Origin of the sequence: Streptomyces sp. Ru71 (assembly GCF_002920535.1) — a bacterium.
Taxonomy (GTDB): Bacteria; Actinomycetota; Actinomycetes; order Streptomycetales; family Streptomycetaceae; genus Streptomyces.
On sequence record NZ_PQSS01000010.1, the window covers coordinates 56,368 to 150,892 of the forward strand.

Annotated in this window: 83 protein-coding genes, 2 tRNA genes and 2 pseudogenes (1 of these 87 cut by a window edge); 36 read left to right on the forward strand and 51 right to left on the reverse strand. The window is 71.9% G+C overall.

Features of this window, described 5'->3' with window-relative positions:
* The 4 genes from C3489_RS08890 to C3489_RS08905 form a co-directional block, all read left to right on the forward strand.
* On the forward strand, positions 1-250 hold the final stretch of the coding sequence (locus tag C3489_RS08890; RefSeq protein WP_103781209.1) for a nuclear transport factor 2 family protein. Its footprint begins 254 nt before the window's first position; the window shows 250 of its 504 coding nt (coding positions 255-504); its start codon lies beyond the left edge, outside the window; its stop codon occupies positions 248-250.
* A gap of 260 nt (positions 251-510) precedes the next feature.
* Positions 511-870, forward strand: a complete 360-nt coding sequence (gene folB, locus C3489_RS08895; RefSeq protein ID WP_103781210.1) for a dihydroneopterin aldolase — start codon at positions 511-513, stop codon at positions 868-870.
* Complete coding sequence (folK, locus tag C3489_RS08900) at positions 867-1,478, forward strand: 2-amino-4-hydroxy-6-hydroxymethyldihydropteridine diphosphokinase (RefSeq protein ID WP_103781211.1); 612 nt, start codon at positions 867-869, stop codon at positions 1,476-1,478. Before folB ends, folK begins: the two co-directional genes overlap by 4 nt.
* Before the next feature lie 85 nt (positions 1,479-1,563).
* Entirely contained in the window at positions 1,564-2,052 is a 489-nt protein-coding gene (locus C3489_RS08905; protein WP_103781212.1) for a DUF3180 domain-containing protein, read from the forward strand.
* 25 nt (positions 2,053-2,077) lie between these two features.
* On the opposite strand, the gene folE is transcribed toward C3489_RS08905, so the two are convergent.
* The 6 genes from folE to dacB all read right to left on the reverse strand — a co-directional run bounded on the left by folE (position 2,078) and on the right by dacB (position 9,893).
* Positions 2,078-2,683, reverse strand: coding sequence for a GTP cyclohydrolase I FolE (gene folE / locus C3489_RS08910; protein WP_103781213.1), 606 nt, complete (start codon positions 2,681-2,683; stop codon positions 2,078-2,080).
* A gap of 154 nt (positions 2,684-2,837) precedes the next feature.
* Positions 2,838-4,877, reverse strand: a complete 2,040-nt coding sequence (ftsH, locus tag C3489_RS08915) for an ATP-dependent zinc metalloprotease FtsH (protein ID WP_103781214.1) — start codon at positions 4,875-4,877, stop codon at positions 2,838-2,840.
* A gap of 183 nt (positions 4,878-5,060) precedes the next feature.
* Positions 5,061-5,621 (reverse strand): hypoxanthine phosphoribosyltransferase, encoded by a 561-nt coding sequence (gene hpt / locus C3489_RS08920; protein WP_031165039.1) that lies wholly within the window; start codon positions 5,619-5,621, stop codon positions 5,061-5,063.
* A gap of 64 nt (positions 5,622-5,685) precedes the next feature.
* Positions 5,686-6,735 carry a tRNA lysidine(34) synthetase TilS gene (gene tilS / locus C3489_RS08925; protein ID WP_103781215.1) on the reverse strand — a complete coding sequence of 350 codons (1,050 nt, stop codon included), beginning with the start codon at positions 6,733-6,735 and terminating at the stop codon, positions 5,686-5,688.
* A 192-nt stretch (positions 6,736-6,927) separates the two neighbouring features.
* On the reverse strand, positions 6,928-8,061 hold the full coding sequence (locus C3489_RS08930) for a zinc-dependent metalloprotease (protein ID WP_103781216.1): 1,134 nt from the start codon (positions 8,059-8,061) through the stop codon (positions 6,928-6,930).
* Between the two features lie 308 nt (positions 8,062-8,369).
* Positions 8,370-9,893 (reverse strand): D-alanyl-D-alanine carboxypeptidase/D-alanyl-D-alanine-endopeptidase, encoded by a 1,524-nt coding sequence (gene dacB, locus C3489_RS08935; RefSeq protein ID WP_103781217.1) that lies wholly within the window; start codon positions 9,891-9,893, stop codon positions 8,370-8,372.
* A 124-nt stretch (positions 9,894-10,017) separates the two neighbouring features.
* Between dacB and C3489_RS08940 the strand changes: the two genes are divergently transcribed.
* Positions 10,018-10,509 (forward strand): inorganic diphosphatase, encoded by a 492-nt coding sequence (locus tag C3489_RS08940; RefSeq protein WP_103781218.1) that lies wholly within the window; start codon positions 10,018-10,020, stop codon positions 10,507-10,509.
* Positions 10,510-10,622: 113 nt separating this feature from the next.
* Entirely contained in the window at positions 10,623-12,287 is a 1,665-nt protein-coding gene (locus C3489_RS08945; protein WP_103781219.1) for a threonine/serine exporter ThrE family protein, read from the forward strand.
* A 30-nt stretch (positions 12,288-12,317) separates the two neighbouring features.
* Here the strand turns inward: C3489_RS08945 and C3489_RS08950 are convergent, their stop codons facing one another.
* The gene (locus C3489_RS08950) at positions 12,318-13,223 is read right to left on the reverse strand and encodes a DedA family protein (RefSeq protein WP_103781220.1); all 906 of its coding nucleotides are present in this window, start codon (positions 13,221-13,223) and stop codon (positions 12,318-12,320) included.
* 140 nt (positions 13,224-13,363) lie between these two features.
* Here C3489_RS08950 and C3489_RS08955 point away from each other — a divergent pair, with 140 nt between their 5' ends.
* A complete protein-coding gene (locus tag C3489_RS08955) occupies positions 13,364-13,729 on the forward strand; it encodes a YbjQ family protein (protein WP_103781221.1) in 366 nt (121 codons plus the stop codon).
* Between the two features lie 21 nt (positions 13,730-13,750).
* Here C3489_RS08955 and C3489_RS08960 read toward each other — a convergent pair whose 3' ends face one another.
* Entirely contained in the window at positions 13,751-14,512 is a 762-nt protein-coding gene (locus tag C3489_RS08960) for a MerR family transcriptional regulator (protein WP_103781222.1), read from the reverse strand.
* A gap of 113 nt (positions 14,513-14,625) precedes the next feature.
* On the opposite strand from C3489_RS08960, the gene C3489_RS08965 reads away from it, so the two are divergent.
* Complete coding sequence (locus C3489_RS08965; RefSeq protein WP_103781223.1) at positions 14,626-16,032, forward strand: glutamate decarboxylase; 1,407 nt, start codon at positions 14,626-14,628, stop codon at positions 16,030-16,032.
* A 63-nt stretch (positions 16,033-16,095) separates the two neighbouring features.
* Here C3489_RS08965 and C3489_RS08970 read toward each other — a convergent pair whose 3' ends face one another.
* The 4 genes from C3489_RS08970 to C3489_RS08985 form a co-directional block, all read right to left on the reverse strand.
* A complete protein-coding gene (locus tag C3489_RS08970; RefSeq protein WP_103781224.1) occupies positions 16,096-16,737 on the reverse strand; it encodes a PadR family transcriptional regulator in 642 nt (213 codons plus the stop codon).
* A gap of 24 nt (positions 16,738-16,761) precedes the next feature.
* Entirely contained in the window at positions 16,762-17,325 is a 564-nt protein-coding gene (locus tag C3489_RS08975; RefSeq protein WP_103781225.1) for a DinB family protein, read from the reverse strand.
* Positions 17,326-17,425: 100 nt separating this feature from the next.
* Positions 17,426-18,886, reverse strand: coding sequence for an aldehyde dehydrogenase family protein (locus C3489_RS08980; protein WP_103781226.1), 1,461 nt, complete (start codon positions 18,884-18,886; stop codon positions 17,426-17,428).
* Between the two features lie 128 nt (positions 18,887-19,014).
* Entirely contained in the window at positions 19,015-19,839 is an 825-nt protein-coding gene (locus C3489_RS08985; RefSeq protein WP_103781287.1) for a helix-turn-helix transcriptional regulator, read from the reverse strand.
* Positions 19,840-20,205: 366 nt separating this feature from the next.
* Between C3489_RS08985 and C3489_RS08995 the strand changes: the two genes are divergently transcribed.
* Positions 20,206-20,682 carry an ATP-binding protein gene (locus C3489_RS08995; RefSeq protein ID WP_103781228.1) on the forward strand — a complete coding sequence of 159 codons (477 nt, stop codon included), beginning with the start codon at positions 20,206-20,208 and terminating at the stop codon, positions 20,680-20,682.
* Between the two features lie 77 nt (positions 20,683-20,759).
* Here the strand turns inward: C3489_RS08995 and C3489_RS09000 are convergent, their stop codons facing one another.
* The 4 genes from C3489_RS09000 to C3489_RS09015 form a co-directional block, all read right to left on the reverse strand.
* Positions 20,760-21,029 carry a DUF397 domain-containing protein gene (locus tag C3489_RS09000; RefSeq protein WP_103781229.1) on the reverse strand — a complete coding sequence of 90 codons (270 nt, stop codon included), beginning with the start codon at positions 21,027-21,029 and terminating at the stop codon, positions 20,760-20,762.
* A gap of 144 nt (positions 21,030-21,173) precedes the next feature.
* Positions 21,174-21,632, reverse strand: a complete 459-nt coding sequence (locus C3489_RS09005) for an SRPBCC domain-containing protein (RefSeq protein WP_103781230.1) — start codon at positions 21,630-21,632, stop codon at positions 21,174-21,176.
* Positions 21,629-21,976, reverse strand: coding sequence for a helix-turn-helix transcriptional regulator (locus tag C3489_RS09010; protein ID WP_103781231.1), 348 nt, complete (start codon positions 21,974-21,976; stop codon positions 21,629-21,631). The genes C3489_RS09005 and C3489_RS09010 overlap by 4 nt, the downstream gene beginning before the upstream one ends.
* Before the next feature lie 26 nt (positions 21,977-22,002).
* Complete coding sequence (locus C3489_RS09015) at positions 22,003-22,380, reverse strand: VOC family protein (protein ID WP_103781232.1); 378 nt, start codon at positions 22,378-22,380, stop codon at positions 22,003-22,005.
* A gap of 324 nt (positions 22,381-22,704) precedes the next feature.
* On the opposite strand from C3489_RS09015, the gene C3489_RS09020 reads away from it, so the two are divergent.
* Together C3489_RS09020 and C3489_RS09025 are read left to right on the forward strand one after the other, a co-directional pair.
* Positions 22,705-23,184, forward strand: coding sequence for a hypothetical protein (locus C3489_RS09020; RefSeq protein ID WP_103781233.1), 480 nt, complete (start codon positions 22,705-22,707; stop codon positions 23,182-23,184).
* A 103-nt stretch (positions 23,185-23,287) separates the two neighbouring features.
* On the forward strand, positions 23,288-23,833 hold the full coding sequence (locus C3489_RS09025; RefSeq protein ID WP_103781234.1) for a DUF4232 domain-containing protein: 546 nt from the start codon (positions 23,288-23,290) through the stop codon (positions 23,831-23,833).
* Positions 23,834-23,881: 48 nt separating this feature from the next.
* Here C3489_RS09025 and C3489_RS09030 read toward each other — a convergent pair whose 3' ends face one another.
* Positions 23,882-24,973 carry a DUF2786 domain-containing protein gene (locus tag C3489_RS09030; protein ID WP_258054615.1) on the reverse strand — a complete coding sequence of 364 codons (1,092 nt, stop codon included), beginning with the start codon at positions 24,971-24,973 and terminating at the stop codon, positions 23,882-23,884.
* 85 nt (positions 24,974-25,058) lie between these two features.
* Here C3489_RS09030 and C3489_RS09035 point away from each other — a divergent pair, with 85 nt between their 5' ends.
* Positions 25,059-25,844: a Clp protease N-terminal domain-containing protein gene (locus C3489_RS09035; protein WP_103781236.1), complete on the forward strand. Its 786-nt coding sequence runs from the start codon at positions 25,059-25,061 to the stop codon at positions 25,842-25,844.
* 92 nt (positions 25,845-25,936) lie between these two features.
* On the forward strand, positions 25,937-27,616 hold the full coding sequence (locus C3489_RS09040) for a bifunctional 3'-5' exonuclease/DNA polymerase (protein WP_103781237.1): 1,680 nt from the start codon (positions 25,937-25,939) through the stop codon (positions 27,614-27,616).
* Positions 27,617-27,849: 233 nt separating this feature from the next.
* Here C3489_RS09040 and C3489_RS09045 read toward each other — a convergent pair whose 3' ends face one another.
* The 12 genes from C3489_RS09045 to bldG form a co-directional block, all read right to left on the reverse strand.
* Positions 27,850-28,743, reverse strand: a complete 894-nt coding sequence (locus C3489_RS09045) for a glycosyltransferase family 2 protein (protein WP_103781238.1) — start codon at positions 28,741-28,743, stop codon at positions 27,850-27,852.
* 194 nt (positions 28,744-28,937) lie between these two features.
* Positions 28,938-29,014, reverse strand: a tRNA-Thr gene (locus tag C3489_RS09050).
* 108 nt (positions 29,015-29,122) lie between these two features.
* On the reverse strand, positions 29,123-30,709 hold the full coding sequence (locus C3489_RS09055; protein WP_103781239.1) for an alpha/beta hydrolase: 1,587 nt from the start codon (positions 30,707-30,709) through the stop codon (positions 29,123-29,125).
* A 92-nt stretch (positions 30,710-30,801) separates the two neighbouring features.
* Positions 30,802-32,007, reverse strand: coding sequence for a DNA polymerase III subunit delta' (locus tag C3489_RS09060; RefSeq protein WP_103781240.1), 1,206 nt, complete (start codon positions 32,005-32,007; stop codon positions 30,802-30,804).
* Between the two features lie 136 nt (positions 32,008-32,143).
* The gene (tmk, locus tag C3489_RS09065) at positions 32,144-35,368 is read right to left on the reverse strand and encodes a dTMP kinase (RefSeq protein WP_103781241.1); all 3,225 of its coding nucleotides are present in this window, start codon (positions 35,366-35,368) and stop codon (positions 32,144-32,146) included.
* 128 nt (positions 35,369-35,496) lie between these two features.
* Positions 35,497-38,334: a type I DNA topoisomerase gene (topA, locus tag C3489_RS09070; RefSeq protein WP_103781242.1), complete on the reverse strand. Its 2,838-nt coding sequence runs from the start codon at positions 38,332-38,334 to the stop codon at positions 35,497-35,499.
* A 302-nt stretch (positions 38,335-38,636) separates the two neighbouring features.
* The gene (locus C3489_RS09075) at positions 38,637-38,834 is read right to left on the reverse strand and encodes a hypothetical protein (RefSeq protein ID WP_103781243.1); all 198 of its coding nucleotides are present in this window, start codon (positions 38,832-38,834) and stop codon (positions 38,637-38,639) included.
* Between the two features lie 246 nt (positions 38,835-39,080).
* Positions 39,081-40,598 carry a class I SAM-dependent methyltransferase gene (locus C3489_RS09080; protein ID WP_103781244.1) on the reverse strand — a complete coding sequence of 506 codons (1,518 nt, stop codon included), beginning with the start codon at positions 40,596-40,598 and terminating at the stop codon, positions 39,081-39,083.
* 40 nt (positions 40,599-40,638) lie between these two features.
* Entirely contained in the window at positions 40,639-41,235 is a 597-nt protein-coding gene (locus tag C3489_RS09085; protein WP_103781245.1) for a small secreted protein, read from the reverse strand.
* Between the two features lie 204 nt (positions 41,236-41,439).
* The gene (locus tag C3489_RS09090; protein WP_103781246.1) at positions 41,440-43,845 is read right to left on the reverse strand and encodes a sodium-translocating pyrophosphatase; all 2,406 of its coding nucleotides are present in this window, start codon (positions 43,843-43,845) and stop codon (positions 41,440-41,442) included.
* A 326-nt stretch (positions 43,846-44,171) separates the two neighbouring features.
* Positions 44,172-44,606, reverse strand: coding sequence for an ATP-binding protein (locus tag C3489_RS09095; protein WP_103781247.1), 435 nt, complete (start codon positions 44,604-44,606; stop codon positions 44,172-44,174).
* Positions 44,607-44,714: 108 nt separating this feature from the next.
* Positions 44,715-45,056, reverse strand: a complete 342-nt coding sequence (gene bldG, locus C3489_RS09100) for an anti-sigma factor antagonist BldG (RefSeq protein ID WP_009189842.1) — start codon at positions 45,054-45,056, stop codon at positions 44,715-44,717.
* 82 nt (positions 45,057-45,138) lie between these two features.
* Between bldG and C3489_RS09105 the strand changes: the two genes are divergently transcribed.
* Complete coding sequence (locus tag C3489_RS09105; RefSeq protein ID WP_258054616.1) at positions 45,139-47,772, forward strand: DEAD/DEAH box helicase; 2,634 nt, start codon at positions 45,139-45,141, stop codon at positions 47,770-47,772.
* On the opposite strand, the pseudogene C3489_RS09110 reads toward C3489_RS09105, so the two are convergent.
* The 7 genes and pseudogenes from C3489_RS09110 to ssd form a co-directional block, all read right to left on the reverse strand.
* Positions 47,717-48,121 (reverse strand): annotated as a pseudogene (locus tag C3489_RS09110) (Rv3654c family TadE-like protein); the annotation flags it as partial. The gene C3489_RS09105 and the pseudogene C3489_RS09110 sit on opposite strands and share 56 nt — an antisense overlap.
* A 23-nt stretch (positions 48,122-48,144) precedes the next feature.
* A complete protein-coding gene (locus tag C3489_RS09115) occupies positions 48,145-48,510 on the reverse strand; it encodes a TadE family type IV pilus minor pilin (RefSeq protein ID WP_103781248.1) in 366 nt (121 codons plus the stop codon).
* Positions 48,497-48,709 (reverse strand): DUF4244 domain-containing protein, encoded by a 213-nt coding sequence (locus C3489_RS09120; protein WP_103781249.1) that lies wholly within the window; start codon positions 48,707-48,709, stop codon positions 48,497-48,499. The genes C3489_RS09115 and C3489_RS09120 overlap by 14 nt, the downstream gene beginning before the upstream one ends.
* An 83-nt stretch (positions 48,710-48,792) precedes the next feature.
* Positions 48,793-49,590 carry a type II secretion system F family protein gene (locus C3489_RS09125; protein ID WP_103781250.1) on the reverse strand — a complete coding sequence of 266 codons (798 nt, stop codon included), beginning with the start codon at positions 49,588-49,590 and terminating at the stop codon, positions 48,793-48,795.
* Positions 49,591-49,618: 28 nt separating this feature from the next.
* Positions 49,619-50,500 carry a type II secretion system F family protein gene (locus C3489_RS09130; RefSeq protein WP_103781251.1) on the reverse strand — a complete coding sequence of 294 codons (882 nt, stop codon included), beginning with the start codon at positions 50,498-50,500 and terminating at the stop codon, positions 49,619-49,621.
* Positions 50,493-51,689 (reverse strand): TadA family conjugal transfer-associated ATPase, encoded by a 1,197-nt coding sequence (locus C3489_RS09135; protein ID WP_103781289.1) that lies wholly within the window; start codon positions 51,687-51,689, stop codon positions 50,493-50,495. Before C3489_RS09135 ends, C3489_RS09130 begins: the two co-directional genes overlap by 8 nt.
* Positions 51,690-51,898: 209 nt before the next feature.
* Positions 51,899-53,011 carry a septum site-determining protein Ssd gene (gene ssd, locus C3489_RS09140; RefSeq protein WP_103781252.1) on the reverse strand — a complete coding sequence of 371 codons (1,113 nt, stop codon included), beginning with the start codon at positions 53,009-53,011 and terminating at the stop codon, positions 51,899-51,901.
* 571 nt (positions 53,012-53,582) lie between these two features.
* Here ssd and C3489_RS09145 point away from each other — a divergent pair.
* Positions 53,583-54,416 (forward strand): HAD family phosphatase, encoded by an 834-nt coding sequence (locus C3489_RS09145; RefSeq protein ID WP_103781253.1) that lies wholly within the window; start codon positions 53,583-53,585, stop codon positions 54,414-54,416.
* A 395-nt stretch (positions 54,417-54,811) separates the two neighbouring features.
* Here C3489_RS09145 and C3489_RS09150 read toward each other — a convergent pair whose 3' ends face one another.
* A complete protein-coding gene (locus C3489_RS09150; protein WP_103781254.1) occupies positions 54,812-55,636 on the reverse strand; it encodes a Fic family protein in 825 nt (274 codons plus the stop codon).
* A 101-nt stretch (positions 55,637-55,737) separates the two neighbouring features.
* On the opposite strand from C3489_RS09150, the gene C3489_RS09155 reads away from it, so the two are divergent.
* Positions 55,738-56,718 carry an ATP-binding protein gene (locus tag C3489_RS09155; RefSeq protein ID WP_103781255.1) on the forward strand — a complete coding sequence of 327 codons (981 nt, stop codon included), beginning with the start codon at positions 55,738-55,740 and terminating at the stop codon, positions 56,716-56,718.
* Positions 56,719-56,787: 69 nt separating this feature from the next.
* Here the strand turns inward: C3489_RS09155 and C3489_RS09160 are convergent, their stop codons facing one another.
* Positions 56,788-58,068 (reverse strand): hypothetical protein, encoded by a 1,281-nt coding sequence (locus C3489_RS09160; protein ID WP_103781256.1) that lies wholly within the window; start codon positions 58,066-58,068, stop codon positions 56,788-56,790.
* A gap of 334 nt (positions 58,069-58,402) precedes the next feature.
* Between C3489_RS09160 and C3489_RS09165 the strand changes: the two genes are divergently transcribed.
* The 6 genes from C3489_RS09165 (at position 58,403) to C3489_RS39225 (ending at position 66,480) form a co-directional block, all read left to right on the forward strand.
* The gene (locus tag C3489_RS09165) at positions 58,403-60,733 is read left to right on the forward strand and encodes a bifunctional SulP family inorganic anion transporter/carbonic anhydrase (RefSeq protein WP_103781257.1); all 2,331 of its coding nucleotides are present in this window, start codon (positions 58,403-58,405) and stop codon (positions 60,731-60,733) included.
* A 103-nt stretch (positions 60,734-60,836) separates the two neighbouring features.
* Positions 60,837-62,792 carry an acetate--CoA ligase gene (gene acs, locus C3489_RS09170; RefSeq protein ID WP_103781258.1) on the forward strand — a complete coding sequence of 652 codons (1,956 nt, stop codon included), beginning with the start codon at positions 60,837-60,839 and terminating at the stop codon, positions 62,790-62,792.
* A gap of 229 nt (positions 62,793-63,021) precedes the next feature.
* Entirely contained in the window at positions 63,022-64,464 is a 1,443-nt protein-coding gene (nhaA, locus tag C3489_RS09175) for a Na+/H+ antiporter NhaA (RefSeq protein ID WP_103781259.1), read from the forward strand.
* Between the two features lie 234 nt (positions 64,465-64,698).
* Complete coding sequence (locus C3489_RS09180) at positions 64,699-65,214, forward strand: phage holin family protein (protein ID WP_103781260.1); 516 nt, start codon at positions 64,699-64,701, stop codon at positions 65,212-65,214.
* Positions 65,211-66,170 (forward strand): alpha/beta fold hydrolase, encoded by a 960-nt coding sequence (locus C3489_RS09185; protein ID WP_103781261.1) that lies wholly within the window; start codon positions 65,211-65,213, stop codon positions 66,168-66,170. Before C3489_RS09180 ends, C3489_RS09185 begins: the two co-directional genes overlap by 4 nt.
* 127 nt (positions 66,171-66,297) lie before the next feature.
* Positions 66,298-66,480, forward strand: coding sequence for a hypothetical protein (locus C3489_RS39225; RefSeq protein ID WP_103781262.1), 183 nt, complete (start codon positions 66,298-66,300; stop codon positions 66,478-66,480).
* Between the two features lie 82 nt (positions 66,481-66,562).
* Here the strand turns inward: C3489_RS39225 and C3489_RS09195 are convergent, their stop codons facing one another.
* The 3 genes from C3489_RS09195 to nth form a co-directional block, all read right to left on the reverse strand.
* Positions 66,563-67,762 carry a MarP family serine protease gene (locus tag C3489_RS09195; protein WP_103781263.1) on the reverse strand — a complete coding sequence of 400 codons (1,200 nt, stop codon included), beginning with the start codon at positions 67,760-67,762 and terminating at the stop codon, positions 66,563-66,565.
* A 13-nt stretch (positions 67,763-67,775) separates the two neighbouring features.
* Positions 67,776-68,471 (reverse strand): CoA pyrophosphatase, encoded by a 696-nt coding sequence (locus C3489_RS09200; RefSeq protein ID WP_103781290.1) that lies wholly within the window; start codon positions 68,469-68,471, stop codon positions 67,776-67,778.
* 74 nt (positions 68,472-68,545) lie between these two features.
* Positions 68,546-69,649 (reverse strand): endonuclease III, encoded by a 1,104-nt coding sequence (gene nth / locus C3489_RS09205; protein ID WP_103781264.1) that lies wholly within the window; start codon positions 69,647-69,649, stop codon positions 68,546-68,548.
* A 363-nt stretch (positions 69,650-70,012) separates the two neighbouring features.
* On the opposite strand from nth, the gene C3489_RS09210 reads away from it, so the two are divergent.
* Complete coding sequence (locus C3489_RS09210; protein ID WP_103781265.1) at positions 70,013-70,687, forward strand: Crp/Fnr family transcriptional regulator; 675 nt, start codon at positions 70,013-70,015, stop codon at positions 70,685-70,687.
* 142 nt (positions 70,688-70,829) lie between these two features.
* Complete coding sequence (locus tag C3489_RS09215; protein WP_103781266.1) at positions 70,830-71,642, forward strand: nucleotidyltransferase domain-containing protein; 813 nt, start codon at positions 70,830-70,832, stop codon at positions 71,640-71,642.
* 28 nt (positions 71,643-71,670) lie between these two features.
* Here C3489_RS09215 and C3489_RS09220 read toward each other — a convergent pair whose 3' ends face one another.
* The 4 genes from C3489_RS09220 to C3489_RS09235 are packed head-to-tail and all read right to left on the reverse strand — an operon-like array spanning position 71,671 to position 74,058.
* Complete coding sequence (locus tag C3489_RS09220) at positions 71,671-72,501, reverse strand: MBL fold metallo-hydrolase (RefSeq protein ID WP_103781267.1); 831 nt, start codon at positions 72,499-72,501, stop codon at positions 71,671-71,673.
* 2 nt (positions 72,502-72,503) lie between these two features.
* On the reverse strand, positions 72,504-73,379 hold the full coding sequence (locus C3489_RS09225; protein WP_103781268.1) for an NUDIX domain-containing protein: 876 nt from the start codon (positions 73,377-73,379) through the stop codon (positions 72,504-72,506).
* Between the two features lie 56 nt (positions 73,380-73,435).
* Entirely contained in the window at positions 73,436-73,900 is a 465-nt protein-coding gene (locus C3489_RS09230; RefSeq protein ID WP_103781269.1) for a RidA family protein, read from the reverse strand.
* Complete coding sequence (locus C3489_RS09235) at positions 73,897-74,058, reverse strand: DUF4177 domain-containing protein (protein ID WP_003975360.1); 162 nt, start codon at positions 74,056-74,058, stop codon at positions 73,897-73,899. The genes C3489_RS09230 and C3489_RS09235 overlap by 4 nt, the downstream gene beginning before the upstream one ends.
* A gap of 106 nt (positions 74,059-74,164) precedes the next feature.
* On the opposite strand from C3489_RS09235, the gene C3489_RS09240 reads away from it, so the two are divergent.
* A complete protein-coding gene (locus tag C3489_RS09240; RefSeq protein WP_103781270.1) occupies positions 74,165-75,142 on the forward strand; it encodes an ArsA-related P-loop ATPase in 978 nt (325 codons plus the stop codon).
* Positions 75,139-76,551 (forward strand): ArsA family ATPase, encoded by a 1,413-nt coding sequence (locus C3489_RS09245; protein ID WP_103781271.1) that lies wholly within the window; start codon positions 75,139-75,141, stop codon positions 76,549-76,551. The genes C3489_RS09240 and C3489_RS09245 overlap by 4 nt, the downstream gene beginning before the upstream one ends.
* A 324-nt stretch (positions 76,552-76,875) precedes the next feature.
* Here C3489_RS09245 and wblA read toward each other — a convergent pair whose 3' ends face one another.
* Positions 76,876-77,205 (reverse strand): transcriptional regulator WblA, encoded by a 330-nt coding sequence (gene wblA / locus C3489_RS09250; RefSeq protein WP_181139590.1) that lies wholly within the window; start codon positions 77,203-77,205, stop codon positions 76,876-76,878.
* A 460-nt stretch (positions 77,206-77,665) separates the two neighbouring features.
* Between wblA and C3489_RS09260 the strand changes: the two genes are divergently transcribed.
* Complete coding sequence (locus tag C3489_RS09260; RefSeq protein WP_103781273.1) at positions 77,666-79,933, forward strand: transglycosylase domain-containing protein; 2,268 nt, start codon at positions 77,666-77,668, stop codon at positions 79,931-79,933.
* 307 nt (positions 79,934-80,240) lie between these two features.
* On the opposite strand, the gene C3489_RS09265 is transcribed toward C3489_RS09260, so the two are convergent.
* A complete protein-coding gene (locus tag C3489_RS09265; protein ID WP_103781274.1) occupies positions 80,241-80,705 on the reverse strand; it encodes a GatB/YqeY domain-containing protein in 465 nt (154 codons plus the stop codon).
* 150 nt (positions 80,706-80,855) lie between these two features.
* On the opposite strand from C3489_RS09265, the gene C3489_RS09270 reads away from it, so the two are divergent.
* The 3 genes from C3489_RS09270 to C3489_RS09280 all read left to right on the forward strand — a co-directional run bounded on the left by C3489_RS09270 (position 80,856) and on the right by C3489_RS09280 (position 82,880).
* Entirely contained in the window at positions 80,856-81,785 is a 930-nt protein-coding gene (locus C3489_RS09270; protein WP_103781275.1) for a metallophosphoesterase, read from the forward strand.
* Between the two features lie 190 nt (positions 81,786-81,975).
* Complete coding sequence (locus C3489_RS09275) at positions 81,976-82,773, forward strand: Pr6Pr family membrane protein (protein ID WP_103781276.1); 798 nt, start codon at positions 81,976-81,978, stop codon at positions 82,771-82,773.
* A gap of 33 nt (positions 82,774-82,806) precedes the next feature.
* Positions 82,807-82,880, forward strand: a tRNA-Pro gene (locus C3489_RS09280).
* Between the two features lie 79 nt (positions 82,881-82,959).
* On the opposite strand, the pseudogene C3489_RS39230 reads toward C3489_RS09280, so the two are convergent.
* Positions 82,960-83,076 (reverse strand): annotated as a pseudogene (locus C3489_RS39230) (site-specific integrase); the annotation flags it as partial.
* Between the two features lie 464 nt (positions 83,077-83,540).
* On the opposite strand from C3489_RS39230, the gene C3489_RS09290 reads away from it, so the two are divergent.
* Both C3489_RS09290 and C3489_RS09295 read left to right on the forward strand, forming a co-directional pair.
* On the forward strand, positions 83,541-85,082 hold the full coding sequence (locus C3489_RS09290; protein ID WP_103781277.1) for a choice-of-anchor P family protein: 1,542 nt from the start codon (positions 83,541-83,543) through the stop codon (positions 85,080-85,082).
* Positions 85,075-85,413, forward strand: coding sequence for a hypothetical protein (locus C3489_RS09295; protein ID WP_103781278.1), 339 nt, complete (start codon positions 85,075-85,077; stop codon positions 85,411-85,413). The genes C3489_RS09290 and C3489_RS09295 overlap by 8 nt, the downstream gene beginning before the upstream one ends.
* Positions 85,414-85,655: 242 nt before the next feature.
* Here the strand turns inward: C3489_RS09295 and C3489_RS09300 are convergent, their stop codons facing one another.
* The gene (locus tag C3489_RS09300) at positions 85,656-86,069 is read right to left on the reverse strand and encodes a hypothetical protein (protein ID WP_103781279.1); all 414 of its coding nucleotides are present in this window, start codon (positions 86,067-86,069) and stop codon (positions 85,656-85,658) included.
* Entirely contained in the window at positions 86,069-87,712 is a 1,644-nt protein-coding gene (locus C3489_RS39235; RefSeq protein WP_258054617.1) for a hypothetical protein, read from the reverse strand. The genes C3489_RS09300 and C3489_RS39235 overlap by 1 nt, the downstream gene beginning before the upstream one ends.
* Positions 87,713-88,023: 311 nt before the next feature.
* Here C3489_RS39235 and C3489_RS09310 point away from each other — a divergent pair, with 311 nt between their 5' ends.
* Together C3489_RS09310 and C3489_RS09315 are read left to right on the forward strand one after the other, a co-directional pair.
* On the forward strand, positions 88,024-88,512 hold the full coding sequence (locus tag C3489_RS09310; RefSeq protein WP_103781280.1) for a BlaI/MecI/CopY family transcriptional regulator: 489 nt from the start codon (positions 88,024-88,026) through the stop codon (positions 88,510-88,512).
* Positions 88,513-88,517: 5 nt separating this feature from the next.
* Entirely contained in the window at positions 88,518-89,450 is a 933-nt protein-coding gene (locus C3489_RS09315; protein WP_103781281.1) for a M56 family metallopeptidase, read from the forward strand.
* Positions 89,451-89,456: 6 nt separating this feature from the next.
* Here C3489_RS09315 and C3489_RS09320 read toward each other — a convergent pair whose 3' ends face one another.
* Positions 89,457-90,098 (reverse strand): hypothetical protein, encoded by a 642-nt coding sequence (locus tag C3489_RS09320; RefSeq protein ID WP_146075296.1) that lies wholly within the window; start codon positions 90,096-90,098, stop codon positions 89,457-89,459.
* 275 nt (positions 90,099-90,373) lie between these two features.
* On the opposite strand from C3489_RS09320, the gene C3489_RS09325 reads away from it, so the two are divergent.
* Both C3489_RS09325 and C3489_RS09330 read left to right on the forward strand, forming a co-directional pair.
* Positions 90,374-90,586: a DUF4287 domain-containing protein gene (locus tag C3489_RS09325; RefSeq protein ID WP_103781283.1), complete on the forward strand. Its 213-nt coding sequence runs from the start codon at positions 90,374-90,376 to the stop codon at positions 90,584-90,586.
* 246 nt (positions 90,587-90,832) lie between these two features.
* Positions 90,833-94,525, forward strand: a 3,693-nt coding sequence (locus C3489_RS09330; protein WP_103781284.1) for an AAA family ATPase, incomplete at its 3' end; no start/stop codon positions are given.

A 94,525-nucleotide genomic window follows, 5' to 3' on the forward strand; every position in this document is an offset into this window, starting at 1 on the left:
CCAGTTCTTCCTCACCGACGTGCATGTCTCGGTCACCGGCGACACCGCGCTGGTCACCTGCACCGAGAACATCCTCAGCGGCGGCCCCGCCCCGGCCGCGGGCGAGGAGCTGGGCCCGCTCGTGGGCCAGCTCGTGGTCGCCACGAACGTGTTCCGGCGCACGCCGGCGGGCTGGAAGCTCTGGTCGCACCACGCTTCGCCCGTTCTGGCGGAAAACGACGAGGAAGAGGGCGAGGAGTCACCCTCCTGAGTGGGTAGGCGATCTTCGGGAACGCCCGCTGGGACCAAGAAGTGGTTGGAATCACGGGCACTCGGGTAAGGGCGGCTACCAGCCCGTGAGCCACCGGGTTTCCCAGGGGAAACGCCCGGTGAACCCTTCCCGACCCGCGCCGGCCCGGCCCCCCGGTGGCCCGGCGCTGTCAGTGCCCGCAGGTAGATTCGACTGTGGCCGGCCCACCGCCCGCACGCGGTGGGCACCGGCCGCACCCGACGATTGCAGGAGTGATTCGCGTGGATCGTGTCGCGCTGCGCGGCCTGAAGGCCCGCGGGCACCACGGTGTGTTCCCCAAGGAACGCGAGGAGGGCCAGACCTTCATCGTGGACCTCGTCCTTGGCCTGGACACCCGGCCGGCCGCGGCCGACGACGACCTGGCGAAGACCGTGCACTACGGCATCGTGGCCGAGGAGGTCGTGGCCGTCGTCCAGGGCGAGCCCGTCGATCTCATCGAGACCCTCGCCGAGCGCATCGCCCAGGCCTGTCTGAAGCACGAGGGGGTCCAGGAGGTCGAGGTGTGCGTCCACAAGCCGGACGCCCCGATCACCGTCCCCTTCGACGACGTGACCGTCACGATCACCCGGAGCCGAGTATGACCGCACCCTTCACCAAGGGTCACAGCGACCCGACCGTACAGCCGGTGCCCGCCTCCGTCGTCGAGCAGGTCGACGCCGCCGACACCACGCTGCAGAACCCCAAACGCGCCGTGATCGCCCTCGGCGCCAACCTCGGCAACCGCCTGGAGACCCTGCAGGGCGCCATCGACGCCCTGGAGGACACGCCCGGCGTGCGGGTCAAGGCCGTCTCCCCGGTGTACGAGACCGAGCCGTGGGGCGTGGAGCCCGGCAGCCAGCCGTCGTACTTCAACGCCGTGGTGCTGGTGAAGACGACGCTGCCCCCGTCCTCCCTGCTGGAGCGGGCGCACGCGGTGGAGGAGGCCTTCCACCGGGTCCGCGACGAGCGCTGGGGCCCGCGCACCCTCGACGTCGACATCGTCGCCTACGCCGGTGTCGTCTCCGACGACCCGCAGCTCACCCTCCCCCACCCGCGCGCGCACGAGCGCGCCTTCGTGCTCGCGCCCTGGTACGACGTCGAGCCGGAGGCCGAGCTGCCCGGCCGCGGCGCGATCGGCCCGCTCCTCGACGCCGTCACCCGCGAAGGCGTCGCGCCCCGCCAGGACCTGGAACTCCACCTGCCCGAGTAGTCGTTAAGGTCGAGGCGGGCCGCCGTCGCGGCCGCGCTGGACGGGAGCCGCCCGTCACCCGGTCCGGGGGAGCTGAAGGGTCACCGTGAGAGAGCTGCGCATCAGGGTGCTGGCCGGTGTGTTCGTCGTCGCCGGGATCCTGTCCTGGGCGGGCGCCCGCCTGTGGAACTCGGTCGGGACCCTGCCCAGCGTCCCGCTGGCCGCCCCCATCGTCCTGGCGCTGATCGCCGTGGTCCTGCTGGCCACGGCCCTCTCGCTGCGCGCCCGCCTCAAGGCCCAGCGCGAGCGGCGCCCCGAGGCCAAGGGCGTGGACCCGCTGATGGCGGCCCGCGCGGTGGTCTTCGGACAGGCCAGCGCCCTGGTCGCGGCCCTCGTCGCCGGCATGTACGGCGGCACGGGCGTCTTCCTGCTGGAACTCCTCGACATCCCGGCCCGCCGCGACCAGGCCATCTACGCCGGCTTCTCGGTCGTCGCGGGCATCGGCGTGATAGCGGCGGCGATCTTCCTGGAGCGCGTCTGCAAGCTCCCCGAGGACGACGAGAACAACAGCAACGGGGCGGCGCACCCGGTGTGACACCGCCCCGTGGAGGCACGTGGGCTCAGTTCGCCATGATCAGGCTCATCGCCTCGTTGCGGGTGGCCGCGTCCCGCAGCTGACCGCGCACCGCCGAGGTGATGGTCTTGGCGCCGGGCTTGCGGATGCCGCGCATCGACATGCACATGTGCTCGCACTCGACGACCACGATGACCCCGCGCGGCTCCAGGATCTCCATCAGGGAGTCCGCGATCTGCGTGGTGAGACGTTCCTGCACCTGCGGGCGGCGGGCGTAGACGTCCACCAGCCGCGCCAGCTTGGACAGACCGGTGATCTTCCCGCTGGTGGACGGGATGTAGCCGACGTGGGCGACGCCCCGGAACGGCACGAGATGGTGTTCACAGGTCGAGAAGACTTCGATGTCCTTCACGAGGACCATCTCGTCGTGGCCCAGGTCGAACGTCGTCGTCAGGACGTCCTCGGGCTGCTGCCACAGGCCCGCGAATATCTCCTTGTACGCCCGCGCCACGCGCGCCGGCGTCTCCCTCAGGCCCTCGCGGTCCGGGTCCTCGCCGACCGCGATGAGGAGTTCGCGCACGGCGTTCTCGGCGCGCTTCTCGTCGAACTCGCCGATGCTGCCTTCGCCGTCCAGCGTCACGGGGTCGGTCATCTGGTTCCTCGTTCCTCTACCTGTCATACGCGGAGCCCGCCTGTCCACGGCGGGGCCGGCTCCACGCGTGCGATCCGCGGTATACGAAATGCCGCGCCCCCCAGGCTAGAACCCGGGGGGCGCGGCATCCATTCCGGCCCGGTGGCCGGAACGGTCAGCTCTCGGGACGGTCCTCGCGGGCCGTCTCGGTGGCGGGGGCGGGGTCCGCCGCCGTCGACTTCGCCGTGCTGATCGCGGCCGTCGCGCCGTTGGCGCCGTTCGTCAGGGCGAGCTCCTTCGGGGAGAGCACCGGCGGACGGGTGGACGGCGTGCGGCGCGAGGAGCCGGTCCAGGCGGGCCGGGGCGGGCGCTTGACGATGGGGGCGAAGATCTCGGCGATCTCCTCCTTGCCCAGCGTCTCCTTCTCCAGCAGCTGCAGGACGAGGTTGTCGAGCACGTCGCGGTTCTCGACCAGGATCTCCCAGGCCTCGTTGTGCGCCGTCTCGATGAGCTTCTTGACCTCCTCGTCCACCAGCGCGGCGACCTCCTCGGAGTAGTCGCGCTGGTGGGCCATCTCACGGCCCAGGAACGGCTCGGAGTTGTCCCCGCCGAACTTGATCGCGCCGAGACGCTCGGTCATGCCGTACTGGGTGACCATCGCGCGGGCCAGGTTGGTGGCCTTCTCGATGTCGTTCGCGGCGCCGGTGGTCGGGTCGTGGAAGACCAGTTCCTCGGCAGCGCGGCCGCCCAGCATGTAGGCGAGCTGGTCGAGCATCTCGTTGCGGGTGGTGGAGTACTTGTCCTCGTCCGGGAGCACCATCGTGTAGCCCAGGGCACGGCCGCGGGACAGGATGGTGATCTTGTGGACCGGGTCGGAGTTCGGCGAGGCCGCCGCGACCAGGGCGTGACCGCCCTCGTGGTACGCGGTGATCTTCTTCTCCTTGTCCGACATGATGCGGGTCCGCTTCTGCGGGCCGGCGACGACGCGGTCGATCGCCTCGTCGAGCATCTTGTTGTCGATCAGCTTCTGGTTCGAACGGGCCGTGAGCAGCGCGGCCTCGTTCAGCACGTTGGCGAGATCGGCACCGGTCATGCCGGGGGTGCGCCGGGCGACGGCCGACAGGTCGACGTCCGGGGCGACCGGCTTGCCCTTCTGGTGGACCTTGAGGATCTCCATACGGCCCTGCAGGTCCGGCGGGTCGACGGCGATCTGCCGGTCGAAGCGGCCGGGGCGCAGCAGCGCCGGGTCGAGGATGTCGGGCCGGTTGGTGGCGGCGATCAGGATGACGCCGCCCTTCACGTCGAAGCCGTCCATCTCGACGAGCAGCTGGTTCAGGGTCTGCTCGCGCTCGTCGTGACCGCCGCCGAGGCCGGCGCCGCGGTGGCGGCCGACCGCGTCGATCTCGTCGACGAAGACGATCGCCGGGGCGTTCGCCTTGGCCTGTTCGAACAGGTCACGGACCCGGGAGGCACCGACACCGACGAACATCTCGACGAAGTCGGAACCGGAGATCGAGTAGAACGGGACGCCCGCCTCGCCGGCGACGGCGCGCGCGAGCAGGGTCTTGCCGGTACCCGGGCGGCCGTAGAGCAGCACGCCCTTGGGGATCTTGGCGCCGACGGCCTGGAACTTGGCCGGCTCCTGGAGGAACTCCTTGATCTCGTGGAGCTCCTCGACGGCCTCGTCGCAGCCGGCGACGTCGGCGAAGGTCGTCTTGGGGGTGTCCTTGGTGATGAGCTTGGCCTTGGACTTGCCGAAGTTCATCACCCGGCTGCCGCCGCCCTGCATCTGGTTCATCAGGAACAGGAAGACGACGACGATCAGGACGAAGGGCAGCAGGGAAAGCAGGATGCCGAGGAACGGGTTCTGCTTCGAGGGCGAGACCGTGTAGCCCTTCGGGATCTGCTTGTCCTGGTACTTGGTCTGCAGCGTGCCGGCGATGGTCACGCCCTGGTCGCCGATGTAGCTGGCCTGGATCTTCGAGCTGCCCTCGACCTTGACGCCGTCCTTGAGCTCGACCTTGATGGTCTGCTCGTCGCCGGTGGTGAGCTTGGCCTGCTCGACCTTGTTGTCGTTGATGGCCTGGACGACCTGTGCGGTGTCCACCGTCTTGTAGCCGCCGGACGAGCCGACGACCTGCATCAACACGACCACGGCAAGGACGGCCAGCACGATCCACATGACCGGCCCACGGAAGTATCGCTTCACGTCCATCCACACGGAGCGGTGCCGCCCCGTCCCTCCTGCCATAGTGAGTTTGATAAGACAGTTCTTCTGACGGTACCCCAGCCTTGGCGTCCGAAGCCGCACAGGACCGCTGACGAACCCGTCTGCATGCTCCAACGGCGGGAGGCCCGCCGGGGTTCCCGATCGTCGCGGGGAGCGTGCCCGGCTGGGCTAGCCGCCGTAGACGTGAGGCGCGAGCGTACCGACGAACGGCAGGTTGCGGTACTTCTCGGCGTAGTCGAGGCCGTAGCCGACGACGAACTCGTTGGGGATGTCGAAGCCGACCCACTCCACGTCGATGGCGACCTTGGCGGCGTCGGGCTTGCGCAGCAGCGTGCACACCTTCAGGGAGGCGGGCTCGCGCGAGCCGAGGTTGTTGATCAGCCAGGACAGGGTCAGGCCGGAGTCGATGATGTCCTCGACGATCAGGACGTGCTTGCCCTTGATGTCGGTGTCGAGGTCCTTGAGGATCCGCACCACGCCGGAGGACTGGGTGCCCGCGCCGTAGGAGGACACGGCCATCCAGTCCATGGTGACGGGGGTGGACAGCGCCCGGGCCAGGTCGGCCATGACCATCACCGCGCCCTTGAGCACACCGACGATCAGCAGGTCCTTGCCCGCGTACTCCGCGTCGATCTTCGCGGCCAGCTCGGCCAGCTTCGCGTCGATCTCTTCCTTGGTGATGAGCACCTGCTGAAGGTCGGCACCCATGTCTTTCGCGTCCACCCGCATCACTTTCGGTCGGTCGTCCCACCGGCCGGTCCGCCCCCGCCGCGTCTGCGTGAGGGGTCGGGACTCAGCCTTGCCGAATCACCAGTCTGCCACCCTGACGCTGGGCGACGACTTTGCCGGGCAGATTGATGGCTCCCTGACCGCGCCAGCCGGTGATCAGCCGGTCGACCTCCTCGATGTGCCGGGCGAAGAGGGAACCGGCCGGGGCGCCCGCCTCGATGGCGGCGCGGCGCAGGATCCGGCGGCGCACGGCGGGCGGCAGGGCGTAGAGCTTGGCGCATTCCAGTCGCCCGGCCGCGTCGCGTACGCCGGCCTCGGCCTGGCTGGCCCAGGCGTCGAGGGCGTCGGCGTCGTCGCGGGAGAGCTGGGCGGTGCGGGCGAGCGCCTCGACGACGCCCTTGCCGAGGGCCTTCTCCAGGGCGGGCAGGCCCTCGTGGCGCAGCCGGGAGCGGGTGTAGGCGGGGTCGGCGTTGTGCGGGTCGTCCCAGACGGGCAGGGACTGGACCATGCAGGCCTTGCGGGCGGTCTGCCGGTCGAGCTGGAGGAAGGGGCGCCGGTAACGGCCGTCGGCCCCCGAGACCGCGGCCATGCCGGACAGGGAGCGGATGCCGGAGCCGCGGGCGAGGCCGAGCAGGACGGTTTCGGCCTGGTCGTCGCGGGTGTGGCCGAGGAGGATCGCGGCGGCGCCGTGGCGCTTGGCCGCGGCGTCCAGGGCGGCGTAGCGGGCGTCCCGGGCGGCGGCCTCGGGGCCTCCGTCGCGGCCGACGGTGACGGCGGTGGACTCGACGGGGCTGAGGCCGAGTTCGGTCAGGCGCTGGACGACTTCGGCGGCGCGGATGTCGGAGCCGGGCTGCAGACCGTGGTCGACGGTGATGCCGCCGGCGCGGATGCCGAGCCGGGGGGCCTCGAAGGCGAGGGCGGAGGCGAGCGCCATGGAGTCGGCGCCGCCGGAGCAGGCCACGAGCACGAGCGGCGCGGGCGGGCGCGCGGGTGCGCCGGACCCGGCGGGCTCCATGGCCCTCACGGTGGCGGAGGAGGTCTGTTCGGTGAGGATGTCGTGGAGGACGCGGCGGACCGCCAGGCGTATCGCCGCGACCGCAGGATGGGGACCCATGTCCGGTTCCCTTCAGGAAGCTTTTCGGGGGGTGAGCCCGAGTCGGTCACTCAGAGTGTGTAGATGGTGACAGAAACGGGCGGTGACCCGAGCATTGCACGCCTGTCCACGCCTCACGGTCCCTCGGACGGGTGATTGGAGGGGCGTTCGACTGCCGTCGGCCGGATCGTTTTCACCACCGTCTCGCGCCGTTCACGCCTCGGGCCTGCGGTGCACCCGCGCGATCCAGTCTGCCGGTTTGGAGATCTCCGCCTTGGTCGGGAGTGTGTTCGGAGAGGTCCACACACGGTTGAAGCCGTCCATGCCGACCTCGTCGACGACCGCGCGCACGAAGCGTTCGCCGTCCCGGTACTGCCGCAGCTTGGCGTCCAGGCCGAGCAGCTTGCGCAGGGCGAGGTCGAGGCGGGAGGCGCCCTTGGCGCGGCGCTGCTGGAACTTCTCGCGGATCTCGGCGACGGACGGCACGACGGAGGGTCCGACGCCGTCCATGACGAAGTCGGCGTGGCCCTCCAGCAGGGACATCACGGCGGTGAGCCGGCCGAGGATCTCCCGCTGGGCGGGGGTCTGCACCAGCTCCACCAGGGAGCGTCCGCCGTCCTCCTCCTCGCCCTCGGGGCGGCCGCCGGCCAGCGACTGGGCGGCCTCGCGGACGCGCTCCAGGACGGTCATCGGGTCGACGTCGGTCTCGGCGAGGAACGACTGGATCTCGCCCTCCAGGTGGTCGCGCAGCCAGGGCACGGCGCTGAACTGGGTGCGGTGCGTCTCCTCGTGCAGGCACACCCACAGGCGGAAGTCGTGCGGCTGGACGTCGAGTTCGCGCTCCACGTGGACGATGTTGGGGGCGACGAGCAGGAGCCGGCCGCCGCCGTTCTCACCGGCCGGCAGCTCGCGGGTGGCGGGGGCGAAGGTCTCGTACTGGCCGAGGACGCGGGAGGCGAGGAAGGACAGCAGCATGCCCAGTTCCACGCCGGTGACCTTGCCGCCGACGGCGCCGAGGACCTGACCGCCGGGGGAGCTGCCGCGGCGCTCCTGCATCTTCTCCAGCAGCGGTTTGAGGATCTCCCGGAACCCGGCGACGTTCGCCTTCACCCAGCCGGGGCGGTCGACGACGAGGACGGGCGTGTCGTGGATCTCGCCGGTGGCCATACGAGTGAAGCCCCGGACGTGCTCCTCCGAGGCTTTGGCGTGGCGGCGCAGTTCCGCGACGACGTCGCGGGCCTCTTCGCGGCTGACCTCGGGGCCCGGGCGTACGAGCCGGGTCGCGGTCGCGACCGCGAGATTCCAGTCGACCATCCCAGCAGATGCGGCACCACCGATGCTCGTCATGTGTCAACCGTACGTGAGCGTTCCCACTTGGGGCAGGCCGTGGGGGTGGGTGACGTGGGGGGTGTTGAGCAGGTCCGGGTGTTGTTGTGGGGGTGCTTGCGTCGGCAGGGGCGAGGGTTGCTGGGCAGGCACCGGTACTGCGGGCCGTGCCCACCCGTTCCGCCCTGCGGAACGACTGCCCACGGCGGTATGGCGGTAGGGCGGGCCGGCCGCTCGGTGGCGGGCACGGCGGGTGCAGGGCGGTCGGATGGCTGCCCGGCGGGGCGGGCGGCACGGCGTGCCGCGCGGCCGCTCGATGGCCGGGGGCCCTACCCCGCCAGTGCCGTGGCTGCCTTGTCCAGGGCTCTTTGGGCCGCGTCCGCGTTCGTCGTGCCCGAGGCCAGGAAGGCGAACGCCAGTACGTGGCCGCGCGGGTCCACGACCGTGCCGGCCAGGGCGTTGACGCCGCTCAGGGTGCCCGTCTTGGCGCGTACGAGACCCGCCGCGCCGCCCGTGTAGCGGCTGGTCAGGGTGCCGGTGAAGCCGGCGACGGGCAGGCCGGTGAGGACGGGGCGCAGCTCGGGGCGGGCGGGGTCGGCCGCCTTGGCCAGCAGGGCCGTCAGCAGGCCGGCGGTGGCGCGGTCGGTGCGGTCCAGGCCGCTGCCGTCCTTGAAGACGGCCCCCTTCAGCGGCAGCCCGAGCCTGGCCAGCTGCCGGCGGATCGCCTCGCCGCCGCCGGCGAAGTCGGGGCGGGTGCCGGTGGCGAGGGCGGTCTGGCGGGCCAGGTGCTCGGCGATGTCGTTGTCGCTGTTGGTGAGCATCCGCTCGACGAGGTCGGACAGCGGCGGGGACGTCACCGTCGCGAGCGTCTGGGCGCGCTGGGTGGCCTTGGAGGGGCCGGGGGCCTTGGTCCGGACGCCCTGCGCGTGCAGCAGGTCGGCGAACCGGCGGGCCGCGTCCGCCGCCGGGTCGGTGGCGCGGATCGCGGTACCGGCCGTCGAGTCGTCCGTGCGGCCCTCGTCGACCATCAGGGCGGTGACGGGGGCGAGGTTCTCGTTCTGCCCGATCGGGTGAAGTACGGGCCCGGCGTACAGGCTCGTGTCGTACGAGAGCGTGACCTCGCTCAGGCCGCGCTCGCGCAGGGCGGCGGCCGTGGACGCGGCGAGAGTGCGCAGGCTCGCCCAGTCGCCGGCGTCCGCGCGGGCGGTCAGGGTCGGGTCGCCGCCGCCGACCAGGATCAGCTCCCGGGTGTCCGGTTCGAGCACCGCGCGGGTGGCGAGGCGGTGGTCGGCGCCGAGGGCGGACAGCGCGGCGACCGCCGTGGCGAGCTTGGTGGTGGAGGCGGGCGTGAGGGCGTCGTCGGCGCCGGTGCCGTACAGCCGCCTGCCGCCGGCCAGGTCGACGACGACGGCCGCGCGCCGCGCGCCGAGGGAGGGGTCCCTCAGCAGCGGGTCGAGCAGGGCGGCCAGAGCGGGGCCGCCGGGCGGGGTCTGCGCGGTGGTCGCGGCGCCGCCGAGGCCGGTGAGGACCGCGGGCGCGCTGGGTGCCGGGCGGGGCGCCCCGGCCGCCGCGTCGGAGGATCGGGGCGAATCGGACGTACGGCCGTGATCTGCGCCACCCGCACGTTCCTGGGCGGCTGCCCACTGCCGTTCGGCCGTACGCTGACCCGTGGAGTCCCAGGGGCCGGCGGCGGTGACGACGCCGGCGGCCAGTGCGAGACCGACGGTGGCGGCACCCGCGGTGTACTGCCAGGTGCTGACGGCTTTCGGCCGGCCGGTGCGCGTGACCTTCAGCCGGGCGGCGTCGGCGGCGCGTGCCAGCCGCGGCCGTACGGCGTCCGCGATCCGTGCCATGTGCGGTCTCGCGGCTCGCCAAGGCCTCAGTTCCGGCACGACCACCAGCCCCTTTCGCGATCACACACTGGCGTGAGGGACACTTAATCACCCGACGTATGTGCTGATCATGGAGGAGCCACCGGTGGAGTTCGACGTCACGATCGAGATCCCGAAGGGTTCGCGCAACAAGTACGAAGTGGACCACGAGACGGGTCGGATCCGCCTGGACCGGCACCTGTTCACCTCGACGGTCTACCCGGCCGACTACGGCTACATCGAGGGCACCCTCGGCGAGGACGGCGACCCGCTGGACGCCCTGGTCATCCTGGACGAGCCCACCTTCCCGGGCGTGCTGGTGAAGTGCCGCGCCATCGGCATGTTCCGCATGCGCGACGAGGCCGGCGGCGACGACAAGGTGCTGTGCGTGCCGGCGTCCGACCCGCGGATGGAGCACCTGCGCGACATCCACCACGTCTCGGAGTTCGACCGCCTGGAGATCCAGCACTTCTTCGAGGTCTACAAGGACCTGGAGCCGGGCAAGAGCGTCGAGGGCGCCAACTGGGTCGGCCGCGCGGACGCCGAGGCCGAGATCGAGCGCTCCATCAAGCGCCAGGGGGAGCACGGCGGCCACTGAGGCCTCTTGAGCCCACCGGCCGGTGACGGGTCGCACGCGCATGCGTGCGGCCCGTTCGGCGTCTGTGCGCATACTGAGGCCTACGGAGTGTCGTACAGGGAGTGCTGCTTCAAGTGAGCGAGGCGGAGGACCGCAAGCCGCAGTCGGACGAGGCCAGGAGCGCCTACGACTCGGAGATCACGTCCGAGTTCGCCATTCCCGAGGGGCTCACCGTGCCCAAGGTGGTGGGCGGCGAGTCGGAGACGACGTCCGAGTTCGCGCTGCCGGACGGCCTGGAGGCGCCGCAGGCGCCCGCGGCGGAACCGGAGGGCTCGGCGTTCAGCCCGCCGAGCGTCTACAGCGCCAAGAGCGCCCCGCCGGCCTTCACGCCGCCCGGCGGGATACCGGCGGTCAGCCTCACCAAGGACGTGCCGTGGCAGGACCGGATGCGCACCATGCTGCGCATGCCGGTGGCCGAGCGGCCGGCACCGGAGAAGGTGCACAAGCCGGAGGAGGGCGGCCCGGCCGTCCCGCGCGTGCTGGACCTGACCCTGCGTATCGGCGAGCTGCTGCTGGCCGGCGGTGAGGGCGCCGAGGACGTGGAGGCGGCGATGTTCGCGGTGTGCCGCTCCTACGGCCTGGACCGCTGCGAGCCGAACGTCACCTTCACCCTGCTGGCGATCTCCTACCAGCCCTCCCTCGTGGAGGACCCGGTCACCGCCTCCCGCACGGTGCGGCGCCGGGGCACCGACTACACGCGGCTGGCGGCCGTGTTCCGGCTCGTGGACGACCTCAGCGACCCGGAGACCCATGTCTCCCTGGAGGAGGCCTACCGGCGTCTGGCGGAGATCCGCCGCAACCGGCACCCGTTCCCGACCTGGGTGCTGACCCTGGCCAGCGGGCTGCTCGCCGGCGCGGCCTCGCTGCTGGTCGGCGGCGGGCTGCCGGTGTTCGCCGCGGCCATGGTGGGCGCCATGCTGGGCGACCGGCTGGCGTGGCTGTGCGCGGGGCGCGGGCTGCCGGAGTTCTACCAGTTCACGGTGGCCGCGATGCCGCCGGCCGCGATAGGCGTCGCGCTGACCCTGGCGCACGTGGACGTGAACGCGTCCGCGGTGATCACCGGTGGGCTGTTCGCGCTGCTGCCGGGGCGGGCGCTGGTGGCGGGCGTGCAGGACGGGCTGACCGGCTTCTACATCACCGCCTCGGCGCGTCTGCTGGAGGTGCTGTACTTCTTCGTCGGCATCGTCGTCGGGGTGCTGGTGATGCTCTACCTCGGCGTGCAGCTGGGGGCACACCTCAACCCCGACGCGGCGCTGCGGCTGGAGGAGCGGCCGCTGCTGCAGATCGCGGCGTCGATGCTGCTGTCGGCGACCTTCGCGGTGCTGCTCCAGCAGGAGCGGTCCACGGTCCTCGCGGTGACCCTGAACGGGGGTGTGGCGTGGGTGGTGTACGGCGCGCTGCACTACACCGGGGACATCTCGCCGGTGGCCTCCACGGCCGTCGCCGCGGGTCTCGTGGGCCTGTTCGGGCAGTTGCTGTCGCGCTACCGGTTCGTCTCCGCGCTGCCCTACACGACGGCGGCGATCGGACCGCTGCTGCCGGGTTCGGCGACGTACTTCGGGCTGCTGTCGATCGCGCAGAACGACGTCGACAAGGGGCTGGTGTCGCTGACGAAGGCGGCGGCGCTGGCGATGGCCATCGCGATCGGGGTGAACCTGGGGTCGGAGATCTCCCGGCTGTTCCTGCGGGTCGGCTCCGCCGACAAGCGCCGCGCCGCCAAGCGGACGAGGGGCTTCTGAGGCCCCTCGGCCCTGGTCGTCCGAGGCCCCTCAGCCCTGGTTGTACGGGTACTGGCCGCCGTACTGCTGCTGGTGCCCGTAGCTCTGCGGCTGCTGCTGCGGGTACTGCTCGCCGTAGTACTGGTTTCCGTACTGCTCGCTGTACTGGTCGCCGTAGGGGTGCTGCTGCGGCTGCTGGGGCTGCTGCCCGGGGTGGTGGTGCGGCGTCTGGTGGTCCGGCGCCGGGTCGATGCGGCGGAGCTGGGTCGTCGCGTCGTCCATCGCCGGGGGCATCTGGTGCGGCTGCTGCCGGGCAGGCTCGGCCTGCGGGGCGTTCCTGCTCTTGCGGCGGGCGCGCAGGAACTCGATGGCGATCGGCACCACCGAGACGAGGACGATCAGGATGAGGATCGCCTCGATGTTGTTCTTGACGAAGTCGATGTTGCCCAGCCAGGAGCCCAGCAGCGTCACCCCGGCGCCCCACAGGACACCGCCGATGACGTTGAAGACCAGGAACGAGCGGTACCGCATACCGCTGACGCCGGCGATGATCGGCGTGAACGTGCGCACGATCGGCACGAAGCGGGCCAGGACCAGGGACTTGGGGCCGTACTTCTCGAAGAACTCGTGCGCCTTGGTGACGTTCTCCTGCTTGAACAGGCGCGAGTCGGGCCGGTTGAACAGCGACGGGCCGACCTTCTTGCCGAACATGTAACCCGCCTGGTCGCCCAGGACCGCCGCGAGGCAGATCAGCGCGATCGCCGCCCACAGGGGGAAGTCCAGCTGGTTCGACGTGATCAGCAGACCGCAGGTGAACAGCAGCGAGTCGCCCGGCAGGAAGAAGCCGATCAGCAGACCCGACTCCGCGAAGACGATCAGGAGCAGGCCCCAGATGCCGAACGTGTCGAGGAGGTAGTTCGGATCGAGCCAGCTCGGGCCGAGGGCAAGCGTCGTCACGGTTCCGGGCTCCTGAGAGGGGTGGGGAGGTACGGCGGCAGGTAGCGCCCGCCCAAAGCTATCAACGCGTGGTGTACGGCCCAGGTTCCCCGGGCTCTCTCAGGATGCACCCGGCGCCGCCCGGGTCGAAGCTGTGGACCATGGGCATCGACGATTACGGCGGCGGCCAGACGCCCCAGGCGGATGTGCTGGTCGTCACCACGAACGAGGTACCGGGCCACCGGGTGCAGCAGGTCATCGGCGAGGTGTTCGGGCTGACCGTGCGCTCCCGCCACGTCGGCAGCCAGATCGGCGCCGGGCTGAAGTCGCTGGTCGGCGGCGAGCTGCGCGGGCTGACCAAGACGCTCGTGGAGACCCGCAACCAGGCGATGGAGCGGCTGGTGGAGCAGGCACGCGCGCGTGGCGCCAACGCCGTGCTGGCGTTCCGCTTCGACGTGACGGAGGCGGCGGACGTGGGCACGGAGGTGTGCGCGTACGGCACGGCGGTGGTCGTGGCCCGGGAGTAGCAGGCCCGGGCCACGACCCGCTCAGGCGGTGTGCCGGGCCGCGTTCGCCTTGATGGCGTCGCGCATGTACACGGCCAGTCCGGTGCGGATGTTCTCGTAGGTCGCGGTGAACCGCGGGTCGTCGACGTACATCTGTCCCAGGCACGCGTGCAGCTCGTGCGAGCAGTCGTAGTAGCTGGAGCAGATGAAGAGGCGGTGCTCCTCGGCGACGTCCATCGCGGCCTCGGAGCCGGCCGGCACACCCTGGCCGAGCAGATCCGCCATCCGGCCGTGGATGGCGTCCAGCTCTTGGGTGATCCGCTTCCAGTCCTCCTTGGTGTACGAGGCCGTCCGGCGCTGGGACTGCCGGTACTGCTCGGTGTCGCCCCAGCGCTCCCGGACCTCGTCGGCGTACTGCTCGGGGTCGTGGTCCCCGAACACCTCGAACTTCTCCTCGGGCGTGAGGTTGATTCCCATCTTGTGTGCCTCCATGGCGTGCTCCACGGCCTCGGCCATCTTCTGCAGCTTCTCGATCCGGGCGGTCAGCAGCTCGTGCTGGCGGCGCAGATGCGCGCGCGGGTCCGCGTCCGGGTCGTCGAGCAGGGCCGCGACCTCCTCCAGCGGGAAGCCGAGCTCGCGGTAGAACAGGATCTGCTGCAGCCGGTCGAGGTCGGCGTCGTTGTAGCGCCGGTGGCCCGCGTGGCTGCGCTCGCTCGGTACGAGCAGGCCGATGGCGTCGTAGTGGTGCAGTGTGCGCACCGTGACCCCGGCGAAGCCCGCGACCTGTCCCACGGAGTAGCTCACTTCCGCTCCCTTCTCGCTTGCGGGCTCCACCCTGCGTCCTCACGCCACGTGAGGTGCAAGCCTGACGCAGGCGCGAGATGCACACCCGACATAGCGGACATAGCGTCGTAGCCATGCCCCTGCACAAAGGCACCGAGCAGCCCGCCGACCGTCCGCTGGCCGTCAACCCGTTCTTCGGCGAGGCCAATCCGACGGGTGGGATGACCCAGGCACCGCCCACGCACCGCCTGCCGGACTCCCCGCTGGCGCCCTCGACGGCGTATCAGCTGGTGCACGACGAGCTGATGCTGGACGGCAACTCCCGGCTGAACCTGGCCACCTTCGTCACCACCTGGATGGAGCCGCAGGCCGGGGTGCTGATGGCGGAGTGCCGGGACAAGAACATGATCGACAAGGACGAGTATCCGCGCACCGCCGAGCTGGAGCGGCGCTGTGTGGCGATGCTCGCCGACCTGTGGCACGCGCCGGATCCCTCGGCCGCCGTGGGCTGTTCCACGACCGGCTCCAGCGAGGCGTGCATGCTCGCCGGGATGGCGCTGAAGCGGCGCTGGACGAAGCGCGCCGGCGACCGCTATCCGGCGGCGCGGCCCAATCTCGTCATGGGCGTCAACGTCCAGGTCTGCTGGGACAAGTTCTGCACCTTCTGGGAGGTCGAGCCCCGGCTCGTGCCGATGGAGGGCGAGCGCTTCCACCTCGACCCCGCGGCCGCGGCCGAGCTGTGCGACGAGAACACCATCGGTGTCGTCGGCGTCCTCGGCTCCACCTTCGACGGCTCCTACGAGCCGATCGCCGAGCTGTGCGCGGCGCTGGACGCCCTGCAGGAGCGCACCGGGCTGGACGTCCCGGTGCACGTCGACGGGGCGTCCGGGGCGATGATCGCGCCGTTCCTCGACCCGGAGCTGGTGTGGGACTTCCGGCTGCCGAGGGTGGCGTCGATCAACACCTCCGGGCACAAGTACGGGCTGGTGTATCCCGGCGTCGGCTGGGCGCTGTGGCGGGACGCGACGGCGCTGCCGGAGGAGCTGGTGTTCCGGGTCAACTACCTGGGCGGCGACATGCCGACCTTCGCGCTGAACTTCTCCCGGCCCGGCGCGCAGGTGGTGGCGCAGTACTACACGTTCCTGCGGCTGGGCCGGGAGGGCTACCGGGCGGTGCAGCAGGCGTCCCGCGACGTGGCCGGCTCGCTCGCCGACCGGATCGAGGCGCTCGGCGACTTCCGGCTGCTGACCCGGGGCGACCAGCTGCCGGTGTTCGCCTGCACGACGGCACCCGATGTCCAGGCGTACGACGTGTTCGATGTCTCCCGGCGGCTGCGCGAGAGCGGCTGGCTGGTACCCGCGTACACCTTCCCGCCGAAGCGGGAGGACCTGGCGGTGCTACGGGTGGTGTGCCGCAACGGCTTCTCCTCGGACCTCGCCGAGCTGTTCGTCGAGGACCTCACCCGCCTGCTGCCCGAACTGCGCCGGCAGCCGCACCCCCTGACCCGCGACCGGGACGCGGCGACGAGCTTCCACCACTAGGCGGCCGGCGTCCTTTCCGGTCCTGCTCCGGGGCGCGCGGCAAGACGTAGCAGTGGCCGTTGGCTAACGCGTGTCCCCGGGATGCCGCTCCCCCGTCGCGTACGGGTTGTCCTGGCCCTCGGTGAGGACGCCGACGAACGGCTCGCCCTCGCCGGCGAAGGTGTAGGCGCCCGCCTCGATGCGGGCGATCAGGCCCCGGGTCCAGGCGGCCTCGCCGTCGGCCGTGTGCACCCACATGTTCATGATCTCGCCGATGTGACCGAGCTGTTCGGGCCCCTCCTCGGGGACGTAGTGCTCGGTGACCTCGTCACGCCACTCCGCCAGCCGCCGCAGCCGCTCCCGCAGCAGCGCCACCACCTCCGCGCGCTCCAGGTCGACCATGAACCCGATCGCCGAGGAGAGCACGTCGACGGCACGGTCCCGGGCCACGAGCGCCTCCCTGAGCAGCGTGAAGTACTCCTGAGTGCCCCGCTCGGTGATCTCGTACTCCGTGCGGGGCGGTCCCCCGGCCGTGGACGGCGCCGTCTCGTGCGCGTGCAGCAGTCCCTGCTTCGCCATCTGCTTCAGGGCGTGGTAGATCGAGCCCGGCTTGGCGTTGGACCACTCGTGCGCGCCCCAGTACTCCAGGTCGCCGCGCACCTGGTAGCCGTGGGCCCGCCCGTGCTGGCGAACGGCCCCCAGCACGAGCAGACGGATCGCTGACATGCCGTCCAGGTTATTGCCGTACGGCTATCCGGCCTGCTCCGGGCCCGCCTGTCCGGCCTGCTCCAGGGCCACCAGCTCGAAGGCGGTCCTGCCGTCCAGGGACTCGCGGATGATGTCGGCGTGGCCGGCGTGCCGGGCGGTCTCGCGGATCAGGTGCAGGCACAGCCAGCGCAGCGAGACGCGCTCGTCCGGCGGGAACCAGGGCTCATCGGGCAGGGCGAAGGTGTCGTCGAGGCTGGGCGCCTGCCGGACGAAGGCCTCCGTCTCGGCGGCCACCCGCTCCCAGTACGCCAGCTGCTGCGCGAGCGTCTCGCCCCCGACCAGCCGGAAGCACTCGGGCCAGTTCGACTCGTCCCGCTTGACCGCCGGCGGCTCCCCCTTGGCGCGGGCGACCCAAGATTGCTCGACCTCGGCGACATGCTTGACCAGCCCGGCGAGGGACAGCTCACTGGCGCTCGGCCGGCTCGCCGCCTGCTCCTCGGTGAGGCCGAGCACCGCCCGCCGGATGCCGCCGCGCTGCTCCGCCAGGAAGGACAGCAGCGCCCCGCGCTCGTCACCGAGGGCCTCGGCTCGCACATGAGTGACCATGACCGGCCGCCTTTCGACTCGTCGTCCGCGGGCTCTCCTGCCCGACACCGACGACGTTACGGACCCTTGCGGTCAGCCTCTGTCCGCAATGCCGGGCGGTTCAGAACGGGAACCGGCTGCGCCCGTGCTGCACCGAGATCCACTTCAGCGAGGTGAACGCCTCCAGCGTCGACTCGCCGTTCAGCCGGCCCGGCCCCGAGTGCTTCTCCCCGCCGAACGGGACCAGCGGCTCGTCGTGCACGGTGCCGTCGTTCACATGGAACATGCCGCTGTCGATCCGCAGGGCGAACCGCACTCCGCGCTCGACGTCACCGGTGTGGACGGCGCCGCTCAGGCCGTACGGGGTGTCGTTGACGAGGCGCACGGCCTCCTCCTCGCCGTCGAAGGGGACGACGAAGGCGACCGGTCCGAACACCTCCTGCCGCAGCAGCGGCGAGTCGGCGGGCAGACCGGTCAGGACGGCCGGCTCGACCAGGGTGTCGGTCCTGCCGCCCCGCACCAGCGCGGTCGCGCCCTCGGCGAGGGCCTGCTCGACGACGTTCGTGACGTCCTCCGCCTGCCGGGAGTCGATCAGCGGGCCGATGACGGTCTCGGGGTCGCTCGGGTCGCCGCTCTTGAGTCCCCGGACCCGCTCGGCGAACTTCGCGGTGAACTCCTCGGCGACCGACCTCTCCACCAGCAGGCGGTTGGCGGCCATGCAGACCTGGCCCTGGTGGACGAACCGGCTGAAGACGGCGGCGTCGACGGCGTAGTCGAGGTCGGCGTCGTCGAGGACCACCAGCGCGCTGTTGCCGCCCAGTTCGAGCACCGCGCGCTTGACGTTGGCGGCGCAGACGGCGGCCACATGGCGGCCGACCCGGTCGGAGCCGGTGAAGGAGATGACCTTCGGCACCGGGTGTTCCAGGAAGGCGTCGCCGACCTCGGCTATGTCGGTGACCACCACGTTGAGCACTCCCGCGGGCAGCCCGGCGTCCTCGAAGAGCTTGGCTATCAGGGTGCCGCCGACGACCGGCGTGCTCTCGTGCGGCTTGAGCACCACCGCGTTGCCCAGCGCCAGCGCCGGCGCGACCGACTTCAGCGACAGCAGGAAGGGCACGTTGAAGGGGCTGATCACACCGACCACGCCAACTGGCACCCGGTAGACCCGGTTCTCCTTGCCGTCGATCGGGGACGGGAGGATACGGCCCTCGGCGCTGAGCGCCACATGAGCCGCCTCGCGCAGGAACTCCTTGGCCAGGTGCAGCTCGAAGGCGGCCTTGCCGCGGGTGGAGCCCAGCTCGGCGATCATCGCCTCGGTGATCTCCGCCTCGCGCTCCTCGACGAGGCGCAGCACTCTCTCGAACACCGCCCGCCGGGCGAAGGGGTTGGTGGCCGCCCACTGCTTCTGGGCACGCTCGGCGGCACGGTAGGCGGCGTCGATCTCGCCGGCCGTGGCGATCGTGATCGAGGCCAGCTTCTCGTGGTCGTACGGGTTGAAGTCGATGATGTCCCAGGAGCCGGTGCCCGGGCGCCACTCACCGTCGATGTACTGCTGCGCCAGGTCGGAGAAGTACGGCGACATGCGATCCCTCAATCCTTCCTGCCGCGGGCAGGCGAAGTCGGCACTCGATCACTTCGCGACACGACCACGACGTGACTCGGTCACTTGGTGGTCTGCGTCACCTGATCGCACGTCATCGTACTGACGAGTCACGACAGTTGAAGGAGTCCTCGCAAAAGGTCCCGCGTCTCCGACGGCCCCGGGCTGTCCTGCTGGAGCTCCGCGAGCGCCTGCTCGTACTGGGCGACGTCCTCGCTCTTGTCCAGGTACAGCGCGCTGGTGAGCTGCTCGGTGAACACCACGTCCGACAGATCGGACTCCGGGAAGCTGAGGATGGTGAACGCGCCGGACTCCCCGGAGTGCCCGCCGAAGCTGAACGGCATGACCTGCAGACGGATGTTGGGCCGCTCCGACATGTCGATCAGATGCTGCAGCTGCTCGCGCATCACCGTGCGGTCGCCGTAGGGGCGGCGCAGGGCGGCCTCGTCGAGCACGACGTGGAACTGGGGGGCGTTCTCGGCGACGAGGTACTTCTGCCGCTCCAGGCGCAGCGCGACGCGCTTTTCGACATCGGCCTCGCTCGCGCCCTTCATACCGCGCCGCACCACCGCGCGCGCGTACGCCTCGGTCTGCAGCAGGCCGTGCACGAACTGCACCTCGTAGGCGCGGATCAGGGAGGCCGCGCCCTCCAGGCCGACGTAGGTGGGGAACCAGCTCGGCAGGACGTCGGAGTAACTGTGCCACCAGCCGGCGACGTTGGCCTCGCGGGCCAGGTTGACCAGGGCCGTGCGCTCCGCCTCGTCCGTGATGCCGTACAGCGTCAGCAAGTCCTCCACGTCCCTCGTCTTGAAGCTCACCCGGCCCAGCTCCATCCGGCTGATCTTCGACTCGGAGGCACGGATCGAGTACCCCGCCTGCTCACGAGTGATCCCACGCGCCTCGCGCAGCCGCCTGAGTTGCGAGCCGAGCAGCATGCGCCGCACCACTGATCCGGGCTCTCCCGCACTCACGTCCGCCTGCCTCCCAACCGACTCCAGGGGCCGCAGTCTGCCACTAAATCACTTCGAGCAGTACTCGTCCGATTACACAGACGGAAAAGAGTGGTACAGCACGCGCGCGACTTCTGGCCATCAAGGTGTAGCCCAGTGACGGGAGTTGCCAGAGAACGTGGCAGAAAAAATGGCCAACAAGCGGCACGGGGGCATCCATTTCGGTCACGTGCACGTGCATCTGCCCTTGCATCTGGTGTGCGCATCCGAAACCATGGTCCCGCGCCACCGCTGCATCGCAACGACCGCGAACTCCCGGGAGTGCCTCGCATGGGGACGAATGGATCGACCATGCTCCAGCCGTTACGGCAGGGCCTTCCGCCGCTGGATCCCGCAGCCGTGTCGAACGCCGCCTCCTGTTCCCTGCCCGCCCGCTATGAAGCCGTCCGCGAGGCACGCCGGTTCACCCGCACCACCCTGGACCAGTGGGACCTCGGCGACCGCTTCGACGACGTGTGCCTGGTCGTCTCCGAACTGGTCACCAACGCGCTGCGGCACGCGACACCGGCGGGCGAGCGACCGGACGACGAACCGCAGCCGTCCGTACGGCTGCACCTGATGCGGTGGACCGAGCGGCTGGTGTGCGCGGTGCGCGACGCGAGCGAGGCCGGCCCGGTGGCGCGCGAGACGGACGACGACTTCTCGGCGGAGTCCGGCCGCGGACTGTTCCTCGTCGACTCCTTCAGCGACAGCTGGGGCTGGCACCCGCTCGCGGGCGCCCTGGGCGGCAAGGTCGTCTGGGCCCTGTTCCGGCTGCCGTCCCGCTGACGAACCCCGGCATCTTCCGACGCCGGGGTTCTACGCGCGTTACCCCATCCGGCGACGCCGGCCCCGCAGCCGACGCGTCAGCCGAAGATCAAATGATCGAACTCCCCGTCCTTCACGCCGAGCAGCATCGCCTCGATCTCGGCGCGGGTGTAGACGAGCGCGGGGCCGTCGGGAAACCGGGAGTTGCGGACGGCCACGTCACCACCGGGCAGCCGGGCGAACTCCACACAGGAGCCCTGGGAGTTGCTGTGCCGGCTCTTCTGCCAGTTCACCCCGTGCAGGCGCGTGGCGGCCATGCCGTTGTACACGCCGGACGCGCTCTCAACGTCGTACACGTCGTGGTCCACAGTCGCTCCCCGGTGATGCACTGGCTGATGAGGCCATAGATGCAGTGTCAACTGTGCGGGATCATAGCCGCGTTCACGTGCAGCTGCAGGAGCAGATGCACGTGCACGCGGGGTATTCCCCCGGTTACAGCTTTGACGAGCGCTTTACCCGAACCGTTCCAGCGTCTGCCCCAGAGCAGGCAGAACATGCGCGGCCCAGCCGCCACCCATGATCCGCCGGGCCATCAACTGCGCCGGGTCGTCCGGATCGAAGCCCTCGTGCACCAGAAAGAGACGCGTTCCGCGCCCTTCCTGTTCCAGGGTCCAGGTGATCGTCCAGTCGGCGGGATTGGCCGGATCGGCGTCCGCCCAGCGGACGGACAGCATCCGCTCCGCCTCGTAGGCGAGGACCTCCACCTCGACGACACCGGAGAAGCCGGTGTTGGGCCGCGGGACGGACGTCATCCGGTACCGGTGGCCGACCCGCAGACGGAAATCGGCGGCACCCGGCATCTGCCACTGGGCGAGCAGCGCCGGCTCGGTCAGCGCGCGCCACACCTTGGCGGGCGGATGCGGGAAGAACTGGTCGACGCGGACGGTGGTCAGGTCGTCGTCGGTGCTCATGAGGGGTCATCGTCGGGCATGCGGTCGAGCAGATCGCCGAGCCCCTTCAGCTGCTCTCGCCAGAACCGCTCGTACGGATGGAGCCACTCCTGCACCTCGGCGAGCGGCGCCGCCCGGAGCCGGTAGACCCGCTGCCGCCCCACGCGCTGCTCGGCAACGAGCCCTGCCTCCTTGAGCACCTTCAGATGCTCCGAGAGGCTGGGCCGGCGCATGTCGAAGTGATCGGCCAGCGCCTGCACGGGCTGGGGCCCGCCGTCCCGCAACAGCCGCAGCACCTCACGCCGAGTGGCGTTGGCGAGGGCGGCGAAGACACGGTCGTCAGCGGCGGTCGCCCCAGTACTCATGGCGGCTCAGCAACCTTCCTTCTCAGTCAGCCCCGCGCCGACGCCTCCGTCAGCAGCATCAGACCGTTGCCGTCGGGATCGGCGAAGGAGGCCATACGGCCCCACGGATGCTCCTCCGGCCCCTGCACCGCGACACCCGCCTCGGCGAGCCGGGCGCAGTCGGCGTCGACATCGGTCGTGACCAACATGATCCCCCGAGCCGACCCGGCCTCGAATCCCCCCATCCCCGGCCCCGCCAACGTGAACACGGTCTGCGCCCCCTTCGGCGCGACCTGAAGCCACCGCCCCGGCGGCATCCGCAGATCGGCGACCACCTCGAACCCCAGGACATCGGCATAGAAGCGCAGCGCCCGGTCCTGATCGGCGACGGGGAGGGTGACGAAGGAAGCGTGGGTGATGTTCATGGAACGACGATAGGTAGGACTTTCCCTACGCGTCAAGCGTAGGGAAAGTCCTACGCATAGACCCGACGACGGCCCGCAGCCGCCCACGGCGGGAAGGGGCCGGGGGCCGTCGGCGCTACGCACGCCACGACGCAACAGCGACGGGCCGCCGCAGGCATAAAAGCCGCAGGCATAAAAGGGGCGCGGGGAACTGCGCGAGCAACCACAACGCAACCCGCACAGGCCGCCGCAGGCAAAGGCGAGCAACCCCCCCACCCACCCGCGGACAAACGACATCGGCCGGGTCTGGAACCGCCTCCGAACCCGTTGGTAACGTGACCACCCGTGACCCCCCAGACCCCCCGCCTCGCACTCGCGGCAGCCACCGCCCTGACCGGCGCCCTCGCCCTGACCGCCTGCAGCGGCGGCAGCGGCGGCAAGGACGACGGCAAGGACGCCACCCCCCGAACCCCCACCGCGTCGGCGCCCCAGTCCCCGACCGCCACCCCCACCCCCGCCGGCGACCTGGACGGCAACTGGCTCACCACCAACGGCGGCAAGGCGATCGTCCTGGTCATCACCGGCAAGCAGGCGGGCCTGTTCACCACCGGCGGCAGCGTGTGCAACGGAGAAGCCGAGTCCCGCACGATCCACCTGAAGTGCGCCAACGGCGCCGCAGGCGACCGCACGACCGGCCGAGTCGACTCCGTGGACAAGTCGTCCCTGAAGGTCACCTGGGAGGGTGACGTCGGCACGGAGACGTACACCCGCTCCGAGGGGGGCAAAGTGCCTCCCCGCCTGCCCACGGCGGGCCTGGGCTCATAACACCGGCACCACACGACGCCACGCGGCGCCACACCGCGCTCGCCCACGCACGCGCATGCGCGATGATCCTGACGCACCGTCTCGATCTCAGGGGAACCCACTCATGCGCGCCACGCCGATCACCGTCGCCGCCCTCGCCGCGGCCCTCCTCCTCACCGCCTGCGACAGCAGCAACGACACCGCAGGCGGCACCGACAACGCCAATGCCGCGAGCGGCACCACCGCGACCGGCACCGCCTGCCGCCTGGGCACCGTAGGCGCACAGGTCGGCCCGGTCAGCGAAGCCCCGGCCGCCGGGGACACCGGCACCGTCACCGTCACGCTCACCAACCAGGGCACCGACTGCACCCTGGAGGGCTTCCCGCAGGTCACGCTCCAGGCCGGCGAGAAGAAGGCGACGGTTCCGGCCGACCAGGCCGCACAGAGCCAGAAGCTGACCCTGGCCAAGGACGCGACCGCGTCCTTCACGATCACCTACACGCGCGCGGCGGAGTCGTCCGGCGCACAGAGCCTCGCCGCGAAGACGGCGACGTTCACCCTGCCCGGCGGCAGGGAAACGCAGGACTTCCCGTGGTCGTACGGCGAGGTCGCCCTCAAGGACAGCGCACCGGACGCCACGGTGAGCGGCTTCCAGCAGTCCGGCGACTGACCCGGACCAATCACACCCCGGGGACCCGGCCGCACCCCGGGAACCCCCTCACGGCAACCGAGGCCGCTCGGCCACCCGCGCCCGATCCGCCGCCCGAGCGCCCTCGGTCCACCCCGCCGCGTCACTCACTCCCCGCAGCCGGGTGGAGACGGTCTCCGGGAACATCCGGTCGGCCGTGGCCGTGACGGCGACCTCCCGGGAGGCGAGCACCGGCAGCAGGTCGTCGCTGACCTGCGTCTCGGCGGCAGCCGCGAGCCGGGCACCGATGCGATGGGCGTAGGCGGCGAGGAAGGACTGCCGGAAGGTCTTCGTCCGCTTACGCCCGCCCTTCCGCTGCTCCGCCTCCGCCTTGGCCAGCGCCGACTGGGCCTGCACCAGCAGCGAGGTGTGGAGCAGCTCGACGGCCTCCAGATCGGCCTCGAAGCCGACGACCGTGGAGAAGCACAGCGCCTCGTTCCACACCGCACGACAGTGGTTGGCGGTGGCGACCGCGTCCAGCAGCACCGCTTTGGCCTGCTCGTAGGGCGGTTCGACACCGATCCGGCAGGCACCGGGCGCGTCCGGGGCCGGCGCCTGCGCGTCGAGCAGCGCCTCGTCGACGCTGTGCCGGGCCATGAGCTCCTGCGCCTTGGCGGACAGCGCCTCGGCCTCCTCCGGGTAGCCGGTCGCCTCGGCCTTGGCGAGCAGGGCGCGGATGCGGCCGAGCATGCGGGAGTCGGAGGTGTGGGCGCGGCGCGGCTCCTCCAGGGGCTCCAGCGCGGGCAGCCGCAGCAGCAGGCGGTACAACTCCAGCACGGCGGTGGCATGCGTGAACCGGTCGGAGCGGGCCGCCGCCGGACCGGGCAACTCCTCCAGCTGCGCCCGCCAGCGCACGCCACGGGCCCGGTCGTCGGGCGCCTGCGCGCGGACGAGGTCGGCGACGAGCCGCACATGGACGTCGTCCAGCTCACGCCGCACGATCCGCACGACGTCGGCGGGCTGCCAGCCGCGCCGCCACAGCGCGGCCACGAACTCCCGCCCGCGCCTCTCGACTTCACCGTCCGCCGCGGGGTCGGCGGCCAGCAGGGAGGCACCGGTGTCCAGGGCGGCCACACCGGTGTCGTACAGAGCGGCCTCGAAGGCGCGATCGACGGTACTCACCCACCGATCGTGACACGGGCCTCTGACATCGACCCATGTCAACCGAAGGTTGACACTCCAACCTCTGTCAACCTATGGTTGACGCATGTCGAAGAACCCCGACACCACCGACACCGAAACGTCCACCACAACGTCCAGCACAACGGCATTCACGCCGTCCGTACGCCTCGACGACCTCATCGCAGCCATCAAAAAGGTCCACGACGAGCCCCTCGAACAGCTCCAGGACGCCGTGATCGCCGCCGATCACCTCGGCGAGGTGGCCGACCACCTGATCGGCCACTTCGTCGACCAGGCCCGCCGCTCCGGCGCGTCCTGGACCGACATCGGCAAGAGCATGGGCGTCACCCGGCAGGCGGCCCAGAAGCGCTTCGTGCCGAAGGAGTCGACCGACCTCGACCCCAGCCAGGGCTTCAACCGCTACACCCCCCGCGCCCGCAACGTCGTCGTGAGCGCCCACAACGAGGCCAAGGCGGCACACAGCGCCGAGGGCCTCCCCGAGCACCTGGTCCTCGGCCTGCTCGCCGAACCGCAGGGGCTGGCCGCGCAGGCGATCACCGCCCAGGACGTCTCCCTCGACGCGGTCCGCGAGGCCGCCCGGGCGGCGCTTCCGCCGGCCGTGGAGGACGCGCCCGAACTGGTGCCGTACAGCTCCTCGGCGAAGAAGGTCCTGGAGCTGACCTTCCGCGAGGCCCTGCGCCTCGGCCACAACTACGTCGGCACCGAGCACATCCTGCTGGCCCTGCTGGAGCACGAGAACGGCGAGGGCGTCCTCAGCTCGCTCGGCATCGACAAGCCGGCCACCGAACGGCACATCGCGGAGCTGCTCGCCCGGATCGTCGCAGCCGACCAGCCCGGACAGGACGGCTGAAGCGTCGCCCTCCGGACGCTCGGGAACTACCGGTACCACCGCGTTCCCGCAGCTCAGAACGCATTGTCAGACCCCCCTGCCACACTCACGACATGACCGACCGCTGGGCACTCGCTCCGGCCGAGGACGGTGGCGTGGACGTCGCACCCCTCGGCCCGGACGGGCTGCCCGCCGGTCCGGTCGTACGGGAGGAGGACCCGTCCCGGGCGGTCCGCAGCCGGCCGGACGTCACACGCTGGGTGTGGCGGTCGACCGCCGAGGTCTATCCGCGTCTGCTCGCCACGGGGGTGCGAGTCGAGCGGTGCTACGACGTCGAGGACGCCGAGACCCTCCTCCTGGGCCACGAGGGACGCTCCGGCGAACCTCGTTCGGCGGCCGCCGCGCTGGCCCGGCTGCGCGGCGGCCCCGTACCGCCCGATCCACCGCAGCGGTCCGCCGAGCCGGGCGCCCAGTCCACGCTCTTCGAACCGCAGGGCACCCGCCTGCCGCTGACCGACCTGCTCACGGTCTACGCCGAGCAGCAGCGCCGGCACGCGCGGGCCGAACACCCCGACCGGATGCGGCTGCTGACGGCGGCCGAGTCGGCGGGGATGCTGGTGGCCGCCGAGATGAACCACGCCGGGCTGCCCTGGCGCGCGGACGTCCACCGCGCCGTCCTGCACGACCTGCTGGGCGAGCGGTACGCGGGCGGGGGTGAGCCGCGCCGCCTGGCCGAGCTCGCCGACGAGGTCTCCGCCGCCTTCGGCCGCCGCGTCCGCCCCGACCTGCCCGCCGACGTGGTCAAGGCGTTCGCGCAGGCGGGGATCAAGGTCAGATCGACCCGCCGCTGGGAGATCGAGTCCGTCGACCACCCGGCGGTGAAGCCGCTGCTGGAGTACAAGAGGCTGTACCGCATCTGGGTCGCCCACGGCTGGTCCTGGCTGCAGGACTGGGTGCGCGAGGGCCGGTTCCGCCCCGAGTTCCTCGCCGGCGGCACGGTCACCGGGCGCTGGGTGACCAACGGCGGGGGCGCGCTGCAGATCCCCCGCGTGATCCGGCGGGCGGTGGTCGCCGACCCCGGCTGGCGGCTCGTGGTCGCCGACGCGGACCAGATGGAGCCGCGCGTCCTGGCCGCGATCTCCCGCGACCCGGGGCTGATGGAGGTGGCCGGCCGCGAGAGCGACCTCTACCAGGAGGTGTCCGACCGCGCCTTCTCCGGTGACCGCGCCCAGGCCAAGCTCGCCGTGCTCGGCGCGATCTACGGCCAGACCTCCGGCGACGGCCTGAAGAACCTCGCCGCGTTGCGCCGCCGCTTCCCGCAGGCGGTGGCCTACGTCGACGAGGCGGCCCGGGCCGGGGAGGAGGGCCGGCTGGTGCGCACCTGGCTGGGCCGGACCTGCCCGCCGGCGGCGAGCGCGGCCGACGACACCGGCGAGGGCATCCCGGCCGCGGAGGAGGACACCGGCGACCGGGCCTGGGTGCCGGGGTACGCCTCGACCGACGCCCGCGCGCGGGGCCGCTTCGCCCGCAACTTCGTGGTCCAGGGCAGCGCCGCGGACTGGGCCCTGCTGCTGCTCGCCGGGCTGCGCCGGCGGTGCGCGAGCATGGCGGCCGAGCTGGTCTTCTTCCAGCACGACGAGGTGATCGTGCACTGTCCCGAGGAGGAGGCCGAGGCGGTCGTCGCGGCGATCCGGGAGGCGGCCGACCTGGCCGGCCGGCTGACCTTCGGCGAGACGCCGGTGCGGTTCCCGTTCACGACGGCGGTGGTGGAGTGCTACGCCGACGCCAAGTGACCGCCCACCGCCCGGCCCAGCCGCGCCGGTACGGCCCGGCTGTCCGCCCGCCGACTTTTATGTGATCATGACATTCGATTCCGGCCAGTCGGTGCGCGCGGTGCACCCGTGCACGCGCTACTCGGGGGAGTGTCGCCGCCGTGGCCGGATCCGGGGACACACGAGGACCTCGGTCGTCAGAGGTGAACGACCGGGGTCCTCGTCCCCACCTCCACCGCGCCGCGCGGCCCGGCTCAGATCACCGGCGGCCGGCCCAGCCGGGTGAGCCGCCACACCGTGCGCCAGCGCATCGGGCGCCGCTCCCCCGCCGGTTCGCGCAGACCCTCGGCGAAGCCGCCGAACCACGCCCGCAGCCCGCCCGCCGACCGGGTGCGCAGCAGCGTGACGGCCACCCACACACCGAGATGGACGGGGATGAGCGGCAGCGGCAGCCTCCGCCGGACCAGCCAGACCCGGTTGCGGGCGGTGACCCGGTAGTAGATGGCGTGCCGCGCGGGCGAGGTCTTCGGGTGCTGCAGCAGCAGCTCGGGGGCGTAGAGGATCTTCCAGCCCGCGTCGACGGCCCGCCACGCCAGGTCGGTCTCCTCGTGCGCGAAGAAGAACTCCGCGGGCCAGTCGCCGATCTCGGCCAGCATCGCCATCCGGAACGCGTGCCCACCACCGAGGAACCCGGTGACGTACCCGCCGCGCAGCGGGTCGGCGTCACCGGCCCTCGGGACGTGCCGCCGCTGCGTCTCGCCGTTCTCGTCGGCGATCCGGAAACCCACGATGCCGAGCCGCGGATCGCCCGCGAACAGCTCCCCCACCCGACGGAGCACATCCGCGTCGACGAGCAGCCCGTCGTCGTCGAGCTCCACCACGATGTCGACGTCACCGAACTCACGCAGCCGGGCGAGGGCGACATTGCGCCCGCCGGGGCACCCGAGGTTCTCCTCCGTCTCGATGACGGTGACCTCACCGGGCAGCGACAGCCGGTCACCGAACTCCGGCAGCCGGCAGCCGTTGCCGACGATCACGACACGGGCGGGCGCGAGATCCTGCTTGGCCACGGACTCCAGCAGGGCGTCGACCTCGGCGGGCCGGTTCCCCATGGTCACCACGGACACCGCGATCCTCGGCTCCACCAACACCCCTCACCCCATCCGGCCACCGACCGCACCCGCGTCCTCGCCGCGCAGGCCCGTCGTTCACCAAGATGTTGCCTCAGAGCCCGGGGTTGTCCTGACACCCATTCACTTTGCGCCCTCTTTACACCCTTTTCCCCACCCCGGCCGAACACAAAAGAACCCCAGGTCAGAAAAGGTCTGACCCGGGGTCCCAGTGGAGCCGCTTTCGGGATTCGAACCCGAGACCTACGCATTACGAGTGCGTTGCTCTGGCCATCTGAGCTAAAGCGGCACGCTGCCCGCACCATGGTGCGATCGGCAACGTCGGTAAGTCTACACAGTTTCCGGGGGTGCTTCGTACCGGCCCCGGGCCAGCGCTCCGGGGCCGGGGCCGGCGGGGCTACGAGCAGCGCTTCCCGCCGGCCGGCGGGGTGCCGCGCAGCAGGTAGGCGTCGATCGCGGAGTCGATGCAGGAGCTGCCGCGGCCGTAGGCGGTGTGGCCGTCGCCGACGTAGGTGAGCAGGCGGGCGGAGGACAGCTGGCCGGCCAGGGCCTGGGCCCAGGGATAGGGGGTCGCCGGGTCACGGGTGGTGCCGACGACCACGATCGGGGCGGCCCCGTGGGCCTCGATGCGGTGCGGCTCGCCCGTCGCCCGCACCGGCCAGTACGCGCAGTTCAGGGACGACCAGGCCAGGCCCGCGCCGAACACCGGGGACGCCTTCTCGAAGGCGGGCAGGGCCTTCTCCACGTCCCGCGGGGAGTCGAAGGCGGGTGGCAGGTCCAGGCAGTTCACGGCGGCGTTGGCGAACATCAGGTTCGCGTAGCGGCCGGAGGCGTCCCGCTCGTAGTAGCTGTCGGCGAGGGACAGCAGCCCGGCGCCGTCGTTCTCCTTCATCGCCGACGTCAGAGCCTCGCGCAGCTGCTCCCAGGCCGCCTCGTCGTACATCGCCGCGATCACTCCGGTCGTGGCGAGCGCCTCACCGAGTGTGCGGCCGTCGGCGTCACCGGCGGGGACGGGGTGTGCGTCGAGCTTCCGGAAGAACGCCTTCAGATGGACGCCGACCTGCTCAGGGGTGGTGCCCCGGCCGCCGAGCGGGCAGTCGGGATGCTTCACGCAGTCCTTCGCGAAGGACTGGAACGCCGTCTCGAAGCCCGCCGTCTGGTCCAGGTTCATCCGGCGGGCCGACAGGGACGGGTCCATCGCGCCGTCCAGCACCAGCCGTCCCACCCGGTCCGGGAACAGCCCGGCGTAGGTCGCGCCCAGGAAGGTGCCGTACGACGCGCCCACGTAGTTCAGCTTCCGGTCCCCGAGCGCCGCCCGCACGATGTCCATGTCCCGGGCCGCCTCCACCGTGGAGACGTGCCGCAGCAGCTTCGCCGAGCGCGCGCCGCAGCCCTCCGCGAACTTCCGGTACGCCTCGACCAGCTCGTCCGTCTCCTCCTGGTCGTCCGGCGTGACGTCGGTCTGCGTGTACGCGTCCATCTGACGTCCGTCGAGGCATTCGACGGGCTCGCTGCGGGCCACGCCCCGCGGGTCGACGGCGACCATGTCGTAGCGGGCGCGGACCTCCGCCGGGTAGCCGACGCCGGCGTACTGCTGGACGTAGGCGATCGCCGAGCCGCCCGGGCCGCCCGGGTTGACCAGCAGCGATCCCAGCGGCTTGCCCGGTCCGGTGGCCTTCTTGCGGGCCACCGCGAGCCGTACGTCACCGGCTTCGGGGTGGGCGTAGTCGAGCGGGGCCCTCACCGTGGCGCACTGGAAGCCGGGGACACCGCACGCGCGCCAGCTCGGCCTCTGGCCGTAGTACGACGCCAGCGCGGACGGCGTGGCGTGCGGCAACGCGGCCAGCGCCGCCTGGGCCGCCGTCGTGCTGCGGGTGTCCGCCGCCGTCGAACCGCCGGCCGAGCAGCCGGACGCGAGCAGCGCCGCGGCGGCCAGGAGGCCGGCGGCGGTGCGGGACCTGCGAAGAGTGCGCCTTGTGTACATTCGGCGAGCGTAACGCTGCGCGATGCACCGAACGCGCTCCGTGCGCGACGTGACCCGTACGAGTTACGCCGGGGATCAACCGATCCGGGGGATCAGCCCGATCTGAGGGCCATCGTCATCGCCTCCACCGCCAGCAGCGGCGCCACGTTGCGGTCCAGGGCCTCGCGGCACGCGGCGATCGCCTCGATACGGCGCAGGGTGGCCTCGGGGGTGCCGGAGCGGGCCAGGCGTTCCAGCGCGTCCTCGGCGTCCGCGTTGGCGATGGCGACGCGGGAGCCGAGCTGGAGGGCGAGGACGTCGCGGTAGAACGCGGTGAGGTCGGTCAGCGCCAGGTCCAGGCTGTCGCGCTGGGTGCGGGTGCGGCGCCGCTTCTGCTTGTCCTCCAGGTCCTTCATCACGCCCGCGGTGCCGCGCGGCAGCCGGCCGCCCTGGGCCGCGCCGAGCGCCGCCTTCAGCTCCTCGGTCTCCTTGGCGTCCAGCTCCTCGGCGAGCGCCTTGGCGTCCTCGGCGGCGGCGTCGACGAGTTCCTGCGCGGCCTTGAGGGCGCCGCCGACGTCCGCCACACGCAGCGGCAGCTTCAGCACGGCGGCGCGGCGCTCCCGCGCGGCCGGGTCGGTGGCCAGGCGGCGGGCCCGGTCGACGTGCCCCTGGGTGGCGCGGGCGACGGCCGCCGCCACGTCGGGCTCGATGCCCTCCCGGCGGACCAGCATGTCGGCCACGGCGGCCACGGACGGCGTGCTCAGGTTCAGGTGGCGGCAGCGGGAGCGGATCGTCGGCAGCACGTCCTCGATCGAGGGGGCGCACAGCAGCCACACCGTGCGCGGGGCGGGCTCCTCGACGGCCTTGAGGACGGCGTTGGCGGACTTCTCGTTCAGCCGCTCGGCGTCCTCGACGAGGATGACCTGCCAGCGGCCGTTCGCCGGTGACGTGAACGACTTGCGGACCGTGTCCCGCATGTCGTCCACGAGGATCTGCGCGCCGACGGCGGCGACGGTCGAGACGTCGGCGTGGGTGCCGATCAGCGCCGTGTGGCAGCCGTCGCAGAAGCCGCAGCCGGGGACGCCGCCGAGCGCCCGGTCCGGGCTCACGCACTGCAGTGCGGCGGCGAAGGCCCGCGCCGCGTGGACGTGCCCGGCGCCGGGCGGGCCGGTGAACAGCCAGGCGTGCGTCATCTTCGACGCCTCCGGCGCCGGTCCGCCGGTCTCGGCCGCGGTCACCAGGGCGTCGGCGTCCCGGGCAGCGGCGGCGAGCTGCTCGCTCACCCGCTCCTGCCCGACCAGGTCGTCCCACACGGCCATGGGTCACGCCGCCTTCCGTCCTGCAACTCTTGCGGAATCCATTGTGCGGGGCACCACTGACAACGCGGGACGCCGACCGCAGCAGGCGCCCCGCGTCCGGCTCACGGCTCGCGAGCCCCGCCCCCGAGGCCGTACCTCAGCGCCCCCGGCCCCGGCCGGGACCCCGGCCGCGGGGGTCCTCGTCGTACTCCTCGTCCTCAAAGCGCGGGCCGAGCAGTTCGTCGGCCAGGGTGGGCAGGTCGTCCAGCGGGGTCTCCTCGGCCCAGTCCGCGCGGGGGCGGCGCGTGGGCATGCCGTCCGCGTCGAGCTGCGGAAGCTCCCGGGTGCGGTCGTCGGAGCCGTCGGGGCGCGGCGCCGGCCGCTCGTCGCGGAAGTATCCCGGCGGCACCCGGTCCGCCGGGCTGTCCCCGCCCACGGGCGGCAGCACGGCGGTCTCCTCCGCGTCCGCCGGGGGCACCGGCGGCAGGACGGCCGTCTCGTCGGCCGCGTCGGCCGGGACCTGCGGCAGCACCGCCGTCTCGTCCGCCGCGCCTTGCGGGGCCGGCGGCTGCGGCAGCTCCGCCGTCACCTCGGCGTCGGAGCCGGCGGCGGGCTTGCCGGGGCGGTCGGCGTCGGCCGGCTCGTCGCGCACCGGGCGCAGTACCGCCGTCTCCTCCACGGGCCCGCCCGTCGCGTTGGTGGGCGTCACCACCGGCGTCGGCACGGTCGCCGCGTCCGGTGCCACCGCCGGCGGCGTCGGCTTGGGGCCGGCCTGCGCGGCCGCCGCGGCCTGCTCCGCCGCCCGGCGTGCCTGCTCCGCCCGCAGCAGGGCCTCCTCGGCCTTGCGCTGCTTCTCCAGGCGCTCCCGCTCGGCCTCGGCGCGCAGCCTGGCCTCCTCCTCGGCCTGCCGGCGCCGCTGCTCCTCCTCGGCGCGGCGGCGGGCCTCCTCCTCGGCGCGGGCCTTCTCCTCGGCGAGCAGCCGGGCCCGCTCCTCCTCGGCACGCCGGCGGGCTTCCTCGGCCCGCTGCCGGGCCTCCTCGGCCTGCCGTTCGGCCTCGCGGCGCTGGGCCTCCTCCAGCTCGCGCCGCTTGCGCTCCTCCTCCTCGGCGCGCAGCCGGGCGAGCTCCTCCTGGCGCTCGCGCTCCAGGCGCTCCTCCTCGGCCTTGCGGGCGGCCTCTTCCTCGGCCTTGCGGCGGGCCTCCTCCTCGGCCTTGCGCCGGGCTTCCTCCTGGGCCTGGATCTCGGCCTCGGACAGCGGCAGCACCTGGTCGAGCCGGTGCCGGATGACCGTCGTGACGGCCTCGGGCTCCTGGCCGGCGTCCACCACCAGGTAGCGGCCGGGGTCGGCGGCGGCCAGCGTGAGGAAACCGGAGCGCACGCGCGCGTGGAACTCCGCCGGCTCCGACTCCAGCCGGTCCGGTGCCTCGGTGAACCGCTCGCGCGCGGTCTCCGGGGCGACGTCCAGCAGAACGGTCAGATGCGGCACCAGGCCGTTGGTCGCCCACCGGTTGATCCGGGCGACCTCCGTCGGCGACAGGTCGCGACCCGCGCCCTGGTAGGCCACCGAGGAGTCGATGTACCGGTCGGAGATCACGACCGCTCCGCGTTCCAGGGCGGGCCGGACGACGGTGTCGACGTGCTCGGCGCGGTCGGCCGCGTACAGCAGCGCCTCCGCGCGGTGGGACAGCCCGGCCGACGACACGTCCAGCAGGATGGAACGCAGGCGCTTGCCGACCGGCGTGGCGCCCGGCTCGCGTGTGACGACGACCTCGTGGCCCTTGCCGCGGATCCACTCGGCGAGCGCCTCGGCCTGGGTGGACTTGCCGGCGCCGTCGCCGCCCTCCAGGGCGATGAAGAAGCCCGCGGCGGCGGGCGCCTGCACCGGGTCGTCACCGAGCAGCGCGTCGCGCAGGTCGTGCCGCAGGGGCACGCCCGCGCGGTCGTCGACCTTGGCGAGAACCAGCACGGCCACCGGCAGCAGCAGCGCGCCGACGAGCATCAGCGTGAAGGCCGCGCCGCCGTGCGCGAAGACGAACTTGCCGTTCTCCAGCCGGTGCGGGCCGATCCCGGCGGCGATCAGGGGGGCGACCACGGCGGCGAGGGCGACGAAGACCCGGACCACGGCGTGCAGGTGCTCGGTGGTGCGGGGCCGGCGGAAGTCCTCGGTCTCCTGGTCGAGCAGGGTGTGCCCGGTGTTGGCGGCCACGCCCGCGCCGACGCCGGCCAGGGCGACGATCAGCAGGACGCTGGTGACGTCCGGGACGAGCCCGGCGGCGAGCAGGGCGATGCCGGTGAAGGCGATCGACAGCGACAGCAGCCGGCGTCGCGACAGCGACACCAGCACCTTGGGCGCCGTACGGATGCCGGCCACGACGCCGCCGGCCAGCGCGGCGACCAGCAGGCCGTAGAGCACCGGGCCGCCGCCGAGGTCCTTGGCGTGCAGCACGCACACGGCGACGGTGGCGGAGATCGCCCCGGCGACGGCCGCGCAGGCGAACACCAGCAGCGGGATCGCGCCGGTGCGGCCCTTGTCGGCGCCGGTGCCGGTGCGCGGGCGGCGCAGGCCCTCCAGGGGCGAGCGGGCGCGCGGGGTGCGCGTGGCGGGCAGCTCCAGGAAGGTCACCACGGACAGGGAGGCGGCGAACAGGCCGGCCGCCACATACGCGGCGAGGGCCGCCTGGTGCTGGTCGAACCAGTCGATGCCAGTGGCGAGCAGGTTGTTCAGCAGCGCGGCGAGGACCAGGACGGCGGCGCCGAGCGGGACCGAGACGAAGCCGGTGCGCAGGGACAGCCGGCGCAGGGCGTCGAGGTGGTCCGGCAGCGGCCGTACCGTGGCGCCCTCGGGCGGCGGGGCGGGCAGCAGCGCGGGCGCCGCGCTCTCCCGGCACACGGCCCACAGCCGCTCGGCGACCGAGGTGAGGAAGGCGGTGACCAGCAGGAGAGCGAGCGCGTTGTCCGGCGTCCAGTCGATCCACAGGGGCGCGACGATGAGCAGCGCGGCCCGCACGCCGTCGGCTCCGGCCATGGTCCAGCGGCGGTCGAGGGGGCCGTCCGGCGAGGTCAGGGTGGTCAGCGGGCCGAGCAGGATCGCGCCGAAGAGCAGGGTGGCCAGTATGCGCACCCCGAAGACGGTCGCCACTGCGAACGCCACGCCTCGGTAGCCGCCGCCGAAGGAGCCCTGGTCGACGGCCGCCTGCAGGGCGAGCAGGACCAGGACCAGCAGCGCGAGGACGTCTCCGACACCCCCCACCAACTGCGCGCTCCACAGCCGCCTGAGCTGCGGATGGCGCAGCAGCGCGCGCACGGCGCGCTCGCGGGAGTCCGCTACCAGGGCGTCGTCCGGTACCGGGTTGGGGGCCGTTGGCTGCTCGGCTCGCGTCATGCATTCAGACTATCGGGCGCCACCGACAGTCACCGGACACCGTCCGAACACGCGCGCGCCCCGACACCGATGTGGGTGCCGGGGCGTGCCGTTCGCGAACGTGGCGCCGGGTCGGGGCGCCGGGGACGTCAGTCCTCGGCCACCGCCTGGGACGCCGCCGTCTTCTTCGCGGCCGTCTTCTTGGCCGCACTCTTGGCGGTGGTCGTCTTCTTCGCCGCGGTCTTCTTCGCGGCCGTGGTCTTCTTGGCGGTCGTGGTCTTCTTCGCCGCGGTCGCCTTCTTCGCCGGGGCCTTCTTGGCCGTCTTCTTGGCCGGGCCCTTCGCGCGCTTCTCGGCGAGCAGCTCGAAGCCGCGCTCCGGGGTGATCGTCTCGACGCTGTCGCCTGAGCGCAGGGTCGCGTTGGTCTCCCCGTCGGTGACGTACGGCCCGAAGCGGCCGTCCTTGACCACGACCGGCTTGCCGCTGACCGGGTCCTCGCCCAGTTCCTTCAGCGGCGGCTTGGCCGCGGCGCGACCGCGCTGCTTGGGCTGGGCGTAGATCGCCAGCGCCTCTTCCAGCGTGATCGTGAAGATCTGGTCCTCGGACTGCAGGGAGCGCGAGTCCGTGCCCTTCTTCAGGTACGGGCCGTAGCGGCCGTTCTGCGCGGTGATCTCCTGGCCCTCGGCGTCGGTGCCGACGACGCGCGGCAGCGACATCAGCTTCAGCGCGTCCTCCAGCGTCACCGTGTCCAGGGACATCGACTTCAGCAGCGACGCCGTGCGCGGCTTGACCGCGTTCTTGCCGGTCTTCGGGGTGCCCTCGGGGAGGATCTCCGTCACGTACGGGCCGTAGCGGCCGTCCTTGGCGACGATCGTGTGACCGGTGGCCGGGTCGGTGCCCAGCTCGTAGTCGCCGCTCGGCTTGGCGAGCAGTTCCTCGGCCAGCTCGACGGTCAGCTCGTCCGGCGCCAGGTCGTCCGGGATGTCGGCGCGCTGGTGCTGCTCGGTGTCTTTCTCGCCGCGCTCGATGTACGGGCCGTAGCGGCCGACGCGGAGCACGATGTCGTTGCCGACCGGGAACGAGGACACCTCACGGGCGTCGATCGCGCCGAGGTCGGTGACCAGTTCCTTGAGGCCGCCGAGGTGGTCGCCGTCGCCGTTGCCGGCGTCGGCCGCGGCGCCCTCGGCGTTGCCCTCGCCGAAGTAGAAGCGCTTCAGCCACGGCACGGCCTGCGCCTCGCCGCGGGCGATGCGGTCGAGGTCGTCCTCCATCTTGGCGGTGAAGTCGTAGTCGACGAGCCGCCCGAAGTGCTTCTCCAGCAGGTTGACCACGGCGAAGGACAGGAAGGACGGCACCAGGGCCGTGCCCTTCTTGAAGACGTAGCCGCGGTCGAGGATCGTGCCGATGATCGACGCGTACGTCGAGGGGCGGCCGATCTCGCGCTCTTCCAGCTCCTTGACCAGGGACGCCTCGGTGTAGCGGGCGGGCGGCTTGGTCGCGTGGCCGTCGGCGGTGATCTCCTCGGCGCTCAGCCGGTCGCCCTCGGCGACCTGCGGCAGCCGGCGCTCGCGGTCGTCGAGCTCGGCGTTCGGGTCGTCGGCGCCCTCGACGTAGGCCTTGAGGAAGCCGTGGAAGGTGATCGTCTTGCCGGACGCGCTGAACTCGACGTCCCGCCCGTCGGCGGCCGTGCCACCGATCTTCACGGTGACGGAGTTGCCGGTCGCGTCCTTCATCTGGGAGGCGACGGTCCGCTTCCAGATCAGCTCGTACAGCTTGAACTGGTCACCGGTCAGACCGGTCTCCGCGGGGGTGCGGAAACGGTCCCCCGAGGGACGGATCGCCTCGTGCGCCTCCTGCGCGTTCTTCACCTTGGCGGCGTAGGTGCGCGGGGCGTCCGGCAGGTACTCGGCGCCGTACAGCTGCGTGACCTGGGCGCGGGCGGCCGCGATGGCGGTGTCGCTCAGCGTCGTGGAGTCCGTACGCATGTACGTGATGTAGCCGTTCTCGTACAGCTTCTGCGCGATCTGCATCGTGGCCTTCGCGCCGAAGCCGAGCTTGCGACTGGCCTCCTGCTGCAGCGTCGTCGTACGGAACGGGGCGTACGGCGAGCGGCGGTAGGGCTTGGACTCGACGGACCGCACGGAGAACTGCGTGTTCTCCAGGGCGGCGGCCAGGGCGCGGGCGTTCGCCTCGTCGAGGTGCAGGATGTTCGCGCTCTTGAGCTGTCCCAGGGAGTCGAAGTCGCGGCCCTGTGCGATGCGCCGGCCGTCGACGGTCTGCAGGCGGGCGACCAGCGACGACGGGTCGGACGGGTCCCCGGCGCGGCCGGTCGCGAAGGTGCCCGTCAGGTCCCAGTACTCGGCGGAGCGGAACGCCATGCGCTCGCGTTCCCGCTCCACCACGAGACGGGTGGCGACGGACTGCACGCGGCCGGCGGACAGCCGGGGCATGACCTTCTTCCACAGCACCGGGGAGACCTCGTAGCCGTAGAGACGGTCGAGGATGCGGCGGGTCTCCTGGGCGTCGACCAGCTTCTGGTTGAGCTGGCGCGGGTTGGCGACGGCGGCCTGGATCGCGGACTTGGTGATCTCGTGGAAGACCATCCGCTTGACCGGGACCTTCGGCTTGAGGACTTCCTGCAGGTGCCAGGCGATGGCCTCGCCCTCGCGGTCCTCATCGGTGGCGAGGTAGAGCTCGTCGGACTCCTTCAGCAGGTCCTTGAGCTTCTTGACCTGGGCCTTCTTGTCGGCGTTGACGACATAGATCGGCTGGAAGTCGTGCTCGACGTCCACGCCGAGGCGGCGGACCTCGCCGGTGTACTTCTCGGGCACCTCCGCGGCGCCGTTGGGAAGGTCGCGGATGTGCCCGACGCTCGCTTCGACGACGTAGCCCGGGCCGAGGTAGCCCTTGATCGTCTTCGCCTTGGCAGGCGACTCGACGATGACGAGTCGGCGGCCGCCCTGTGCGGTCTCGCTGGTCGGGGACAACTTCGCTCTTCTCTCCGGTCGACGCTGGGCCTCCCCAGGCCTGGTTTCCCGGGGTCGGGTCTTCTCTTCGTGGCGCGCTCGCCGCCGGGCTCTACCGCCGGTCCCGTCGGCGCGCTCGCTGGTGACGCTGCGGAGTGTGACGGTACAGCCCGCCCCCGTGTCAAACGGGAAAAGCCCGCAACGGCCACTCGAACGGTAACCCGAGAAACGCCGATCCTGCCGCCCGGACTGTCCGCCCGCTGTTTCGGCCCTGTCCGGAGCGTGACGTTCCCATTACCCGCGGTCGAGGCCGCGGTGAGCCCTCAGACCTGGGCGAAGCACCACAGGCCGACGCCCAGCGCGGCCACCGCCGCCAGCGTCGCGAGGGTCGCCGATGCGACCGGCCTCACACCGTGGGCGACCGGCTCCCCGTGCCGGGCCCGGACTGCGGTCCACACCAGCAGTGCGCCTCCGAACAGGGCGAACACCACTCCTGCGAAGATCGCCGGTCCGCTCTCCATGGCTGGCGTGCCCCTGTTCTCCCGTCCGCGAGTTCCCGGTGCCGGGAGACTGACACGCGCGGGCGGCGGGCAGGCGAACCCGGGGTGAACGGCGCGCTGCCGATCACCCCGAAGCAGGCACCGGGCACCTTCGGCGGAACGGCATGGAAGACTTTTTCGCCTTTTTCGCGGCGGGCCGTTTTCGCCACCACCACCGTGCACCTACGTCACACAGGTCCCACACCGCTCAGCGGGCCCTCGACGCCCTCACTGGGCCGGCTCAAGGAATCCTTGTTCCACCAGCAGGCGGATCTGGGCGGGCGTGCGGTCGCGCAGCAGCACCGGGTCCTCGCCCATCAGCTGGGCGATCGCGTCCAGGATGCGGCCGGCGCTCAGCGTGCCGTCGCACACGCCGGCGAAGCCCGCGCCGATCGTGTCGACCTTGGTGGCCCGCCGCATGCCACGGTTCTGCCGCAGCACGACGTGCTCGGGGTCCTCCGCGCCGGGCAGCCCGACCTGCTCCTGCACCACCTCGGCGGCCAGCCGGTAGTGCGCCGCGAGCAGCGCCGCGTCGTCGTGCTCGCGCAGGTGGTCCAGGCGCCGGAAGTGCTCCCGTACGGTGTCGCCGAGCGGCTGCTCCACGGGGTGCGGCCACTCCTCGACGGTGATCGAGGGCTCGTCGGAGTCCGTACGGCGCAGGGTGATCCACCCGAAGCCCACGGCCCTCACCTTGCGCGCCTCGAACTCCTCCAGCCAGGCGTCGTACCGCGCCTGGTACTCGGCCGGGTCCGAGCGGTGGTCACCGGCGTCCCTCAGCCACAGCTCGGCGTACTGCGTGACGTCCTGCACCTCGCGCTGCACGATCCACGCGTCGCAGCCGCGGGGCACCCATGACCTGAGCCTGTCCTGCCAGTCCTCCCCTTCGACGTGCTGCCAGTTGGCGAGGAACTGCGCGAATCCGCCCGGGTTGAGCCGTTCCCCCGCTCCTTGAACGAGCGAGCGGCACAGATCGTCCCCGCCCATCCCGCCGTCCCGGTAGGTGAGCCGCGCACCGGGCGAGATCACGAACGGCGGATTGGAGACGATCAGGTCGAACGTCTCGTCCTGACGCAGCGGCTCGAACAGCGATCCCTGCCGCAGGTCCGCCTCGGGCGCCCCGGACAGCGCCAGCGTCAGCGCGGTGATGTGCAGCGCCCTCGGGTTCAGGTCGGTCGCCGTCACCCGCGTGGCGTGCTGGGCGGCGTGCAGCGCCTGGATGCCCGAGCCGGTCCCGAGGTCCAGCGCGGCGGCCACGGGTGTGCGCACGGTGATGCCGGCCAGTGTCGTGGAGGCGCCCCCCACACCGAGGACCACCTCCTCGTTGCGGCTGCCGATGCCTCCCGCCCCGCCGACCGCGCAGCCCAGGTCGGAGACGATGAACCAGTCCTCACCGTCGGCCCCGCCGTACGGCCGCACGTCCACGGTGGCGGCCACCTCGTCCCCAAAGACGCCGACGAGCCATCCGCTGCCCAGGCAGGCGTCCACGGGCAGCACGTCCGCCACCCGGGCCCGCGGCACCGGCTGCTGCAGCAGGAACAGCCGTACGAGCGTCTCCAGCGGCGTGTCACCGCGGGTCGCCCGCAGCGCGGGCACGGTCTCGCTGCGTGCCAGCGCCGCGTAGGCGGGCGCCCCGAGCAGATCGAGCAGCCCGTCGGCGGTGAACGAGGCGCCGAGCAGCGCGTCGCGCAGCCGGCCGGCCACATCACGGTCGACGGAGGGCAGGGGGGAGAGGGTGGCGTTACTCACGCCCCCATTGTGTCCCGGACGCCCGAAGGACGCGCCGGCGTCAGCTCTTGGTGGCCGGTGCGGACGCCGGTGCGGAGGCGGTCTTGCAGCTCTCCTGCTTGCTCATCGCCTTGCCGACGTCGCCCTCCTCCAGGTTCTTCAGCGCGTCGCTGCCGCTCTTGCTGAGCTTGTCCAGCTCGGTGGCGATGCCCTTCAGCCCGTCGGCGAACTTCGCCTGGTCCGTGGTGTTCAGCGCGTCGACCTGCTTCTTCAGCGCCGCGTACTTCGCGGACAGGCCCTCCAGCTCCTTCACGGCGTCCTGCTGCTTCTTCTCGCCGCCGTCCACGTTCGGCGCCCCGGCCCGCTGCACCGCGACCCCGATCGCCTTGTACGCGTCGGACATGTCCTGGAAGGCCCGCGAGTCGGTCGCCTGGACCTCCTTGGGCGCGCTGTTGTCCGAGGTCTCCTTCTGGATCGCGGCGTTGGCGGCCTCGATCTTCTTCGCCTGCGGCTGCACCGCGTCGCAGACCTGCTTGGCCCAGGCATCCAGCTTCTCGTTGCCGTCGTCGCTGCTGCACCCGGACAGCGCCAGTACCAGTACCGCACCGCCGGACAGTGCGGCCGCGAGCTTCTTGTTCACCGGATTGGTCCCTTCCATGGCTCTCGGCCCCGGAACATACACGCCACCCGCGCACCACCCGCACTCCGGATGCCCGAATGCTCCCTCTTTATAGCCATTCGCACCACGCGAGAGAAGGCTCACGACCAGGCCACGACCCGGGCCCGGGCACAGCACGGCGGGCGGCCGGCGCGTCAACACGCGCCGCCCGCCCGCCCTTTGACCGGGACGGGGGCCCGGGCTCTACGAAACCACCGCCGCATCAGGCGACTTGGGCGACTGCTCGGCGCTGTCCTCGTCCCCGACGGCGATACCGCGCCGCTTGGAGACGTACACCGCCGCGAGGATCACCAGGAAGGCGAGCACCGCGACCACCACCCGGATCCCGATGCTCTTGTCCGCGCCGTAGGAGAACTTGATGACCGCGGGCGCGATGAGCAGCGACACCAGGTTCATCACCTTCAGCAGCGGGTTGATGGCGGGGCCGGCGGTGTCCTTGAAGGGGTCGCCGACAGTGTCGCCGATGACCGTCGCCGCGTGCGCCTCGCTGCCCTTGCCGCCGTAGTGGCCGTCCTCCACGAGCTTCTTGGCGTTGTCCCAGGCGCCACCGGAGTTGGCGAGGAACACCGCCATCAGCGTGCCCGCACCGATCGCGCCGGCCAGATACGAGCCGAGCGCGCCCACGCCGAGCGTGAACCCGATGAAGATCGGCGCCATCACCGCGAGCAGTCCGGGCGTCGCCAGTTCCCGCAGCGCGTCCTTGGTGCAGATGTCGACGACCTTGCCGTACTCCGGTTTCTCGGTGAAGTCCATGATCCCGGGCTTCTCACGGAACTGCCGGCGCACCTCGAACACCACCGAACCCGCCGACCGCGACACCGCGTTGATCGCCAGCCCGGAGAAGAGGAAGACGACCGCCGCGCCCGCCATGAGCCCGACGAGGTTGCTGGGCTGGGAGATGTCCATCGACAGACTCAGCGGCGCTCCCGGGCCCGTCAGCTTCTCGCCCACGTCATGGACGTTCGTGGTGATCGCGTCGCGGTACGACCCGAACAGCGCCGACGCCGCGAGCACGGCCGTGGCGATGGCGATGCCCTTGGTGATGGCCTTGGTGGTGTTGCCGACCGCGTCCAGGTTGGTGAGCACCTGCGCGCCGGCGCCCTCGACGTCGCCGGACATCTCGGCGATGCCCTGGGCGTTGTCGGAGACCGGACCGAAGGTGTCCATCGCCACGATCACGCCGACCGTGGTGAGCAGGCCGGTGCCGGCCAGCGCGACCGCGAACAGCGCCAGCATGATCGACGTGCCGCCGAGCAGGAACGCCCCGTACACGCTCAGACCGATCAACAAGGCGGTGTACACGGCCGATTCGAGTCCGACGGAGATACCGGCGAGGACGACGGTGGCGGGTCCGGTGAGGGACGTCTTGCCGATGTCCCGCACGGGGCGGCGGCTGGTCTCGGTGAAGTAGCCGGTCAGCTGCTGGATCACCGCGGCCAGCAGGATGCCGATCGCCACCGCGACCAGGGCGAGGATCCGCGGGTCGCCGTCCTTGCCGCGGATCGCCACATCGGTGACCCCGTCCAGCTCGGAGTACTTCGACGGCAGGTAGACGAAGACGGCGACCGCGACCAGCGCCAGCGAGATCACCGCGGAGATGAAGAAGCCGCGGTTGATCGCGCTCATACCGCTGCGGTCGGCGCGGCGCGGCGCGACCGCGAACACGCCGATCATCGCCGTGATCACGCCGATGGCCGGGACGAGCAGCGGGAAGGCGAGACCGAAGTCGCCGAACGCCGCCTTGCCGAGGATCAGCGCGGCCACCAGGGTGACGGCGTAGGACTCGAACAGGTCGGCGGCCATCCCGGCGCAGTCGCCGACGTTGTCGCCCACGTTGTCGGCAATGGTCGCGGCATTGCGCGGATCGTCCTCCGGAATGCCCTGCTCGACCTTGCCGACCAAGTCGGCGCCGACGTCGGCGGCCTTGGTGAAGATGCCGCCGCCCACCCTCATGAACATCGCGATCAGTGCCGCGCCCAGGCCGAAGCCCTCCAGCACCTTCGGCGCGTTCGCCGCGTACACCAGCACCACGCAGGACGCGCCGAGCAGGCCGAGTCCCACGGTGAACATGCCGACGACGCCACCCGTACGAAAAGCGATCTTCATCGCTTTGTGGGAAACGGCGGTGAGATCCTTTTCCGGCTCGCCGGGCGCCGGGGTCGCTTCCCGGGCCGCCGCAGCGACCCGCACATTGCTGCGCACGGCGAGCCACATGCCGATATAGCCGGTGGCCGCCGAGAACGCCGCGCCGATCAGGAAGAAGACCGACCGTCCGGCTCGCTGATTCCAGTCGTCCGCGGGCAGCAGCATGAGCAGGAAGAACACGACCACGGCGAATACGCCGAGCGTGCGCAGCTGCCGGGCCAGATAGGCGTTGGCGCCTTCCTGCACGGCTGCCGCGATCTTCTTCATGCTGTCGGTGCCCTCGCCCGCCGCCAGTACCTGACGCAGCAGCACGCCCGCGACCACCAGTGCGGCCAGGGCGACGACACCGATGACGATCACCAGGACGCGGTTGTCGTCGGTCAGCACCGCGGCTGCGAGGGTCGTGGGGTGGTCCAACCGATCTGGGAGAGAAAGCTCCGCCATTCGTCCTCCTTGACGCTTGGGCTGAGCTCACGATGTGGACGGATTGTAGGTACCCGTTCCTGATGTAAACAGGGCGCGGTAAACGGAATTCGCCGTCGGTCGAGTAATGCCCTGAAAGCATTCCCGGGGACGTTTTCCCGACACATCTCGTGCGACGCGTAGATCGTGAATTGCTTCACGAAATGCACCGCCTCTTACGCGTCACTTCGGAGGCGATGTGGTGCGTGAACCACTGTAGGGGCGGCCACTGACATCCGCACACGACGAAGGGCCCCACGAGGGGGCCCTTCGGGTGGTTCTCAGGTGGTGCGGCGGATGTACGGCGGTCAGGTGAGCGCCGTCGCCGGCGGGGTGGTCGGCCAGGTCATCCGGATCTGCCCGCCGTGCTCCCCCGCGGTGACCTCCACGTCGTCGACGAGGCCGGAGATGACCGCGAGGCCCATCTCGTCCTCCTCGACGTCCGCGTCGGGGTCACCGCCCGCGGCACCGGCCGACGCGCCGAGGGGCGCGTGCCGGGCCTCGTCGCCGACCTCGATGGAGAACTGTTTCTCCTCCTCGATCAGCAGCACCTTCACCGGCGCGCTGATGCCGCCGATCTGGTGCAGTCCGACGGCACGGCTGCACGCCTCACCGACGGCGAGCCTGACCTCGTCGAGGACGGCCTCGTCCACTCCGGCCCTGCGCGCCACCGCTGCCGCCACCAGCCGGGCGGTCCTGACATGCTCGGGCAGCGCGCTGAAGCGGAGCTCAACGGTGGCCATGCATCCCCCTCGCGGACTACGGGCGTGCTGTCGAGGGGCCGGGCCGCGCGGGCCCGGTCCCCCTGCTGTTCAACTCGGCCGCCCCGGGCCCACGCCCGGGAGGCGTGCTCAGTCGGTCGCCGCCACCGCTTCGTCGACCGAGGTGTGGATCGGGAACACCTTGGTCAGACCGGTGATGCGGAAGATCTTCAGAATGCGCTCCTGGTTGCAGACGAGGCGCAGCGAGCCCTCGTGGGCGCGCACCCTCTTCAGGCCGCCCACCAGCACGCCGAGCCCGGTGGAGTCGAGGAAGTCCACGCCCTCCATGTCGACGACGAGGTGGAAATTCCCGTCGTTCACCAGCTCGACCAGCTGCTCGCGCAGCTTGGGCGCGGTATATACGTCGATTTCGCCACCGACCTCGACGACCGTACGATCGCCGACGGTACGGGTCGACAGGGACAGGTCCACGGATCCTCCAGCACCTTGCTATCGAGCGGTCGTCCCTCGGGACACCTCGGCTTGCAGCCCCAAGGACGGTTCGCCAGCCGCGATGGCATTCAATCACTTACCGGCAGGCGTGCACGACGCCTTGACTCCATTGTCCGTCACGCCAGTGACACACTCGGTGCCGATGGCCAAGAATCACCGATCCGATCGAACCTCTCCGGAGCCCGTCTCCCGCCCGGAGCCGGGCGCTGTCCTGGGCAGGCTCGCCTCGGGCCCCAGCCGCGCGTCGCGCATCACTCATACGGAGCACTTGCCCCCGCGCGCGGGCCGCCATGCCGTCTGGCCGGACCGGATCCGTCCGGAGGTGATCGCGGCCGTACAGGCGTGCGGCATCGAGCACCCCTGGGCCCACCAGGCCGAGGCCGCCGAGCACGCCCTGGACGGCGCCTCCGTGGTCGTCGCCACCGGCACCGCCTCCGGCAAGTCACTGGCCTACCTGGTCCCGGTGCTCTCCGCGCTGCTGGACGGCTCCGAGGCCGCCAACGGCCGCGGCGCCACCGCCCTGTACCTGGCCCCGACCAAGGCACTTGCGGCGGATCAGTGCCGGTCGGTGAAGGAACTTTCACAGCCGCTCGGGCACGCCGTGCGGCCCGCCGTGTACGACGGCGACACCCCGTTCGAGGAACGCGAGTGGATCCGCCAGTACGCCAACTACGTGCTGACCAACCCGGACATGCTGCACCGCGGCATCCTGCCCTCCCACCCGCGCTGGTCCTCCTTCCTGAAGTCGCTCCGCTACGTCGTCATCGACGAGTGCCACACCTACCGCGGCGTCTTCGGCTCGCACGTCGCCCAGGTGCTGCGCAGGCTGCGCCGGCTGTGCGCCCGCTACGGCTCCTTCCCGGTGTTCCTGCTGGCCTCGGCGACCGCCGCCGAGCCCGCGGTGGCCGCCCGCCGGCTGACCGGCGTGCCGGTCGTCGAGGTGGCCGACGACGCCTCCCCACGCGGTGAACTGGTGTTCGCCCTCTGGGAGCCCCCGCTCACCGAGATGCAGGGTGAGAAAGGTGCACCCGTTCGGCGTACCGCCACCGCCGAAACGGCCGATCTGCTCACCGACCTCGCCGTGCAGGGCGTGCGCACCGTCGCCTTCGTCCGCTCCCGGCGTGGCGCCGAACTGATCTCGGTGATCACGCAGGAGCGGCTCGCCGAGGTCGATCGCTCCCTCGCCCGGCGTGTCGCGGCCTACCGCGGCGGCTACCTCCCGGAGGAGCGCCGCGCCCTGGAGCGCGCCCTGCACTCCGGCGAGCTGCTCGGTCTCGCCGCGACGACCGCCCTGGAGCTCGGCGTCGACGTCTCCGGCCTGGACGCCGTCCTGATCGCCGGCTACCCCGGCACCCGCGCCTCCCTGTGGCAGCAGGCCGGCCGGGCCGGACGCTCGGGCCAGGGCGCCCTCGCCGTACTGATCGCCCGCGACGACCCGCTGGACACCTTCCTCGTCCACCATCCCGAGGCCCTGTTCGACCAACCGGTGGAATCCACGGTCCTCGACCCGGACAACCCCTACGTCCTCGCCCCGCACCTGTGCGCGGCCGCCGCCGAGCTGCCGCTGGCCGAGGACGACCTGGAGCTGTTCGGCCCGTCCTGCGCGGACGTGCTGCCCCAGCTGGAGGCCGCGAAGCTGCTGCGCCGCCGGACCAGGGCCTGGCACTGGACCCGCCGCGAGCGGGCCGCCGACCTGACCGACATCCGCGGGGCCGGCGGACGCCCGGTCCAGGTCGTCGAGGCCGGCACCGGCCGCCTGCTCGGCACGGTCGACGCCGCCGCCGCGCACAGCACCGTCCACGAGGGCGCCGTCCACCTCCACCAAGGCCGCACCTACCTGGTGCGCTCCCTGGACCTGGAGGACTCCGTCGCCCTGGTCGAGCAGGCCAGCCCGCCCTATTCGACCGTCGCCCGCGACACCACCGCGATCTCCGTCCTGGAGACGGACATCGAGATCCCCTGGGGCGAGGGCCGCCTGTGCTACGGCTCGGTGGAAGTCACCAACCAAGTGGTCTCCTTTCTGCGCCGACGACTGATCACCGGCGAGGTCCTCGGCGAGACGAAGCTCGACCTGCCACCGCGGACGCTGCGCACCCGGGCGGTGTGGTGGACGGTCACCGAGGACCAGCTGGACGCCGCCCGGATCACCCCGGAGATCCTCGGCGGCTCCCTGCACGCCGCCGAGCACGCGTCCATCGGCATGCTGCCGCTGTTCGCGACCTGCGACCGCTGGGACATCGGCGGCGTCTCGGTGCCGCTGCACCCCGACACACTCCTGCCGACGGTCTTCGTCTACGACGGCCACCCCGGCGGCGCGGGCTTCGCGGAACGCGCCTTCCACACCGCCCGGGCCTGGCTCGCCGCCACCCGCGAGGCCATCGCCTCCTGCGAGTGCGACGCCGGCTGCCCGTCCTGCATCCAGTCCCCCAAGTGCGGCAACGGCAACGACCCCCTGCACAAACGAGGCGCCATACGCCTGCTCACGGTGCTGCTGCGGGGGGCGCCGGAGGAGACGCCGGAGGGGCAGGCGGAGGGGGAACCGGGGGCGAAGGAGAAACCGACGGAGGGGCAGGAAGCGAAGCTGACGGAGACGCCGGAAGGGATGCCGACGGAGACGCCGGGAGAGGGGCCGGTGGAGCAGGCGGAGGCGGCGGATCCATCGGCGTCCGCACCGCGGGGCCCGCTCTCGCCCTGACCTCGGCGGCCAGCGGGGCCCGTCCCGATGCCGCCGTCACGTCCGACGTCTCGCCGACGATCCCGCACCGCACCAGCCGTACGCCTTGGGCCCGCGCGACGCCGGCCGCCCGGGCGCAGGCCGCGTCGGTGCCCTCCGCCCAGTGATCCGCCGCCGCGAGCGCCGCGAGGTCCGCGCCGCCGGCCGCGCGGTGCCGGACCACGACGGCCTGCCCGAGTGCCAGCACGGCCGCGAACACCACGCACAGCACGGCGATCACCCCGACGCTCCACACGGTCGCCGACCCACGGTCCCGACCGTCGGCGTACCGGCCCGGCGGGCACGCGCGAGTGCACCGCGACCGCCGCACTCCCCTGCTCCTCCCACCACGCCTCACGGCTGCACCCCCACCGTCTCCTCCGCCAACGCGACCGCCTCTTCGCGAAGTTGGAAGGACAGCCCGTGCAACAGCGCGGGCTTGGCCTCCACGACCACCCGGACCTGGTCACCCTCCCGGCCGACGGTGATCCGGGCGCCGTGCGGAGCCGTGTCCCGGGCCACCCGGATCACCTCCTCGACCGGGTCCTGCCGGGCGGCGGCACGGGCACCCGTCCGCGCCGCGTCCACGCACTGCACCTGTGCCGCGACGACGAGCAGCCCCCACACCAGCGCGGTGGCGAAGAGCACCAGCACCGGCAGCGCCACGGCCGTCTCCGCCGTCACGAACCCGCCGTCCCCGCGCCGCTCAGACCGCCGCACCGAGCGCTCGATTCATCAGGGCCTGCAGCTGGGCGGAGACCGCCTCGCTCGTGGCCAGCTTGTACAGCACGGTGGCGAACGCCACTGCCGCGAGCACGCCGACCGCGTATTCCGAGGTGACCATCCCGGCGTCCCTCCGCGTCACCGCCCGCGCCCTGCGCAGCAGTACCCACAGCCGTGCCCTTACTGCCTTGTACATCTCAACCCCCGTGAGGTCTCGGTCTTTTCGATGAGGTCTTCGATCAGGTCCTTCGATGAAGTGCCGCTGGGTCAGGCCGGTCCTCAGCCACCCCCTTCCAACAGCCCGCCCGCGAACCCGATCACCACGGGCAGGACGCCGATCACGATGAACGCGGGCAGGAAGCACAGCCCGACCGGCGCGGTCACCAACACCGCCGCCCGCCGCGCCCGTTCCGTCGCCGTGCGCGCCCAGTCGGCGCGGGCGTCCGCGGCGATCCGCGCGACCGGCCCCGCCGCCGGCAACCCGCTCACATCGGCCCGCTCCAGCAACCGCGCCAACGCCCCGGCACCGGGCAGCTCGGCCAACCTCCGCCAGGCGTCCGCCGGTTCACCGCCGAGCCGTACCTCGGCCGCGCCACGCGCCAGCGCCTCTCCGACCGGGCCGCCCAGCGCCTCACCGACGGCGCGCGCCGCGACCACCGGCCCGGCGCCCGCGGTGATGCACGCCGCCAGCAGGTCCGCGGCGAGCGGGAGTTGACGCCCCGCCTCGCGCAGTTCGGCCGCCGTCAGGCCGACTCCCACCACGGGCCCGGCCACCGAGCGCCGGCGGCGCCAGTGCCAGAGCCCGGCCGCGGCGGCCACACCGACCGCGACTCCGGCAACCCCGCCGACGACGGCCCACCCCGCGCCCGCGACGGCCACCAAGGGCAGCCAGTGCCCCCACGCGCCCCGCACCCGCAGCCGGGGACCCGCCGGAACCGGCTCCGGGGCCAGCAGCCGGGCCAGCCGTCTGCGCGCCCGGCGCTCGCCGCGCACCCGCTCCAGCCGGCCGGCCGCCCAGGCCAGGGCAGTCACCAGCCCCAGGACCGCCCCCAGACTGTGGACAACGTCCGTACCCATCACGCCTCGACTCCCCTCCCGTCGTCCCTCACACCGACTCCGCGGCCCGCACGATCCGCAGCGCCCACCACACGCCCGCCGCCTCCAGCAGTCCGCCGACGAGCAGACAGCCGAGCCCCGTCCCGGTGTGCAGCAGCACCCGCAGCGGATCCGCGCCGAGCGCGGTCCCCAGGGCCAGGCCGAGGACCGGCAGACCGGCGAGCAGCACCGCCGTGGAGCGTGCGCCGGCCAACTGGGCGCTCATGTCCGCCCGCTGGTCGCGTTCGGCACGCAGGGCCGCCTGAAGCCGGTCCAGTCCGGCCGCGAGGCCCGCGCCCTGGTCCAGGGCCACCCGCCAGCAGGCGGCGAGCCCCAGCAGTCCGTCGGCGCCCGGCTGCCGGGCCGCGGTCTGCAGTGCGGCCGGGACGTCCCCGCCGAAGCGGGCCGCCGCCAGCACCGCGGCCTGCCCGTCACCGAGACCGCCGGACTCGCGCGCCGCGCTCAGCAGCGCATGGCCCGGCTGCCGCCCGGCGCGCACCTCTCCGGCGAGCGCGGCGCACAGCGCGATCACGGCGTCCCCGCGACGCTCCCGCGCACGCCGCGCCTCACCGGCCAGCCGGGCCCGGCGCAGCAGCGGCACCCCGGCCGCCCCCGCGATCAGCGGCAGCAGCGAGCCGCCCAGCATCCCCAGCACCGCTCCGGCGACCACCGCCCACCACTCGGGGCGCCATCGCGCGAGTAGTCGCCGCATCTCGTCGGCGAGGTCGGGCCAGGCGGGCGGCCCCATCGCCACGACTCCCCCGCCGGCCAGCACCAGCCGGGCCCGCCGCGCCCCGAAGTGATCGCCGCCGAGCAGCGAGGCCGCCATGCCCAGACAGGCCGCGGCGGCAGCCCAGGAGGTCTCCGTCGCACCCCACGCCGTCTCACCCATGCGTGTCACCTCCCCGAGTGCCGGGCGCAGCGACAATTGCCTCGTCGCACGCGTCCCCGTGGCTGCCGAGCAGTCCCCGAAGCCGCTGCCAGCCCCGCTCGCGGACGAACGCCTCCGGCCCCCACCGCAGGGCGGGCACCGTCCGTACCAGCCCGGACGGATCCCGCTCCAGGACGTGCACCTCGGCGATCCGCCGCCGCCCGGCCCGGTCACGGGCCAGGTGCACCACGACCGACAGGGCGGCCGCCAGCTGGCTGTGCAGCGCGGCCCGGTCGAGCCCGGCCGCCGTACCGAGCGCCTCCAGGCGGGCCGGGACGTCGGCGGCGGCGTTGGCGTGGACGGTGCCCGCGCCTCCTTCATGGCCGGTGTTGAGGGCGGCCAGCAGGTGCACGACCTCCGCTCCGCGCACCTCGCCGACGACCAGCCGGTCGGGCCGCATCCGCAGCGCCTGCCGCACCAGGTCATCCAGCGTGACCAGGCCGGCGCCCTCCTGGTTGGCTGGTCTGGTCTCCAGCCGTACGACGTGCGGATGGTCGGGCCGCAACTCCGCAGAGTCCTCGGCGAGCACGATCCGCTCGTCCGCCCCGACCAGGCCGAGCAGCGCGCTCAGCAGGGTCGTCTTGCCGCTGCCGGTGCCGCCGCTGATCAGGAAGGACAGCCGGGCCGCCAGCAGGGCGCGCAGCACCCGGTCCCCGCCGGGCGGCACGGTGCCGGCCGCGACCAGTTCGCCGAGCGTGAAGGCCCGTGGCCGTACCACCCGCAGTGACAGGCAGGTGCAGCCGACGGCGACCGGGGGAAGCACCGCGTGCAGTCGGGTGCCGTCGGGCAGCCGCGCGTCTGCCCAGGGCCGGGCGTCGTCCAGGCGCCGCCCGGCCACCGCGGCCAGGCGCTGCGCCAGCCGTCGCACGGCGGCCGGGTCGGGGAAGGTGACATCGGTCAGCACCAGGCCGGCGCCGCGATCCACCCAGACCCGGTCGGGGGCCGAGACCAGCACGTCGCTCACGGTCGGGTCGGCCAGCAGGGGTTCCAGCGGCCCCGCGCCCACCAGTTCGGAGCGCAGCCGCTCGGCCGCACCGAGGACTTCGGCGTCGCCGAGGACCCGCCCCTGCTCGCGCAGTGCCTGGGCCACGCGCGCGGGGGTGGGCTCCGCACCGCTCGCGGCCAGCCGACGCCGCACGCCGTCCAGCAACTCCGCACCGGTCGTCGCGTCGAAGGGCGTCGTGGCGAAGGCCGTCGTGGCGAAGGGTGTCGCCTCGAAAGGCGTCGCATCCAGAGCCGTCACGGCACTGGCCGACGTATGGCGAGCAGCCCCATCACGAGTGGCCCCATCACGAGTGGTTCCATCACGAGTGGCCCCGCCACGGGCCGTCGCACAGCGAGTCGTCACCTCCCGGCCGTTCACGCCGCACCCGCCTCGATCAGCGCACGCTCCCAGAACTGCGTGCAGAACCGTGCCAGCGGGCCGCGGGCCGCCGCGCCCGGTGGCGCTTTGCCCTCGCCGGGGCGCAGCAGGGCCGTCTCCAGCGGCACCTCCCCTGCCAGGGGGAGCCCCAGCAGCCTCGCCACCTCGCGGTCGTCGAGCCCGGGCGCGTAGGGGCCGCGTACGGCGACACGCAGGTCCTTGAGGACCATGCCGACGGCGGACGCCACCCTTCCGGCGGCGGCGACGGCGCGCAGCTCGGCGGGGACGACGAGGAGACCGACGTCGAGCTGGGCGAGGACCTCGGCGACCCCGTCGTCGAGGCGGCGCGGCAGGTCGACGACGACGGTGCCGCCCCGGCGCCGGGCGGCGGCGAGCACCGCGCGGACGGCCTGCGGGGGTACGGCGACGCAGTCGCCCCGGTCCCAGCTGAGCACGCGCAGTGCGTGCAGCCGGGGCAGCGACTCCTCCAGGGCGCCGCCGCCGACCCGGCCGCGTGAGGCGGCGAACGCCGGCCAGCGCAGGCCGTCGGCGCTCTCGCCGCCGAGCAGGACGTCGAGTCCGCCGCCCAGCGGATCGGCGTCGACGAGCAGGGTGCGCAGTCCCTCCCGCGCGGAGGTGACGGCGAGAGCGCAGGCGAGGGTGGAGGCTCCCGCGCCGCCGCGTCCGCCGATGACGCCGACCGTGAGGGCGGGTCGGCCGACGCCCTCGGCGACGTCGGCGATGCGGTCGACCAGCCATTGTTCGCCGTCGGGCAGCATCAGCACGTGGTCGGCGCCGATCTCGACGGCGCGTTTCCACACCCCGGAGTCGTCCTGGTCGCGCCCGACGAGGACCACGCCCCGACGCCGGGCGGTGCCGCGCACCCGGTGGGCGGCGTCGTCGCCGACCAGGACGAGCGGTGCCGCCTCCCAGCTGCCCCGCGGCTGCGGTACGCCGTGGTGGACTTCGGGTGTGGCGCCCGCGGCCGCGCACAGGCGCAGCAGGTCGTCGAGGAGTTCGGCGTCCTCCGTGACGATGAGCGGTCGCCCCTGGCGTCCCGAAGTGGCGGGCGGCGGGTCGTGTGTGACGGTTCCGGCCACGGTTTTCATCCCCCTTCGCTGCATGGCGCGCGGCCTCTCGGGCCCCGCGATTCCCAACCGTGTGAAGGACCGGCAAGCGGCCTCCATATGACCGGCCGACGGAAACCGGCCATACGCGTCCGCAATCGGAACCGGCCACGAACTGGCCGCGATCAGGGCGCGCTGGAATCACGGTGCAGCGATCCCGGAAATCGTGTGGATCTTGGTGGATAACTGTGGACGAGCCAGCGGTTGTGAATATCGCCATCACCCATACCGGTGACGCTTGTCCGCCACGTGTGCGACTTTCCACAGTGGAGTCCTGGGGATACCCACAGTAACCAGTCATGTGCATGACCGGCTGATGCTCCAAGTCGGCCCTGCGCCGCAGGACAGTCGCACAGAAAAGGGAAAAACCCACCCGGACATGCGACGACCCCCGCCGGGGGGGAGAGCGGGGGTCGTCTCCACGGCCGACTCGGGGGGGGAGGAGTCGGACCGGGTTAGCACGGTCGCGAACGATCCGTGACTTCCATGGTGTACCCGAGAGGCCTCTCAGGCAAACCCACGCGCCCCACCTTACGCCGAATGGGCTGCCCCTATGCTCTGGGTCGTGGAAAACCACTCCTTGCCCCGCACAGCGGCCTTCTTTGACCTGGACAAGACGGTCATTGCGAAGTCGAGCACGCTCACCTTCAGCAAGTCGTTCTACCAGGGCGGTCTGATCAACCGCCGGGCCGTCTTGCGGACCGCATATGCCCAGTTCGTGTTCCTGGCCGGCGGTGCCGACCACGACCAGATGGAGCGCATGCGCGCGTACCTGTCCGCGCTGTGCCGCGGCTGGAACGTACGGCAGGTGAAGGAGCTCGTGGCCGAGACCCTGCACGACCTGATCGACCCGATCATCTACGACGAGGCCGCCTCCCTCATCGAGGAGCACCACACCGCGGGCCGGGACGTCGTGATCGTCTCCACCTCGGGCGCCGAGGTCGTCGAGCCGATCGGGGAGCTGCTCGGCGCGGACCGGGTGGTGGCCACCCGGATGGTCGTGGGCGACGACGGCTGTTTCACGGGTGAGGTGGAGTACTACGCCTACGGCCCCACGAAGGCCGAGGCCGTCAGGGAACTCGCCGCGTCCGAGGGATACGACCTGGCCCGCTGCTACGCCTACAGCGACTCGGCGACCGACCTGCCGATGCTGGAGGCCGTAGGCCACCCGCACGCCGTCAACCCGGACCGCGCCCTGCGCCGCGAGGCGCTCTCGCGCGGGTGGCCGGTTCTCGACTTCCACCGGCCGGTACGGCTCAAGCAGCGCGTTCGGAGGTTCTCGGTGCCGCCCCGGCCGGCCCTGGTGGCGGCCGCCGCCATAGGCGCCGCGGCGGCCACGGCGGGCCTGGTCTGGTACGCGAATCGGCGCCGCACAGCAGTCGTCTGAGCAGGCCCGTCACCCATCCCGTCACCCATTCGGCGTAACCCTGTCCGTTTCCCTACTATTTGAGGGCAAAAGTAAAGAAGTACAGGCAGGGGTTCCGCTTACTCCCGGTCTGGAGTACAAAGGACTCAACGGCCCGCGAGACCGAAGGACATCCGCGAGGATCACCTTTAAGACGCATTTTGGCCCCACGGACCGAGCATGGACACCGGGCACCCACGCGACGTCGACCCGTCGATTACGGGCCAGCCGCACCAGGTGACGGGCAAAGACCCCGACCTGATGGGCATATATCGAGGACGCATGGTAACCCGGTGGACATGCCAGCGGCGGTACGAGAACTCGTACCGCCGCAACCCTGTTCGGCGCCCCCTGGGGGCGCTTTTCCTTTCGGCCGCTTACGCCGCGCCGCGCTGCAGCGCCTCGCACACGGCCGTCGACTCGCGGGCGCCGAGTTCCACCGCCCGGCCGCAGTGCGCGATCCACGCCGCCATGCCCTCCGGGGTGCCGGAGACGTATCCCTCCAGGGCCGCCAGGTAAGCGGCACGCCCCAGCTCGGCGTGACCCACCTCGGCCGGGCAGATCGCCTTCGGGTCCAGCCCGCTGCCGATCAGGACGATCCGCTCGGCGGTGCGCGCGACCAGACCGTTGTGCGAGGTGAAGGGCCGCAGGGCGAGCAGCTCGCCGTGCACCACCGCCGCCGTCACCAGCGCGGGCGCCGAGCTGCCCTTGATGATCAGGTCGGCCAGCCCTTCGAGGCGGCCGGAGACCTCCGCGGCGCCCGGCAGCCGCAGCTCCACCAGCGGTTCGTCGACGTCCTCGCCGGCCTGCCGCGGCCGCCCGACCTGCTCGTCGTCACTGGCGGCCGCCACCAGGTGCAGCCGGGCCAGCACCCGCAGCGGCGACTGCCGCCAGATGGACAGCAGCTGCCCGGCCTCGGCGGTCAGCCGCAGCGCCGCACCCATCACCCGCGCCTCGTCGTCACCGCTGAAGTCGGTCCGCCGGCGCACCTCCTCCAGCGCCCAGTCGGCGCCGGACAGCGCCGCCGAGCCGCGAGCGCCGCGCAGCGCCGCCTCGGCGGTGATCTCCGGGCTGCGCCGGCGCATGATCCGGTGCCCGTAGACCCGGTCCACGGCCTTGCGCACGGACTCCACGGACTCGGCCACTCCGGGCAGGTCGCCCAGGGCCGCGAGCGGGTCGGCGGTCGCGCCTGTCGTACTCATGGGTACGACACTACGCATCCGGGCGCCGCACCCCACGAAGGAGTGGTCTTCTTCACGTCGGCTCGCCACGCACCGCCATCATCACACTACGCTTCGTGAACATGAAAATTGCTTTCGTCGGGAAGGGCGGCAGCGGTAAGACCACCCTCTCCTCCCTGTTCATCCGCCACCTCGCGGCCACGGGCGCCCCGGTCGTCGCCGTCGACGCCGACATCAACCAGCATCTCGGCGCCGCACTCGGCCTCGACGAGCCGGAGGCCGCCGCACTGCCGGCGATGGGCGACCACCTGCCACTGATCAAGGACTACCTGCGCGGGACCAACCCGCGGATCGCCTCCGCCGAGACGATGATCAAGACGACGCCGCCCGGCGAGGGCTCCCGGCTGCTGCGGGTCCGGGAGGACAACCCGGTCTACGACGCCTGCGCCCGGCCGGTGGAACTCGACGGCGACGCCGTCCGTTTGATGGTCACCGGCCCCTTCACGGACGCCGATCTGGGGGTCGCCTGCTACCACTCCAAGACCGGAGCGGTGGAGCTGTGCCTGAATCACCTGGTGGACGGGCCGGGTGAATACGTCGTGGTGGACATGACGGCGGGCTCGGACTCCTTCGCCTCGGGCATGTTCACCCGCTTCGACATGACGTTCCTCGTCGCCGAGCCCACCAGGAAGGGGGTCTCCGTCTATCGCCAGTACAAGGAGTACGCCCGCGACTTCGGCGTCGCGCTGAAGGTCGTCGGCAACAAGGTGCAGGGCCAGGACGACGTCGACTTCCTCCGCGCCGAGGCCGGCGACGACCTGCTCGTGACGGTCGGGCACTCCGACTGGGTGCGCGCCATTGAGAAGGGCCGCCCGCCCCGGTTCGACCTCCTGGAGGACGCCAACCGCCGTGCCCTGCGGCAGTTGCAGGCGGCCGCTGACGCGACGTACGAACGGCGCGACTGGGCCCGCTACACCCGCCAGATGGTGCACTTCCACCTCAAGAACGCCCAGTCCTGGGGCAACGCCCGCACCGGGGCCGACCTGGCGGCGCAGGTCGACCCCGACTTCGTGCTCGGCGAGGAGATCGCCGCGCCCGTGTGAGGCGTGCGGTCCGTTTGACGCGTACGGTCCCTGTGACGCGTACGGTCCGTGTGAACGGTACGACTATGGCTACGGCTTGGCCGCCGGCGCCCCGGGGACGCCCTTGGGTGCCGGCGCCGGGCGGCCGGACAGGAAGGACGCCCAGCCCTGCTTCGGGGCCTCGCCGACCTCCAGGCTGCGCAGCTTGGCCAGGGTCTGCGGGTCCTGGGCGTCCAGCCAGTCGACGAGCTGCCGGAAGGACACGCAGCGCACGTCGGGCTTGTTGCAGACCTCCTTGACGACCTCCTCGACGGCGCGCATGTAGGTGCCGCCGTTCCAGGACTCGAAGTGGTTGCCGATGATCAGCGGCGCGCGGTTGCCGTCGTAGGCGCGCTCGAAGCCCTTGAGCAGGCCGTCACGCATCTGGTCGCCCCAGGCGTCGTACATGGCGGGGTCGCCCTGGGTGTTGGTGCCCGACTGGTTGACCATGAAGTTGTAGTCCATGGTCAACTGCTCGTAGGAGTGGCCGGGGAAGGGGACCAGCTGCATCGACAGGTCCCACAGGCCCTCCTTCCGGTCGGGCCAGACCTGGTTGTCGACGCCGCTGGTGTCGTAGCGGAAGCCCAGTTCGCGGGCGGCCTTCATGAAGTTCTTCTGGCCTTCGAGGCACGGGGTGCGGGCGCCGATGAGCTCCTTGTCGTAGTCGAAGGGCAGCGGCGCCGCCTTCGTCATCCCCGTGTTGGTCTTCCAGGTCTTCACGAACTGCTTGGCCTGGGCGATCTCGTCCTTCCACTCCTCGACCGACCACTCGCCCACCCCGCCGTCCTTGCCGCAGAAGTGGCCGTTGAAGTGGGTGCCGATCTCGTTGCCCTCCAGCCAGGCCAGGCGCAGTTGCTTGACGGTGTCGGCGATGCCCTGGTTGTCGTTGAAGCCGATGTCGGACCGGCCCGGTGAGTGCTGCGGTGGCCGGTACAGGTCGCGCTTGTCCTCCGGCAGCATGTACACGCCGCTGAGGAAGTACGTCATCGTCGCGTGGTTGGCCTTGGCGACCTTGCGGAAGTGGGAGAAGAGCTTCTGACTGTCCTCGCCCGCGCCGTCCCAGGAGAACACCACGAACTGCGGGGGCTTTTGACCGGGCTTCAGCCGCTCGGGCCGGGGCAGGTGCGGCTGGGCCCCGGTGTACGCGGTCGACCCGTCGCCGATCAGTCTGACCGCGCTCTTGGGAGCGGCTGCGGGCTTGTTCTTCTGGGGGCCGGGGGCCCCTTCCCGCGCTGAGCCGGAACCACCGGTTCCCATCGTGCAACCGGCCAGCGACGCGGCAACGGCCGCGGCGACCACGGCGCCTGCGGCGATCCTCTGGGTGGCGGCCATCTCCCGCCCACCTTCTTCCTTCTCTCAGGCCAACGCCGATGAAGGCGTCTTGACGGTGCGCTGCCGGGGCGAGCCGACAGCGCCGTCAAGGTCGCACGGGCCCGAGAAGGAATTAGTACGACAAGCCGATGAAATGCCCGCTTCCCTCCAGAGGGTGATTTCTTGACCCATTTGCGCCGAACATCCATGCCTGGCCTTTACTCTGCATTACGATTCATTTACCGATTGTTGGTAATCCCGCCGCTGTACGCCGTGACCCACGGCCGCGACCGACCCCGCCCCGCGGCGGGGCCCCACCAGTTCCGCGACCGCGCCACCCGGAGGAGACGGGAACATGTCAGCCTGCACCCCAGCCCGCACCAGCGACACGACGCGCACCGAGCGCGTCCACCCGCCCCACAGCCCACCGCCCGCCCCGCGCCGCCGCTTCGGCCTCGCCGGTGCCGACGTGTCCGCCTCGATCGCGGTCTTCCTGATCGCGCTGCCCCTGTCCCTCGGCATCGCGCTCGCCACCGGAGCGCCCCTGCAGGCCGGCCTCGTCGCGGCCGCCGTGGGAGGACTCGTCGCCGGCCGACTCGGCGGCTCCGCCCTCCAGGTGAGCGGCCCCGCCGCCGGGCTCACCGTCGTCACCGCGGATCTCATCCACCGCTACGGCTGGCGGACCACCTGCGCCATCACCGTCCTCGCCGGAGCGGCCCAACTCGGCCTCGGCTGCCTGCGCGTGGCACGCTCCGCGCTCGCCGTCAGCCCCGCCGTCGTGCACGGCATGCTCGCCGGCATCGGCGTCACCATCGCCGTCGCCCAGCTCCACATCGTCCTCGGCGGCACCCCGCAGAGCTCCGTACTCGCCAACCTGCGCGCCCTGCCCGCACAGTTGGCCGGCCTGCAGCCCGCCGCGGTGACCGTCAGCGTGCTCACCCTGGCCCTGCTGCTGCTCTGGCCGCGTCTGCCCGGCCGGACGGGACGCCTGCTGCGCGCGGTCCCCGCGCCCCTCGTCGCGGTCGCCGCGGCCACCGCGGTCGCCGCCCTGGCCGGGCTCGCACTGCCCCGGGTCGAGCTGCCGTCGTGGCGCAGCCATGCCCTGCCGGCGCTCCCCGAGGGACCGGTGCTCGGCCTGATCGCCGCCGTGCTCACCATCACCCTCGTGTGCAGCGTGCAGTCACTGCTCGGCGCGGTCGCCGTGGACAAGCTGGTCGCCTCCCGCTCCGGACCCGGCGCCCGGATCCACCGCTCGGACCTGGACCGCGAGCTGCTCGGGCAGGGCGCCGCGAACATCGTCTCCGGCGCGCTCGGCGGGCTGCCCGTCGCGGGTGTGGCCGTGCGCAGCACCGCGAATGTGCGCGCGGGTGCGGTGAGCCGGAACTCCACGATGCTGCACGGCGTTCTCGTAGTGGTCGCCGCGCTGCTGATGGTCCCGCTGCTGGAGCTCATCCCGCTCGCCTCGCTCGCCGCCCTGGTGATGGCCGTCGGCGTCCAGATGGTGTCCCTGCACCACATCCGCACGGTGACCCGGCACCGGGAAGCGGTGGTGTACGCCGCCACCACCCTGGGCGTGGTGTTCCTCGGCGTCCTGCAGGGCGTGGCAATGGGGATCGCCGTGGCCGTCGCGGTCGCCCTGAACCGCCTCGCCCACACCCGTGTCACGCACTTCGAGGAGGAGGGAGTCCATCACGTACGCGTCAGAGGCCAGTTGACGTTCCTGGCGGTGCCCCGGCTCAGCCGGGTGCTGCATCTCGTGCCCCACGGCTCCCATGCCGTCGTGGAATTGGACGGGTCGTTCATGGACCACGCAGCGTACGAGTCCCTGCAGGACTGGCAGAAGACGCACACCGCACAGGGCGGCACCGTCGACCTGACCGGCCGCCGCGAGGGCGTCCGGCTGGACGGCGCACCCGCCGAAGCCCATCCGGGCACGCCACCCGCCGGGACGGCGGGTACGGCACTCGCCGGACCGCCGCGGACGGCAGCCGGCACGCCCGGCGGGTACCAGCTGGCCCACGGCATCGAGGCCTTCCAGCGCGACACCGCTCCGCTGGTGCGGGGTGAGCTGGCGCGGCTGGCCCGGGAGGGGCAGAGACCGTCGCAGCTGTTCCTCACCTGTGCCGACTCGCGGCTGGTCACCTCGATGATCACCTCCAGTGGTCCGGGAGACCTGTTCGTGGTGCGCAACGTGGGCAACCTCGTGCCCCTGCCGGGCGCGGAGGGCGGGGACGACTCGGTGGCGGCCGCGATCGAGTACGCGGTGGACGTGCTGAAGGTGCGGTCCGTCACGGTGTGCGGGCACTCCGGCTGCGGCGCCATGCAGGCGCTGCTCGGCTCCGAGCCCGGGCGAGCCCGGACGCCGCTGAGACGGTGGCTGCGGCACGGGCTGCCGAGCCTGGAGCGCATGGCCGACGCCGAACGGCCCCAGCCGAGGCTGGCCGGGCGGTCGCCCGCCGACGCGGTGGAGCAGCTGTGCCTGACCAATGTGGTGCAGCAGCTGGAGCACCTGCGCGCGCACGAGTCCGTGGCCCGGGCCCTGCGCGAGGGGGCGCTGGAGCTGCACGGGATGTACTTCCACGTCGGCGAGGCGCAGGCGTACCTGCTCACCGGAGCGGACGGAGCGGACGCCGGTGAGGAGGACCGTCTGTTCGACCGGGTGCGGGCGACCGGCCTGCCAGGGTGACAACAGGTCTAAACCAATTCCCCGGCGGCCCTTGTCATCGCACCCTCCGGTCTGATGAGCTGTGGCCTGGGACACAACGGACACCCTGAGAAAGGGAGATGTCGTGAGCAACGAGAGCCTGGCCAACCTCTTGAAGGAGGACCGTCGCTTCGCGCCGCCCGCCGACCTGGCCGCGAACGCCAACGTCACGGCAGAGGCGTACGAACAGGCCAAGGCTGACCGGCTCGGCTTCTGGGCCGAGCAGGCCCGGCGGCTGAGCTGGGCCAAGGAGCCGACCGAGACGCTCGACTGGTCGAACCCGCCGTTCGCCAAGTGGTTCAAGGACGGGCAGCTCAACGTCGCGTACAACTGCGTCGACCGCCATGTCGAGGCCGGCCACGGCGACCGGGTCGCCATCCACTTCGAGGGTGAGCCCGGCGACAGCCGCGCGATCACCTACGCCCAGCTCAAGGACGAGGTCTCCAAGGCGGCCAACGCCCTGCTGGAGTTGGGCGTGCGCAAGGGCGACCGGGTCGCGATCTACATGCCGATGATCCCCGAGACGGCGATCGCGATGCTCGCCTGCGCCCGGATCGGCGCCGCCCACTCGGTGGTGTTCGGCGGCTTCTCGGCCGACGCGCTCGCGACCCGCATCCAGGACGCCGACGCGCGCGTGGTCATCACCGCCGACGGCGGCTACCGGCGCGGCAAGCCGTCCGCCCTCAAGCCGGCTGTGGACGAGGCGGTCGGCCGCGTGGACAACGTCGACCACGTGGTCGTCGTACGCCGTACCGGCCAGGACGTCGAGTGGACCGACGGCCGGGACGTGTGGTGGCACGAGGTCGTGGAGCGGCAGAGCGCCGAGCACACGCCGGAGGCGTTCGACGCCGAGCACCCGCTGTTCATCCTGTACACGTCCGGGACGACGGGGAAGCCGAAGGGCATCCTGCACACCTCCGGCGGCTACCTCACCCAGACGGCGTACACGCACTGGGCGGTCTTCGACCTGAAGCCGGAGACGGACGTCTACTGGTGCACCGCCGACGTCGGCTGGGTCACCGGCCACTCCTACATCGTCTACGGCCCGCTGGCCAACGGCGCGACGCAGGTGATGTACGAGGGCACGCCGGACACCCCGCACCAGGGCCGGTTCTGGGAGATCGTGCAGAAGTACAAGGTCACGATCCTGTACACCGCGCCGACGGCGATCCGGACGTTCATGAAGTGGGGCGACGACATCCCCGCCAAGTTCGACCTGTCCAGCCTGCGGGTGCTGGGCTCGGTGGGCGAGCCGATCAACCCCGAGGCGTGGATCTGGTACCGCAAGAACATCGGCGCCGACACCACCCCCGTGGTGGACACCTGGTGGCAGACGGAGACCGGCGCGATGATGATCTCGCCGCTGCCCGGCGTCACCGCGGCCAAGCCCGGCTCCGCGCAGACCCCGCTGCCCGGCATCAGCGCCACCGTCGTCGACGACGAGGCGAACGAGGTGCCCAACGGCGGCGGCGGTTACCTGGTGCTCACCGAGCCGTGGCCGTCCATGCTGCGCACCATCTGGGGCGACGACCAGCGGTTCATCGACACCTACTGGTCGCGTTTCGAGGGCAAGTACTTCGCCGGTGACGGCGCGAAGAAGGACGACGACGGCGACATCTGGCTGCTGGGCCGGGTGGACGACGTCATGCTCGTCTCCGGGCACAACATCTCCACCACCGAGGTCGAGTCCGCCCTGGTCTCGCACCCGTCGGTGGCCGAGGCGGCCGTGGTCGGCGCCACCGACGAGACGACCGGGCAGGCGATCGTCGCCTTCGTGATCCTGCGCGGTACGGCCTCCGAGGACGACGGCCTGATCGACGAGCTGCGCAGCCACGTCGGCGCCACGCTCGGCCCGATCGCCAAGCCCAAGCGCATCCTGCCGGTGGCGGAGCTGCCCAAGACCCGCTCGGGCAAGATCATGCGCCGGCTGCTGCGGGACGTGGCCGAGAACCGGCAGCTCGGGGACGTGACGACGCTGACCGACTCCACCGTCATGGACCTCATCCAGGCCAAGCTGCCGAAGGCGCCCAGCGAGGACTGAGCCCACAGGCCCCGCGGGGCCGACAGGGCGACAGGGCGACAGGCGCCCGGCGCAGCACGCGCCGGGCGCCTGTTTTGTCTCTAGCGTGAAGTTCACCGGATTCCGCCGGGCGCACCCGCCGCATGTTAGGTAAACTAAGCAAAGCGTCAAGGACGCGACAACGACAACGGTGCGCCGGGAAGCCTGGTCGGCATGTGTTCCGCGCTGCCCACCTTCCGGAGGTCTCACCGTGACCGCGCCCCGCACCACCGCCACCCGCAAGGTCCTCGGCCGTCTGTCGCTGCCGGAGCGGACCTTCGTCGCGGACGCGCTGCGCACCGAGACCGTGGGCGGTGTGCTGCTGCTGCTCGCCGCGGTCGCGGCCCTCACCTGGGCGAACATACCGGCGCTCCAAGACAGCTACCACAGCGTCAGCCACTTCCACTTCGGCCCCGAAGCGCTCGGCCTCCATCTGTCCGTGGCGCACTGGGCCGCCGACGGACTGCTGGCGATCTTCTTCTTCGTCGCCGGGATCGAGCTCAAGCGCGAACTGGTCGCCGGGGACCTGCGCGAGCCGAAGGCCGCCGCACTGCCCGTCGTGGCGGCGCTGTGCGGCATGGCCGTGCCCGCGGTGGTCTACGCGGTCACCAACGCCATCGGCGGCGGCTCGCTCGGCGGCTGGGCGGTGCCCACCGCCACCGACATCGCGTTCGCCCTCGCCGTCCTCGCCGTCATCGGCACCTCACTGCCCAGCGCGCTGCGCGCCTTCCTGCTCACCCTCGCCGTCGTCGACGACCTCTTCGCGATCCTGATCATCGCGGTCTTCTTCACCGACCGGATCGACTTCGCCGCGCTCGGCGGCGCGGTCGTCGGCCTCGCCGTCTTCTGGCTGCTGCTGCGCCGGGGCGTACGCGGCTGGTACGTGTACGTGCCGCTCGCGCTGGTGATCTGGGGGCTGATGTACAACAGCGGCGTCCACGCCACCATCGCCGGCGTCGCGATGGGCCTGATGCTGCGCTGCACCACCCGTGACGGCGAGGAACACTCCCCCGCCGAGCACATCGAGCACCTGGTGCGGCCGCTGTCGGCGGGGCTCGCCGTGCCGCTGTTCGCTCTGTTCAGCGCGGGCGTCTCGATCACACCGCAGGCGCTCGGGGACGTCTTCACCAAGCCGGAGACGCTGGGCGTGGTCCTCGGTCTGGTCGTCGGCAAGACGATCGGCATCTTCGGCGGCACCTACCTGACCGCCCGCTTCACCCGGGCCTCCCTCAGCGAGGAACTGGCCTGGGCGGACGTCTTCGCGGTGGCGTCCCTGGCCGGCATCGGATTCACCGTCTCGCTGCTGATCGGCGAGCTGGCCTTCGAGGGCGACGCCCTCCTCACGGACGAGGTGAAGGCCGCCGTCCTGACCGGTTCGGTGATCGCGGCGGCGGCGGCGACCGTGCTGCTCAAGATACGGAACGCCAAGTACCGCCGGCTGGTCGAGGCGGAGGAGCGTGACGAGGACCTCGACGGCATCCCCGACATCTACGAGGAGGACGACCCGGCGTACCACCTGCGCATGGCCGAGATCTTCGAGCGCAAGGCCGAGGAACACCGCCGCCTGGCCGAGCAGAAGGGCGCCGAGCGCGAGGGCACCGCCGGGGGCGAGGGCGCCGAGGGCGAGGGCGCCGGGAAGCGCCGTACGGCATGACGAGGGCGCGGCCCATCGCCGTACCGCATGGCACAAGGGCGCTGCCCATCGCCGTACCGCACGACACCGGGTAGGCGGTCGCGCGGCACGCGGTAGGCGAAGTGGCGGGCGGGGAAGGCGAGGAGCATCACCGTCCGGCATGATCTGACGGGACGGTACAAAAGACGGGACCCGACGCAGTCCGGCGGACACGTCAGGCGGATACGGACCCGAACGCGAGAGAGGGAGACCGCGATGAGCGCACCCGACGGCAGCCCGGTCGGCGCCGAACGCAGCATCGGCCAGCTGTTCGCCTCCGCGACGACCGAGTTGTCGGCGCTGGTGCACGACGAGATCGCGCTGGCGAAGGCGCAGCTCAAGCAGGACGTCAAGAAGGGCGCGGTGAGCGGCGGCGCGTTCAGCGTGGCCGGCGCGGTGCTGGTGTTCTCGCTGCCGATGCTGAACTTCGCCCTGGCCTACGGCATCCACGCCTGGACCGGCGGCCACAACGGCCGGGGCGGCTGGAACCTCGGCTGGTGCTTCCTGCTGTCCTTCGCCGCGAACGTCCTGATCGCGGGCCTGCTCGCGCTGCTCGGCGTGATCTTCGCCAAGAAGGCCAAGAAGAGCAAGGGCCCGCAGAAGGTCGCCGCGTCCATGAAGGAGACGGCCGGCGTGCTGCAGAAGGCCAAGCCGCACCCGCGTCCGGTCGTCCCCGCGCTGGAGGACCGCAAGCCCGAGGCCATCGAGGCTGTGGCACGCTCGTCCTCATGACGGACCCCGCCACCCCCTCGGCCCAGCCGCAGCCCACCGCCTCGGACGTACGCATCGACCTCCCCGGCGGGCGGAAGGTGAAGCACCGGGACGTCGCCGCCAACGGCGCCCGCTTCCACATCGCGGAACTGGGCGACGGCCCGCTGGTGATGCTGGTGCACGGCTTCCCGCAGTTCTGGTGGACCTGGCGGCACCAGCTGACCGCGCTGGCCGACGCCGGCTACCGGGCCGTCGCGATGGACCTCAGAGGCGTCGGCGGCAGCGACCGTACGCCGCGCGGCTACGATCCGGCCAACCTCGCCCTCGACGTCACCGGCGTGATCCGCTCGCTGGGCGAGCCGGACGCCGCGCTGGTCGGCCACGACCTGGGCGGCTACCTCGCCTGGACGGCGGCCGTGATGCGCCCCAAGCTGGTCCGCCGGCTCGTCGTCGCCTCCATGCCGCACCCGCGGCGCTGGCGCTCGGCGATGCTCGGCGACGTCCGCCAGTCCCGGGCCGGCTCCCACATCTGGGGGTTCCAGCGGCCCTGGATCCCCGAGCGGCAGCTCACCGCCGACGGCGGCGCGCTGGTCGGGCGGCTGATCCGGGACTGGTCCGGGCCGCGCCTGCCCGACGACGAGGCGGTCGAGACCTATCAGCGCGCGATGTGCATCCCCTCCACGGCGCACTGCTCGGTGGAGCCCTACCGCTGGCTGGTGCGCTCGCTGGGCCGTCCGGACGGCGTGCAGTTCTACCGGCGGATGAAGCGGCCCGTGCGCGTGCCGACGCTGCATCTGCACGGCTCGCTCGATCCGGTGATGCGCACCCGCAGCGCCGCCGGCTCCGGCGAGTATGTCGAAGCGCCCTACCGCTGGCGGCTGTTCGACGGCCTCGGCCACTTCCCGCACGAGGAGGACCCGGTCGCGTTCTCCACCGAACTGGTCAACTGGCTGAAGGATCCCGAACCCGATCGGTGACCGTGCGAACGCGCCCGGTATCCGGACCTGAACACCTGTCCCTCGAACGGCCAATTGCCGCCCGCATAGGCCAATTGAGGGGCCGGGAGGCGGTTATCGACCTTGGGGCGGGGGCAGACGTCGGGGTATGGGCTGGACGCACGACTACAGTGACGTAGCACGCAACCGCCGCTCGGGCAGCACCCTGAGCACCCACCAGCGGGGCGGCACCCCGCAGCTGACGGGGAACGACCCACGGGTGGGAATTCCGCGCATCCTGCGCCGCCGCGCCCGGTGGGTGTCCGTACGCCTGCGTCACCCGCGCGGCTGAGGCGACATCACCGCCGTCGAGATCCTCGACGACGCCGCCCACCGGGGACCTCACCACCTGGCCTCACAGCACACACCACGCCTCACAGGGCGCAAGTGTCGCTGTCCACCTGCTGGTTCGCACTGCGCCCCTTGGCGATGTCGTCCTTGATCTCGTCCATGGTGAGTGCGTAGCCGGTGTCGGCGTCGTCCAGGGACTTCGCGAAGACCACGCCGTACACCTTGCCCTCGGGCGTGAGCAGCGGGCCGCCGGAGTTGCCCTGGCGCACTGTGGCGTACAGCGAGTACACGTCACGGCTGACGGTGCCGCGGTGGTAGATGTCCGGGCCGTTGGCCGTGATCCGCCCGCGGACCCGGGCGGCGCGCACGTCGTACGAGCCGTTCTCCGGGAAGCCGGCCACGATCGCGCCGTCCCCGCTGGAGGCGTCCCCCGTGGAGAACCGCAGCGCGGGCGCGTCGAGGTCGGGCACGTCCAGTACGGCGATGTCGCGCCGCCAGTCGTACAGGACGACCGTCGCGTCGTACTTGCGGCCCTCGCCGCCTATCTGCACGGTGGGCTCGTCGACGCCGCCCACCACGTGCGCGTTGGTCATCACGCGGCGGTCGCCGAAGACGAAGCCGGTGCCCTCCAGCACCTTGCCGCAGCCCTGCGCCGTGCCCATCACCTTCACGATGGAGCGCTGGGCGCGCACCGCGACCGGGCTGTTCACCAGCGCCGGGTCGGGCGGCTGGACCTCCTTGATCGGCTCGTTGGAGAACGGGCTGAACACCTGCGGGAAGCCGTTCTGCGCCAGGACCGAGGTGAAGTCCTTGAACCAGGTGTCCGCCTGCGCGGGCATCGCCTCGGACACACCCTGCAATATCTTCGAGCCGCGGACCTCCCGGCCCAGCGTGGGCAGCGTGGTCTGCGCCAGCGCGGAGCCGATCAGCCAGGCCACCAGCAGCATCGCCACCACGTTGACCAGCGCGCCGCCGGTGGCGTCCAGGGCGCGCGCCGGGGACCAGGTGATGTACCGGCGCAGCTTGTTGCCGAGATGGGTGGTCAGGGCCTGGCCGACCGAGGCGCACACGATCACCACGACGATCGCGACGACCGCCGCGGTGGTGCTCACCTCGGCGTTGTCGGTCAGCGCGTCCCAGATGACCGGCAGCGTGTACACGGCGACGAGACCGCCGCCGAGGAAGCCGATCACCGACAGGATGCCGACGACGAAGCCCTGGCGGTAGCCGACCACCGCGAACCAGACGGCCGCGACCAGCAACAGGATGTCCAGCACGTTCACGTCAGACACCCTGTCATGCGCGCCAGTCGAGCGGGACCTGACGGTCGCGGTCCCAGGGGACCTCCCAGCCGGAGTAGTGCAGCAGACGGTCGATCACGCCGGCGGTGAAGCCCCACACCAGAGCGGATTCGACCAGGAATGCCGGGCCTCGGTGGCCCCTGGGGTGGAGGGCGGTGGCGCGGTTGGCGGGGTCCGTGAGATCCGCCACGGGGACGGTGAAGACACGCGCGGTCTCGGCCGGGTCCACCACGCCGACCGGGCTCGGCTCGCGCCACCAGCCCAGCACCGGTGTCACCACGAAGCCGCTGACCGGGATGTACAGCTTGGGCAGCACCCCGAAGAGCTGCACCCCGGCCGGGTCCAGCCCGGTCTCCTCCTCCGCCTCGCGCAGCGCGGCCCGCAGCGGGCCGTCCCCGGTGGGGTCGCCGTCCTCGGGGTCGAGGGCGCCGCCCGGGAAGGACGGCTGCCCGGCATGCGATCTGAGCGACCCGGCGCGCTCCATCAGCAGCAGCTCGGGACCGCGCTCGCCCTCGCCGAAGAGGATCAGGACGGCCGACTGACGGCCCCCGCCGTCCTCGGGCGGCAGGAAGCTGCTGAGCTGCAGCGGCCGGACCGTCTCGGCGGCCCGGACCACCGGGTCCAGCCAGTCCGGCAGCCCGTCCTTGCTCAGCGTCACCGGGCCGCCCTGTGTGTTGCTCGCTCGCGTCATCGCCACCCCCGTCGTCCTGCCCAGTCCAACGACCGGCGACACCGAGATCGTTCCGTCATCGGGCGCCCTCCGCCTCACCCGGCCCCCAGCGGCGGCGCCGGCTTCCCGCCCGCGTCCAGGTAGGCCTGGGGCGGGCTGAGCCGCTGGCCGGGGAAGCCGCCCTTCTCGTACTTCAGCAGCTTCTTCGCCTTCTCCGGGTCGGTCTCGCCCTCGCCGTACGCCGGGCACAGCTCGGCGATGGGGCAGGCGCCGCAGGCGGGCTTGCGGGCGTGGCAGATGCGGCGGCCGTGCCAGATCACGTGGTGCGACAGGTCCGTCCAGTCGCTCTTCGGGAACAGCGCGCCGACCGCGGCCTCGATCTTGTCCGGGTCGGTCTCGTCGGTCCACTTCCAGCGCCGCACCAGCCGCTGGAAGTGCGTGTCCACGGTGATGCCCGGACGGCCGAAGGCGTTCCCCAGCACGACGAACGCCGTCTTGCGCCCGACGCCGGGGAGTTTGACGAGGTCCTCCAGCCGGCCGGGCACCTCGCCGCCGAACTCCTCGGTCAGCGCCCTCGACAGCCCTATCACCGACCTGGTCTTGGCCCGGAAGAAACCGCAGGGACGCAGGATCTCCTCGACCTCCTCGGGGTTGGCCGCGGCGAGGTCCTCGGGGGTGGGGTACTTGGCGAACAGCGCCGGGGTCGTCTGATTGACCCTCAGATCGGTGGTCTGGGCGGACAGCACGGTCGCCACCAGGAGCTGGAAGGGGTTGGTGAAGTCCAGCTCGGGGTGCGCGTAGGGGTAGACCTCGGCGAGCTCGCGGTTGATCCGGCGGGCACGGCGGACGAGGGCGGTGCGGGACTCACCCGAGGGGGCCTTCTCCGTGATCGTCTGCGCCGGGGGCACGCCCTTGACGGCGGCGGTGGCCTTCTTGGGGGCGACGACGGCCTTCTTCAGGGCGGGTGCCTTCTTGACGGCGGTCTTCTTGACGGGAGGCTTCTTTGCGGCGGTCTTGGCGGGGGCCTTCTTCGCGGCGGCCTTCTTCGCCGTCGTCGTCTTCTTCGCGGTCGTCTTCTTCGCCGCCGGGGCCTTCTCGGCGGGCGCCTTCTTCGCGGTGGCCTTCTTGGCCGTCGTCGTCTTCTTGGCCGTCTTCTTCGCCGTCGTCGCCGCCTTCTTCGCCGTCGCCGTCTTCTTCACACCCCTCTTGGGGGCCGCCTTCTCCCCAGCCGCCCCGTGTGTGGCGTTTGTCGCATTTTCACCACCGCCCGAGCCCTGTTCGCCCACAGCGGAATCCCGACGTACAACCACCCGCCCAGCCCCCTTGGCCTGTGCTCTCACCGGCGATTTGGACACCCGGCCAGCCTAAAGCCCGGCACCGACATCCGCCCCGGACCGCGAAGATCGGCGCCCAATTGGCCCCCTGCCGCGTACCCCGGGACAGGTGTGCGGCATCCTTGTGACAGATCACACTGTTTGGACCGTCCGGCAAAATGGGCACCACGGACCCCTGGTACACCGGGGGAACAAGATCCCCTGAGCAGGTCGAATAGGAGAGAACTCGTGGACGACGTTCTGCGGCGCAACCCGCTCTTCGCGGCGCTCGACGACGAGCAGGCCGCGGAGCTCCGCGCCTCCATGACGGAGGTGACCCTCGCACGCGGCGACTCCCTGTTCCACGAGGGTGACCCCGGTGACCGGCTGTATGTCGTCACCGAGGGCAAGGTGAAGCTGCACCGCACCTCCCCCGACGGGCGCGAGAACATGCTCGCGGTGGTCGGCCCCGGAGAGCTGATCGGTGAGCTGTCCCTCTTCGACCCGGGCCCCCGCACCGCGACGGCGACCGCGCTGACCGAGGTCAAGCTGCTGGGCCTGGGCCACGGCGACCTCCAGCCCTGGCTGAACGCCCGCCCCGAGGTGGCCTCCGCGCTGCTGCGCGCCGTCGCCCGTCGCCTGCGCAAGACCAACGACGCCATGTCGGACCTGGTCTTCTCGGACGTGCCCGGCCGTGTCGCGCGTGCCCTGCTGGACCTGTCCCGCCGCTTCGGCGTGCAGTCGGAGGAGGGCATCCACGTCGTCCACGACCTCACACAGGAGGAGCTGGCGCAGCTCGTCGGCGCGTCCCGCGAGACGGTGAACAAGGCGCTCGCCGACTTCGCCCAGCGCGGCTGGCTGCGTCTGGAGGCGCGTGCCGTGATCCTGCTGGACGTGGAGCGCCTCGCGAAGCGCTCGCGCTGACACCGGGGCGGCCCGGCGACCGCACTCACGCCGACGCCGGGACGGCCCCGGGCGAAAGCGGCTGCCCGCGCCGAAGCCCGGCAGCCCGGCGCCCGACGAAAAAGCGGCTGCTCGCGCGCTCGCCGGCAGGCAGAGTGCGCGCATGGCCGACATCGCCGTGCGTCCCGGACTGGACGCCCAGGGCTTCCTGACCCGCGAGGGTTCCCTCACGCGCGTGCAGCGCCCGTTCCGCCCGGTCGTGGCGGCCGCCCGCGAGCGGCTGCCCGCCCTGTTCGGGAGGCGGCTGCACGGCGCGTACGTCTACGGGTCGATCCCGCGCGGCACCGCGCGCGTGGGCCGCAGCGACCTGGACCTGTTCGTCGTGCTGCGGGACGAGCCGACCGACGCGGACCGGGACGCCGTAGGGGTCCTCGGCGAGGTGCTGGACGAGCGGTTCGAGCAGATCGACGGCGTCGGCACGCTGCTGTACGGCCGGGAGCGGCTGCTGAGCGAGGCCGAACGTTACGACCTCGCCTGGTTCGTGGCCTGTCTGTGCACCCCGCTGACCGGCGACGACCTCGCCGTGCACCTGCCCCGCTACCGGCCCGACTCCCGGCTCGCCCGGGAGACCAACGGCGACCTCGCCGCCCTGCTGCCGGGCTGGCGGGAGCGCATCGCCGGCGCCGGGGAGGCCGAGCGCCTGCGGTGCGTGCGCTTCATGTCCCGCCACCTGGTCCGCACGGCGTTCACCCTGGTGATGCCCCGCTGGCAGGGCTGGACCAGCGACCTGCACGAGATGGCCGAGGCGTTCGCGGGCTACTACCCCCAGCGCGCCGGGCAGCTGCGCACGGCCGCCCGGTACGGCTACGGCCCCGTGGCCGACCCGGCCGTGCTGCGGGCGTACGTCGACGACCTCGGCCCCTGGCTGGCGCACGAGTACACGCGCGTGCACGGCACGAAGGGCACGCGCGCGTAGGTCCGCGCGCGTAGGTCCGCGCGCCGGACTAGATCAGCCCGTGCTCGCTCAGGTAGTCCAGCTGGGCCCGTACCGACAGCTCCGCCGCCGGCCACAGGGAGCGGTCGACGTCGGCGTACACGTGCGCGACGACCTCGGCGGGCGTGCGGTAGCCGTCCTCGACGGCCGTCTCGACCTGGGCGAGGCGGTGGGCGCGGTGGGCGAGGTAGTACTCGACGGCGCCCTGGGCGTCCTCCAGGACGGGCCCGTGACCCGGCAGGACCGTGTGCACGCCGTCGTCGACGGTCAGCGAGCGCAGCCGGCGCAGCGAGTCCAGGTAGTCGCCGAGGCGGCCGTCCGGGTGCGCCACGACCGTCGTACCGCGGCCGAGGATCGTGTCGCCGGTGAGGACCGCCCGGTCGGCAGGGAGGTGGAAGCACAGGGAGTCCGCGGTGTGCCCGGGGGTGGGCACGACCCGCAGCTCCAGGCCGCCGACCGTGATCACGTTCCCGGCGGACAGGCCCTCGTCGCCCAGGCGCAGCGCCGGGTCGAGGGCACGCACGCGCGTGCCGGTGATCTCGGCGAACCGGGCGGCGCCCTCGGCGTGGTCCGGGTGGCCGTGCGTGAGCAGGGTGAGGGCGACGCGCTTGCCGGCCCGCTCGGCGGTGTCGACGACGGCCCGCAGGTGGCCCTCGTGCAGCGGGCCGGGGTCGATCACGACGGCCAGGTCGGAGTCCGGCTCGGAGACGATCCAGGTGTTGGTGCCGTCCAGGGTCATCGCGGAGGCGTTGGGCGCGAGGACGTTGACCGCGCGCTCGGTCGCCGGCCCGGTGCGGACCGCGCCGCGCGGCTGGCCGGGGAGGGTACTGGCGTCGGTCATGCTCAGGCTCCAGCGGTCGGAGTCGTCGGGATGTGCTTGGTGAACTCGTCGTGCCCCGGCCAGGTCAGCACCACCTCGCCGTCCTCCAGCCGGGCCTTCGCCAGCACCGGCGTCATGTCGCGGGCGGGCGCGGCGGCCAGTGCCTCGGCCGCGGTGGCGTACGGCGTGAGCTGGCGCAGCGTGGCGATGGTGGGCGGCATCATCAGCAGCTCGCCCTTGTCGTAGCCGGCGGCCGCGTCGGCCGGGCGGATCCACACCGTGCGGTCGGCCTCCGTGGAGGCGTTGCGGGTGCGCTGGCCGGCGGGCAGGGCGGCGACGAAGAACCAGGTGTCGTAGCGTCGCTGTTCGAACGCGGGGGTGATCCAGCGGGTCCAGGCGCCCAGCAGGTCGGAGCGCAGGACGAGGCCCCGGCGGTCCAGGAACTCGGCGAACGACAGCTCACGGGCCACCAGGGCGGCACGGTCGGCCTCCCAGTCGTCGCCCGTGGTGTCACCGACGACCGTCTCGGGCGTCGGCCCGGCGAGCAGGACGCCGGCCTCCTCGTACGTCTCGCGGACGGCGGCGCACACGACCGCCTGGGCCGCCGCCTCGTCGTCCACGCCGAGCCGATCGGCCCACCACGCGCGCGTGGGGCCCGCCCAGCGGACCAGGGAGTCGTCGTCGCGCGGGTCGACGCCCCCGCCCGGGTAGGCGTACGCGCCCCCGGCGAAGGCCATGGAGGCGCGTCTGCGCAGCATGTGGACGGCCGGGCCGCCGTCGGCGTCCCTCAGCAGCATGACGGTCGCCGCGCGCTTGGGCGCGACCGGAGTGAGGGTGCCGTCCGCGAGAGCGCGGATGCGGTCCGGCCAGTCCGGGGGAAACCACTGCCCATTCGCCATGGGCGGAGGCTATCCCGTGGTGAGCGAATGTTCGAGAGGCGATCGGGTGGGCCGGCTCAGGGGGCCAGCTCGACCTGGATCTCGACCTCGACCGGCGCGTCCAGGGGCAGCACCGCCACGCCGACCGCGCTGCGCGCGTGCACGCCCTTGTCGCCGAGGACCTGGCCGAGCAGCTCGCTCGCGCCGTTGACGACGCCGGGCTGGCCGGTGAAGTCGGACGCCGAGGCGACGAAGCCGACGACCTTCACCACGCGCGCGATGCGGTCCAGGTCGCCCACGACCGACTTCACGGCGGCCAGGGCGTTGAGCGCACACGTGCGTGCCAGGTCCTTGGCCTCCTCGGGGGTGACCTCGGCGCCGACCTTGCCGGTGACGGGCAGCTTGCCCTCGACCATCGGCAGCTGGCCCGCGGTGTACACATACGGCCCGGACTGCACGGCCGGCTGGTAGGAGGCGAGCGGCGGCACGACCTCCGGCAGGGTCAGACCGAGCTCGGCCAGCTTCGCTTCGACGGCGCTCATGCCTGCTTCTCCCGCTTCAGGTAGGCCACCAGCTGCTCGGGGTTGTTCGGGCCGGGCACGACCTGGACGAGCTCCCAGCCGTCCTCGCCCCAGGTGTCCAGAATCTGCTTCGTGGCATGGACGAGCAGCGGCACGGTTGCGTATTCCCACTTGGTCATGGGGGCGACTGTAGCCGCTGTCCACGGCCGGGCTGTCGGCCGACCGGGACGGTGTTGTCCACAGGCTGCCGCTTGAGTGAGGCACGGACTGGTTACGCTCGAAGACGTGAGCAGGCTCCAGGTCGTCAGCGGCAAGGGCGGGACCGGAAAGACGACGGTCGCCGCCGCCCTCGCGCTGGCCCTCGCGACGGAGGGGAAGCGGACGCTTCTCGTCGAGGTCGAGGGCCGGCAGGGCATCGCGCAGCTCTTCGAGACGGAGGCGTTGCCCTATGAGGAACGCAAGATCGCCGTCGCGCCAGGGGGCGGGGAGGTGTTCGCCCTCGCCATCGATCCCGAACTGGCGCTGCTGGACTATCTCCAGATGTTCTACAAGCTCGGCAGCGCCGGCCGGGCCCTGAAGAAGCTCGGCGCGATCGACTTCGCCACCACCATCGCGCCCGGTCTCAGGGACGTACTGCTGACCGGCAAGGCGTGCGAGGCGGTGCGCAGAAAGGACAAGTCGGGACGGTTCGTCTACGACTATGTCGTGATGGACGCGCCGCCGACCGGACGCATCACCCGGTTCCTGAACGTCAACGACGAGGTCGCCGGGCTGGCGAAGATCGGCCCGATACACAATCAGGCGCAGGCCGTGATGCGGGTGCTGAAATCGCCCGAGACGGCCGTGCACCTGGTGACGCTGCTGGAGGAGATGCCGGTCCAGGAAACCGCGGACGGCATCGCCGAGCTGCGGGCGGCACGGCTGCCGGTGGGCCGGATCATCGTGAACATGGTGCGGCCCGAGCTGCTGGACGCCGAGGAACTGGACCTCGTACGGACCACACCGCGCACGGCGCTCGCGCAGTCGCTGTCGGCGGCCGGGCTCGGCGGGGCGCGGCGCGGCGGGCACGCCGAGCGGCTGGTGGTGCCGCTGCTGGAGCAGGCCGAGGAGTACGCCGAGCGGCACGCGCTGGAGCAGGAGCAGCGGGCCACGCTCGGCGAGCTGGGGCTGCCGCTGCACGAACTGCCGCTGCTCGCCGAGGGCATGGACCTGGCGGGCCTGTACGAACTCTCCCACGAGCTGCGGAGGCAGGGGATCGCATGAGTCCGGACCCGACCCACGCCCCGGAGGGGGCTCGCGCCTCGGAGGGGGCCCGCGCCTCGGAAGGGTCTCGCGCCCCGGAGGGGGCCCGGGGGCTCTCCCACGCGCGCGTGCTCGACGTCGATCCGATCCTCGACGACCCGAAGACCCGCATCGTGGTGTGCTGCGGATCGGGCGGAGTCGGCAAGACGACCACCGCGGCGGCGCTCGGCCTGCGGGCCGCCGAGCGCGGGCGCAAGGTGGTCGTGCTCACCATCGACCCCGCCAAGCGGCTCGCGCAGTCCATGGGCATCGACTCGCTCGACAACGTCCCGCGGCGGGTGAAGGGCATCGAGGACTCCGCCGGCGGCGAGCTGCACGCGATGATGCTGGACATGAAGCGCACTTTCGACGAGATCGTCGAGGCGCACGCGGACGGCGAGCGGGCCGCCGTCATCCTGAACAACCCCTTCTACCAGTCGCTCTCGGCGGGCTTCGCGGGCACGCAGGAGTACATGGCGATGGAGAAGCTGGGCCAGCTGCGGGCCCGGGACGAGTGGGACCTGATCGTGGTGGACACACCGCCGTCCCGCTCCGCGCTGGACTTCCTGGACGCGCCCAAGCGGCTGGGCTCGTTCCTGGACGGCCGGCTGATCCGGCTGCTGACGGCGCCGGCGAAGCTGGGCGGCCGGGCCGGGATGGCCTTCCTCAACGTCGGCATGTCGATGATGACGGGCACGCTCGGCAAGCTGCTCGGCGGTCAGCTGCTGAAGGACGTCCAGACGTTCGTGGCCGCGATGGACACGACGTTCGGCGGGTTCCGCACGCGCGCCGACGCGACGTACAAGCTGCTGCAGGCGCCCGGTACGGCCTTCCTGGTGGTGGCCGCTCCGGAGCGGGACGCGCTGCGCGAGGCCGCGTACTTCGTGCAGCGGCTGGCGGCGGAGAAGATGCCGCTGGCCGGGCTGGTGCTCAACCGCGTCCACGGCAGCGGCGCGGCCCAGCTGTCGGCCGAACGGGCCCTCGCCGCCGCCGAAAATCTTGAGGAAGGCGGCATTGTGGATCAGGAGGCCGGGAAAGCTGGACTTCGTAACTCTCCCGACACGTACGGAAGTTCAGGAACAGAACGGCCACAGGCTCCCGAGCGGCCCGATCGCCCCGAGGATCCACCCGCCTTCCGGCCCGACGAGGCTCCCCGGCCCGCCGAAGAAGGCGACCAGAACGTCGATCGGCTCACCGCCGGCCTGCTGAGGCTGCATGCCGAGCGGATGCAGCTGCTCTCCCGGGAGCAGCGCACGCGGGACCGCTTCACCGCGCTCCACCCCGAGGTCGCGGTGGCCGAAGTGGCCGCACTGCCCGGCGATGTGCACGACCTCGCGGGACTGCGGGACATCGGCGACCGGCTCGCGGCCAACCGGCCGGAACTGCCGTAGGGGCTGCCTCGGCGTGCCGGCGCGCTGCCTCGGCGTGCGCGGTGCTCTTGCGTGCCGCTTCGGCGTGCGCGGTGCTGTCGCGTGCCGCCTCGGCGTGCGCAGTGCTAGTTGCAGCGGCCTCGACGTGCGCAGTGCTGTCGCGTGCCGCTTCGGCGTGCGTGTGTAACCGGGGCTGCCCGGGCACGTCTGCCCGAGCGGCGTCGCCGCCTGTCAGCGCGGCGTGCCGGGGGCATGGTCGTCGTCGCAGAGAGACCTACCGCTCGACGTCGGTGCACACTGCCGTACACCTGAACGCGAGCGATACCGGCGTCTTCCTGCGCGCCGTCAGCTCACCGCGGCGTACACCTGCTCGTCGTCGAGGGGCACGATGCCCGCGCCGCGCTCGTACTCCGTGCGTGCGGTCTCCAGGAGCCGGCGCCAGGAGGTGACGGTCGGCCGCCTGCGCAGCAGAGCGCGGCGTTCCCGTTCCGTCATGCCTCCCCACACGCCGAACTCGACGCGGTTGTCGAGCGCGTCGGCCAGGCATTCGGTGCGTACCGGGCATCCGGTGCACACCGCCTTGGCCCTGTTCTGCGCTGCTCCCTGAACGAACAGTTCATCCGGATCGGTAGTGCGGCAGGCCGCCTGCGCACTCCAGTCGGTTACCCAGCCCATACCGGCGCCGTCCTCTCCCGAATCGAGGCTCCCCCACGGCGGCAGCGGCATATTCACCGCCGCCAGTTGAGGACGTTACGGAAGGTGGGCACAGCGCAACACCCCCAGCGGGCCCAATCTTGAATGGCCCGAACGGACTATGGGGAAGCGGCAGATCACCCGGGGGAGTGAGCTGGCGACATACGCGACTCTCCCGGCAAACCGGGGCAGTTCCGACCTGCCACAACGGACGCCGAATGACACACAAGGCGGATTCGGACACGCCACCCTCACGGAAAACTCCCGCGGACTTCCGCGTACTTCCGCAGGCTCCCGCCTGCTTCCGCGGAAACGGGGTACCTCCGGAACGATTCGGGGTCGCCGGACGTATTGATACGTGGCCGCACTGCTGTGACAGTTGAGAGCAGCTTAGGCCAAGGCATATACGCGTGTCCGGCGAATGAGAACGTAGGCTGCCCTCATGCCAAAGAAGCGCTCGGGCGGTGGTCTGTCGCCAACGCAGCAGGCCGCCAAGTTCCTCGGTGTCAGTGTGCTCGCGGGAGCGGTGCTGGCCGGTATCGCGCTGCCCGCGGTCGGCGCGCTGGGCCTGGCCGCCAAGGGCTCGGTGGAGAGCTTCGACGAGCTCCCGGTCAGCCTGAAGACCCCGCCGCTGAGCCAGCGCACCACCATCCTCGACGCCGACGGCGGCCAGATCGCCACGGTCTACTCCCGTGACCGCACGGTGGTGGCCCTGAAGAACATCTCGCCGTACATGCAGAAGGCGATCGTCGCCATCGAGGACTCGCGCTTCTACCAGCACGGCGCGATCGACCTGAAGGGCGTGCTGCGCGCGCTGAACAAGAACGCGCAGAGCGGCGGCGTCGCGCAGGGCGCGTCCACGCTGACGCAGCAGTACGTCAAGAACGTCTTCGTGGAGGAGGCCGGCGACGACCCGACGAAGGTCGCCGAGGCCACCCAGCAGACCCTCGGCCGCAAGATCAAGGAACTGAAGTTCGCGATCCAGGTCGAAGAGGAACTGGGCAAGAAGAAGATCCTTGAGAACTACCTGAACATCACCTTCTTCGGCGAGCAGGCCTACGGCGTCGAGGCCGCCTCCCAGCGCTACTTCTCCAAGTCCGCCAAGGACCTCAACCTCCAGGAGTCGGCCCTGCTGGCCGGCATCGTCCAGTCGCCGAGCCGCTACGACCCGGTGAACGACGAGGCCGAGGCCACCAAGCGGCGCAACATCGTGCTGCAGCGCATGGCCGAGGTCGGCGACGTCTCCCAGGCCGAGGCCGACCGCGCCAAGGCGGCCCCGCTCGGCCTGAAGGTCAGCAAGCCCAAGAACGGCTGCATCACGGCGGCCAAGGGCGCGGGCTTCTTCTGCGACTACGTCCGCGAGGTCTTTCTGACCGACCCGGTCTTCGGCAAGACCCGCGAGGAGCGGGCCAAGGTCTGGAACCAGGGCGGTCTGACCATCCGCACCACGCTCGACCCGCAGGCCCAGGAGTCGGCGCAGGCGTCGATCAAGCAGCATGTGCGGCAGAGCGACGACGTGGCGACCGCCGCCACCATCGTCGAGCCCGGCACCGGCAAGATCCTGGCGATGGGCCAGTCACGGCCGTACGGCTTCGGGAAGAACGAGACGCAGATCAACCTCTCGGTCAACCAGCGGATGGGCGGCGGCGCCGGCTACCAGCCCGGCTCGACGTTCAAGCCGATCGTGGCGGCGGCGGCGCTGGAGGGCGGCATGCCCGCCACGAAGTCGTACTCCTCGCCGTACGAGATGGAGTACCCGCACCCGGTCGCGGCGTGCGACGGCAAGCGGTGGAACGAGAAGGGCGTCAAGCTCACCAACGAGAACGAGTCGGAGTCCGGCCCGTACTCGATGAAGGAGGCGACGGCGAAGTCCGTCAACACCTACTTCATCCAGATGATCAGCGAGATCGGCATCTGCCCGGTCACCGAGATGGCGCAGAAGATGGGCGTCCAGCGGGCCGACGGCAAGAAGATGGTCCAGGCCCCGTCCATCGCGCTGGGCACCCAGGAGATGTCCCCGCTGACCATGGCGAACGCGTACGCGACCTTCGCCTCGCGCGGCATGTACTGCACGCCGGTCGCCATCGAGTCGATCAGCCAGCGCATCGGCGACCAGACGAAGTCGCTCCCGGTGCCGAAGTCGACCTGCTCGCGCGCGATGTCCGAGAAGACCGCCGACACCATCAACACGCTGCTGCGCGGCGTCGTCGAGGACGGCACCGGCAAGCAGGCGGGCCTCGACAGCCGCCCGAGCGCCGGCAAGACCGGTACGACGGACGAGCGCTACGCGGCCTGGTTCGTGGGCTACACCCCGAACATGGCGGGCGCGGTGTGGGTCGGCGACCCGCAGCACAAGCGGAAGATGCAGCAGATCTCCATCGGCGGCGTCTGGCACGCCAAGGTCTACGGCGGTGAGGTCCCCGGGCCGATCTGGAAGGACATGATGTCCGGGGCGCTGCAGGGCCGGCCCGCCCCCGACTTCTCCCTGGTCGACATCCCCGGCGGCGACAAGGACAAGGACAAGGACAACGGCCGCGACGACGGCAACAACGGCGGCGACCAGGGCGACGGCGGCTTCATCGGCGGCCTGATCGGCGGCGACAACGGCGGCGGCCTGCCCACCCCGTCCCTCCCCGACGGCTGGATCCAGGGCAACGGCAACGGCGGGAACAACGGCAACGGCAACGGGGGCGGCGGCAACTGGCCGTGACGTCCGGGCCGCGCCGGGAGCGGTGAGATGCCCAGGTGATACGCCGATGGGGGCGCCCTTGCGAGAAGGGGCGCCCCCATCGGCGTATGCGTATGGGATGCGGGGAAGGCCGGCGTCGGGCGGCGAGGCTTCAGCCGCGATGGGCTCAGCCGGCAGAGGCATCGGCTCGCGACGGCGCCGGCCGGCGAAGACATCAGCCGACGAAGACGTCAGCTGGCGAAGACATCAGCCCCCGCGCAGGCGTCAGCCGACGAAGACGTCAGCCCTGTGCGAGGCATCAGCCGGCGAAACGCCAGCCGCGCGGGCGTCAGCCGGCGAGCTGGGCCTTCACCGCGGCGGCGACGCGGCCGCCCTCGGCCTGGCCGGCCACCTTCGGGTTCACGATCTTCATGACGGCGCCCATGGCACGCGGGCCCTCGGCGCCGGCCGCCTTGGCCTCGGCGACGGCCGCGGCGACGATCTCGGTCAGCTCCTCGTCGGACAGCTGCTTGGGCAGGTAGGCGGCGAGGACCTCGCCCTCCGCCTTCTCCCGCTCGGCCTGCTCGGCACGACCGCCCTGGGCGAAGGCCTCGGCCGCCTCGCGGCGCTTCTTCGCCTCGCGGGTGATCACCTTCTGTACCTCGTCGTCGGAGAGCTCGCGCTTCTCCTTGCCCGCGACCTCCTCCTTGGTGATCGCGGCGAGCGTCAGCCGGAGCGTCGAGGAGCGGAGCTCGTCGCGCTCCTTGATCGCGGCGTTGAGGTCTTCCTGCAGCTTCGACTTGAGCGTGGTCATGGGGGTGATTGTCGCAGGTGCGGAAGGCGAGACGCCCGTTGATTTAACAGCGGCCGCCGGGCGGGGGTTCCACGGGCGAGGTCCGAGGCGGTGGCCCGTGGTTGTCCACAGGCCACACGGCCACGCGACGGCATCTGACACGATGTCCATATGCGCGCGCGATACAAGGTCCCCCTGGGAATCGCGGCGGCTGGCGCCGCCGGTCTGGTGTACGCGGCGGGCTTCGAGGCCCGCTCGTTCCGTCTGCGGCGGGTGACCGTGCCCGTCCTGCCGTCCGGGATGCGCCCACTGCGCGTGCTGCAGGTCTCCGACATCCACATGGTCGGCGGACAGCGCAAGAAACAGCGCTGGCTGCGCTCACTGGCCGGGCTCCGCCCCGACTTCGTGATCAACACGGGTGACAACCTCTCCGACCCGGAGGGCGTTCCCGAGGTGCTGGACGCGCTCGGCCCGCTGATGGACTTCCCGGGGGCGTACGTCTTCGGCTCCAACGACTACTACGGCCCGCGCCTGCGCAACCCCGCTCGCTATCTGGTCGAGAAGGTCCAGGGCAAGCATGGACTGAACGGCAACCCGCCCGCCGTCGGGGTGGTCCACAACCCCTGGGAGGACCTCCGTGACGGCTTCGACGCGGCCGGCTGGCTGAACCTGACCAACACCCGCGGAACACTGAAGATCGACGGGCTCGCGGTGGAGCTGACCGGCCTGGACGACCCGCACATCAAGCGGGACCGCTACACCCGAGTCGCCGGCGGCCCCTCCGGATCGGCCGACTTCTCGATGGGCGTGGTCCACGCGCCCTACCTGCGCGTCCTGGACTCCTTCGCCGCGGACGACTACCCCCTGATCCTGGCCGGCCACACCCACGGCGGCCAGCTGTGCATCCCGTTCTACGGCGCCCTGGTCACCAACTGCGACCTGGACACGGACCGGGTGAAGGGCCTGTCCACCCACACGTCCGAGGGCCGAACCGCCTACCTGCACGTCTCCGCAGGCTGCGGCACGAACCGCTACACCCCGGTCCGCTTCGCCTGCCCCCCGGAGGCGACGCTGCTGACGCTGGTGGGGAAGGAGCGCTGAGGCGGGCGGCCAGGCGGAGGGGCTGACGAGGGGGATGACGGCTGGACGGACGGGGTGAGGGCCGGACGGAGGGACTGCCGTACGGGGCGGGGTCGGTGTGACGGACGGGCAAGGTCCAAGAGACGCGCCCCGCCACCCGGACGGTCTAACCCAAAAAGCCCCCTCACCCCATTCCTCCTACCTTGAGGGCATGACCGCCCCGATACCCAGGGACATCCCGGACCTGCCCGCGATCCCGGGAACCCACCCCGCAGTACTGCCCTCCCCGGTCCCCGCCGCGGCGGTGGTGCCCCCGGTCCGCCGCCCGCTGACGGCCGTCTTCCGCATCCTGACGGCCCTGCTGGCCGCGGCAGGCGTCACCCTCTACCTGCTGCTGGGCAGCGCCCCGCGCGTACTGAGCTACTTCACGATCCAGAGCAGCATCCTGCTGGCCGTGGTCTCCCTGCTCTCGGCCCGCCGCGCCTGGACGGCCCGCCGCCCCCTGCCCTCGGCACTCACAGGCGCCACGCTGCTCTATATCGTGATCACAGCCCTCGTCTACCACCTACTGCTCGCCAACACCGCGAGCCCCTTCTCCATGACAGGCACCGGCGCCCCCACGGGCTGGCCGGCGGTGGCCAACCAGCTCCTGCACACGGCGGCCCCCGCGGCAGCGGTCCTGGACTGGCTTCTGCTCACCACCCCGGGCCACCTGCACCTGCGCCAAGCCGCGGCCTGGCTGCTGTACCCGCTGGCCTACCTGGCCTTCTCCCTGGCCCGAGCGGAGCTGCTCCTGCCCGGCACGCCGGCCCGCTACCTCTACCCCTTCCTCGACGTGGAGCAGCACGGCTACAAGAGCGTCCTCGCCAACGCCCTCCTGCTGGGCCTGTCCTTCTACGCCCTGGCGCTCGTGCTGGTGGCCCTGGACCACACCCGCCCGAACCCCCTCCGCCGCCACCGGCGCCCCCGCACCAAAACCGGATTTCGTCTCCGGCCGCCAGTGGGCTAAAGTAAACGACGTCGCCGCGACAAGCAGCGACACCGGGGTGTAGCGCAGCTTGGCAGCGCGCTTCGTTCGGGACGAAGAGGTCGTGGGTTCAAATCCCGCCACCCCGACAGCCGCAGAAACAGGTCAGGGACCTACGGATATCCGTAGGTCCCTGACCTGTTTCTGCCTGCATGTCCATCTGCGTGACTACCGCTCCGGCCCCCGCTTGAAGATGCCGTCCATGACAATCGCACCGGTCTGGATCACGGGCCGGATCTGTTTCCGGTAGACCTGAACGGTCACGGCCGTTCCGGAGTGGCCGAGCCGTCCTGCGCGTGCCGGTGCATGTTCGCAAGCTGTTGCGCATCGACGTGTATGAGGTGACGGACGACGGCGTGGTACGCCGATTGCCGGCATAGAGGGGTTTCCCTCCCAGACCGCCGCGCCCAGTGCATCGCGGCGCCGAGGCCGACCAGGCCTCTTGCGCTGACCGACTCGCCGTCCCGCGGCAAGGGTTTGTCATGTCCCGTACCTAGCGGCAGGGTGGGTACCCCCGTGGCGGTTCGGACGGTGCGGGGGCTCCGGGGCGTCACCGGGCGGCCCGGTCACTAGGAGGGAATTCCGTGCCGGTTTCTCACGGTCATCCGCGCACGCCCACGCGTGCCCCTGCCCGCAGCCGGGCCCGCCGACGTCTGTTATCCGCCGTACTCGCCCTCTTCCTGGGTCTGTTGGGTGCCCTTGTCGCGCCCGCCGCCGCGACCGCCGACCCCGGCGATCCGAATCCTCACATGATCGACTGGACCGTCGTCGACACCTTCCGGGGCACGGCGGGCAACGACATCCCGTTGCGTGAAGGGCAGACCGACTGCAAGAGCCCCGAGTGCAACCCGCCCGTGGACGGCTTCGGCAGGCGTCACATCCTGGAGCACGGTGTGGTGCCCGACCACGAGGACATCCAGGAGACCGTCGGCACCGAGGGCTTCTGTGTTCCCGCCCCGGACAACCGGGTGATCTGCACCAACACGGACGCCAGCCTCGTCGTCGTGTACGTCACGCACAACGACCCGCGCTCGGGCGACGGCAGGCCGTTCGGGATCATCACCGCCTACTACTTCCTGCCCTGCTTCCAGGCCGCCGACTGCCCCGGCCCCGAGCAGCCCCACAAGGTGGACACCGCCCTCACCTACGCCGGCGACGGCAGCGCGGTGAACGGATCACCGGTGCGCCTGTCGGCGAAGCTCACCAACGACCTCGGGACGCCGGTCAACGGCCGTGCCGTGCGGTTCGCCCTCGGTACCGGGACCACGCAGCAGACCTGCACCGGCACCACCGCATCGGGTACGGCGAGCTGCACCATCGGCTCGGTCGACCAGCCGCAGGGAACGTCGAACGCGGTGCCCGTCACCGTCACCTTCGGCGGCGACGACGACTACAACCCGTCCAGCACGTCCGCCGAGCTGAGCCTGACCTCACCGACCAAGCTCGACTACACCGGCGTACGACACGTCGCCAACGGAACTCCGGCCCAACTGGCCGCCAAGCTCACCGACTTCCGCGGAGGCCCGGTACCCGGTCGCAATGTGCGCTTCGCCCTCGGCAGCGGGGACCACGAGCAGACGTGCACCGGAACGACGAGCGACACCGGGGTCGCCACCTGCACCGTCGCGTCGGTGGACCAGCCGCTGACCGACTCCGCCACCGTCCCGCTGCGCGCGTCCTTCGCCGGTGACGCCGGCTACCTCGCCTCCGACACCTCCGCACAGCTGAAGCTCCAGTACGCGACGGGCCGCGCCTACGGCATCTCGGCGCACGTCGGCCTCATCGGCGTACCGCTGCTGCACATCGATCCGCAACCCGACACCGGCACCATCCGCACCGCCGACGCCACCGCGACCGACACCCCGTGCTCGGCCGAGTACACCTCACCCCTGCTGTCCGTACAGAAGCTGTGCCCCAAGGTCATCACGACGCTCGCCCCCGGCAAGGTCACGGCCACCTCGACCGTCGCACAGGCCCGCATCGGACTGCCCGGTGTGCCCCTCATCGAGGTGTCCGGGCTCACCGCGGCCTCCAGCAGCCAGTGCGGCAAAGCCACCGGACACACCACGCTCACCCTGAAGATCGCGGGAGTTCCGGTTACCGTGTCCGGTGATCCGAACACGGAGATCCCGCTCCTCGGAGGTGGCCGCCTCATCGTGAACGAACAACTGCCCGCGACAGGCGCCGACGCCGGCCTCAAGGTCAACGGCATCCACCTCGTCCTTCCCGCCGGCGGCGGCGAGGTCGTCCTGGCCTCGACGGACAGCGCCATGCACAACTGCGGTGACTGACGACCCCGCCGGCTGGGGCGGGCCGCAGGAATACACGGACGCGTTCCTGCGGTCCGCCCGCCAGGCTGTCCAGGATCTCTGCGCACGACGGGGCGGCGAACTGGAGTCACTCACCTGCGAAGTCGTGCCCGGCGCTCCGGGCGATGTGGTCGTCGCCGCCACGACCGTGGTCCTCTTCCGCGGTCGCCGCTGCGTCTTCCGCCGAGGAATCTGGCCACCGAGCCACCCCGCCACCACCCGAGCCGCCATCTACGCCTCCGTCCTGGAAGAGCGCCTGATGACCCGCGTGGGCCCACCTCTTGGCGAAGACGCGTCGCCCATCGACCTCTGAGGCGCACTGACGCGCGTCTGCTCGACACGCAGTTCCTCCTCCTGGACCGGTCGAGCACGGCGACCGGCAAGCACGAGTCCAGGTTCCGGCTGGTCAAAAGCAGGGCTTCTCAAGCCCTATGAGAGGCGCGGTGATCCTTGGGCGCTCACCGAAGCGGGCTGGGCCGCTCACCGAGCCCTTCTGTCCGGCCCTGGGCGCTCCGCTTAAAGAGCGCCTCGCACCGCGGTGCCGCACGTCGATGCTTATCCCAGCCATCCGGCGATGGCGTGGGCCAGCGCCTCGCCCCCTTGCTGCACCGCGGTTCCCGCTACCAGGGCCGGCAGCGCCTGTACGACTCCGCGCAGGGCCCCCACTGCCTGCGCATCCGACGCCCTCAGCGAGGTGTCGATGGAGTCGGTCATGGCCCGCAGTATCTGAGCGTTGGCCAAGCCCGCCTCGTTCCGGTCGACCTCGGTCCGGAATTGCGTCAGGAAGTCACGCACGGTTTCGAGGTTCACGGGGGCGCCTGTGACGGACGCGGACTGGTGCACATGCGAGATGTTCTGCCCCACCACGTTCTGCAACGGGGCGATGTTGCTGCCGCCAATGCTGATGCCTGAGCCGTGACCGGGTCCCGGGTCGGGTTCTGGCTCGCTGCGGCGTCGTCCTACGACCATCAGCTTCCTCCTGCCTGAGCTTTGTTGTCCTGGCCGACATGGGTGATGCCGCTGCCGGCAACGTTCTGGATGGGTGCGTTGTTGTCGCCGTAGACCTGGATATTGGTGATGACAGCAGCCACCTGACGCTCGTACGGGGCGGTATCGACCCCCATCTCTTCGAGGAACTCGGAGACCGTCCGGAAGATGCAGGCTTGCATCAGAACGACGTGACGCTTGGCGTCATCGCTCTGATGCATATCGATGACTTCCTCGGTGGAGTACCGATCACGAAGGCTGACCGGGTCCTTTTCCTCGGCACGGCCGTCGTCCGTCGGCTCACCGAGCCCGAGCCGCGTCACGAGCCGCCAGAGCGTGAGCGGCGCCTCGACGGCGTCCAACAGGGCCTGCACCACCGCCCAGCCGAGCAAGCGCATCCCACGCTTGGCGACGGGTGCATCGGTCACCTTCAGCTCGTTGTAGAGAGGCGTCATCACGTGGGGTCGCAGTGTCAGCCGCAGTTCGCCGGCCTCCAGTGCCGCGTGCACGAACACCGTGACCACGACATGGCCGTCCCAGCTGACGCACTGCGCGCGCAGGTACAGCCGGTCCGGAACGCCGGACGGGGAGCGGCGGCCTCGACCACGCAGATCAGGCAGTTCCAGCTTCACCGCGCGGGTACGACGCAGCCACAACTCGGACGGCAGTCCGATAACGTCCGTGACGGAGAATCCGGGCAACGGATCGGTGATCTCTCGCGCGCCGCGTCCCAGTTCCCCGAGGGCATCGCCCACCCGCCGCAGCAGTTCCGCTTCGCCGAACTGTCTGACCGACTGCTCCGGGTCCTTGGGCTTGAGCGGAATGCCGATGTCCGCCACGCCCCAGACGTCCCGCCCGGCCCCGACGAAACGCTCCGGATGGTCGTAGGGCAGCTCCTGGCGCGTCTGCCCATCGCCGATGTGCACCATTCTGCGTCCAGCCCTTGGCCCGACCCACGGCAAACGGTCGTCCGCTACACCGTCCTGAACGATCCTGGACAACACCGCCCGCGCGGCGAGCCGGTCGCCGAAGCAGACCCACGCGGCTCCGATCAACATTGCGAACGGTAGAAAAAGCAGACCGAGCCGCAGACCGACCACTTCGCCGTGAACCGGTTTGTACGGCACCACCGCGAGCAGCCAGGGCACACACAGCACGAGATACGCCATCCGGGGCGACGGCGCGAGCCGGGACTTCTTGCTCTTGCGTGACGCCCGCAGAGCCGCCCACCGCATCAGGAGAGCCAACAGGACGATCGCACCCCACACGGCTGCCGCTCTGGGGACCACGTACGCCAGTGCGACGGCCAGAAGTGAAATCATCACCCGACGCAGCCGACGTCGCCGCCGCGCGCGGAGACTGTGCCCGACGACGGGCACCAGATCGAAGCCGTACGACGGGACGGGCAACGACGGCCCGTGCAGGACGTGGTCCACAACCCACTGCGCCATGGGCTCGCCCAGGGGCGGACAGTCGTCGCTGCCCTCCAAATAGATGCGTCGGCGGGTGCTGCGTCGGGGCTTTTTCGGGTCCTGGCCCTTGCCTCTGATCCTGCGCCACCACGCCTGGACGGCCTTGACCCGGTCGGGGCGAGCATGGACGGCCTGGCACAGCAGCTTGGTCACCTCCGAGGAGGTGGGGCGCACGTCGCCAGGTGGTCCGTCGCCGGAGGCAGGAGCCTTGGCCTGAATCGGCACCGCCGGCCCGTCAGCCGTCTCCCCCGCAGCGCGTTCCCGGACACGCAGCCCCCGACCCAACGCCATGCCCACCCCCCGTTCACCGGTACGGCGGGCATCCTCACGGTGATCGTCCGAAACCACCAGATCACAAACCCGACATTGATCCTGAACAGCCTGGGTACAGCGAGGTTTGACCGAATACCGCTCCCCCGGCCGGGTTCGTCCCAGCACGCGTTCGGCGCCGGGACGCCGTCCACATGAGCAGGCCTCCGGTGGACGCCCCCTTTGTACGATGTGGCGCTCCCCCGTGGGGGGAGTGTCCGGGCATCAGGAGGCGGCGTGTGAAAGAAGGGCAGGCGGGGGTGGGGCGGCGGCGTAGTGGGGTGTTGGAGGCTCGGGTGCTTGCCGTCTTGCACGAGGCCGGGGGGCCCGTGACCGCGGGGTGGGTGCAGGAGCGGCTGGCCGCCGACCTCGCTTACACCACCGTCGTGACCGTGCTGGCGCGGCTGCTGGCCAAGAACGCCGTGACGCGTCGGCGTGAGGGGCGGGCGTTCGTGTGGATGCCCGCCGCCGATCCGGCCGGGCTCGCCGCGCTGCGGATGCGCAAGGTGCTGGACGGGGAGCAGGACCGCCGGGCCGTGCTTGCCAGTTTCGTCACCGGGCTGCCGGAGGGCGACGAGCAGTTGTTGCGTGAGCTGCTGGAGCGGGCCGAGGGCGAGGAAGAAGAAGAAGAAGAAGGGGACTGAGGCCGGTGGGGGTGTTCGTTTTTCTTCCCCTGGTGCTGCCGCTCAGCGCCTGGCCCGTCGCCCGGCTGGCCGAGCAGCGGCTGCATCCCCGTACCGCCACGGTTCTGCTCACCGGTGTCTCCACGGTCATGGCGTTGTGCAGCACCCTGTGTCTGGCGCTGCTGATGGTGGTCGGTACCGCGCAGCTGCCCGGCAATCCGCTGCCGGACGGCTGGTCGGATCCGGAAGTGCGGGAGAGCGTTCCGCATCACCAGGTCGCCGGGAAGGCCGCGATCCCGGCGCTGCTCGTGGTCGTCGTCGCCTGCGGCCGTCTGCTGCTGCGCCACTGTCTGGTGCGATGGCGGGCCCACCGGGCGCTGGCCGGGCTGCCGGTCCGTGAGGTCGCGGTGCTGCCCGACCGCCTGCCGTACGCCTACGCCCTGCCGGGCGGCCCGCGCGACCGGGTCGTGGTGTCCACGGCGCTGCTCGGCTGCCTCGCCCCGCGCGAGCGCCGCGCCCTGTTCGCCCACGAGCGCGCCCACCTCGCCGCCCGGCACCACCGCCACCTGCTGCTCGTACGGCTCGCCGCCCGCGCCAACCCGTTCCTGCTGCCCCTGCGGACGGCCGTGACCTACACGGCGGAGCGCTGGGCGGACGAGGACGCCGCCCACGCCGTCGGCAGCCGTACGGCCGTGGCCCGCGCGATCGGCAAGGCGGCCCTCGTGTCCAGACACGACCCCGCGCCGACGCTCGCCGCGTTCGCCGCGCCCGGTCCGCTTCCCCGCCGGGTCGCCGCCCTGCTCCGGCCCGCCCCCGCCGTGCGGGCCTGGCCGTCCCTCTTCACCGCCGTCGGGCTCGCCCTGTGGACGGCGGCGACCGGGGCCGTGCTGTCCGCTCTGTTCTCCGCCGACTCGGCGGTCACCCTGCTGTTCCTGCTGCGGGCGGCCACACCGCTCTGATCCCGGTCAGGGCACCGGGCGCTTCGGCAGCTGCTCGCCCATGAGCGCCTCCTCGACACGGCCCAACAGGAAGGGCACCACACCCCGCTCCAGCAGGGCCAGCTCCCAGGCCTCGCGTGCCTCCCGCGTCTCCCGCTCGCTCCTCGCGTCGGCCGGCCCGGCCTCGGCCTCCCCGCGCGGTGCCGTCGCCCAGGCCCAGACCAGGTCGGCCGCCGCCGCTCCCACGGCCAGCGCGCCCACCAGCAGACCCGCCGTGACGAAGCCGCCCCCGATGTAGGGACGGCCGTCGAACACGCGCAGGCCGTACCCGGTCGCCAGCAGGCCGGCCGCCACCACGGCGCACACGCCGGGCAGGAGCACGGCCGGCGGCGGCAGGGCGCGGCCGTCCCGCGCCGGGCCGGCCGGTCCCGTCGGCGTGCACCGGGCCCCGACGTACTCCTGGTACTCGGCGTACTGCCGGTACTCGACGGCCGCCGCCGCGGTGATGGCCGTACGCGCGCCCACCGCCCGGATGCGCAGCTGCTCGCGGTCGAGCACGCCGTTGGCGCGGTCGAGGGCGTCCCGTACCTGCCGGGAGTCCAGGGCCTGGTCGAGCACCCGCTCGAACACGGCGGCGATCTCCGGCACCGACGGTCCACCACACGTCATGCGTCCCCCGATGAAGGTGAGGCTCCCTCCATGGAGAGGAGGACTGGCGAGTGTAATGGGTCCCCGATCGCGGGAGCGCCCGTGACTCACGCGGGGGCGGAGCCCCGGGCCGTCGCGGAGGAGGCGGAGTCCCGGGCCACCGAAACCGTCGTGTGACGCACCCCACGCCGCCATACCGATGAGCCGCCCCGCGAGCAGCGGGTCTCCCCTCTCGACAGACGGACGCACCCGGCACGCGAGCGCGTCGACCACCGCCGGACAAGGAGCCAGCCGCCATGACCCAGGCCGTCAAGGGACCCGCGAGCTACTTCCCGTCGATCGAGAAGAAGTACGGCCGTCCGATCGCCGAGTGGCAGGACGTCATCCGGGCGGCGCTGCCCGCCAAGCACGGGGAACTCGTGCACCTGCTCAAGACGGAGCACGGGCTCGGGCATGGGCACGCCAATGCTCTCGTCGCCCATACGCTCGCGGAGGCCGGGAAGCCGTAGGCCGTCGCACCCCTCGGCACCGGTCCGTCCCCTCGTGCGGACCGGTGCCGAGCGGTGCGTACGGATCGATCCGGACCGTGTCGGCGGTCGGCGCGGATCGAGGCTCGGCGGATCTGGGATCCTGCCAGAGCGAGCCCGCGGCCAGGAGACCTTGCCCTCCATCCGGCAGCGTCCGCGCAGGTCAGCCGTATAAGGTGAGTTTTCCGGTCCGGAAGCAGACGCGGGGGAAGTAAGGGGTGGGACACCTTGAGTTCCGACTCAGGGGCACGCACGGCCTTCGCGGAACGGCTCGCGCTGCTGTACGGCGAGGCCGGCAATCCGCCGCTCAAGCGCGTGGCCGAGGCGGTCGTCCGGATGCAGCGGGTCGACGAGCGGGGGCGGCCCGTCCGGGTGTCCGCGCAGCGGATCAGCGACTGGCGGCGGGCCAGGAACGTACCCGCGCAGTTCGCCGCGCTCGCCGCGGTGCTCCAGGTGCTGATTCCGCAGGCCCGCCGGCTCCAGCCCACCCCCGTGAGCCCGGGCCTGTACGACCTCGCCGAGTGGCAGCGGCTGTGGGAGAGCGCGGTCGCCGGCGGCACGGGTGCCGAGAGTCCGGTGCACTCCGGGCAGGACCCGCCGCAGTCCGAGGACGGCGCGTCCGTGCCCGGCGGGGTGTGCCCCTACAAGGGACTCGCCTCCTACCGCCAGCAGGACGCCCGCTGGTTCTTCGGCCGGCAGCGCAGCACGGAGAGTCTGGTGGAGCTGTTGCGCACGGCGCAGCGCACCGGCGGTCTGGCCATGCTGGTGGGCGCCTCCGGCGCGGGCAAGTCCTCCCTGCTCAACGCCGGCCTGGTGCCCGCCCTGAGAGAGGGGATACTCGGCGACGGCCCCGAGCGGACCGTGGTGCAGCTGGTCCCCGGCGCCGACCCCCTCGGCGAGCTGCTCCGCCGTATACCGGGACTGGCCGGCGAGTCCGGCGGCAGCGGGCCAGCCGAGCCGGCCGGGGAATCCCAGGGCCCCGGAACGGCCGGCACGGCCGGACCGGCCACGCAATCCCACGCCCCCGGACCGACCGGGGAGCCCGACGGCCCTGAACCGACCGGGGAGTCCGACAATCCCGGACCGGCCGGACCGGCCCGCACGGCCAGGCAATCCGACGCCCCCGGTCCAGCCGCGAACACCCCCGAACCGACCGCGCCCTCCCCCCACCCCCACCCCACCCCCCTCTCCGACAACCCCCGCGCCCTGCGCGACGCCCTCGCCGTCTGTGCCCGCTCCGGCGCGCGGCCCGTCGTCATCGTGGACCAGTTCGAGGAGACGTTCACCCTCTGCGCCGACGAGTCCGAGCGGCGCGCGTTCATCGAGCTGCTGCACGCCGCCTGTTCCGGTGAGGATCCCCCCGCCCTCGTCGTACTCGGCATCCGCGCCGACTTCTACGAGCACTGTCTCGCCCACCCCGAGCTCGCCGACGCGCTCCAGCACCGGCACATGGTGCTCGGCCCGCTGACCACGGCCGAGCTGCGCGAGGCGGTGACCGGGCCGGCCAAGTCGGTCGGCCTGGAGCTGGAGGCGGGGCTCGCCGAGCTGATCGTGCGGGAGGTCAGCGCGGACGGCCCGCGCGGCGCGCACGACGCCGGTGTGCTGCCGCTGCTGTCGCATGCCCTGCTGGCCACCTGGCAGCGGCGCAAGGCCGGCCGGCTGACGGTGGCCGGGTACCGGGCGGCCGGCGGCATCCAGGGCGCGGTGGCGGCGACCGCCGAGCGGGCCTGGGCCGGTCTGGACCCGGCGGCGCGCACGGCCGCGCGGCTGCTCCTGCTGCGGCTGGTCCGGCTGGGCGAGGACACGCAGGCCACCCGGCGGCGCGGCACGCGGCGTCAGCTGGCCGCGGAGGCCGCCGATCCGGACAAGACGCACGAGTCGCTGGAGGCGCTGGTCCAGGCCCGGCTGGTGACGCTGGACGCGGACACCGTGGAGATCACCCACGAGGCGCTGCTGCACGCCTGGCCGCGGCTGCGGGACTGGATCGACGAGGACCGCGCCGGGAACCTGCTGCGCCAGCGCCTTGAGGAGGACGGCCGGGCCTGGGAGGCCTCCCACCGCGACTCCTCGCTGCTGTACCGCGGCTCGCGGCTGGAGCAGGCCCGCGCCTGGGCGCAGGAGGCTGGGGACACCCTGCTCACGCGGGGCGCGGTGGAGTTCCTGGCCGCCTCGGTACGGCTGCGCCGGCGCAGCCTGTGGATCAGCCGGGCGGCGGTGTCGGCGCTGGTGGCGCTGGCGGTGGTGGCGGCCGGTGCGGCGGTGGTCGCCTGGCAGCAGCGGGACGACGCCGTGTTCGAGCAAGTGGTCGCCGAGGCCGACCGGGTGCAGGACTCCGATCCGTCGCTGTCGGCGCAGATCGACCTGGTGGCGCACCGGCTGCGGCCGGGTGACGAGAGCACCCGCAACCGTCTGGTGTCGATCGTGAACGCGCCGCTGGCGACCCCGCTCGCCGGGCACACCGGCGCCGTGTACCTGACGTCGTTCAGCCCCGACGGGCGGCTGCTGGCGAGCGCCGGCTACGACCGCACCGTACGGCTGTGGGACGTGGCCGACCCCCGGCGTCCCAAGCCGCTGGGCGGGCCGCTGACCGGGCACGCCAGCTGGGTGAGCAGCGCGGTGTTCAGCCCGGACGGGCGCATCCTGGCCAGTGCCTCGGACGACGGCACCATCCGGCTGTGGGACGTACGGGACCCGCGCCGGCCGCGTCCCCTCGGCCTGCCGCTGAGCGGGCACGCGGGCACGATCTACCTGCTGGCGTTCAGCCCCGACGGGCGCGCGCTGGCCTCCGCCGACGAGGACCACACCGTACGGCTGTGGGACCTGTCCGACCCGGCGCGGGCCAAGCCGCTCGGGGAGCCGCTGGCCGGGCACGGGGCCGCCGTGCGCAGTGTGGCGTTCAGCCCCGACGGGCGCGTGCTCGCGGCCGGCGGTGACGACGCGGCGATCCGGCTGTGGGACCTGTCCGACCGGCTGCGGCCGCGGCAGCTGCCGGTGACGCTGACCGGGCACCGGGCCACCGTGCACTCCGTGGCGTTCAGCCCCGACGGGCGGACCCTGGCCAGCGGCAGCGCGGACAACACGGTCCAGCTGTGGGACGTGGCCGACCCGCGGCGGCCGCGGCGGCTCGGCGGTCCGCTGTCCGGGCACGCCGGCCCGATCTGGTCGGTGGCGTTCAATCCGCAGGGCACCCTGCTCGCGGCCGGCAGCGCGGACTCCACGGCGAGCCTGTGGAACGTGACCGATCCGGCGTACCCCTCCCAGGTCGGCGAGCCGCTGGCGGGCGGCAGCGGAGAGATGTACACCGTGGGCTTCAGCCGCGACGGGCGGACCCTGGCCACGGGCAACGGGGACGGCCAGGTGCGGCTGTGGTCGGTGCCGACGTCGGACATGGCCGGGCACGGCGGGGCCTTCCGCCCGGACGGGCGGGTACTGGCGACGGCCGCCGCCAATGGTCTGGTGCGGCTGTGGGACGTCACCGCGCCGGGCCGGCCGGCCCGCCTCGGAAAACCGTTTCCCCCAGGGGACGGCCATATCCGCCGGATGGTGTTCTCACCCGACGGCCGCGTCCTCGCCGTGCTGATGGCCGACCCCGAGGTGCGGCTGTGGGACGTCTCCGACCCGGCCCGGCCCGTCCCCCTCGCGGCTCCGCTGAAGCTGCGCATCCGTTACGCCGGCGGTGACGCGCTGGCGTTCACCCCGGACGGGCGCACCCTGGCGACCGCCTACGACGACCGCACGATCCAGCTGTGGAACGTCGCCGTACCGTCCCGTCCCCGCCCCCTCGGCACACCGCTCACCGGGCACCAGGGGTACGTCAACTCGCTCGCCTTCAGCCCGGACGGGCGCACCCTGGCCAGCGGCAGCGCGGACGCCACGGTCCGGCTGTGGGACGTCACCGACCCCGCGCACACCGTGCCGCGC

Excerpts from the sequence above, each read along its gene's own strand:
- C3489_RS08965 (WP_103781223.1), top strand. The coding sequence starts at position 14,626 with ATGCCCCTGCACAAAGGCACCGAGCAGCCCGCCGACCGTCCGCTGGCC.
- C3489_RS09200 (WP_103781290.1), bottom strand. The coding sequence starts at position 68,471 with ATGACGCGAGCGAGCAACACACAGGGCGGCCCGGTGACGCTGAGCAAG.
- ftsH (WP_103781214.1), bottom strand. The coding sequence starts at position 4,877 with ATGGACGTGAAGCGATACTTCCGTGGGCCGGTCATGTGGATCGTGCTG.
- C3489_RS09055 (WP_103781239.1), bottom strand. The coding sequence starts at position 30,709 with ATGTACACAAGGCGCACTCTTCGCAGGTCCCGCACCGCCGCCGGCCTC.
- C3489_RS09300 (WP_103781279.1), bottom strand. The coding sequence starts at position 86,069 with ATGGTCGTAGGACGACGCCGCAGCGAGCCAGAACCCGACCCGGGACCC.
- C3489_RS09165 (WP_103781257.1), top strand. The coding sequence starts at position 58,403 with ATGTCAGCCTGCACCCCAGCCCGCACCAGCGACACGACGCGCACCGAG.
- C3489_RS39225 (WP_103781262.1), top strand. The coding sequence starts at position 66,298 with ATGGGCTGGACGCACGACTACAGTGACGTAGCACGCAACCGCCGCTCG.
- C3489_RS09215 (WP_103781266.1), top strand. The coding sequence starts at position 70,830 with ATGGCCGACATCGCCGTGCGTCCCGGACTGGACGCCCAGGGCTTCCTG.
- C3489_RS09275 (WP_103781276.1), top strand. The coding sequence starts at position 81,976 with ATGACCGCCCCGATACCCAGGGACATCCCGGACCTGCCCGCGATCCCG.
- C3489_RS09155 (WP_103781255.1), top strand. The coding sequence starts at position 55,738 with ATGAAAATTGCTTTCGTCGGGAAGGGCGGCAGCGGTAAGACCACCCTC.
- C3489_RS08970 (WP_103781224.1), bottom strand. The coding sequence starts at position 16,737 with ATGTCAGCGATCCGTCTGCTCGTGCTGGGGGCCGTTCGCCAGCACGGG.
- C3489_RS09320 (WP_146075296.1), bottom strand. The coding sequence starts at position 90,098 with ATGACGTGTGGTGGACCGTCGGTGCCGGAGATCGCCGCCGTGTTCGAG.
- tmk (WP_103781241.1), bottom strand. The coding sequence starts at position 35,368 with ATGACGCGAGCCGAGCAGCCAACGGCCCCCAACCCGGTACCGGACGAC.
- C3489_RS09075 (WP_103781243.1), bottom strand. The coding sequence starts at position 38,834 with ATGGAGAGCGGACCGGCGATCTTCGCAGGAGTGGTGTTCGCCCTGTTC.
- C3489_RS09290 (WP_103781277.1), top strand. The coding sequence starts at position 83,541 with ATGATCGACTGGACCGTCGTCGACACCTTCCGGGGCACGGCGGGCAAC.
- C3489_RS09225 (WP_103781268.1), bottom strand. The coding sequence starts at position 73,379 with ATGGCGAATGGGCAGTGGTTTCCCCCGGACTGGCCGGACCGCATCCGC.
- C3489_RS09090 (WP_103781246.1), bottom strand. The coding sequence starts at position 43,845 with ATGGCGGAGCTTTCTCTCCCAGATCGGTTGGACCACCCCACGACCCTC.
- C3489_RS09245 (WP_103781271.1), top strand. The coding sequence starts at position 75,139 with ATGAGTCCGGACCCGACCCACGCCCCGGAGGGGGCTCGCGCCTCGGAG.
- wblA (WP_181139590.1), bottom strand. The coding sequence starts at position 77,205 with ATGGGCTGGGTAACCGACTGGAGTGCGCAGGCGGCCTGCCGCACTACC.
- C3489_RS09270 (WP_103781275.1), top strand. The coding sequence starts at position 80,856 with ATGCGCGCGCGATACAAGGTCCCCCTGGGAATCGCGGCGGCTGGCGCC.
- C3489_RS09040 (WP_103781237.1), top strand. The coding sequence starts at position 25,937 with ATGACCGACCGCTGGGCACTCGCTCCGGCCGAGGACGGTGGCGTGGAC.
- C3489_RS09235 (WP_003975360.1), bottom strand. The coding sequence starts at position 74,058 with ATGACCAAGTGGGAATACGCAACCGTGCCGCTGCTCGTCCATGCCACG.
- C3489_RS09145 (WP_103781253.1), top strand. The coding sequence starts at position 53,583 with ATGCTCTGGGTCGTGGAAAACCACTCCTTGCCCCGCACAGCGGCCTTC.
- C3489_RS09120 (WP_103781249.1), bottom strand. The coding sequence starts at position 48,709 with ATGTACAAGGCAGTAAGGGCACGGCTGTGGGTACTGCTGCGCAGGGCG.
- C3489_RS09015 (WP_103781232.1), bottom strand. The coding sequence starts at position 22,380 with ATGAACATCACCCACGCTTCCTTCGTCACCCTCCCCGTCGCCGATCAG.
- C3489_RS09150 (WP_103781254.1), bottom strand. The coding sequence starts at position 55,636 with ATGAGTACGACAGGCGCGACCGCCGACCCGCTCGCGGCCCTGGGCGAC.
- C3489_RS09060 (WP_103781240.1), bottom strand. The coding sequence starts at position 32,007 with ATGGCCGTGTGGGACGACCTGGTCGGGCAGGAGCGGGTGAGCGAGCAG.
- C3489_RS09035 (WP_103781236.1), top strand. The coding sequence starts at position 25,059 with ATGTCGAAGAACCCCGACACCACCGACACCGAAACGTCCACCACAACG.
- C3489_RS08930 (WP_103781216.1), bottom strand. The coding sequence starts at position 8,061 with ATGACGAGCATCGGTGGTGCCGCATCTGCTGGGATGGTCGACTGGAAT.
- C3489_RS08955 (WP_103781221.1), top strand. The coding sequence starts at position 13,364 with ATGGGCATCGACGATTACGGCGGCGGCCAGACGCCCCAGGCGGATGTG.
- C3489_RS09085 (WP_103781245.1), bottom strand. The coding sequence starts at position 41,235 with ATGGAAGGGACCAATCCGGTGAACAAGAAGCTCGCGGCCGCACTGTCC.
- ssd (WP_103781252.1), bottom strand. The coding sequence starts at position 53,011 with ATGAAAACCGTGGCCGGAACCGTCACACACGACCCGCCGCCCGCCACT.
- C3489_RS09010 (WP_103781231.1), bottom strand. The coding sequence starts at position 21,976 with ATGAGTACTGGGGCGACCGCCGCTGACGACCGTGTCTTCGCCGCCCTC.
- C3489_RS09180 (WP_103781260.1), top strand. The coding sequence starts at position 64,699 with ATGAGCGCACCCGACGGCAGCCCGGTCGGCGCCGAACGCAGCATCGGC.
- C3489_RS09105 (WP_258054616.1), top strand. The coding sequence starts at position 45,139 with ATGGCATTCAATCACTTACCGGCAGGCGTGCACGACGCCTTGACTCCA.
- C3489_RS09005 (WP_103781230.1), bottom strand. The coding sequence starts at position 21,632 with ATGAGCACCGACGACGACCTGACCACCGTCCGCGTCGACCAGTTCTTC.
- C3489_RS08980 (WP_103781226.1), bottom strand. The coding sequence starts at position 18,886 with ATGTCGCCGTACTTCTCCGACCTGGCGCAGCAGTACATCGACGGTGAG.
- C3489_RS08985 (WP_103781287.1), bottom strand. The coding sequence starts at position 19,839 with ATGCTGCTCGGCTCGCAACTCAGGCGGCTGCGCGAGGCGCGTGGGATC.
- C3489_RS09325 (WP_103781283.1), top strand. The coding sequence starts at position 90,374 with ATGACCCAGGCCGTCAAGGGACCCGCGAGCTACTTCCCGTCGATCGAG.
- C3489_RS09230 (WP_103781269.1), bottom strand. The coding sequence starts at position 73,900 with ATGAGCGCCGTCGAAGCGAAGCTGGCCGAGCTCGGTCTGACCCTGCCG.
- folE (WP_103781213.1), bottom strand. The coding sequence starts at position 2,683 with ATGACCGACCCCGTGACGCTGGACGGCGAAGGCAGCATCGGCGAGTTC.
- C3489_RS09125 (WP_103781250.1), bottom strand. The coding sequence starts at position 49,590 with ATGGGTACGGACGTTGTCCACAGTCTGGGGGCGGTCCTGGGGCTGGTG.
- C3489_RS09260 (WP_103781273.1), top strand. The coding sequence starts at position 77,666 with ATGCCAAAGAAGCGCTCGGGCGGTGGTCTGTCGCCAACGCAGCAGGCC.
- hpt (WP_031165039.1), bottom strand. The coding sequence starts at position 5,621 with ATGCGGGTGGACGCGAAAGACATGGGTGCCGACCTTCAGCAGGTGCTC.
- dacB (WP_103781217.1), bottom strand. The coding sequence starts at position 9,893 with ATGGCACGGATCGCGGACGCCGTACGGCCGCGGCTGGCACGCGCCGCC.
- C3489_RS09185 (WP_103781261.1), top strand. The coding sequence starts at position 65,211 with ATGACGGACCCCGCCACCCCCTCGGCCCAGCCGCAGCCCACCGCCTCG.
- C3489_RS08975 (WP_103781225.1), bottom strand. The coding sequence starts at position 17,325 with ATGGTCACTCATGTGCGAGCCGAGGCCCTCGGTGACGAGCGCGGGGCG.
- folK (WP_103781211.1), top strand. The coding sequence starts at position 867 with ATGACCGCACCCTTCACCAAGGGTCACAGCGACCCGACCGTACAGCCG.
- tilS (WP_103781215.1), bottom strand. The coding sequence starts at position 6,735 with ATGGGTCCCCATCCTGCGGTCGCGGCGATACGCCTGGCGGTCCGCCGC.
- C3489_RS09265 (WP_103781274.1), bottom strand. The coding sequence starts at position 80,705 with ATGACCACGCTCAAGTCGAAGCTGCAGGAAGACCTCAACGCCGCGATC.
- C3489_RS09160 (WP_103781256.1), bottom strand. The coding sequence starts at position 58,068 with ATGGCCGCCACCCAGAGGATCGCCGCAGGCGCCGTGGTCGCCGCGGCC.
- C3489_RS08995 (WP_103781228.1), top strand. The coding sequence starts at position 20,206 with ATGCTCCAGCCGTTACGGCAGGGCCTTCCGCCGCTGGATCCCGCAGCC.
- C3489_RS09310 (WP_103781280.1), top strand. The coding sequence starts at position 88,024 with ATGAGCAGGCCTCCGGTGGACGCCCCCTTTGTACGATGTGGCGCTCCC.
- C3489_RS09025 (WP_103781234.1), top strand. The coding sequence starts at position 23,288 with ATGCGCGCCACGCCGATCACCGTCGCCGCCCTCGCCGCGGCCCTCCTC.
- C3489_RS09095 (WP_103781247.1), bottom strand. The coding sequence starts at position 44,606 with ATGGCCACCGTTGAGCTCCGCTTCAGCGCGCTGCCCGAGCATGTCAGG.
- C3489_RS09220 (WP_103781267.1), bottom strand. The coding sequence starts at position 72,501 with ATGACCGACGCCAGTACCCTCCCCGGCCAGCCGCGCGGCGCGGTCCGC.
- C3489_RS09130 (WP_103781251.1), bottom strand. The coding sequence starts at position 50,500 with ATGGGTGAGACGGCGTGGGGTGCGACGGAGACCTCCTGGGCTGCCGCC.